The sequence below is a fragment of the Vreelandella neptunia genome (assembly GCF_022489065.1).
Taxonomy (GTDB): Bacteria; Pseudomonadota; Gammaproteobacteria; order Pseudomonadales; family Halomonadaceae; genus Vreelandella; species Vreelandella neptunia_A.
Map to the genome: position 1 here is coordinate 1 of NZ_JAKVTW010000015.1, position 115,343 is coordinate 115,343.

Consider the following 115,343-nt stretch of genomic DNA (forward strand, 5'->3'; position numbering starts at 1 on the left):
ATTTAAAACTCTAGTACGCGCTAGTTTTACCCATCTAATCATACTCTATTCATAAAATTGGCCTAGGTCACGCACCTTTGTCGAAAAGTGGTGCTGTGGCAAGCTTTGAGCAGCTGCGTTGCCTTCGCGCCGGGCCGCCTTCGCGGGTGCCTTTGGCTCGTTCCTCGCCAAGCGTTACGCCGCGCTACAACTTCACAGATGGCGGCGTTTTATTACCCCTCGCTCCTTGGCTTTGTACCGCACCCTTAAAGCTCTATCCCCTTTTGGGCCTTAATGCCTTGGTCTTTGAAGGCGTGTTTAACCACTTTCATTTCAGTGACGGTGTCGGCGAGGTCGATGAGTTGCTGTGGGGCGTAGCGGCCGGTGACGACGGCGTGTTGCATTGCTGGGCGGGCTTGTAGGTCGTCGAGTACTTGGTCTAGGTCTAGGTACTCGTAGCGCAGGGCGATGTTGAGTTCGTCTAGCAGTACCAGGTGGTAGCTTTCGTCTTGCAGCATGCGCTTGGATTCTGCCCAAGCGGCGTTGGCGGCGGCGACATCCTGTTCGCGGTCTTGAGTGTCCCAGGTGTAGCCCTGCCCCATTACGTGGTAATCCACGTTGGGCAAGTTGCGGAAGAACGCTTCTTCGCCGGTACTGAAAGCGCCTTTAATAAACTGCACCACGCCTACTTTCATGCCGTGCCCCAAGGCGCGGGCGAGCATGCCAAAACCGGAGCTGCTTTTGCCTTTACCGGGGCCGGTGAGCACTAGCAGCACACCCTGCTCTTTATCGGCGCGGGCGATGCGCTCGTTCATGATTTTCTGCTTGGCCGCCATGCGCTGGGCATGGCGTTCGGGGGTTTTGGCATTCTCGCGCATGGGGCATCCTCTTTATTAAAGCGCTTTATTAAGCTCTTAACTAGTTCAGGCTTTTAGTACGTAGCGCAACGTCTCAACCACCTGATCGGTCGTGGTGCACCAGGCTTGGGCTTGCGCGTCGACTTCTTTCAGCGGGTGAACGATGTCTTCGCTGTGCAGCGTGATGTAAGGCTTGGCCAAGGCAGCGCAATAGCCTGCATCGAAAGCAGCGTTCCACTGCTTGTACTGATCACCAAAACGAACGACAACCAGGTCGGCCTGCTCAATCATCGTACGAGTGCGAATGGCGTTCACTTTGGACGACTGGTGATCACGCCAGAAGCCATTGTCCGGTTTACCCAGGTGGTCACCGGCGGCATCAGAGGCTGCGTGGTCGGTTACTGGGGTGGTGAACACGATATCCAGGCCCGCTGCGTCAGCGCCGCGCTGAATTTCTTCGCGCCAGTCAGTGTGAATCTCGCCGGAAAGGTAGACGTAAAAGCTCATGGTGTTCTCCTGCTGAGTTAAATTCAGGTATGAAAGGCACACAGCATAGCGCAGTTCAATTTTATGGAAAAATCTTCCACAACCTTCGTTAACCGTTATTGATACTAATAGGCTGCCCGGTAAAAATATCCGCGACCAGCTTGGGCGCAGAGGGAAAGTAGCCGTGGAAGTAGCTTGCCACCAGCCCGCCTTCACGGTAAATCGGCTCGGCTTCGCTACCGGCCAGTTTGCGAGTGCGGGCCAGCGGCGTCATCGCGGTTTCAAGCAGTGAGTGGTGATAGGTGTGGCCGCGCAGCTCGCCTGCACCGGCGTGTAGGCTTTGTAGCCCTAGCGCGGTGAGTTTGCCTGCCATTTTCGCGGTGCCGTTGAGAAGTCCGAGCATAGCGTGGCTTTCGCCCTCGCCATCCACCAATTGCTCAACGCAGGCCATCAGGCCACCGCACTCTGCGAGTATCGGTTTGCCCGCGCGGTGATGGGCGCGAATTGCTTCTAACATGCTGTGGTTAGCGCTCAATTGAGCCGCGTTAAGCTCTGGATAGCCACCCGGTAACCAGAGCGCGTCGCACTCGGGTAACTGGCGATCAGTAAGCGGTGAAAAGAAGCTGACCTCTGCGCCCATGGCGCGCAGCACGTCTACATTGGCGCGGTAGATAAACGCAAAGGCGTCGTCTCGGGCAATCGCAATTCGCACACCGCTAAGGTAATCCGGCACCGGCGCTGGCGACTCCGCGCTCAGCGTGACCAGCTTGGGCAAGCGGTCTAAACCCGCTTCTCTCAATACCTCAGCGGCGGCATCCAATTGCGCATCCAGGCCGCTTAGCTCGCTGGCCTGTACCAGGCCCAAATGGCGATCAGGAATTTTCATCGCCTCATTGCGGGGAATGGCCCCCAGCAGCGCAATGCCTTCCGGCATGCTATCGGCGAGAAGTTTGCCGTGGCCGGGGCTGCCGACGCGGTTGGCGATCACTTCATGAATAGCTAGGTCGGGATGATAGTTGGCTAGGCCCTGCGCCACCGCGCCAAAAGTTTGTGCCATGCCCCAAGCATCGATCACCGGCAGCGCGGGGATGCCTGCCAAGATCGCCAAGTCGGCGCTGGAAGGCGAGCCATCGAACAGCCCCATGGAGCCTTCAACCAGAATCACATCTGCTTCCTGGGCGGCTTCGGCTAAGCGCCAGCGGCACTCCTCTTCGCCTGTCATCCAGGGGTGAAGCTGATACACCGGCTGACCGGAGGCCACTTCCTGAATCATGGGGTCAAGGTAGTCGGGGCCATGCTTGAACACCCGCACGGTAAGCCCTGCATTGCGGTGCAGCCTTGCCAGCGCCGCCGTGACCATTGATTTCCCCTGGCCGGAGCCAGGCGCACTGATGAGTGCTGCGTGTGCTTTGCCCTGAAACATAACGATCCTTTTAACGGTTAATGGTTAGCCCATTTGCATGCGTTAAGGGCTGAGTGTCGGCGGGTCGAACCTTTCTTTGCTAAGGTGAAGGTCTTAATTTGATTCTATGTTCCGCTTCGTTTCACCAACCGGGGTTACCGCATGCGTATTCTATTTACTGGCGGCAGCGGCAAGGCTGGCCGACATGCCACTGCTTATCTTCGCGATCAAGGGCACCGAGTCACCAATCTGGATTGGGTGCCGTCTGACGTGCCCGGCATCACTACCCTGAAAACCGACCTGACCGATGCCGGGCAGGTGTTCAACGCGTGCCACGCCTACGCTGATTTCGACGAGCTTGAGCCAGGCACCGGCGTGCCGCGTTACGATGCCATTGTTCATTTCGCCGCCATCCCTGCCATCCTGCATCGGCCGGATAATGAGACCTACCGCATCAATACACTGAGCACCTACAACGTGCTGGATGCCGCCACCAAACTGGGCATTCCCAAGGTTATCTTCGCTTCCAGCGAGACCACCTACGGGGTCTGTTTCGCCGATGGCGAGAAGAAACCGGACTACCTCCCCATCGATGAAGAGCACCCCACTGTGCCTCAAGACAGCTACGCCATGAGCAAGGTGGTCAACGAGGTGACCGCGCGCTCCTTCCAGGCGCGCTCCGGCATCGACATCTACGGCCTGCGCATCAACAACGTTATCGAGCCCCACGAGTACCGTCAGAACTTTCCGGCCTACATGGATGACCCCGCCCTACGCCGCCGCAACATTTTCGCCTACATCGACGCCCGGGACCTGGGCCAGATGGTCGATTGCTGCCTGAAAACGGATGGCCTTGGCTACCAGGTGTTCAACGTCGCCAATGACGATCTATCGGTTAGCCTGACCAGCGCCCAAGTGATTGAGCGCTTCTACGCCGGCGTGCCTATCAAGCGCGAAATGGGCGAATTCGAGACTTTTTATAGCATCGAAAAAGCCCGCCGATTGGTCGGCTTCGCACCCCGCCACGCCTGGCGGGATGAGCTGGCGCAGTAAGTATTACTCTTTTATCGGCACAAACACCGGCGCACCATCTACCTCTACCACCGCTAGCTTTTGGCGGTAGAGGCTTTCTAACGCACTGGGCACCAGCATGCTATCTCGCGGGCCCCAGCACGCCTCGCCATTGGGATACAGCAGCAGCACGTGGTCACACCAGCGGGCAGCGAGGTTTAGGTCGTGCAAACACATGATGACCGCGCGCCCCTGGGCGGCTTGGTCTGCCATTAACGCCATCACGGCACTCTGATGATGTAGATCCAAATGGTTAGTCGGTTCATCCGCCAGCCACACATTGGGAGCCTGGGTCAGCACGGTGGCAATCGCCACCCGCTGGCGCTCCCCCCCAGAAAGTGTGCTCACCAAGCGGTCGCGTAGATGCGCTACATCCAGGCGCTCCAGGGCAGCTTCGGCGCGGGCGTAGTCATCGGCGCCCTCCATCTGCCACGGTGAGAGATAGGGATGACGGCCAATCAGCGCCGTTTCCAGCACGGTCGCGGGAAAGCCATCCTGGCGGTCCTGAAACACCAATCCCAATCGCTGAGCAACGTGGCGGCGGCGCAGTTGACCAAGCACGGATTCGTTAAGCTGAACGCTGCCTGAACGCGGCGCATGAAGCCCGGCCAGGGTATGTAATAGCGTTGTTTTACCCGCACCGTTGGGCCCTAACACACCCCACACTTGCCCTGGCTCGATGTTTATATTAAGCGGCGTACCGCCTTCGCGGCCGGGCACGTCGATGATGAGATCGCGGGTAGTCAGTACGCTCATCAGCGGCTCCGGTAGAGCAGGAACAGGAAGGTGGGTACGCCCAATAGCGCCGTGATGACCCCAACGGGCAGCTGTTCCGGGGCGATCATGGTGCGCGCCAAGGTATCTGCCAGCACTAACAGCGTGCCACCTGCCAATGCACAGGCGGGCAGTATCAGCCGCTGGTCGTTACCTAACAGCAGACGCAGCATATGCGGCACCACTAAACCAACAAAACCTATGCTGCCAGCCGTGGTGACTGCAGCGGCGGTCAGTAAACTAGCGGCAACGTAGATACACCACTCAAGCGGCCGAACCGCAACGCCCAGCGCGGCGGCTTGCTGCGGGCCACGGGCCAGCACATTCAGGCTACGCCCAAGCGGAATCAACACCACGCAGGTGACAAGTAACAACAGTAGCGGCGGCCAAGGCGTGCGCGCATAAGAGAGATCGCCCATCAGCCAGTAGAGCATACCCGGCAGGCGCTCAGCGGGGCTTAACGCCAGCATCAGCGTTATCACCGCGCCCCAGCCCGCGGCAACGACGACGCCGGTGAGCAGCAGCCGCGAAGGTGTCCAGCCGCCGCTGCCGTGGGCCAAACCGAAGACTAAAAACGTCGAAAATAGCGCACCGCCAAACGCCGACCCCGAAATAGCCAGCCCGCCTAACCCACCTAGCATGGCCGCCAGGGCGCCTATAGAGGCACCGCCGGAAAGTCCGAGTACATAAGGGTCAGCAAGTGGATTGCGCAGTAATACCTGCATTAGCGCTCCGGCTACCGCCAACAAACCACCCACGGCAAACGCCGAGAGCGCTCTGGGCAAGCGCAGCTCCATCACCATAGTGCGCGCCAGTGCATCGCCCTCACCTTGCAACAAGTCCCAAATTTGCGCAGGAGAAATCTGCGCGCTGCCGACGCCAATAGCGATGATTATCGAAGCCAGCGCCGCTAGCAGTAGCAGGCTAAGGGGGAAACCCAGGCGCGCTAGCATTAGCTGCGCTCACGTTTTTGACGTGCGATGTCGAGCTTTTCACAGAGGAGTTGTGTGCCCTCCATCAGGCGTGGCGTGGGCCGCTGAATCAGTGAAGGCGGCACAAAGAAAAGGTTATCTTCCGCAACCGCTTTCAAGTTGGCGTACTGCTCCCAATGCGTCAGCCAGTGGCGGTTCTCTTCGCCCATGCCACCCGCCACGATCGCTTCGGGATTGGCTGCCAATACAGCTTCATCGTCGATACGCGGCACAAGGCGCGTTTGCTCGCCAAACACATTCTTACCGCCACAAATCTCAACCACCTGACCGATAAGGTGCTGGTCGTTAACGCTCATTAATGGCTCATCCCACACTTGGTAGAAGGTAGGCACTGGCTCGCGATCTCGATAGCGCTCTTCAAGGGCATTCATGGTCGTACGGAAATTATCGGCCACCGCTTGCCCGGCCGTTTCCGTTCCTGCCAGCCGCGCCAGGCGTTCGATGGCGCTGGCCACGCCATCCATATCGCGAGGTTCTATATAGAACACCGGCATGCCCAAGGCTTCGAGGGTTTCAAGCTGTTCAGCGGGGTTGCCGGTTACCCAACCAATCACTAAATCCGGCGCCAAGCCCACCAGCTTTTCTAAATCAATTCGGGTGTGACTGCCCACCGATTCCACTTGTTTGGCTTCCGGCGGATAGTCGCTATACGAGACGACGGCGACCACCTGATCCCCCGCGCCAGCCGCATAGGTCAGCTCGGTTGCGCCAGGCGAGAGCGTGGCAATTCGCTGGGCAGCATTGTGAAGACAGACCTCACGATCACGATCATCCACTGCGCAGCGCGAATGGTCGTGTGCCAGCGCCACCGCTGTCATCAATAGCAGCGCGAGGCCCAAGGCCCCGCGCGCTAATCCACTCTTTTTATTGACCAAAGTGAACACTCAAGAACCCTGCTCGGCCGGCGTTAATGTAGTCACTCGTCGTTTCATACTCTTTATCAAAGGCATTTTCTACCGTAACACGCGCCGTCCAGAGAGGCGCAAACTGCCAACCTGCCCGCAGGTTAACCAGCCCATAGCCATTCAAGCGCTGGGTGTTAGCGGCATTATCGTAGCGGTGATTTTGCGCCACTAATGAACCACCCAGCGACCAATCACCAAGCTCGCGGTCTGCATCCAAGCGCACACTTTGGGTGGCGCGGCGGGCTAACCGATTGCCGGTATCCTTATCTTCTGGGTCCAGGTAGGTAAAGGCGGCTTGCAAGGTCCAGTCGCTGATTTCGACACCACTGGAAAGCTCGGCACCGCGAATACGCGCATGATTGACGTTTTGCGGCGCCCATAATCCGCTGGGCGTCGGTGCCCAAGCAATCAGGTCATCGTAGTCATTTTGAAAGGCGGCCAAGTCCCAGAACCACTGGCTGTATTGGCCGCGAATGCCTACCTCAACGGTTTTAGACGTTTCCGGGTTGAGATCAGGGTTGCCAGAATTCGGCCAATAGAGGTCATTAAAGCTCGGCGCTTTAAAGGCGGTGCCTAAACTCGCGCGCAGCGTATGATAATTATCCAGGTCGTACCCCAACGCCAGACTGCCGGTGACTTCATCGCCATAGGCTTCGTTATCGTCGTAACGCAGGCTTGCTTGAATGGCGAACGGTGAAAAATCGAGCAGCCCTTGGGTAAACACAGCGGTATTATCGCGACTGGTAACATCAAAATCGTTGGTGCTTGAAACGCGGTCTTCGCTGATTTCAGCGCCAGCGATCAATTCGTGAGCGCCAAACTGAAAATTGTTCTGCCAGCGGGCGGTTTGGGTGCGGGTATCAATCACTGAACCACCGAAATTATCGATGGTGTCCAGTTCATCGCGGGCTTCGCTAAGCGTTAGGCGACTTTGCCAGGTATCGGTTATCGGCAGTTCGCCATAAATACCCGCTACCTGCTGGACGAAGTCATTCTCTCCGCCATCATATTCGTTGTTACCGCGAGCACGCAGCGCCAGCACACCAACCTCAGCACCGCTTTCAAAGGTATGCGCAACGCGGGCCAGCGCAGAAGTGTTGTCGTAGCCTTTGTCTTCACCACCCCGACGAATGGGCTGGCCGTCGGTATTGAAATGACTACCGGCAAAGCTGTAGCGCGTGCCTCCTTCGCGGCCAGAAACGCCTGCGCTTAACCGCTGGGTATTAAATGAACCACCGCCGACTGAAATTCTGGGTTGCGGACCCTCTTCATCACCATCCGGCGTAAAGAGCTGAATGACACCGCCGACCGCATCTGCACCGTAAAGGCTACCGCGCGGGCCGCGTACGATTTCAGCGCGGTCAAACATACGTGGATCTAAATACTGAAACGCGGCACCGCCGGCCGTTGCAGAGCGCAGACGAATGCCATCAATCATTAGCACGGAGGCATCGCTAGGCGCACCACGCAGGTAAACGCTGCTGCTTTTGCCAAAGCTGCCGTTGCTAGTGATATCAACACCCGGCTGGCCGCGCAGAAGATCGGTCAGGCTGGTGGGGTCTTGGCGGCGAAAAGTAGCTTCATCCAATACGCTAACGGAAGAGAGACTCTCATTGGCGGTACGAGGGGCTAATGCAGCAGTCACAACGACAGGATCTAGCGCGGCTAATTCGGTCGTCGCTTCAGCATATTGGGCCTGGGCAGAAAAGGAGATGGCTAGCGGTAAAGCAGCCATACAAAACGCCGCCCGTTTGGCGGTCGTGTGAAAACGGTGATTCATGTGAGATCCCTTGCTCGTCGTGCTCACCCGCACAACGCAGTTTTTTTGACCGAGCGCAGGGCAAAACAAGGGAGTAACGATAGCGTTGCGCCATCGTTCACTGCCCTAAGAACGCCCTCCGCGCCTCGGCATGGTGTGGTTCAGTTAGAACCATTACTCTCGGGCCGGTCTCCGGGCTGACGAGCGAAAGGTAGCTCTAGCAAGCAGAGCAACTCTTTTCCGAACGACCACCTTCCCGTGCGTGAGCACAGTGGCGTATTAGCCGTTCTTATCTCGATCACCGTTGCGGGGGCAGCGTTGGAATCACACACAAAGTGTTCACCAACTTCCCGTTTCACTAGCGGCTGTTTAACCGCCAGCACCTGAGAATGGGCGTAAACTAGCAACTTGACCAAGGGAGGTCAATTTAATTGGTGCGGGAGGTAAGCCGCTCAAGAAAGCGGCCAGTGGCTATTTGAGCGCCATTACTAACCCATGGCGGACATACCATACCTGTTCAGCCTGGACGGTGGCGCCTTGGGTGAACCAGCCATTGAGATCACGCAGGCGGCGCTTTTCGGGTTGCATGGGTACAATCCCACGGCCAACCTCGTTGGCAATGAAGATTAACGACGCATTTAGCGCCTCGGCGCGCTGGCAGAGCGCAGCCATATCGCCCTGCCACTGTTGGCGCAGAGCATCGTTATCATCACGCTCAAGGGCAGCACCAAGCCACTCAAGCACGCCGGTGATGACAAGCGGGGTATTGGCTACTAGCGCTTGCTGGCTATCGCTGAAAGGCTGTGCAGCATCAAGCCGCCACCACTGCGCTTTGGGAAAACGTGCGGCTACGGCGTCGCGTTTGCCAGCGCAGGCACCGCCGATGAAGAGCTGCATTGCCATTCCCCTTTTCCATGTTCGTCTTTTTGATAAATAAGCTGCCAGCGCCTGCCTTGGGCTTGAAGCACCGTGCCATCCCAAAAGTGGATCGTTTCAAAACGTCGGCGAAGCTCACGGATCACGCCGCCGTGGGTGACAGCCAGTATCTTTTTGTGACCATTGGCATGAGCATTCGTCGCCAGATCATGAAGCCAGCCATCCAGACGCTCGCGCAGTTGAGCCGCCGATTCGCCGCCGGGAATTTGCAGCTCACCCACGCTATCAATCCAGGCACGATAATGGGATAGGTCTTTCAGCTCGTCATAAACCTTGCCTTCATATTCGCCAAAATCGAGTTCCCGCAGGCGTGGCTCAAGAGTGAGTGGCACGCCAGCCTTAGCGACGTCAGCCCACGCCAGGGTTTGTTGGCAGCGGTTAAGGTCGCTTGAGTAGATAGCATCGAACGGCTCATCCACCAGTGCGTCACGCAGCAACAACAGCCCCGCTTCAGCATCGGGAAACAGCAGCGGAATATCGCGCTGACCTTGATAACGACGCTCTAAATTCCAAGCGGTGATACCATGGCGAACTGCCACCAGCTCCACAGTAAGATCAGTAGCCAAAGTTCTCCCCCTTCGATGGTGGCGCCTACCATATCGCCATTAATTCCGTTAAACAGTCGCAACATTAGCCAGCGGATTAGTAACACAAAAACAGTGACCGTTAGCACCATCAACACTATCGCGGGCGCTAGCAGTGCCATCAGCACGATCGGCACCAACGCAAGCGCCACATCCTGGCCGCTAAGCGACTGCTGCCAGCTCCAGGCCAAGCCCTTCTGCTGGGCGCAGGGTGTTAGCACCAGTAACGCCACGCCTACCCAGCGCCCTAGCGCGGGGACGACTAATAGCCACCACCAGGGTGCGTGATAAGCCAGCAGTGCCCACAGCAGCACGCCCTTCCAGGCAAGCAGAAACACCAGCGCCAACATACCAAAGCTGCCGATTTGCGGGTCTTTCATGATTTCCCAACGGCGCGCCAGGGGCTGATTACTGCCCAGCGCATCGGCGATATCCATGGCGCCGTCTAGGTGCAGCCCACCCGAAATCGCCACCCAAAGGCTTAGCAACGTCAGCGCGGTGATCGGCGCGGGAACTTTGTGCATCCCCATCGCGACCAGCGCTAGCACAGTGCCAATCAACAGCCCCACTAACGGATAAGCGCGTACAGCCCATCGTCGGGTTTCAGGGGTCCAGGGCGCAGCGATTGGAATAGGAATTCGCGTTAGAAACTGTAGCGCCAGCACCACTCCAAACAGCGCGTTTTTCAAAACGACAGCTCCTTCGTTAACAGCACTTTTGCGGGGCGCTTCCACTCAACCGAACAGCCAGCAACCACTTCTATTACCGAGTCCGCCTCTTTCGCTAGCCAGCGGTGGGCGCGTTGAAGAAACGCCAGATAACGCCAAGTTTCAGCATCCGAGGGCGGCAGCACTTCGTTGATATCATTGGAAACAATCACTAGATAGAGGCCGCGCGCTCGGGCATCGGCAAGTGCGCTTGCCAGCAGCGCCAAGCCCTCCTCTTCGCTTAGCTTACTGGCATACAGCACTTGGCTGGCCCAGAGCGTTAAGCAATCAAGCAGCACGGCGCTACCATTGGGCACGTTGGCGATCGCTTGATCAATGGCAAGTGGCTCCTCCAGCGTTTCCCACTGAGTGCTCTGCCACTCCTCTTGTCTGGATTGACGATGACGAGCCACGCGCGCGGCCATTTCGTCGTCGTATACGTCTGCGGTGGCTAAGTAGTAACAGGGCGAACTGCCCGCGGCATTCACTACCTGCTGCTCAGCGACATCGCTTTTACCCGAACGCGCCCCACCGCTAACGAAGACAATCATTGAGCACCTTTTTCAGCAGGTTGATTAACCGCTGATTAGCAGGCGCATCGCGCAGCGCCACCCTAAGCCATTCGCCATTAAGTCCGGCAAAATTGTGGGTATGGCGCAGCAGCACGCCGCCGCGCAGTAGCCGCTCAAACAGCGCATCGCTGGTCATTTCGTGGTTAGCGCTAGGACGGATAAGAAAAAAACATGCCTGGCTGGGCACCACCTCTAAACCCAACTCAGTAAGCGCTTGAGCCATACGCGGGCGCTCACTGGCCAACCACCGCTGGGTACGCCGAGCAAAGGCATCATCTTCCAGCAGTGGTGCCACCAATTCAGCCGCCAGGTGATTAACGCTCCAGGGCGGTTGGTGGGCCTGTGCCGCTTGGACTGTGGCTGCATCCGCCAGCAGGTAGCCCAGCCGGAGACCTGGCAGGGTATAAAATTTGGTCATGGAGCGCAGCAAGATCAGATGCGGATAGCGCGCCAATAACGTTGTCAGCGGTGCCTCACCTTGGATGTTATCCACCATATCAATAAAGGCTTCATCGACCACCACGCGACAATTCAAAGCAGCGGTGTGCTCTAGCAGTACCACCATGGTCGAGAAGTCGATTAGTGTCGCGGTAGGATTATTGGGGCGGCATAGAAACAGCACATCGGTGTCGGTTAATGCTGCCAGCAGCGCATCAATATCCAGACTGAAATCCAGTGGGGACAGCGGAATCTCGTTGATCGAAAGCCGATGGGCGCAACAGGCGCGGGCATACTCGCCAAAGCTCGGGGTAATAATCGTCGCCCGTTGGCCGGCATGCAGTGCAGCGGCTAGAAATATTGCTTCAGCGCCGCCATTCGTCAGTAACACCTGTTCGGGTTGAAGCTGGTGATGGGCGGCGATGGCCTGACGAGCAGCGGCATAATCCGGCGATGGGTAATGTTCAAGGCCCGCTAGCCGCCGCGTTAGCCAATCGCGTACCCATGCGGGCGGCCCCAGCGGATTGAGGTTGGCGCTAAAATCTTCCAGGCGGTGGTCGACGGGCAACTCAAAATGGGCAAGCAGTCCTTCGGCTTGGCCGCCATGCCTGGGCCATGGAGAGCCTGTCCATGAAGAGCTGGGCCATACAGGTGTACTCATAGTCGCCCCTGAAAAGTGAATATTAGCCCAGCGATCACGCCCACTGACAGCAGCAAAAATAGCATCCAAGCGCCGCGCATTAATCGAAGTGTGGCACTGATATGCATAACCTCAAGTACTTCAAGCGGCTCACCCAGAGTGGCACGATGGGAAGCCACGCCCTGATAGAAATTGGTGCCGCCCAGTTGCACACCGAGCAACCGGGCGACCATGGCCTCCGGCCAACCGGCGTTAGGGCTCGGGTGACGCGGCGCATCCTGGCAGGTACCGCGCAGTGCGCCTCGCCAGCGCAGTTTCAATATGCCTGACGCACTGAGTAATAAACCTGCGAGCCATAAATACAGCGCCGTTAAGCGTGCCGGTAGCCAGTTGGCTATATCGTCCAGCTTCGCTGAGGCAAAACCAAAGTCAGCGTAGCGCTCGTTTTTGTAGCCTACCATTGAATCCAGAGTATTCACTGCCTTATACGCCAGGGCTAGCGGCGCCCCGCCAATCAGGGCAAAAAACAGCGGTGCGGTAATGCCGTCGACAGTGTTTTCAGCCACGGTTTCCACTGTGCCCCGGGTGATCTCTGCCTCGCCTAAGTGTTGCGTATCGCGCCCGACAATCATCCCCAGCGCCTTGCGTGCGGTAGGTAAATCGCCTTTGGTCAGCGGCGCAACCACGGCGCGGGCTGCATCGCCCAGCCCTTTAATAGCCAGCGTGGTGGAGAGCAGCCAAAGCTCTACGATCAGTGCCAAACCGGGATGCAACTGCGTTAGCACCCAGAGCAGCAGCCAGCTAACTCCCCATACGCCGCCGACCACAATGATACTTAACATGAAACCACTGACTCTGCGCTGTTGCGCCGTGCCGCGATTCCACAGCTGCTCAAAGCTGCTGATAAACCGCCCGATTAGCACCACTGGATGCGGTATTGAGCGTGGATCGCCAACCACTAAATCGATCGCTATCGCAAGCATCACCAGGACGATACTTGATAGTGCGAAAGGCATGTTCATAGAGGCATCTCATTAGTGCTGGCTAGCGAGTTCAGCGTTGCTTGATAAACCGCCCTTCCAATCGCTCGACCAAGAACCGTTCCTGAACCTGCATAGGGAGTGAGTTCTCCGCGCTGGGTGGCTGCCACACAGACACAATCCGTCGACGTGCCGGTAGCCGCTGTCCCGCTAAATGTATCGATAACGCCAGCCTTAGAGAGCGCCTTAACCTTAGCCTCTGTAACCGACATACACGCATTCACTAGCGCACCATCGGTCAGTTGGGCGTCGATAAACACAAAAACGTTGATAGTGCCCGCTACTAGGCGGGGATCTTGTGAGTGAAGCGCGGTGATATCCACCGCATTGCCCACCCCCGCTGTCACCAGCGCCATGACGCCATGGTCTAACTGCGCCAATGGCATGCTGACGATGGAAGCGTTGCTTAAACGCACTGCAGTCATCATGCCAACGGATGAGGCAGGCAGCCCCTGGGCAATCAACCAGCCACTAAGATCTGCCTTGGGAGCACGCCCATCGTAACGGTAATCAACATGAAAGTTGGCAAAGTGCCGTTTGCTGCCAAAACCATCGCCTATCAGGGCGCTGCTCAGAGTGCGCAGCGGTAACTGAGAGGTTATCGCCAAGCACTGCTCGCTTTGCGAGAGCGTTAATGGCTGGCTGAAGGGAAGCGTTTCCAACGTGGTCATAGGGCAGCTTTATCACTCACACCGGCATCGGTGAACGTGGCCATTTCTGCCATCATCGCTGCCGCTGCTTGCAGCAACGGGTATGCCAGCGCAGCGCCGCTGCCTTCACCTAGCCGCATGCTCATATCGAGCAGCGGCCTAGCCTCCAACGCTTTTAACGCCACATCATGGCCGGGCTCCTGGGAGCGGTGGCCAAATATTAGATAGTCACGCACTGCCGGGGAGATTCGGCAGGCGGTCAGCGCAGCCACGGTGGCAATAAAGCCGTCCACAATGGCGGGTAACCGCTGAGCCGCTGCGGCCAGATAAGCACCGGTCATCGCGGCAATCTCCAGACCACCCAGTTTGGCGAGCACCTCTAAAGGTGCCAGCGGGTCAGCGTTGCGCGCAGCGATAGCACGTTCAATCACCGCCACTTTGTGTGCCTGCTGTCGCTCATTAATCCCGGTTCCCGCGCCTACCACGCTTGCCACCGACTCTCCTGTTAGCACTGCTAATATCGCGCTGCTGGCAGTGGTATTGGCAATGCCCATTTCACCGACGATGAGGCACTTGGCCCCCGCCCTTTTTGCTCGCTCCACGGCTGCCACACCCACATCTATTGCCTCAATAGCTTCCGCCGTTTGCATTGCGTCCTCCTTCACCATATTCGCTGTGCCATGGCGAACGTTGGCGGAGGTCACCCCCGTGATTGTTAACGTCGACGCCACGCCAACATCGACTATTTCAACAAGTGCATTAATCTGCCGAGCAAAGACATTAATTGCCGCCCCGCCGTTGGCAAAGTTGGCCACCATCTGCGCAGTCACTTCTTGCGGGAACGCGGAGACACCTTCAGCCGCCACCCCATGATCCGCGGCAAATACGATAACGGCTGGCGGCGTCACGCTGGGCTTGAGCTCACCGGTGATGGCGCTCAGCTGAATGGCTAGCCCCTCCAAAGCACCCAGGCTACCTGGCGGCTTAGTGAGCGTATCCAGATGGCGTTGTGCTTGTTCACCGGCATGGGAATTAACTGACTGAATGTGGTCAACAATGGCGTGCATGCAGGCTCCAGCCCACTAGGGGTCATCAAACAATCAAATTCAGCGCCAAAAGGGTAGCAAAAGCCTGGGTGCTATACTTGCTATTTCCTTAGTGGGTCTTCCACCCTGTCAGGATGTTAGGAATTCATTTAGGTAGTTAGTGTGGCGTATTTGCCACCCTTCATTCGGGTAATAAAACTACAAGTGTGGTTTTTATTGCCGTAAAGTCTCTTAAATCGACGCTAAAAAATGTAAAATAACTACAATATTTACTCACCGTCTCTATCATGCAGAGGTCCCTATGCCGAGCTCAACACCTGCCACTCTAAACCCCACCGTTGCTGAGGTTACCCAGCGCATCCGTGAGCGTTCTGCCGAGCGTCGCGCCCTTTACGAGCGGCGTATGGCTGATCAGCACAAACGTGGCGTGCACCGTGCTGAGCTAAGCTGCGGCAACCTGGCCCACGGTTTTGCGGCCTGTAACCCGCGTGATAAGAACGAACTCAAGCTGATGAACAGCGCCAACTTAGGGATTATCTCGTCTTACAACGATATGCTCTCGGCGCACCAGCCGTTTGAAACGTTTCCTGAAACGATTAAAGCAGCCGCCAGTGCCATGGGCTCAACCGCCCAGTTTGCCGGTGGCGTACCCGCTATGTGCGACGGCGTGACTCAAGGCCAGCCGGGGATGGAACTTTCCCTGTTTTCTCGCGATGTGATTGCCATGTCCGCGGCCGTTGGCCTCTCGCACAATATGTTTGATGCTGCCCTTTATCTGGGTGTATGCGACAAGATAATTCCAGGCTTATTCATCGCTGCCGCACGCTTTGGGCATCTGCCGGCCATGTTTGTCCCCGCGGGCCCAATGCCCAGCGGCCTGCCTAACAAAGAGAAGGCGCGCGTCCGCCAACTCTACGCAGAAGGTAAAGTGGGCCGCGCCGAGCTGCTTGAAGCCGAGTCGGAGTCCTACCACAGCCCCGGCACCTGCACCTTCTACGGCACCGCCAACTCCAACCAGCTAATGATGGAGGTGATGGGGCTACACCTGCCCGGCACCTCGTTTGTAAACCCCGGCACCGAGATGCGCGAAGCACTGACCCGTTACGCCACCGAGCAGGCGATTCGCAACACCGAACCCGGCGGCGACTATCGCCCGTTCTTTAAACAGATTGATGAGCGCGCGATTGTTAACGCCGTGGTGGGTCTGCTGGCCTCGGGCGGCTCGACCAACCATACCCTCCACCTGATCGCCATGGCCGCCGCTGCGGGCATTACCCTGAACTGGGATGATTTCACCGACCTTTCGGCGGTTACTCCAAGCCTGATGCAGGTTTACCCTAACGGCCAAGCGGATATCAACCACTTCCAAGCGGCGGGCGGCATGAGCTACCTGTTCCGCGAACTGCTAGGCGCTGGCTTGTTACACGGCGATATCCCCACTGTCTTCGGCACAGACCTGACCGCTTACACCCAGGAACCGTTCCTGGAAGATGGCAAAGTCGTCTGGCATGAAGGCCCCGAAAAAAGCCTTGATGAAGATGTGCTGCGCCCCGTCGCCACGCCCTTTGCGCCCACCGGTGGTTTGACCGTCATGAAAGGCAACCTGGGTCGCGGTGTGATCAAAGTCTCCGCCGTCACCGAAGAGCATCGGGTGGTAGAAGCGCCGGTGAAGATCTTTGAAGATCAAAACGAAATGAAGGCCTCCTTTGAGTCCGGTGATCTCGATCGCGATGTGATCGTGGTCGTTCGCTTCCAGGGCCCCAAAGCCAACGGCATGCCCGAGCTGCATAAGCTGACTCCCTTCTTGGGCGTGCTGCAGGATCGCGGCTTTAAAGTAGCGCTGGTCACCGATGGCCGCATGTCGGGTGCGTCGGGTAAAGTGCCCGCCTCCATTCATATGAGCCCCGAAGCCCTGGACGGCGGCCCGCTGGCCAAACTGCGCGATGGCGATATTGTACGCTTGGATGCCAACGCCGGTACGCTGGAAGCCAAAGTCGACCCCGCCACCTGGGCTGAACGGCAACTGGCCATCGGCAACCTGGATCACTACCACGTGGGCTTGGGTCGCGAGCTGTTTGGTGGCTTCCGCCACCTGGCCATGCGCGGTGAAGAAGGCGCTGGTGTATTCGGTGGCTTTGAAGCCGATGATCTCGCCCGTCAGCAGGGGCAGATATCAGAAGAGGATGCCTGATGCGACCGGCATTAATCGGCGATATCGGTGGCACCAATGCACGCCTGGCGTTAGTAGCGCCGGGCGAGGTGACACCACACGATATTATTAATCTTCCTTGTGCTGACTACCCCGGCGTGATTGAAGCGGTTCAAGACTACTTGAACCGTGTGGGCGCCACCGGTGACAACGCGCCTCAAGAGGCGTGTTTAGCCTTCGCCTGCCCCGTTCACGCTGAACGGGTTAAAATGACCAATAATCACTGGGATTTTTTGAAAAGCGACGTTCAGCAACAGTTGAACCTGTCACTTTTCAAGGTCATCAACGACTTTACCGCCCAGGCGCTGGGCGTGCCTCATGTGGCAGCCAGTGATTTGGTCGAGGTTCAGCCGGGCAAGTCTCAGGGCCACGCTACACGGCTTGTGATTGGCCCTGGCACGGGGCTAGGCGTGGCTGGGGTATTTCCAGGTCAACACGCCTGGATACCACTGCCTACCGAAGGCGGGCATGTCACCTTTGCCCCGACGGACGATACCGAGCGAGCTATTCTGGATATCTTCAAACAGCGCCGTACACGTATTAGCGTAGAGCGCATATTGTGCGGCCAGGGCTTACTGGAGCTTTACCAAGCCTACTGCACCCTTGAGGGAATGGAGCCGCGTTTTACTAGCCCAGCGGAGGTGACCACAGCGGCCAATCAAGGCGATAGCCTCGCCACTGCAGCCCTGCTGCGCTTTCTAAAAATACTTGGCGATGTGTGTGGCGATGCCACTCTAACCATGGGCGCAAGAGGTGGTGTTTATCTATGTGGCGGCATTCTTCCCCGCTTGCTGGAGTGGCTGCCGAAAAGCGATCTGCGCGCCGCCTTTGTCAATAAAGGCCGTATGGGCACATATAATGCCGATATTCCGATATGGGTTGTCACCGCCCCTTGGACCGGCTTATTAGGTGCCGCCGAAGCGCTGCATAACGAAGAGGTTTTCTGATCACAACCTCTAAAAACATCAATATGGAACCTGCTATGCCCGCCGCAATCTTTGATGTGCCGTTTCTCCTCGGCATGATGCGTCTGCACGAAACACCTGCCATGCACGAACCGGAGCGATTGGCGGACTGGATCGAAGCACGCCTGGAACAGGGACTCAACTGGTTTGACCATGCGGACATTTACGGCAGCGGCCAAGAGGAGACCCTGTTTGGCGCCGCGCTACGGGCGCGACCTGCTCTGGCTCAGCGAGTAAATATCGTCACCAAAGCGAGTATTGCTAACGACAACCCCGCCCCCGGTTCGGGCAAGGTAAAGCACTACAACGCTAGCCCTGCTTATCTTAATAGCGCCATTGATGGCTCACTTGCGCGGTTAAATGTCGAACGTCTCGATCACTTTTTGATTCACCGCCCCGATCTGCTGATGAACGCGGAAGCGACCGGCCGCGCGCTGGACGACGCCATTGAAGCAGGCAAAATTGGTGCCGCAGGCGTTTCCAACCATTTACCCAGCCAGTGGCGACGCTTGCAGAGCGCCATGCATCACCGCCTATCAGCCAACCAGATCGAGCTCTCGATTGCCCACACATCGCCTCTGTTTGACGGCAGTTTTGATGATCTATGCGCCGATGGGCACGCGCCCATGGCATGGTCGCCTTTAGCCGGTGGGCAGTTGATGCAAGGCGCCGTTGGCAAATGTTTGGCCAAGTGGGCGACAGAGCTTGATAGCTCCCCCAGCGCTTTAGCGCTGGCATGGCTGCGTAGTCTTCCCAACTCGCCAGTACCGGTAATCGGCAGCGTTAAGCCTGAGCGCATCAGCGACATGCTCAAAGGCCCCGCCATGCTACCCCGGGAAGCATGGTATGAATTACTGGAAGCCGCCCGCGGCCACTGCGTGGCATAAAGCTGTCTTTTCAAACAATCACAATAAGGAACCAATGATGACGCCAGTTATCGCGTTTGGCGAAGCCCTGGTTGATATGCTCTCCAGCCGTTTAGGGGCGGCTCCAGATGCCCAGGAAACCTTTACGCCCTACGCCGGTGGCGCTCCCGCTAACGTGGCGGTCGCCTGCGCCCGCTTGGGCATTCCTAGCCATTTTTTAGGCATGGTGGGCGACGATACGTTCGGGCATTTTTTGGTGCGTGAACTCAAAAGCCACAGTGTCGACACCAGCGGCGTGGTATTTACCCAAGAGGCTCGCACGGCGCTAGCGTTCGTTTCCCGAGATGACGTGGGAGAACGCACCTTTGATTTTTATCGACCGCCCGCCGCTGATCTGCTTTATCGCCTTGAGCATTTACCCCACGGCGTCTTCGAGAGCCCTGCCATTCTGCACCTGTGCAGTAACAGCCTGACCGACCCAGAGATCGCCGACGTTACCCTGGCGATGGCCACTATGGCTAAGCGTGCAGGCTGCCTGGTCAGCGTCGATGCCAACCTACGCCATAATCTTTGGCCCGGCGGTGAAGCGGACGCCAGCCTAGTCACCCAGCTATTAGACGGCGCTGAGCTGCTCAAGCTCTCCCTGGAAGAGCTTGACTACTTACGCGCAGATCACCCTGCCGAGTCGTGGCTTTCAGAGCGTTTAGCGGCAGGTGTGAAAGTTATCTTGATTACCGATGGCCCCAATGATGTCCTGCTTAAAGGCGTCGGAATCGACCAGCGCATTGCGCCTCCCAAAGTGGAAGCAGTCGATACTACCGCCGGAGGCGACGCCTTTATTGGTGGGCTGTTGGCGGAACTCTCGGCCCACGGCATCAATGAAGACTGGCAGAGTGATGCCGACTTCTTGCATCGCGCGGTCGTTACTGCTTGCCGCTGCGGCGCCCATGCCGTTACCCGCCCTGGCGCTTACGCCTCACTGCCAACTCGTGCTGATATTGACTGAAATAGCGCAAAGCGAAGCACACCACAGACGGCGCGCCTGAATAAGGCGCGCTTTTTTTATATCTGCGCCAAGGCATACCAATCGCCAGTTTTACTCGTACTTATGTCTAAAGCAGCCAGCTTGTACAAATGTCAGACATTTAATAGACTGATGTAAAATAGCCCATTAAATGACGGGAAACGCTATGACGTTGGATGCCCTGCCGCTCCACCAAGGGGGCGCGGAAAACTTAGCGCGGCTACTCGCCCAGGCGTTGCTGGCAGGCCATTGGCAACCCGGCGATGTGTTTCCCCGGGAGCTGGATATTGGTGCTCATTTTAACGTCAGCCGTAATCAGGTACGTAATGCGCTGACAAGTCTCACCGCTGCTGGGTTACTAGAGCGCACAGCGGGACGTGGCACGCAGGTTCGCGACATAGGCGATTGGCACCTGCTCGACCCGCTGATGAGCGAGTGGATGTCAGGGCTGATCAACCTGGATCCACAACTGGTAAGCGCTATTTACGCCTTTCGCTACTCTGCCGAGCCGGTGGTGGCAGGTTTGGCGGCACAGGCAGCCCAGGCTGAAGACCTTGAACGCCTTGATAACGCCTTTATGGGCATGGAAAAAACGGCCAACAGCGCTGAAGCCCGAGCCGACCACGCCGAGTATGACGTTGCCTTTCACGATGCCACCTACCGGGCCAGTCATAATTTGGTTTGGCGACAAATGGGTCATTTACTGCGGCCTTCTATCATGGCGCTGATACACCGCTCGCAACACCGCACCGACACATTAGACGACAGCTTAGCCCGCCATCGCCAGGTACTTGAGGCCATACGTAACCGCGATGCCCATGCCGCAGAGACCGCTGCAAGAGAAGTGCTGCGCCGCACGGCTATCGACCTCGGCATTGTCAGTTAACAATGACTCACTTAATACTTCCTATCCAGAAGGATGACCGAACATGAAAATTACCAAACTCAAGACCTGGCAAGTTCCTCCGCGCTGGCTGTTCCTAAAAATTGAGACCGACGAAGGCTGCTACGGCTGGGGTGAACCAGTGATTGAAGGCCGCGCGGCAACCGTCGAAGCCGCCGTACACGAACTTTCCGACTATCTGATCGGCCAAGACCCGCATCGTATCGAACATCTCTGGAACATCATGTATCGCGCCGGATTCTACCGCGGCGGCCCTATTCTGATGAGCGCGATTGCCGGTATTGATCAGGCGCTATGGGATCTTAAAGGTCGCGATCTAGGAGTTCCCGTTCACCAACTGTTAGGCGGTGCCGTGCGCGACAAAATGCGCATGTATGCTTGGACTGGTGGTGACCGCCCAAGCGACGTGGGCGCTGGCGCTAAAGCGCTGGTCGACAAAGGCTTCACAGCCTTCAAAATGAACGGCACTCCTGAAATGCAGATCGTCGATTCACACCGCAAGGTCGATGAAGCCGTAGCCCGTGTAGCGGAAGCCCGCGATGCGGTGGGCCCAGATGTGGGCATTGGTATCGACTTTCATGGTCGCGTCCACCGCCCTATGGCCAAAGCACTGCTACGCGAGTTAGAGCCCTTCCACCCGATGTTTGTAGAGGAGCCGGTCGCCCCCGAACACCTGCCCTGCTTGAAAGATATCGCCGGTGGTTTGGGCTACCCATTGGCGACCGGCGAGCGGCTGCATACCCGCTTCCAGTTCCGCGACCTCCTGGCCGACGGCATGATCGACATTATCCAGCCGGATATTTCCCACTGCGGCGGTATCAGCGAAGGCCTCAAAATCGCTGCGCTGGCATCCGCCTACGATGTCGCCCTGGCGCCCCACTGCCCGCTTGGCCCGTTAACCCTGGCCGCATCGCTGCAGCTGGATGCAGTGAGCCACAACGCCTTTATTCAAGAACAGAGCATGGGCATTCACTACAACCAGGGTAATGATGTACTCGACTACCTGGTCGATAAATCCGCCCTCGCCATTAAAGATGGTTTCTGCGCCATTCCCCAGGGCCCAGGTCTGGGTGTTGAGATCAACGAAGAATTCGTTGAGGAGCGCGCCAAGGTTGGCCACCGCTGGCGCAACCCGGTCTGGACTCATGAAGACGGCTCAATTGCGGAGTGGTAAGCCATGGGATCAACCGTGATAAGTGAAGCGACGGAGCTAGCGTCCAAGCTTTCGTGGATTGCCGCCGATTGGGGTTCCAGCAACCTGCGCGTATGGGGGCTAGACAAAGACGACCAAGTGATTGCCCAAGCCAGCAGCGATAAAGGTATGCTGGCGCTTAAAGCCAATGAGTATGAAGCCGAGTTACGGCGTCTGGTGGCTGATTGGCTACCCGCTAGCGAGCGGATAGATGTAATGGTATGCGGAATGGCAGGCGCCCGTCAGGGCTGGCTGGAAGCCGCCTATTTACCGGTACCCACGCGTCTTGACCAGCTTAGCCAAGGCGCTGTAACACCAACGCTTTCGGGCAACAAGTTGCGTGTTTATCTGCTGCCCGGTTTAAGCCAAACGCGCAGTACCGCAACACACTTTGATGTGATGCGCGGTGAAGAGACTCAATTGGCAGGCCTTGTCGCTGATTCGCCAGACTTTACAGGCCTTGCCTGCTTGCCCGGCACTCACGCCAAATGGGCGACCCTGGAGGCAGGCGCGGTACGCGGATTTTCGACCTATCTAACCGGCGAGCTTTATCAACTGCTGTCCAACCAATCGGTGCTAAAACATTCCGTTTCAAACTCCTCAGCGGCGAGCGAAGATCTTAGCGATGCGGTTTGCCGTGATGCGTTTATCTCAGCCGTCAGCGAGATCCACGCATCGCCCGAAAGCTTTAGTAGCCGACTCTTTGGCTTACGTGCCCAGGATTTACTCGATGGCCGCCTCCCTTCAGGCACAACACGGGGAGCGGTGCTTGCAGCAAGGCTCTCAGGGCTTGCTATCGGTCTTGAGCTCGCTGGCGCCTGCCGTGAACGAACCAACAACGCGCCCATTATGCTGATTGGCAATCAGACGCTTAGCCAGCGATATACGCTGGCGCTCAATGCCATCGGCTATCAAACGCAGCATGTAGATGGCGACACCGCCGTACTGGCAGGTCTACGTCTTGCCCACCATGCGCTAAAGGCTGAAAGCCACTAACTGTTAATGGGGAGATTTGCTATGACGCTGCCTTTGATCGGTATTTTACGCGGGGTATCACCGGATGAAGCCGTGGATGTCGCAGAAGCGGTGCTTGCCGCGGGGATCAACCAAATTGAGGTGCCGCTTAACTCACCTAACCCGCTGGAGAGCATTCGCCGCTTAGTGGCAGCATTTGGTGATCGTGCGGTGATTGGAGCAGGCACGGTGCTAATCCCTGCCCAGGTGCGCGATGTTTACGCTGCGGGTGGGCGCCTAATCGTTTCGCCCAACTGCAGGCCGGCGGTGATTGAAGAAACCTATAAGCTTGGGATGGCGAGTTGGCCGGGGATTGTCACCCCTTCCGAAGCCTTCGATGCACTCGATGCAGGGGCAACGGGGCTTAAACTCTTCCCTGCCGTGCAGGTCGGTTTGGAGGGTATGAAAGCAGTACGTGCAGTGCTACCAGCAGGCACGCTTTTGTATGCTGTGGGCGGCGTTGGCGTCGATAACTTTGCCGAATGGCGAGCAGCAGGGGTTGATGGCGCGGGCCTCGGCAGTGCGCTATATAAACCTGGCCAAAGCGCCTCCCGAGTCGGCAAGCAGGCACAAGCCCTAGTCGACGCTTGGCTAGCAGGAGAACAATAAGGAGAACAACGTAAATGACGACAGAGATAAAAGTTTCAACTTGGCAGGCCGAGTTAGCGGTCGATTGCCGCTGCACCTTAGGTGAAGGCCCGCAATGGGATGCCAACCATCAGCGCCTTTACTGGTGCGATATTCTTGAAAAGCAACTGCACTGGCTAGCCCCCGCCACGGGAGAAAGCGGCCATCATCAACTTGACCATATGGTATCGCTGGCCGCACCGCTTGACGGGGGCGGCCTGCTACTCGTCGGTGAAGACCGCCTAAGCCGCTTCGATCCTGTCAATGCCGCTGTTGAAAGGTTCTGTGATTTCGAAACCGACAACCCAGTAACCCGTAGCAATGACGCCCGCATTGATCGCCATGGCAGTCTTTGGCTCTCCACCATGGGTAAAAAAGCCGAAAAAGGCGCTGGCAGCCTTTACCGCCTGCATCGCGGCAAGCTCACACTTTTGCTCTCAGGCCTGACCATTCCCAATGCCATCTGCTTTTCTGAAGATGGCGAGTTTGCATGGTTTACCGATACCGCCACCGGCGTGGTAATGCGCTGGACGCTCGATAGCGAAGGCTGGCCTCAAGGTGAGCCGCAGTCCTGGGCAGATTTCTCCACGACATTAGGTAACCCCGATGGCGCCGTCGTCGATAGCGAAGGCTGCATCTGGTTAGCACTCTGGGGAGCGGGCCAGGTGGCCCGTCTAAATCAAGATGGCCATGTGATTGGTCTTATTGAATTACCGGTTAGCCAGCCCTCCTGCCCGGCATTTGCAGGGGCCGATCTTGAAATGCTGTATATCACCACGGCGCAAGAGGGGTTTAGTGATGAGCAGCTAGCTCAGGAGCCCAGCGCAGGCTCGCTGTATGTCGTCGAAACCGGTGTTAAAGGGCTAGCCGAACTGCCGCTACGCTTGGTTTAGCACTCTCACCAATCATGTAAGTAACAAAAGGCCCCGCTAGCGGATACTAGCGGGGCCTCTTCTATTACGCTGTTACGGCTTCACCTCTTAACGACCAAGGGTAGCAATCACCCAGCGAAGCTTATATACATAACGATAACCAGTACTACCAGCACGATACCGGCGGGCACGGCACCCTTCCACGGCGTTAGATCGACATCACCGCTGTGCTCTTGTACCCAGTCAGTCTCACGTGGGCGCACCTTGCCGATAATCAGCATCACGACAACCAGCAACGCAAACACCAGCGCCACGAAGTGGAACTCGTGCATGATTTGCGGCAGTAGTGTAAACGGTGGCACAAAGTAGCCTGCTGCAATTAATAAGCAGCCGCCAATCAGGGCTATTTTCGCTGCCATTGGCGGAACACGCTTGGTCAGCAGGCCCACCAGCACCACGGCAAGAATGGGAATGAAGTAGATCGCGTTCATTTTCTGCAGGTAGCCAAACAGGCTCTCCTGGCCAGCCAGCAGCGGCGCGATGATCATGGTGATGATGGCCATAATCCAGCCAAAGATCTTGCCTGACTTGACCACCTGCATTTCGGTCGCGTCCTTGTTCAACACGCCTTTATAAATGCCCAGACTGAAAATAGTAGTGGTGCTGTTCAGCGCCGAGTTAAACGACGATAGGATCGCACCGACCATCACTGCAGCGAAAAACCCGGTGAGATACGGCGGCAGTACGTTAAACACCAAGTGACCGTAGGCTTCATCGGCACGCACGCCTTGATCGGCATAAAGATGGTAAGCAATGATCCCCGGCAGCACCAGATACAGCGGGCCCAGCAGTTTAAACAGACCGGTCAGCAGCACGCCCTTCTGGCCTTCAGCCAGGTTTTTGGCCGCAAAGGTACGCTGAATAATCTGTTGGTTGGTGCTCCAATAGAAGAGATTAATCAGGAAAACGCCGGTAAACAGGGTAAAGAACGGCACCTGCTGATCAGCGCCGCCAATCGAATTCAGTTTATCCGGGTCGCTCTCTTTAAGGATGCTCCAACCTTCCAAAATACCGCTGCCACCACTCACCGCCTGCAGGCCGAAGTAGACGATCACGAAACCGCCAATCAAAAGCCCGACACCATTAAGCGTGTCCGAAACCGCAACCGTGCGCAGCCCGCCAAACAGCGCGTACACCGCACCAATAATGCCGACGATCCATACCGTCAACCATAGCAGCGTAGTGGAAGACTCAATGCCAGTTAAGCCCGGCAGGTCGAGCATTCCCTGCAACCCTATAGCGCCTGAATAGAGGATAATCGGCAGCAAAATCACCGCGTAGGCAATTAAGAAGATGATATTGGTGATTAGCTGCGTCGTTTTATCGAACCGTATTTCGAGTAACTGCGGTAAAGTGGCGATGCCGCTTTTCAGAAAACGCGGCAGGAAAAAAAGCGCCAGCGCTACCAGCGCAATAACTGCCACCACTTCCCAGGCCATCACACTTAAACCATCGGCAAAAGCAGCCCCGTTCAGCCCTACCATTTGCTCGGTAGAGAGATTGGTCATCAGCAGTGAGCCAGCAATCAGCGGGAAGGTTAGCGTGCGCCCAGCCAAAAAGTAGCCGCTGGTGCTTGAGTGGTCATCTCGGCGGGTGATACGCCAAGTGATAAAGGCGACAAGTCCTGTAAAGAACAGGAAGGACGCCAGGGTCAACGCGTGCATATTGACTCACCTCATCATCATTAAAAGTGGCACGCACGTTAAGGTATGCGCGGATTAAAATGTCAGACATATTATTCAGTCATTTTAGATGAGCTGAATATAGTCCCGTTATACATCTTTGGTCTTATACACTTCTTCGAAGCGCCAAGAGGATACAGCATGCCTACAAAAAAGCCCCGGCTCTGTTCTTAAACATTGCGTTTAAAAACATAAACCAGGGCTATTACCAGCGCTGCTCTAGAGGTGAGCAGCTGCGGTTTACTTAATGATGAAAACGCTCAGCCGCTTGGCGGGCAAGTTCACGTATACCATCCCAATCTTCCGCTTCCACCATCGCTTTAGGCGTCAACCAGGAACCGCCAACACACATCACGTTCGGCAGTGAGAGGTAGGTTTCAGCGTTATCCACGGTAATGCCGCCGGTGGGACAGAAACGCGCTTCTGGGATCGGCGCACCAAACGCTTTGATCGCTTTGGCACCGCCGCTAGATTCTGCGGGGAAGAACTTAAAGCGGCGATAGCCATACTGCCAGCCAGTCATGAGTTCAGAAATCGTCGAAACCCCCGGCAACATCGGTACCGGGCTTTCAACGCCATAGCGATAAAGCGCATCTGTCGCCCCTGGCGTCACAACAAAATCTGCTCCAACCTGCTCTGCTTGGCGGTACTGAGCCGGCGTTAGCACCGTGCCTACCCCGATACTCGCACCTGGTAACGCTGCCTTCATGCGCTTGATGGCATCCAGGGCACAATCGGTACGCAGGGTAATTTCCAGTACGGTTAGGCCGCCTTCGACTAAAGCTCGGCCCAGCGGGACGGCATCTTCCAAGCGCTCAATAGTGATGACGGGAATCACTTCAGCTTTTAAGCAGATGCTATCAAGCTCGGCGGTGCGCGTGGACGGTAACTGTTTATCGATAGTCATATTCGTGAGTCTCCAAGCAACTTATTATTAGCGAAGGCCTTAAGGCGCCCAGTAAATTGCCAATGGGCAGGTTAAAAAGGCACGAATCGGCAGTTGACGCACATCATCCCCGTTTAGTGCCTTGGCCAATACGGCGCGTTTATCATCGCCAGTGATATGTAGAAAATGACGGCGCGCTTGATGTAAGCGATCCGCTGAGAAGGTAATGCGCGGCTGTGACTGGCTAGGCGTGCGTACAGCGACCAACGGTTCATCTGTTGCTAGCGCCAAGGTGAGTTCGGGACTATCGGGAAACAGTGATGCCGTGTGACCATCCCCGCCCATTCCCAAAATCACAACGCTAGCGGGCCACGCTAGTGACTCCACTTGCTTGGCCACTTCATCTACGCCCTCTTCAGGTGTCGCTGCACGGCATGTTAACGGTATAAAAGTGGCCGCCGCTGCTTCGCCCTGCAAAAGATGCTCACGTACCAACTTGGCATTGCTATCACTGCTCTGCTCATCCACCCAGCGCTCGTCGGCAAGCGTTACATCAATGCGTTCCCAGGGCAGCGATTTGGCTGCCAGCGCCTTAAAAAAAGGCACCGGCGTAGAGCCGCCTGAAACCACGAGCAGTACGCGCTCTTGGCGGTTTAGGTCTTCGTGCAGCGCCTGAAAAACCGCTTCGGCAAGCTGCTCAGCCAGCTGTTGGCGTGCTTGGCTCATATTAATAATCCTCGTACCAGCTGCGGCCATCTTGGGTAATCATGGCGATAGAGGCGACTGGGCCCCATGAGCCCGCCGGGTAGCGGCGCGGTGGCGTGTCGCGCTTTTTCCAGCCGTCAATCAGTTGGTCGCACCAGCGCCAGGCGTGTTCGATCTCATCGCGCCGAACGAATAGATACTGCTGCCCTTTCATCACTTCCAGCAGCAGACGCTCGTAGGCGTCGGGAATCCGCGATTTGGGGAAAGCACTGTTGAAGTCCAAATGCAGCGGCCCGGGGCGCAGGCGCATGCCTTTATCCAAGCCACTATCTTTGGTCAACACTTGCAGGGCGATGCCCTCTTCCGGCTGCAGGCGGATAATCAGCTTATTGGAGGCAATACCACGCTGATCCGGATCGAAGATATAGTGCGGCTGCTGGCGGAAGTGAATGACGATCTGTGAGAGCTTCTCCGGCATCCGTTTGCCGGTGCGCAGGTAGAACGGCACCCCCGCCCAACGCCAGTTAGACACCTCGGTTTTCATGGCCACGAAGGTTTCAGTCTGGCTTTGCGTGTTGGCCCCCTCTTCTTCCAAATACCCAGGCACAGACTGGCCGTCGCTATTGCCAGCGATATATTGACCGCGCACCACATCCCGGCCGAGCGCTTCGCCCACAAAGGGCTTGAGGGCTTTAAGCACTTTCACCTTTTCATCGCGAATCGCATCGGCATCCAGATTGGAAGGCGGGTCCATAGCGATCAAACACAGCAACTGCAGCAAATGGTTTTGCACCATATCGCGCAACTGTCCTGCTTCATCGAAGTAGCCCCAGCGCCCTTCTATGCCGACTTTTTCAGCAACCGTAATCTCCACATGGGAGATATTGTTCTGGTTCCACTGGGTGCCAAATAGCGGATTGGCAAAACGCAGTGCGATCAGGTTCTGGACGGTCTCTTTACCTAAATAGTGGTCGATACGGTAAATCCGCGACTCGGGAAATACCTCGCCAATGGCGTCGTTAATTTCAACCGAAGAGTCCAGGTCGTAACCGATGGGTTTTTCAACCACCACACGGCACTCATCGTCCAGGCTTTTACTGGCTTGAAGATGGCGGCAAATATCGCCGTAAATACGCGCGCCCACGGAGAGGTACACCACCATTGGACGAGGGGAGCCTTTGCGCCACTCACGAATAGCGTCATAACCATCGACACTGGAGAAATCGAGCTTTAAGTAATCCAAGCGAGCAAGGAAGCGCTCAAGGCTTTGCTTATCTTGCTCGCTGCTTTTTAGTCGCTTTTGCAGCGCCTCGTTGACCATTTTCCGAAATGACGCCACATCGTGCTCTTGGCGAGCCAGTCCCATAATGCGCGTGCTTTCAGGCATCAAGCCTTCACGATCAAGATGGTATAGGGCAGGAAACAGCTTACGCATGGCAAGATCACCCAGCGCCCCAAACAGTGCTAAATCGATAGCATGGTTGGGATCGCCCAGCGGTGCACTTTGGGAAGCATTGGACTGGCTCATCTTTGCTCCTATTTATAATTAGGTATCTAATGTAGTTAGATTACCTAAAATTTACCGTATTGAGGGCATTATACGCAACAATTCGTGTAATTTTACTACAAAATATGCGGCACGTGTCTATCAGCCGCCTGAGATACCCACTCTACCCCTCTAAAGCATGAATTTGACTAGTGGTAGTCGCGTCTTCACACGAATAATTCTTTAAACGGCTGGCTTTTTTACAGACTTTTTATGGAAGGGCATGTTCTCTTAGCGCATGCTTAAGAATACTAAATTGCGAGCTGGGTATATGACACCTTTTACACCGTGGTTTCATCGCAGTAGGGATGTGTATCGACACTGGGCGCCTGTTTTTAAAATCATGTCTGTCCTCTGGGTGGTGCTAGCGCTGTTCATGCTGGTGCCGCTAATGGTACTGCTCATTGAGAATGACCCAGATGCGCCCGCTTTTGGCGTTTCTGTGCTGATAGTGCTTAGTGCTGCCGCCATCACGTGGCTACTGACCTACCGAGCCTCGCTGGAACTCAAACCGTGGCAGATGTTTATTCTTACCGCTGCCAGCTGGGTCACCATTAGCGGTTTTGCCAGCCTGCCGCTAATACTTGGCGCTCCCCAGCTAACGTTTACCAATGCGGTATTTGAATCAGTCTCGGCGATTACCACTACGGGCTCTACCATCCTGGTGGGCATTGAGCACTTTTCCGACGGCTTAAAACTATGGCGAGGATTGATGCAGTGGATGGGCGGCATCGGCATTATCGTCATGGGCATTGCGATCCTGCCGTTCCTTAAAGTCGGCGGCATGCGGCTGTTTCATACAGAGTCTTCTGACTGGTCGGATAAAGTGATGCCCCGCACGGGCGGTATCGCTAAGGCGACGCTAACGATTTATGTCAGCCTGACCCTCGTTGCGATTTGTAGTTATTGGTTCGGTGGTATGACGCTGCTGGATGCCACCGTCCACGGCATGACCTCGCTCTCTACCGGCGGCTTTGCCAATTCCGATGCCTCTTTTGGCGCTTATAGCGAGCAACCATGGTTACTCTGGATGGCCAGTTTTTTTATGCTGAGCGGCGCTCTACCGTTTGTGCTTTATATCCGATTTTTACGCACATCACGCGATGCGCTATGGAAAGACCAGCAGGTACGTGGCCTTTTAAAACTGCTGTTGGCTGCAATTTTGGTACTCAGTGCTTGGCGGGTCATTCAAGGGGACCACTGGTTTGAGTCGCTTACCCACGTCACTTTTAACGTCATTTCAGTGGTGACCACCACCGGTTACGCTTCTGATGATTACACTCAGTGGGGAGCACTGCCGGTTGTTGCCTTTTTCTATCTGACTTTTATAGGCGGCTGCAGCGGTTCGACCAGTGGGGGGATGAAAATTTTTCGATTCCAGATTGCTACCTTAATGCTGCTCAATCAGTTGCGCTATCTAATCCATGCCAATGGCGTGTTTACCACCCGCTATAACGAACAGCCCGTCACTAGCGATATTTCACGCAGCGTGGTGGCGTTCTCATTCTTTTTCTTTATCACCATTGCCGCCCTAGCGCTGGGCCTTTCAGCGCTAGGATTGGATTTAGTCACGGCGCTTTCCGGTGCTGCTACGGCGGTCACCAATGTGGGGCCGGGGCTTGGCGATATTATTGGCCCAGCGGGTAACTTTGCCTCCCTGCCGGATGCTGCAAAGTGGCTGTTGTGTATCGGCATGCTGATGGGCCGTTTAGAGATACTCACCGTGGTGGTGCTGCTGACCCCGATGTTCTGGCGACGTTAAACGCCTGGATTCGTGGCAGCCTCGACCAATAAACGATACCCAACACCTGCCTCAGTTTGTAACAACGCAGGTGTTTGCGGGTCGTCCCCCAGCTTTTGTCTTAAGCGGCTAACGACGATACGTAAATAGTGGGTGTCATTGACGTGCGTGGGCCCCCACACTTCTTTTAGTAACTGCGTTTGCGTCATTACCCGACCGGCATAACGGCAGAGACGCTCGACGACGGCGTACTCTTTACGAGTCAAGTGAACTTCTTCATTACGAAGTGTGACGCGGCGCAACGCTAAGTCGATAACGAGCTCTTTACTGATGTAGTAGTTTGAGCTCGTCTCCCCTCTTGCCTGCTGAGAACGACGCAGCACGGCTCGTACGCGGGCGAGCATCTCCTGAATGCCGAAAGGCTTGGTGACATAGTCATTTGCGCCGTTATCAAGCGCTAGGACCTTCTCTTCCTCCCGCTCTCGCACGGAGACCACGATTACCGGCACCGCGCTGTGTTCGCGAATGGCGCTCAGCACCTGCTGACCATCCTGGTCGGGCAACCCCAGATCTAACAACACAACGTCAGGCGCTTGGGTATACACCGCCGCTAGGGCTTGCTCTCCATTCTCTGCTTCGATGACCTCATACCCCTGAGACGCTAAGCTGATGCGCAGAAAACGCCGTATTTGTAGCTCGTCGTCTACGATTAGGATTCGCCCGCTGCTCTCACTCTTCATCTATTCCTCGGGTTTCAGCGCCCAACAAAGGCAGTGTAATGATAATGGAGGTGCCATGGCCGTTCTCGCCGATATCGGCCTTGATAGAACCACCGTGCGCGCCAATCATGCCACGGCAAATAGCGAGACCTAAGCCACTACCATGAGCACTACGATCGCCATCGCCGCCGCTGTAAAACATATCGAAGACCTGCTCCCGCAGTTCGGCCGGTATGCCAGGGCCTTGGTCGGTGATGCTAATGACCATCACTGAGTGTCCTTCTTGCTGTGCTGTGTACGCTTTTATCAATAGCTCTCCGCCGGGTGGAGAGAATCGCTGTGCATTATCCAGCACGTTGACGATAGCTTGCTCCACCAGCGCAGGGTGCACATATAAAAGCGGTAACGATGATGGCCATTGCTTGCGAACCACCACGTGCTTAAGCGACTGACCCAGACGCTTAATGGCAGAATTAATGACATCATCGAACGACACCCAGTCACGTTCAATTTTCAGCGTACCGTGTCCCAAGCGCGTCATATCAAGCAGGTTTTGGATGTAGCGATTGAGGCGTTCGCCCTCCGATAAAATGCCGTCCAACAGCTCACGCTGATCGTCATCATTTAACTGCGGTTTAAGCTCAATCAGTGAGCTGGCAGCACCGATGATCGACGATAGCGGTGTGCGCAGATCATGAGATACCGAAGAGAGCAGCGCGGAACGCAACCGTTCATTCTCCTCAGAGACGCGGGTAGCGTTTAATTCTGACACTAAACGCGTTCTCTCCAGCGCCATACTCAGTTGCCGAGTAAGCGTATCAATTAATGACTCACTCTCCTGGGTAAGCATTGTCGGGCTGGCTGAGAGTTTTAGCGCCAGCATGCCAACTTTTTGTCCCTGCACCGTTAAAGGTAGTAAACGCCAGGCTTGCTTGCTCAGGGTCTGTGTACCGTGGCCGCTCGCTTTTTCGTGTTGCCAGCTCCAGACCGCCGCTTGTTTTGCCTGCATATCCAATCGTTCTGACTCAGGCCAAACGTACTCGATGCGTACGTCACTGGCGCTTTCTGCCGAGTCCATAAAAGCGATGGGTACCGCCAAGCAGCGCGCCAGTGTATCAACGCCAATTTTTGCCACCTTCGCACTGTCGGTCGCCGTGGATAGCTGTTCAGCGTAGCGCAGCAACAGCTGCGTTTGGTCCCGGCTGGCGCGTAACGCGACTAACCGCTGCCTTCCTCGCCCGGCTAACTGGCCGACCACCAGGGCCACCAGAAAGAAGAACACCACCGTGAGCAGTTGCCCCTGCTCTACCATGGCCAACGTCAACCGAGGCTCGGTGAAAAAGAAATTAAAGATCAGGAAGCCTACGACTGCGCTTAACATGGCCATGGTCGTGCCTGCCCATACCGCGCTAAACAGCACGGCCGATAGAAACACCAGCGACAGGTTAGCCAGCTCAAGCCAGGGTTCTAACAAGTGCGCGACGGCAAGCGCAGCGACAAGCGCCATGCCGCTTACCAGTATTCGCGGTAGCGATAGTGATAAAGGCGGTAAACGCTTATGCAAACGGCGCTTTGCCCCCGTTTGCGCTACCACAACCACATCAAATGCATCCGCATGCGAAACAAGACGCTGAGCCAGCGAACGCGACCAAAGGCGCCAGCAGCGATGGGCCTGCCTGCCCACCACAATCGTTGTTGCATTGATTGAACGGGCATAGTTGAGGATTTCAGCCAGTTGGCTATGCCCTTGAAGACGAAAGGCTTCACCGCCTAGCCTAGCGACTAAGCTAAAGGCATGCTCAATGGCCAGTTGATGTTCAGTGGATGCGCTGCCTTTATCAACGTATACCGCTCGCCAAACCGCCAAGCGACGCTCCGCCATGCGATGAGCCGAACGGATCAGGGTTAAATCGTCTTCACTGCCGTCTAACACCACCAGTAAATGTGGCCTTACTGGCCATGGGCCCTCTTTACCGCCAGCGCTCATCGCCACTTTAACGTCGGCATCAACGCGCTCCGCCATGGTCTGGATGGCCAGCTCACGCAGTGCGTTCAAGTTCGATTCGTTGAAGTACCCTTCCATGGCAGCCCGAGCCTGCTCGGGAATATACACTTTGCCGCGCCTTAGCCTCTCCAATAGTTCTTCTGGGGTTAAATCCACTAATGAGATATCGCGGGCGCGTGACAGCAACGCATCGGGTACGGTTTCCCGCATTCGAATACCGGTGATCCGCGCTACGTCGTCATTGAGACTTTCAAGGTGCTGAATATTAACCGTTGTCCAAACATCAATGCCTGCGTCTAAAAGCTCTTCAATATCCTGATAACGGCGAGGATGACGGCTACCCGGAATATTGCGATGAGCCAGTTCATCCACCAATAGAATGCTGGGGCGGCGCTCCAGCGCGGCGTCGAGATCAAATTCATAAAAGGTACGGGCGTGATGTTCGATAGGTGCTAACGGTAAGCGCGCTAGCCCTTCGCAGAGCGCCTCTGTGTCCTCGCGGCCATGGGACTCCACCACGCCAATCACAATATCATCACCCTCTTCGGCGCGCTCACGGGCAGTGCGCAGCATGGTGTAGGTTTTGCCTACGCCAGGAGCGGCACCTAAAAATACACGCAAACAGCCGCGCGCCTCTCGGCGCGCGGCTGTTAGCAATGCATTGGGATCGGGGCGTTGATCCGCTGAATACATTTAGCTACTCCACAGGGGTGACGGACGACGTGGTTGTGGCTGCTGGAAAACGCTCATCCAAACTCACATTCAACCGCAATACGTTGACCACGGGCGACCCCAGCCAGCCCGTGTTTTCAAGCGCTTGGTTGATCAGCTCAGTGACGCTAGCTTCGTCGATTTCACGCGCCTGCGCTACCCTGGCGACCTGTAATTCAGCGGCTGGCAATGAGATATGAGGGTCAATTCCTGATCCAGAGGCGGCGATTAAATCAATCGGAATTTGCTCAACGCTCACTCCTTCCCGCTGGGCGATGGCAGTCGCCTCTGTTTGGACACGCTCGCGGAGCGCTTGGTTACTGGGGGCTAGATTTGAACCTGAGACGCCGCCCGCATCGTTACCCGCCGCTGACGGGCGGCCAATAAAGTACTCGTCGCGGACAAAGGTTTGTGACACTAGGCGTGAACCCACGACCTGCCCTGACGTGTCCCGGATTAAACTGCCCTGGGCCTGGTCGGGAAATAGCCAGCCGCCTAGGCTGGTGGTAACAAAGGGATATACCAATCCTAGCAGTATTGCCATCACCGCCATAAAGCGAAGCGCGCTGCTCCAAGAGGCCTTATTTTGCAGCTCTTGCTCATGGAGCTCTTCGTCCTGGTCCGTTATTTGATGTGGCATATTCATGAGATCTCTCCTAAATGAACAGTGCAATGAGCATGTCGAACAGCTTGATGGCAGGGAACGGTAAAAGTAGGCCGCCAAGACCGTAGATCAGCAGATTACGGCGTAGCAGTTCCGTCGCTGATGCCGCTTTCACCGACACACCGCGCAGAGCGAAGGGAATCAAGGCAGGAATAATCAATGCATTGAACAGCACTGCTGCTAGCACCGCCGTCGTCGGCGAATGTAGGTTCATGACATCCAGCACGCCTAGCGCTGGGAAACTGGCCGCGAATAGCGCCGGCAATATCACGAAGTACTTAGCCACATCGTTAGCGAGAGAGAACGTTGTCAGCGCGCCACGCGTTATCAGTAGCTGCTTACCAATTTCAACCGCGCTGATTAGCTTGCCGGGATCAGAGTCCAGGTCGACCATATTGGCCGCTTCGCGGGCGGCCTGGGTGCCCGAGTTCATTGCTAGGCCAAGGTCGGCCTGGGCCAGTGCCGGTGCATCGTTGGTGCCATCACCTACCATAGCGACCAGGCGACCGCTAGCCTGCTCTTCACGAATTAATGCCAACTTTCGTTCAGGTGTAGCTTCAGCAATGTAGTCATCTACCCCAGCGGACGCGGCAATGGCAGCGGCGGTAATCGGGTTATCACCCGTGATCATCACGGTTTTGATACCCATGGCACGCAGCTCGGCAAACTTCTCTGCAATACCGCTTTTAATCACATCAGACAGCGCTATTACACCCAACACATGCCTATCTTCTGCTACTGCAATAGGCGTTGCGCCATCCCGGGAGATTCGCTCTATCACTTGGTTATAGTCGCCGGGTATCTCGCCTCCCTGGGCTTTTACCCAATCGGCAATGGCGTTTGGGGCGCCTTTTCTGAGCTGTCTTCCGTTAGTGAGATTGACGCCCGATAGCCGTGTTTCAGCGCTAAAGGCTTTGAAAGTGGCCCCCTCCGCTTCTTCACTAAGCTGGGGATCAACGCCCTGCTCCTTTGCCGACACAATAATTGAGCGGCCTTCTGGCGTGGGGTCGTCGAGTGAGGCAAGAAACGCCACGTCACGCACTCGCTGCTTTGACGCCTGCGAACAATTAGCGAATTCGGTAGCGCGCCGATCACCCAGCGTGATAGTGCCGGTTTTATCCAGCAGTAAGGTATCGATACTGCCCGCAATTTCGACGGCTTTGCCTGATTTAGCGACCAAATTAGCGCGCATGGCACGCTCCATGCCCGCAATTCCAATGGCCGGTAACAAGCCGCCAATGGTGGTGGGGATCAAGCATACCAACAGCGCCACCAGCATAATCGGTGAGGTTTCGACGCCCACAAAGGCCGCCATGGGCACCAGCGTGACCACGACTATCAGAAATACCAACGTTAGCATCGCCAGCAGCACCGAAAGAGCCAGCTCAGTGGGCGTTTTCTGACGACTGGCTCCTTCAACCAGCGCTATCATCCTATCCAACAGCGACTCGCCTGGGTTGGCACTGACCTCAATAATCAGTTGGTCTGAGAGCACCTTGGTGCCAGCGCTTACGCCGCTATTATCGGTGCCTGCTTCACGCAATACGGGAGCAGATTCACCAGTCACCGCCGACTCGTTGATCGAGGCCGCACCTTCCACAATTTCGCCATCTGCCGGGATGAGCTCACCCGCAACGACCTTTACCCGATCCCCCTTGCGCAGTGAGTCGGCCGTCACACTGCTGGTGCCGCCATGGGCGTTGAGCTTAACGGCTTTTAACTGCCCCTTGGTTTGGCGCAGCGCACCTGCATGTGCCTTACCACGTGACTCTGCCAATGACTCTGCCCCGGTTGCAAACAGCACGGTGGCAAGCAACAGCAAAGCGATGGTCAGCGCAAAACCGCCATTTTCACCTTGGGCAAAGGCGATAGGCGTGAGCCCAAAGCACACCACGGTGCCAATGGCCACCACCGCCATAACTGGGTTACGCGCCAATTGCCGCGGTGTCAGCCCTTTTATTGCCCCCACCGCTACCTGGCTGAAAGAGAGCGACTGCCGCGGCTGTTTAGCACCTTCTGTATATGACATCTCGTTTCTCCTAGAAACCTTGCACGACGGCTTCTGCAATAGGGCCAAGCACCAGCACCGGTAAAAAGCCGAGTAAGTTAACAATCACAATGACGCCTGCGGTTAAGCCCATAAAGGCTGGGCTATCGACTGGCAGCGTGCCGCGACCCGTCGGTGCTGTGCGCTTAACGGCTAGCCATCCAGCCACGGCTAGCGGCACCAGCATGGGTAAAAACCGACCAATCAACAGGGCCACTACACAGGTTAGATTCCACCACAAGGTGCCATCGCCAAGCCCTTCGAAGCCGGAGCCATTGTTGGCAAAGGCCGAGGTAAACTCGTAAAGCACTTGGGATAAGCCGTGAAAACCAGGGTTTGAGATTTGCGCGGCACTTGGCAGCGCCACCGTCAGCGCGGACAGTCCCAAAATGATTAGCGGCTGGGCAAGAATGGCGAGTGAAATCCAGCGTATCTCGCGCGTTTCAAGCGGTTTACCGAGCAGTTCAGGCGCCCTACCCACCATCAATGAGCCGACAAAGGCCGCCAACATGAGATACAGAAAGAAGCCGATCAATCCCACGCCAATGCCGCCAAACGTTACATTGACAAACATATCCATCAATAAAACCATGCCCCCCAAGGGGTTAAAGCTATCGTGCATGGCATTGACTGAGCCGTTGGATGTTTGGGTTGTCCAGCTCCCCCACAGTGCAGAAAGATCGGTGCCAAAACGCAGCTCCTTACCCTCTAAATTACCGGCAGTCTGGGCAAGCTCGGCGAACGCAGGGTTTGGCATGCGCTCTGAATAGACCACCAGCGATGTGGAGACCAGCGAGAACGCCAGCATCACGCAGCCAATGCCCACCATTAACCGGCGCCGCCCGGTCATCACGGCGATGGCGATTAACAATGCGATGGGGATCAGCGTTAGCGAGGCGGTTTCAATCACGTTCGCCAGCGGTGTTGGATTTTCAAGTGGCACACTTGAGTTGGGGCCATACCAGCCGCCACCGTTCGTCCCTAATTGCTTAATCGCCACCATGGAGGCCACTGGCCCAACGGGTATGGACTGCACTTCTTCCACCTGTGGATCCAGCATGTCTATCTGATGCGCAGCCTGATAACTGGCCGGCACGCCTTGCCATGTCAGCAGCAGTGCCACCACGGCAGCTAGCGGGAGTAGCACACGTACCACCGTGCGTGTCAGGTCATGATAGTAATTGCCTACGCCTTTTATCAGACCGCGAGGCTTAGCCATCAAAAGCGTTCTGGCGATCGCAATCAACACCGCCAGCCCTGTGGCAGGGGTTAGAAACTGCAGCGTCACGATGGCGAAAGTTTGGCTTAAATGTGAAAGCTGCGCTTGGCCTGAGTAGTGCTGCTGATTGGTATTGGTCGCAAACGATACGGCCGTATGCAGCGCTGTATCCCAGCGCATTCCTGGAATACCATCAGGGTTTAAGGGCAAAACACCCTGAAACATGAAGACGAACCAAGCCAACAGCACTAAACCGACATGCAGTTTCAAAATAGCCACCGCGTAGGCTTGCCACGTCATGGTTTGTTGGCTATTGATGCCCGCTAAGCGATAAATGGGCTTCTCGATCACCCCAAAGATGGTGTCTATTTGGCCCGGATGGACACTAAGTGCTTTGGCCATGTAGAGACCGAGGGGAATACATAACAGAGCGACTAACGCGTAAATAGCGACCATATCGTTCATCACGATCTCCTAAAAACGCTCGGGGCACAGTAGGGCGTAAAACAGGTACCCAGCCGTTACCGTGGCGATAATCAACAGTACGATATTCATGGAAGTGCCTCTTTTTATGGACACTTCGAGCTTAATGAGATAGCGCGTAAAAATTCGATGCTGATTACGGCCATAAGCGTTAAAAAGTCGTAAAAATATGGCCTTAAATCAGGTTCAGAGCAGATACAAGCCGACGCCCTCTCGACAGCTTCCCCTTGAATGAGCGAACATCGAGCTACCTTTACGCCAACACGGCTGTGTCATTAATGAAGATCATCATTCTCGGCGCTGGCCAAGTCGGCGGCACCTTGGCAGAACACCTCGCCCGCGAGGAGAACGACATCACTGTCGTTGATACCGATGCCAAAAAACTGCGCGACCTGCATACCAAGCTCGATATCCGCACTGTGACCGGGGCGGGCTCCTACCCCATTGTGCTGCGCCAGGCAGGCTGCGAAGACGCCGATATGCTGATCGCCGTGACCAGCAGCGATGAAATTAATATGATCGCCTGCCAGGTGGCCCATACGCTGTTTCGTACCCCGACCAAAATTGCCCGGGTGCGCGCTACGGCGTATTTAACCCGTAAGGGGCTGTTCGCCCACGAAGCGATTCCCATTGATGTACTCATCAGCCCCGAGCAGGTAGTCACCGACCACGTGCGCCGCCTGATCGAGCACCCCGGTGCGCTACAGGTATTGGAGTTTGCCGGTGGCCTAGTACAGCTGGTGGCGGTGAAAGCGTTCTACGGCGGCCCACTGGTGGGGCAGGATTTAGCCTTTCTGCGCCGCCATATGCCCAATGTGGATACCCGCGTAGCAGCGATCTACCGCCGCAACCGACCGATTATTCCCCGCGGCGATACGGTGATTGAAGCTGATGATGAGGTCTTCTTTCTCGCTGCAAGGCGGGATATTCGCGCGGTGATGAGCGAACTGCGTCGGGTCGAGCGGGATTTTCGTCGGGTGGTGATTGCCGGGGGTGGCAATATCGGCGAGCGACTCGCCGAGCATCTGGAACACAGCCATCAGGTCAAAATCATCGAGCACAACCTGGAGCGCTGCACCACGCTTTCTGAGCGCTTGGATCGCACCGTGGTGCTTCACGGCAGCGCCACCAGCAAGCGGCTGCTGGAAGAGGAGAACATCGAAGAGTGCGATATTTTCTGCGCGCTGACCAACGACGACGAGGTCAATATCATGTCGTCGCTGCTGGCCAAGCGTTTAGGGGCCAAGAAGGTACTAACGCTGATCAACAACGCCGCTTATGTGGATTTGGTACAGGGTGGCGAGATCGATATCGCCATTTCGCCCCAGCAGGCGACCATCGGCAGCCTGCTCACCCACGTGCGACGCGGCGACATCGTCAACGTCCACTCGCTGCGCCGGGGCGCCGCCGAAGCGATTGAAGCCATTGCCCATGGCGATAAACAGTCTTCTAAAGTGGTCGGCCGCACCATACGTGAGATCGATCTACCGGAAGGCACCACGATCGGCGCGATTGTGCGTGGAAAAGAGGTCATCATCGCCCATGGCGATGTGAAAGTGGAAAGCGGCGACCACGTGATTCTGTTTGTGGTCGACAAACGCCGCATTCGCGATGTGGAGCGCCTGTTCCAAGTCGGCTTATCGTTCTTTTAAAGACACTTTTAACAGGCGCTTTTAGAGTGATTAAATCTCGACAGCGCGACCAATAAACTCAATGGGGCCGGTGGGCAAACCGGTGGCCGAACCGGTTTCGTCTTCCAGCGTTAGCTCAAACAGCTGGTTATCTTCAAGCGGCGGCAACTGGTCTAAGCGCATCCGTATCGGTTGGCCTGGCTCCACTAACCCCAGTGATACCGGGGCCTGCCACTCATCCGCTTTGGTCCAGAACTCTAGCGCCTTCCCTTCAGGCACTTCGAACGTACCCAGCGGGATCAGCTCTATTTCCTGCCGCGACGATGCCTGAACTACCCAGCCCGCTGACTGTGTTTGCGGGGCAAGCAGAACTACCATGTACTCGGGGGTCGTCGGTTCGGTTACTTCGTTCGCCAACATCACGCCCATGACTAACGCCGCCGCCAAGCCAAATCCGGCAGCGCCACGCCAAAGGGGCAAGCTGTGTAGCATGCGCCGAGGCTTTGGGGGCACAACAGCAGAACCCGTACGTTGAGCGGACACTTCTCGTGCCTTCAAGCTGCGCTCAATACGTGGCCATAAATAATCGGAAGGTGTGACAGGGGTGGTGATAGCGGTATAAGGTAAAAAGCGCTCCTCCCAGGCCATCACGGCTTTTTGCAGTTCAGGTTCATTGGGTAACCGAGCTTCCAGCGCTTTGCGCTGCTCTAACGACAGTGTGCCTAGCACGTATTCACCCGCCAAGGCATGGTCATCTTCGCGTTCGTGATCATTAGGGCGGGTCATGCCATACACTCCCGTAAGCGCAGTAAACTGCGTTTTATCCAGGCTTTAACGGTACCGAGAGGTGCCCCAGTATGGGCAGCGATTTCCGCGTGACTGAGGCCATCGACATAGGCGTGAAGTACACAGTTACGCCGCTCGGGCTCAAGTTGCTTTAAACAGCTATCCATCTGCTGGCCGGTCTGCCAATCAAAGGCGTCGTCGGCAACATCAGCGTGCTGGAAATGTTCGTCCTGATCTAATTCGGTGGGGTCGTTGCTATCGAAGGTAATTTCACGGTTACGGTAACGAATAGCGTTTAATGCCAAGTGACGCGCGACACTATATATCCATGCTCGCGCTGACCCTTTATCAGGGTCGAAACTACCGGCGCGTTGCCAAATATTTAGGCAGGCATCGTGAACAATATCTTCCGCCATACCCCGATCTTTGACGATTCGTAATACCACACCTAACAGCTTGGCACCTTCGTGGACATAGAGTTGGTGCAAAGCGTCATGCTCGCCACGGGCACATTTCGCCAGTACGGCAGCATGATCGAATTCTGAAGACACGTCAGTCAAACCCTAGCTCCCTGGTGACGGCTCCGACGCCAGTCGTCGTGTTCACAGACAGCATAGCCGCTAGGGGCCCGACAGACGAGCCCCTAGCAGAATTAGACTTACTCAGCAGTCCAGAAGATGTAATCGGCTTGATAGGTAACAACGGCGGTAGCACCGTCGTGATCCATGTCGCAAGCTACATCAGGAGCGACACCGCCTTGGGTGTTCAAGCGCTGAATGTAACTAACGCCCGTCATTGCGCCTTCGCCTTCAGCAGGGTTGGCCTCAACAAGCTGGAGCGGAATGTTGCCATCGCCATTGGCGGCTGTGGCTAGCTGGGTACCGGTGATTTTTGAACCGTCCAACGCTTCCCATGTGGCTGGCGGGCCATAGTAGCTACCCACTTGGGTGCCATCGCTGTCGTTAAGCGCAGCGTGCGGGCCTTTAAATACCCAACCCATGTTGCCGTCGTCTTGGGTTTCACACATGTAAGTAATAGCGCCAACGCCAACTGTTTCGAGGGCGATGGTGTTGCCGTCCGGTACTTGGACATCCGCAGGCGTTTCGGCCAAAGCGGCATGACTGAAGGATGCAATCAGTGTGGCGGCCAAGGTAGCACGCGTTAGATGATGAAGTGTCATTTCAGTCTCCTAAAAGGGTTGTTATCAGCGGCCAAAAATGGCGGCTGTATAGTGAATACCCGCGAGACCTGTGATTGGATGCAGCTAATTAAAAATATTTTTTAAATTTTCATAATAAAAAAGCCCGCGACGGATCGCGGGCAAGGTGCACTGGAGAAGAAACGGTTACGTTAAAGAGCTCGTATGACTTAGAACCACACTTCTGTTTGGACGCCGAAGGTCCATTGGCCCCCGGTAAAGCCTTCGTTGCCAAGTGAGCTGGCGCCGTAATTATTAAGGTCGTCATCCCAGTCGCTGAAGGTGGTGAACAGGCGAATTTCAGGACGTTGCCAGAAGCCGCCGACTTCAGGCTTGAAGGTGGGCGCAATCGTGAACTTGCTGAAGCCGCCATCGACCGCGTTGCGGCCGCTATAACCTTGGGGATCTAGATCCATCCACTGATAGCCCGCCTCGTACTGCATCTCAAAGTTTTGGGTTAGCTCGTTAGCTAAGCGGACGTTAATACCCGCCCAGTTATACTTATCGCCCTGGGCGTAACGGTCTTCACTTGTTTCGGCCAAAATAGAGGGGGCGATGCGCCACTGAGGGGCAATGTAGGTGGTGCCGTAAACCGCCAAACGAGTGGCAGTGGCGTCATCGGTTAGCTCGCCTCTTGAACCTAGGCTTTTGGTTTCGGCACCCAACCCTTGGCCGTGAAGCACGGCCGCCTTGAAGTTACCTTCACCCATCCCGAAGAAGCTATCGCCGTGATAGGCAATCATGGTATGGAAGCCGGTATCGGCCGCGGTTTGGCCTTCTTCGATATCACGCTCGTCGTTGTCCGCAGCGGACATACCGTTGACCATCCACTGCCAGTTACCAAAGTAGTTATTCGAGGTCAGGATAAGGTTATCGGTATCGCCTTCAAGGCCCGGATTTTCACGGTCAACGATCGGGTAGTCGGCAAAGCTACGGCCGTAAATCGAGAGGTTGGACTTCCAGTTATCCGCCAATTGCATGTCATAGATACCGCCACCGGTACCCGCCAGGAAGATGACGTCACTATCAAGCCAATGAATATCGAAGTTATCCCGATCAAAGCGCTTACCGGCCCAGATAGAGGCGTTTTCAAATGCGCCGGTGAAGCTGGGAAGATCGCTAAATTCGGCAAACACCTGGCGCACGTTAAGATCGGACTCGCCACCGGTCCAGTCGTTGCTTGAAGTGGTACCGTCGGCAATCATGGTGCGGTAGAGCGCTTTGGCGCCGTTATCGAACTGCATACGGTAGTTGAAAATTGCTTCGGCGTAGGTATCAGGTTCATTGCCTAAGCGGCCAACGGCGCCACCCTCACCGCCCGCTGGAGTTAAGTAAGGCCCAGCGTTCTCGCTTTTGCCATCTTCGCCAATCAGCAGGCCTGAACGCGCATAAACGTTAAACGAGAACCCCTCTTCCCCATCGGTATAGCGCTCTACCCTCGCTAAACGCTCTTCAATTTCCGCACCACTTTCGGTAGTAACGGTTGTCGTTTGGGATTGCTCGGCGATCTCGGCACGGCGCTCGGCGGCATCTGCGCGCTGCTCTGCCGCTTCAATGCGGGCTTCCAACTCGGCAAAGCGCTGTTCCATGGTCATCTGAGCCGAAGCAACACCACTCATTCCTAAGCTGGCGGTGGCAATCGCAATTGCTAACGGCGTTTTAAAAGTCATTTTGTGCATTGTTTTGAGTACCCTATTGTTATTGGCTTTCGATTACTTGTTTTATGAGCATTTATCTTAATCGATTAAGATATACAGTTCAGAAATCCTCTTTTTGAGCATGGCGCACTTCCCTTCTATCATCGCTTGTCTACATAGGCATGCCGCTGGATTACCTTAAAGCGCTGCTAGGAAGGAAAGACAGGCAAAACTTAATCGATTAAGCTAATTATTACCAACGTCAAAATGCCGTTTAGCGACTAATGTCTAAGTAACTCATCAATGAGGGTAAGGTACTTCAATGTTGCTCAGTCCTCTATCATTGAGGAGGATCAGGAGAGTAAGCCGCTACTTTTAACTTTGCGTTTTAGAAACACCGGAATCCACATAGTTAATGAGTTGTATAAATATATTAACGTGCTTATTAACAAGAAGCTTACATATGCCTTGCCCGCAAAGGATGCACTGTGACTGACTACCGTCAAATGACACTCAAGGATCTTGCTCAGAAGCTCTGCGTCTCTACCGCGACGATCTCCAACGCCTTTAACCGCCCTGATCAACTATCCCCGGCCTTGCGCGAACGTATCCTTAAAGAGGCTAGACGGTTGGGATATCATGGCCCTGATGCCAAAGCGCGGAGCTTGCGCACCGGCCGCTCGCGGATTATTGCGGTGATTCTTGCTGAAAGCCTTACTTACAGTTTGAACGACGCTGTGGCCAGTGAGTTTTTATCGGGTGTCGCCGAGGTGCTCGACGCTCATGGGCATACGTTACTACTGCTGCCTGGGCGCGGCCATGCATCGCAACCACCAGGTTCAGCGAATATCGCAGATGGCTTTATCGCTTATGGACAAATGCCTAACAGTAAAGTAATTGATGACCTGCCCGCCCAGCGCACCCTGGTGGCAGTGGATTTTGATATTGAAGGATGCCCAACGGTTCATATCGATGACACAGCGGCCAGCTATAAAATCGCCCAGCATGCGCTTCGCTATTTGCCTAAACGACCAGCAATTATCAACCTGCGCATAACCCAGAAGGCGTGTAACGGACGCGTGACACCCGAGCACACGCTGCTGCCCAATACCAGCACGATCAGCCGCGCCCGCCTTGAAGGCTTTCATAGTGCGCTAATCGAACAAGCCGTGGATATTGATCAGGTACCGCTATGGAATATCGAGGAGAATACGTTTGAAGTTTGTTCACCTGTGATCGCCGAAATTCTCGACCAACCTCCCGAGCAACGGCCTGACCTGCTGCTGTGCATGTCAGACCGCATTGCACTTACGGTGCTAACACTTGCCGAGCAGCGCGGTATTCGGGTACCTGAAGACCTGCGCATCACAGGATTCGATGGTATTGCCGAGGGCCAGTACCGCGCTCCGCGATTAACCACAGTGCGACAAGATAGCGTGGGTAAGGGGCGGGTCGCCGCTCAGATGATTTTGGGTCGCATCCCTCTCGCCCAGCAGCTACTCGAAACAGAGCTGCTACTGGGCGATACCTGCCCTTAAAAAGGTATTACTTGGCAGTCGCCTGCATCGCCAGCGCGGTATCCAACATACGGTTGGAGAACCCCCACTCGTTGTCGTACCACGCCATGATTTTAACCAGGCGGCCATTAACGCGCGTGTGATTGGAATCAAAGGTCGACGAGTTGGCATCGTGGTTAAAGTCGATAGAGACCAAAGGTTCGGCGTTAACGGCGAGTACCGGTGAGTTAGCTGCAGCCCTCTCTACAATGGCATTGATCTCTTCTTTCTTGGTATCGCGGCTAGCGGTAAAAGTCAGATCCACCAGCGAAACGTTGATCACCGGCACACGAACTGCTAAGCCGTCAAACTTGCCAGCCAGCTCTGGTAGAACCAAGCCTACCGCTGCTGCAGCGCCGGTTTTGGTCGGGATCATTGAGTGGGTGGCGCTGCGAGCACGGTAAGGGTCGGAGTGGTAAACATCCGACAGGTTCTGATCGTTGGTGTACGCATGCACCGTGGTCATCAACCCATTCTCGATACCCACTGCATCGTTTAACGCTTTTGCCACCGGTGCTAAGCAGTTGGTGGTGCAAGAAGCGTTAGACACGACCGTATGCTCTGCGGTCAACACATCATCATTCACACCATACACAATGGTGGCATCGGCATCCGGGCTGGGAGCAGAAATCAACACGCGCTTGGCACCCGCTTCGATATGCTTCGCCGCCGCTTCGCGTTTGGTAAACAACCCGGTGCACTCCATCACCAGATCAATATTCATCGAAGACCACGGCAACTGTGCGGGGTCGCGCTCTGAAGAGATTGCAATACGATCACCATCAACCGTGATGCTCTCGGCGTCATGCTCTACCTTAAAAGGGAAATGGCCATGAACGGTATCGTGGCGCAGCAGGTGAGAATTTAACGAAGGATCGCCTAAATCGTTAATGGCAACGACCTGAATACGGTCAAGGTAGTTGTTCTCGTAAAGGGCGCGCAGTACATTGCGGCCAATACGGCCAAATCCGTTAATCGCAACTCTTATTGTCATGATAGCTCCTCAATTAATCAGTGGTAGCCAATGGCGTGTTTCGTAAAAAATTTACCAAAAATACGTACTTAAGCATCATAAAGTCGGAAAAAAACGTTTAAACCGCCTTGATAGGCTAGTAAATATCCAATATGTAGTAAAATTACTATATAAACACTGCCGTAGTCCAATACTAAAAAACCAATGTGATAAAGAGAGTAACGCTATGAGTGACGCACAACCGCCCCTTCAAGCTATCCGTACTCTGCAAGCGCGTAAGCGCATTGCGTTGATTGCCCACGATGGCAAGAAAAGCGAAATGCTCGAGTGGGCAACGCGCTGGCAAAGCACGCTCAGCCAACATGAATTGATCGGCACCGGCACCACCGCCGGGCGTTTAAAAACAGCATTAGGATTAAGTGTAGAAGGATTAATGAGTGGCCCACTGGGGGGCGACCAACAAATTGGCGCGCGCATAGCTGAACAGCGATTGGATGTGCTGATTTTCTTTTGGGACCCCTTCTCGCCCCAGCCCCATGACCCGGATGTCAAAGCGCTACTGCGCTTGGCCGCCCTATGGAATGTGCCCGTTGCCTGTAATGCGGCCACCGCTGACTTTCTGCTCTCCTCGCCCTACCTGAACGAAAGCTACGACATGTCGATCCCGGATGCTAACGCCTGGGCCCAAGCCAGAACGGTCTAGAGGACTAACTCATCAGGACTTAGTGTTTACCGGGTGTGCAGGTGGCGCGCCACTACCTGCAGCCCGCACTCGTAGTGGCCGTTCATTGCGGCCAATGCGCAGCTCAGCGTAAGCTCGGCAATACGGTCGTAGTCCTGCAGCGCTGAGTTGACCGGCTGAGGGAGAAAATCCAGCAGCCGATGATCGCCAAAGGTGGCCAAGCGGATATTTCCTGGCAAACCACCACGCTCCAAGAACACATCAAACACCCCTTCAAGCAGTGCGTATGACGCCGTCAAAAGCGCGTCAGCCCCGCCCTGTTCGTCTAATAGCAGTGCCGCTAAGCGTGCTCCTTCACTACGCTCATAACGCGCGCCACTTAAGATAAGCGGCTCAATATCGGTCCCGCTTAACGCCGCTTGAAAGCCGGCCCGCCGTTCGCTACTAATCGACAAATTCGGCATTGCCTCCAGCCACGCAACACGCTTGGTTGCCCCGCTAATTACTGAGCGAGTCAGCGTCTCGGCCGCTTCGCAGTCATTGCTCACCACGCTGGAAAATAGTGCTGGATTCAAACCGCGGTCCATTCCCACCACGCACCAGCCCTCGCTCACCAAATCGGCATAGAAAGTGTCGTCGCTGGGAAGGCAGCTGGCGGTGATCAATACCTCACAGCGTTGAGCACGCAGGGCCAGGGCAAGTGCTCGCTCACTCTCTGCACTGTCATCTGAGCTGACAATCAGCAACTGATAGCCCTGCTCACGGGCGCCGCGCTCCAAGCGCTTCGCTAAGCGTGCGTAACTGATGTTTTCCAAGTCGGGCACGATAAGCCCCAACAACCGGCTGGCTCCCCGACGCAGTGCGGCCGCCTGGGGGTCAATGTGGTAGCGGTGTTGCCGCACCACCGCCATCACTTTTTCAATGGTTGCCGCGCTGATGCGCCGCTGCTCGGCCTGGCCATTAATGACATAGCTAGCGGTAGTGCGTGAGACGCCGGCTAGCCGGGCAATATCGGCGAGTGTCATGCGGGTTCCCCTTGATGTGATCGGCCAGTTTATCAGCAAGTAAGCACTCATCAGACCAAAGTCTAAAAGCGTAAACCTTGTGTCATAAAGTGAATCGATTCAGCATAGCACCATATCTAGACTCAATGGCATAGATGAGCCGATAGAGATAACGCGGTTTATCTAGCTGGCATAACTGCCAATACATGATCACTTATGTACACGCCCTGGCACTCTATAAGCAGTACTTAGCTAAACATTGAGCTCCCCAGCGCGCGTTTACAGGAGAATACTATGTTGACACTCGGCCCCGATGACATTTTGCTAGGCCGCCATGCCGACAGCTGGCAAACCGCGCTGGACAGTGCCGCTGAAGCGCTGGTAGAGGCCGGATTGGTTGAGGCCGAGTACCGCGACGGCCTTCATGCCCGCGAAGCACAGTCATCCACGTTTTTAGGCAACGCCATTGCGATTCCCCACGGCACGCCTGAAAGTCGCCAGTTTGTGAAGCAAACGGGCGTGCGTGTGCTGCAGTTTCCCCAAGGGGTGAAGTGGCACGACGGCCAATTGGTGCATGTGCTGGTCACTATTGCCGCACAAAATGATGAACACTTGGATATCTTGCGTCAGCTCACCCACGTGCTGGATCGAGAAGGCGTCTCTGAGCAGCTGGCCAATGCCAGCTCCGCAGCCGATGTGGCGCGCCTGCTTTCCAAAACGGTTGTTGAGCCACGCCTGGATGCCGACACACTATGCGTCAACTTCCCTGCGCGCGATCCTCAAGAGCTGGCCCTGGCCGCGGCCGCCCGGCTGCGTCAAAGTGGCTGCGTCGATAACAGTTTTATTACAGCCATCGCCTCAGCGCAGCCGACCTGGTTAGGCAAAGGGCTGTGGCTGGCCAGCAGCTCTCAAGGGGTTAATCAGCCTGCATTAGGCGTCGCCACGCCTGCCGAGCAAGCCCTGCAAAGCGATGGCCACTCCGTGCATGCGCTGTTCTGCTTAGCTACCCAGGGTGATGCTCACCGTCCGCTGTTAGAGCAATTAATGGCACTGCTGGATACCGGTGCCAGCGACACACTGCTGAAAAGCAGCAGCGCTCAGCTACTCGCCCAATTGGCGGGTGAAACCGCCAGCACACAAACCCGTCGGGTGCGGGTGCTTAATCCCCATGGCTTACACGCCCGGCCTGCTAAACAGCTGGTGCAAGTTGCGCGTGCCCAGAGCATAGCCATTAATGTTCGCCTCGAAGAAGGCAGCGCCACGCCAGTCTCTGCGGCCAGCTTGACCAAAGTGATTGGCCTTGGCGCGCGTCGTGGTCAGTGGCTGGTGCTTTCAGCCGAAGGTGAGCAGGCAAGCTCATCATTAGAGGCCGTCGCCGAGGCTGTTGAATCGGGCCTGGGAGAGAAAGTAACGCCCTTTGATGGCGGCTTTGGTAGCACGCAGGAAGCGAGCACCTCTACACCGGCGGTTGAGCCTCTCGCTGCCGATACGCCCCACACCGGTGTGGCCGCCTCACCGGGTTTGGCCATTGCGCCAGTGTTTGTCATTCGCCCGATGCAGTTCGAGTACGCTGAGCACGCCAGCGATGCTGAGCACGAAATCAAGCGTTTGGATAGCGCGCTAAAAGAGGGCGCCGCCCAGCTGCACACATTGGTGCATAACGCCCCCGGTGGCGAAGTTGCCGATATTCTCTCGATGCATGAAGAGATGCTAGATGACCCGGAACTTCACCATGCAGCCACGGATGCTATCCGCGAAGGCCGTTCCGCAGAAGCGGGCTGGTGGGACGCGATTGAAACTGCCGCCCACGCACAGGAAATGCTTGCCGACCGCCTGCTGGCCGAACGTGCCGCCGACCTGCGCGACGTAGGACGCCGGGTATTGGGCGTACTCTGCGATGTGACGCTTCCAGAACCACCGGATCACCCTTACATTTTGGTCATGGACGATATCGGCCCTTCCGATGTGGCTCGCCTGGATACTTCTCGTGTGCGCGGCCTGCTCACCGTTCGCGGCGGCGCGACTGCCCACAGCGCAATCCTGGCGCGCGCGTTGGGTATTCCCGCCGTGGTGGGCGCTGGGCAAGCGGTAATGGCGCTTAACAACGCTAGCATGATGATTCTTGATGGCGATCGTGGACGGGTAACAACGCAGCCTTCAGAAGAGCGCTTGCAACGCGCTGAACAACAGTTGCTGGACCAACAGCAGCGCGAAGCTGATGCCTGGGAAAGCCGCTTTGAGATTGCTCAAACTCGCGACGGACACCGGGTCGAGGTCGCTGCCAACCTGGGCAACACTGCTCACGCTGCCGATGCGGTTGAGCGTGGCGCTGAAGGCGTTGGCCTGCTGCGTACTGAATTTCTGTTTATGGCCTATGCCAGTGCTCCGGACTTAGCAACGCAAATTGGTGAGTACCGCCAAGCAATTGAAGCTTTAGAGGGCCGCCCACTGGTAGCGCGCACCCTGGATGTCGGCGGCGACAAACCACTGCCCTACTGGCCGGTACCCCAAGAAGACAACCCCTTCCTGGGCCTACGCGGTATTCGTTTAGCGTTGACCCAACCCGAGGTACTCGAAACGCAGCTTCGCGCGCTATTGATGGCAAGTAAGGATAGCCCCCTGCGGATTATGCTGCCGATGGTCAAAGATATAGCCGAGTTCCGCGCGGTTAAAGTCATCTACGACCGCCTACTCCAAGAGATTCCTACTTCCCAGCGCGCCACCGATGTGCAGTTGGGGGTGATGATTGAAATCCCCTCCAGCGCGCTGCTGGCGCCAAGCCTCGCCGCCGAAGTCGATTTCTTCTCTGTAGGTACCAACGATTTGACTCAGTACACCCTGGCTATCGACCGAGGCCACCCGGAACTCTCTGCCCAAGCCGATGGTTTGCACCCCGCTGTGCTGCGTTTGATTCAAATGACCGTGGCGGCTGCTCACACCCAGGGCAAATGGGTCGGCGTGTGCGGCGAGTTGGCCTCAGACGCCGTGGCCATTCCGGTGCTGGTAGGGCTTGGCGTGGACGAGCTTTCTGTCAGCGCGCGGCAGATCCCGCTGGTCAAAGCCCGCCTGCGCGAGTTTGACTTCGCTGATGCCCAAGCCAGCGCTCAGTTAGCGCTTTCTCAAGCGACTAGCGATGAAGTGCGCGATGCATTGGAGACACGCTAATGGCACGCGTGCTATGCATTACCCTGAATCCGGCGCTGGATTTGGCGTTTAATCTTGAGTCGTTGGTGCTGGGTAGCGTGAACCGCCCCACCAGCGCCCAACTAGAAGCAGCGGGCAAAGGCGTTAACGTTGCCCGCGTATTGGCGGGTCTTGGCCATGACGTCACCGTCAGCGGCTTTTTAGGTGCCGATAACGACGCTCCCTTTCAGTTGGCATTTACCCAGCATTCCCTGACTGATGCCTTCGTGCGCGTGCCGGGGGAAACCCGTATTAATGCCAAAATCGCTGAGCAGAGCGGCCGCGTTACCGATATCAATGGCCCTGGCATGCCCATTAACGCCACACATCTACAGGCGCTGATCGACACGTTGGATGCCGAGCTTTCCGGGGCCACGCCACCCCAGGCGATCGTCGTGGCGGGCAGCCTCCCCCCTGGGCTGTCACTGGATGATTTCAGCGCGCTGTTAAACCACTTAATCGCTAGCGGCGTGCCGCTTTGGGTGGATACCAGTGGTCCGGCCCTTAATACAGCAATCGCATCCCAGCCTTCAGGTGTTAAGCCAAATGAAAGCGAGCTAGAAGACTGGGCGGGCGAAACCCTTGACTCAACGCAAGCCCGGTTGGCTGCAGCACAGCGGCTACATCACAGCGGTATCGCCAATGCGCTTGTTTCAGCCGGGGCCGACGGTGTGCTGTGGGTGAGCGCTCAAGGTGCTTGGCACGCCAGCCCACCCAAGGTTACGGCTACCAACACCGTTTGTGCTGGCGATACCTTTGTCGCGGGCATGCTCCACGGCTTGCTAACTCATCAGAACGGCCAGCACGATCCTGAACAGACGCTGCGCTTTGCTACCGCACTCTCGGCCGAGGCCGTGCGCCACGTTGGCGTGGGCAACCCCCACGCTGCCGATTTTGACTCACTCCAACAACACACCCGGATACGGCGTCTTGATGACACCATCACCGAGGGAGCCACGCTATGAATATTATTCTGATTACCGCCTGCCCCAGCGGCATGGCGACCACCTTCCTCGCGGCTAAGCGCCTGGAACAAGCCGCCCAGCGTCAAGGCTGGTCGGTACACGTTGAAATGCATAGTGAAATCGCGCCACTGCAGGCTGCTACTGCTGAACAAATTGCTAACGCTGATTTGATCGTGGTCGCCGCCGATCACGTGCCTGCCCCAGAGCGCTTTGAAGGCAAACGGCTATTCCAAGCACCGATTGCCAGCGCGCTCCCCGACCCTAGCGGTTTTCTGGCCCAGGCCAAGCGTGAAGCGCCGATTTACAGCGCGCCTGCCGCGCCTGCAACTTCCGTTTCTAACGCTTCAAGCAGCGCGGGTGGCCAGAAAATCGTTGCCGTCACCGCCTGCCCCACCGGCGTCGCCCACACCTTTATGGCCGCCGAAGCGCTCTCGGAAGCAGGTAAAGCCATGGGCCACGCCATTCGCGTGGAAACCCAAGGCTCGGTGGGCGCACAGGATAAGTTGACGGATGAAGAGATCGCCAACGCCGACATAGTCGTACTGGCCTGCGATATCGACGTTGACCCATCGCGGTTCGCAGGCAAGCGCATCTACCGCACCTCGACCGGCAACGCGCTGAAAAAGCCCCGCCCCACCCTTGAAGCCGCTATAGAGAGTGGCAGCAACAGTGTGGGCAGCGCTAATAAGAGCGTAAAAGAGAAAGGCGTTTATAAGCATCTGCTCACCGGAGTTTCTTTCATGCTGCCGATGGTGGTGGCAGGCGGTCTGCTGATTGCGCTCTCCTTTGTATTCGGTATTGAAGCCTTTGAGCAGGAAGGCACCCTGGCTGCGGCGCTAATGCAGATCGGCGGGGGCACCGCCTTTGCGCTTATGATTCCGGTGCTGGCTGGCTATATCGCCTACTCCATTGCCGATCGCCCCGGCATCGCGCCGGGTATGATTGGCGGCATGCTGGCGGCTAATATCGGCTCCGGCTTTATCGGCGGCATTTTGGCAGGTTTCCTGGCAGGCTATGTGGCGCTGGCGGTGACTCGCTACGTCAAACTACCCTCCAGCGTTGAATCTCTTAAGCCGATTCTGATCATTCCGTTGGTAGCCAGCTTAGTTACCGGCCTGACCATGATCTACGTGATTGGCGAACCGGTCGCGGCGCTACTTAATGCGCTGACCAGTTTCCTGGAATCCATGGGCTCCACCAATGCGGTACTGCTGGGTATTCTGCTGGGCGCCATGATGTGCTTTGACCTGGGTGGCCCGGTCAACAAAGCGGCTTACACCTTTGGCGTAGGCCTGCTCGCCTCGGAAACTTACGGCCCCATGGCGGCGATTATGGCGGCAGGTATGGTGCCTGCCATTGGTATGGGCATTGCCAGCTTTGTCGCGCGCAACAAGTTCTCGGCACCGGAGCGGGAAGCGGGCAAAGCATCCTTTGTACTCGGCATGTGTTTTATCAGTGAAGGCGCGATTCCCTTTGCGGCAAAAGACCCGCTACGCGTTATCCCCGCCTGTATCGCAGGGGGTGCGCTCACCGGCGCTCTATCGATGCTGGTAGGTGCAAAGCTGATGGCGCCTCACGGCGGCATCTTTGTACTGCTGATCCCCAACGCCATCACCCCGGCGCTGCTCTACCTTGGGGCTATTGTGGCTGGCTCTTTGGTCACAGGGTTAGGCTATGCGTTTATCAAACGCGGGGCAGCCCAGGTGGCGGTTGCTACCTAACAGCTGACGTTACCCTGTTTGGGCCGGCAATCATGCCTGCCCAAACAAATACGTAGCTTTACGCAATTAATGCAAGTCTAAGCACAAATACCCTCTACTCCTCGCCGCTTTTTATGTAGTATTTTTTCATCACGCCAAATTTAGTTTGCCATTCGGTTCTGGTTACAACATTCACATATAACAAACGGATCGCCTTATGTTTCAGCTCACTCGTAGTGTCACTTGGCAGGCGCTTGAACGCCTACGCGACAAAACTGCTAACGACCGCATTCGTGACTACTTCACCAATGATCCACAGCGCTTTGAGAAAATGAGCCTACGGGTGGGCGGCCTGTTTCTAGACTACTCCAAACACCAAGTCTCCGATGAAGTGCTTGCTAAGCTGATTGAACTGGCCGACCACTCTGCATTGGTACAACGCCGGGCGCAGATGTTCTCTGGCGATATCATCAACGTCACTGAAAACCGCCCGGTACTGCATACCGCCCTACGCCACTTAGGCGATGAACCGGTGTATGTGGATGGCGAAGATGTGATGCCTGAGATCACCCGTACCCGCGAGCAGATCAAGCTGTTCTCAGAAGCGGTGCGCAGCGGCGAATGGAAAGGCTACAGCGGCAAACGCATTAAAGACGTGGTCAATATTGGTATTGGCGGCTCGGATCTCGGCCCCAATATGGCGGTTCGCGCACTGCTCAAATATCGTCACCCGGAGCTCCACTTCCACTTTGTTTCCAATGTGGACGGCACCCATATTCAGAAGGTGCTTTCGCGGCTTGATCCGGCCACCACGCTGTTTATTGTCTCTACCAAGACCTTCTCTACACAGGAGACACTGCTAAACGCCAAAACAGCGCGGCGCTGGTTTGTAGAGAACGCGGGAGAAGATGCCGATGTGGGCGCGCACTTTATTGCCGCCTCCACCAACCGCAAAGCGGCCATGGAGTTCGGCATTCGCGAAGAGAACGTGTTCGAGTTCTGGGCCTGGGTGGGTGGACGCTACTCCATGTGGTCATCCATCGGCCTGCCGATTGCCCTTTCGATTGGTTTTGACGGTTTTATCGAGCTGCTGGAAGGCGCGCACGAGATGGATAACCATTTCATCAACGCGCCCTTCTCGCAAAACATGCCGGTGCTGATGGCGCTAATAGGCATTTGGTACATCAACTTTATTGGCGCCGAAACCCAAGCCATCGTGCCCTACGACCAGGCGCTGAATCAGCTGCCTTCTTTCCTGCAGCAGCTTGATATGGAGTCCAACGGCAAGTCAGTGGATATTTTCGGGCATCCGGTGAACTACAAAACCGGCCCGATTGTGTGGGGGCAAACTGGTTCCAACGGCCAGCACGCTTTCTTCCAACTACTGCACCAAGGCACCCGCTACGTGCCGATTGATTTTATTGCCTCACTCAAGCCCGAGCCAGGCGTCGAAGACCACCACTTCGCGCTGCTGACCAATATGCTCGCCCAGGCCAACGCCTTTATGGAAGGCAGCCAAGGCGATAGCAAAGAGCTAAGCCAGCACGACCCCTACAGCTGCCCCGGCAACCGCCCTTCCAGCACTCTACTGCTGGATGAGCTAACGCCGAAAAACCTGGGTGCACTAATCGCGCTTTACGAGCATAAGGTGTTCGTGCAAGGGGTAATCTGGAATATCAACTCCTTTGACCAGTGGGGCGTACAGCTCGGCAAGCGCATCGCCGGTGAAATCAGCGAACGCATCGACACCAACGCCGCCGATTTTGACACTTCCACTCAAGGCCTGCTGGAACTGGTTCGTGCTCACTTCCCTAATGGCGGCAGCGGCGAAAAGGAAAGCGCACCGACCAGTGCCGATAAAAAACCCACCAGGAGGAAGAGATAGGCTAGTTTGGAAAACGGATACAAACAAACGCCTTGGCTTGAAACAACCAAGGCGCTTTGAGTTTCTGCATACCGAAAGATGGAGTTACTAAGCTTTTAACAGTAGATCTTCACGAATAACCTCAGGGTGACGAAATGCGATTTCAACCAACGCCTTAGCGGGCCCAGAAGGTTTCCTGCGGCCTTGTTCCCACTCCTGCAAGGTACGTGGGGAAATATTGAGTGCCTTGGCAAACTCACCCTGTGTTAGACCTGCTCTACTTCGTGCCTCAGCTACCTCATTAGGCTCCACACGACTGACTCGGGCTGCTTTTCCTGCTTTCATTTCCTTAACAGATTGAAGCAGCTTGTTACCAAGCTCTTCTGCACTAATAGTTTCGTTACTCATCTTCCAACACCTCACGAATCGACTTCAGGATATGAGCGGGTATGTTCTCTTTAACAGCTTTTTTGTATATGACTAATAGCCAGATTTCACCGTTTACCAGTCTAGTAAAGTAAATGACTCGAGCCCCACCTCGCTTTCCGGTGCCCGCAACCGACCAACGGACTTTCCTACACCCACCGCTACCTGGGATGAGGTCGCCAATTTCCGGATTAGCTGCCAACCAGGCAAAGAAAGCTCCCCGCTCTTCCTCAGTCCAGATTTTTCTGGCATCCGCTGCAAATGTAGGGGTTTCAATGATGGTAAACATGATGAAAAGCATACGTCATTGACGTATGCATTGCAAGTATAGTAAAAAGAAAGCCCTTAAAATTCTGACTAATGGCGCTTATTAGCAAGTGGTCAGGTTAAGTCTAGAACTACTAATCTTCACAAGGAATAAGCGCCAACAGATCGGTGACGCCAATATCGGTACCGGCCTGGGAAAACAAAGTACTAACCTGCCCGCGGTGGTGAGTTTGATGATTAAAGAAGTGAACAATTAAGCTTGAGTAGCTCCGGGTTGATGCCACTCCCTTAGTGTTTTGGTAATTCAGCACGGTATCAAGATCGTCGTCAGTCAGCGCGGCTATCCAGTTGATAATTACGCTATCTAGCCATTGGCGATGCGCTTTTAGGCCTTCCAAATCGTCAAACATGATTTGATCAAGGCGTGTCGGAGTGGGTAGAGGCACCATGACCGCAAGTGTTGTGGTAGAAGAGGGATGGCTTGCAAACCGCTTAAGCCAAAGCGTGTCGGCTGCCACGATATGATTTAAAGTGCCAAAAATAGAGCCAAAGTAAGCGCCTCTCTCCTCTGCAAGTTCAGTTGTACTCAGCTTGCTAGCCGTATCGTATACCTGGGCGTTCATCCACTCGTTGTAAGTGGCCATCAGTTTGAAGTGTTGTTGAAGTTTCATGAGTTCAAAGACCTTTCCTTGTCAAGACTGCATCCTTTAAGAACGCTTGAAATACGGGGGATAACAGCGTTACCGCCCGCCTGCTACATCGATAAACGACCCCGTGACGTATGAAGCTTCATCCGAAAGCAGCCATGCAATGGTGTTCGCTACTTCCTCAGCGGTTCCGCCACGCTGCATAGGAATTTGTGGCGCTAAGCGATCCACCCGCCCTGGCTCACCACCATCGGCATGCATATCAGTGTAGATAAAACCGGGACGAACCGCGTTAACACGAATCCCCGCTGCGGCAACTTCCCGCGACAACCCCTTAGTCAGGGTATCCATAGCGCCTTTTGAGGTAGCGTAATCCACATACTCAAAGGGCGAACCTGTCTGTGATGCCAGTGAAGATACATTAACGATGGCACCACCTGATTTGAAGCGCCTAATGGCTTCTCTTGAACATAGAAAGCAGCTAACCACATTGCTATTCAGCACTTTATTGAAGCGTTCAAGGTCGATATCGACCAGCTTGGATTGAGTAAACAGAACGCCTGCATTGTTGACCAAATGCGTCACCTTGCCAAAGCGCTCTTCAACTGCATCAAACAGATGGATCACTTCCGCTTCACTGCTAACATCCGCTTGATAGGCAAACGCCTGACCACCAGCGCGAATAATGCAATCAACCACATCATCCGCCCGTTCTCTACTCACCAGGTAGTTGACGCACACCGCATAGCCTCTAGCGCCTAGCAATTTTGCACTCGCTGCTCCGATGCCTCGACTTCCCCCCGTCACGATAACCACTTTCGACATATTGCTTCCTCATTGACGCTTTGATGGCTAACAACCTCTAACACAATAAACTCGTCATAGTTTCTTGGGTAGCTTCACTCTAGCCACCTGCATCATTCAGTCATTTACTGGCTATTGATTTCTGTCAATTTCACAACTACTGTATATAAAATCATGAAAAAAGAGGTGGACCCATGGCATCTCTTGGCCATCCTGACCAGCCAACGGTTTATAAGGGCCGCGGAGCGACTTATGATCCACATAATCGTTTTGCGCCTACTCGCAGTGAGGTGGAAGACGACGGTTGGTGGCGGGAGGAAGCATCCACCACTATCGCCACCGAAGTGCGAGAAGAAGTAAGCAAAAGCGCGCTTTCCTGGAACAAGTCGCCGGATTTACCTTTTGATCGCTCGCTGAATCCATATCGCGGGTGTGAGCACGGTTGTGTGTACTGTTATGCCCGGCCCTCCCACGCTTATTGGGATTTATCGCCAGGGTTGGATTTTGAAACCAAGTTGATCGCTCGCAGCGGTTTAGTAGAGCGGTTAAAAGAGGAGCTTTGTCAGCCTAATTATGTGTGCCGCCCTATCAACCTTTCCGGCAACACCGACTGCTACCAGCCGCTTGAAGCCAAACACCAAACTACCCGACGTATACTTGAGCTACTGCTAGAGTGCCGCCACCCCGTTACGATTGTGACTAAAAGTACCCTAGTGCTACGGGACTTAGAGCTGCTGTCCGAAATGGCCGAGCACCGTTTGGTACGCGTCTTTGTGAGCTTAACTAGCCTGGATGCCAATTTGAAACGCACGCTAGAGCCACGTGCGGCATCGCCTCAGGCGCGCTTGCGGGCGATTCGTGAACTGAATACCGCGGGCATTCCAGTGGGTGCGCTGATTTCGCCGGTTATTCCGGGGCTAACCGATCATGAGATCGAAAAGCTATTGGAAGCCGCCAGCCGTGCAGGAGCGCGAACCTCCGCCTGGATGCTGCTGCGCTTACCCTATGAAGTGGCGCCGCTATTTGAAGCCTGGTTAGAAGCCCACTACCCGGAGCGCGCGGCGAAAGTGATGAGCCTAATGCGCCAGTGCCGTGGCGGTAAGGCATACGACGCCAAGTTTGGTAAGCGCTTTCGCGGGGAAGGGGTATTTGCCGATTTAATAGCGCAACGCTTTGCCCGCGCCAGCCGCCAGTGGAACATGCAGGATCGCACCGAGCAGGGCTTGAACACTCGAGATTTTCGCCCACCACGAGCGCAGCAGGATTTATTCATTTAAGCTAAGCAGCGACATTCATCAATTTGCTGCCAAGGAAGCCGAATGCCTGCTCTTAGCAAAACCAAATCGAGCTTTTACCGCCGCTTATACGTCGCCCATTTGATCGAACAAGGGGCTGCCAGCGTGCCTGCGCTAATCGAGGCGACCGGCATGCCGCGGCGCACCGCACAGGATACGATCACCTCCCTTGCCGAGCTGGATATCGAGTGTGTATTTACGAAGGATGACGGTGAGCGCCACAACATTGGCCGCTACCAAATACGCAATTGGGGTGCGATAGACCCACGCTGGGTGGCTACGAATGCCGAGCGGCTCAAGCAAACGCTCGGCTATGCTATTTAAGCCTTTCCGTCTGGCTCTGATTCTGGCTCTGCCCACGCTAGCCGCGCGGCATTGAGTGTGACGCTTAAAGAACTTGCCGCCATAGCGAGTACTGCCACCAACGGGGGTATTGCCATCAGTACCACCAAGCCGAGTGCCAGGGTGTTATAGAGCGCTGAAAAAAATAGGTTTTGAACCATGATGCGCCGGGTGCGCTTGGCAATACCGAGCAGTATTACTACCCCGCCTATTCCTGGTGTCATGAGTTGCGCGGAAGCGCCTTCACGGGCGGCCTCGCTGGCACTCAGCGGGGCAATTCCCACATCGGCCGCCGCCAAACTCAAGGTATCGTTTAGGCCATCCCCCACGTAGAGCGTTGGCGATGGCAGCGCCTGCAATAGACGCGCTTTGGCTTCAGGCGAACGCTGCGCATAGCAAGCTTCTCGCGCAAGCCCAACACGTTCACCTAACCAACTGACCGCGCCCTGCCGATCACCGCTGATCATTGCCACCAGATACTCTGCATCCACCAGGCGCATTACGCTTTTTGCAGCATCTCCCACTGGCTGATCAGTTAGATAGAGCGTGGCCAGCCAACCTTTGTCATCGGCCACCATTACTTGGGAAGCAAAAGCGAGTGCAGTGTCCTCCGCCTTGGAAGGCAGTGCTATCTGCTGGCGAGTAAACCAACTGGCACTACCTACCATCAGCCACTCACCATTACTTAGCTGGACACGGCGCCCTTCCCCAGGGGTTTCGCTTACCTCCAAGCACTGCTCAGTAAGCTGGCCATGTTGGTTGGCCGACCAGCGCGCTAATGCTTGCGCCAACGGGTGTTCGCTTCCCGCAACGGCAGCGCTAAGCTTACGCTGCAACATATGTTCATCAACACCATCCCGCGCTTGCCAGTGCAGCACTGAATGCATACCGGTTGTTAAGGTGCCAGTTTTATCGAACGCGACCGAGCGAATACGGGCCAACGTTTCGAGGGCGGCAGGGTCGCGTAGCGCAATTCCTTGCTGCATGGCTTGGCCACTACCTGCAAGGCTTGCCAATGGCACGGCAAGCCCCACAGCGCAGGGGCAAGCCACCACCAACACCGAAAGTGCACGTACAAACGCATCTTCCCAGCCCAGTCCAAATAATAACGCTCCGGGAAGCGTCAGAAACGCGAGTAACAGTGCTAGTGGGCTTAGCCAGGCGGCAAAGCGGTCAGCGAGCTTTTGAAGCTCGCCTTTTTTAGCCTGGTAGCGGCGCATTTCATCGCACAGTCTATCTAAACGTCGCTGGCCTACCCCAGCGCTTACCTGCATCACCAAAGGGGAGGCACCAAGGTAACGGCAACCAGCGTATATCTTCTGCCCTGCGTTGAAGTGACGCGGCAGGCTTTCACCGGTAAAAGAGGCGGTATCAATCCAGCCGGCGCCTTCAAGGATGCCATCTAGCGCCACCAGTTCACCCGGCGCTAGCTCAGTACGCATGCCAGCGCTCACTTCTCTCACGGGGAGTGAGCGCCAGGTGTCGTTTTGGAAAACACTGACGTTGGTGTCTGGCAGTGCCAGAGCATCCAACGCTTTTAACCCACGGTGACGGCACAGGGTTTCCATTAGACGCCCAACCAGCAACAGTACAATTAGCATCACCGCCGTATCAAAATAGACCTCAGTTGAGCCTCGCCATAAAAGTCCCACCGAGACGAACACCGCGCCAATAACGCCAAGGCTGATAAGGACATCCATACCGGGGCGTTTGGCCAACAGCGTGCGCCATCCCGCGCGATAAAAAGGCAGGCCTGCAAACAGCACAACGGGGAATGAAAACGCCCCCGATACCCAAGCGACTACCAGCTCAACCTGCTCGCTAGGCAGTGCCCCTGCGTAAATCAGTATCGAGGCCAGCATGGTCCACATGCCGAATAGTGACCCCACCATCAGCCTGAGCGTTAAGTAGCGGCTCTCCTCTTCTAGTCGCGCATGGGCATCAATCACCGGCTCAAGTTCACTGAGCCGATAGCCTAGACGTTTCACTTTGGATGCAATGACTGATAGCTGAGTGGCGGCAGGTGTCCCGCTTATGCAAAGCGTGGCACTGGGATAGTGCACGCTAACATCGCGCACGCCATCAAGACGTTTAAGTGCCCCCTCAACGGCCAAGGCGCAACTGGTACACCACATGCCGTGAAGGGTATAGAGCTGCTCTGAGTTGGTTTCCGCCTTGCCACTCACAGGCAAGGCGGAATACCAATAATCGGCATTGCCGCAAACACAACGCCTAGGGTAGAGAACAGATAGAGCCCGGCGGAGACGGTGGCATTGAAGCGTAGCCGCCCTTGATGGTGCTTAGCCATTCGATAGCAACCCACCGTTAGCGCCGCCAGTATGCCAATCGCCACAAAGCTGACTACAAGCAGCAGCGCGTTCACCAGCGTAAAAACGCCTTGCTCAGGAGCAGGCGGCGCCACTGCACAGGCCACCGCATGCCCGCCGTACACTGCCACAAACCAAGTACACCAAAGCGTTAAGCCAATGACAAAGTGTAAAGGGTGGGTAAGGTGTAAACGCTGCATTGTTGTCGTCATCGGCTTAGCTCCCTATTACGCGGGGCAGCACCGCCAGCGCGCCCACGATAATCCAAAACGTGACAACGTTATAACGCCATAGTTGTGCCACAACGGCAGGCTCGAAAGGGGCATGGGCTCCCACATAGCCATAACCCACTCGTAACCCCTGCAGCAGCGTAAGTACCGCCCCTAAGCCACCGTGTAACAAGGCATAGGCCAGCCCGACCATAATGATCGCATCATGGGAGGTCTCGGTAACGGCAAGGTTTGCGCTGAGTAATACCCAGAGCGTAACGCCAACCTGCACAAACCCTAGAGCACTGATACTGAACATGCCTATTGCCAGTCCTGCATCGCGCTGCTGGCGTAAACCCCGTACCAGTTTTTCGAGGATTCCCCCACCCACGGTGAGTGCTACCGCGGCAACGACGAGACCCACCAAAGAGAGCGGCGACGTCTCTGGCATCCGCCATTCAGGCGAAACCGTCCAGAGATAGAACCAGCCAAATAGATAGGATAGGAAAAATGAGCCGTTAGCGAGCATCGTAATCGACATCGCCCACAGACCGGGGCCATCCATTGTGCGCGAGTGTAGCGATGGATCACCTGGCGCTACATGCGCATCCGGAGCCGCTTTAGGGTGCGCACCATTTTCCCAGGACCAACGCAGCAGAAATAGTGCGGCTATTACCACGGCAATCCCGGCCAGCGGATAGAGCCGGGTCAGCAGACTGATACACACAACGGCCAGCGCCATGGCAGCGAACAGCGGCCACCATGAGTTACCTGGAAGGTGAATAATTTCGCGCACTTTACCGGTCAACGGATCAGTGCCCCACATCTCCCGGCGTCCATGGGTCGCCACTGCCAGGCTATGCTCGCCTGCCGCCATCGCGCGCGGTAGATCTGGGTCATCCCACAGGGGGTGGCGTGTCTCAATTTTCGGCAGGCTGACAAAATTGTAGGCACTGGGTGGCATGCTGTTGGCCCACTCCAGAGTATCCGCGTTCCATGGATTATGTTTGGCGGGCTTGCCAAAACGGAAGTGCAGCGCAAAATCAAGCAGCACCATGGCAATCCCTGCCGACATAACAAAGCTACTCATGGACGAGAGCAGATTGAAAATGTCCCAGCCCATACCCGTTTCATAGGAGTAAACCCGGCGCGGCATACCTAGCAAGCCCGTCCAGTGCATAATCAAGAAGGTGCCATTAAAGCCCAGGAAGGTGAGCCAGAAGCCCCACTTACCGAGCGTTTCAGAGGGCATACGTCCAGAGAAAAGCGGCAGCCAGTAGTACAGCCCGGCAATGAGCGGGAAGAACATCCCACCCACCAAAACGTAGTGCATGTGCGCTACCACAAAGTGGGTATCGTGCACCTGCCAGTTAAACGGCACCAGCGCCAGCATCACCCCGGTCAAGCCGCCACACACAAAAATAATCAAGAAGCCCATGATCCACAGCATGGGCAGCTTCATTTTGGGCTTACCCAGCCATAGCGTGGCCAGCCACACAAACACTTGAATCGCTGTAGGCACCGCCACCAACATACTGGCGGCAGAAAAGAAGGCTTGAGCCAGTTGGGGAATACCGACGGTAAACATGTGGTGGACCCAGAGACCAAAGCTGATGAATCCCGTGGTGATAATGGCAAACACCACCCAGCCATAGCCAACAATCGGCCTGCCAGCAAACACCGGTATCAGCGTGGAAACAATCCCCGCCGCCGGTAGGAAAATGATGTAAACCTCAGGGTGCCCAAACAGCCAGAACAGGTGCTGCCAAAGGATTGGATCACCGCCGCCAGCCACTTCAAAAAAGGGCATGCCCACCGCGCGCTCCAGCTCCAGCAAGATACTGCCCAGGATCAGCGGCGGAAAACCCACCACTATCATTAGCGCCATCGCCAGGATATACCAAGCAAATAGCGGCATTTTGTGCAGCGCCATGCCTTGGGTGCGCGTACGCAGTATTGATACCACCAGCTCTACCCCGGCAGATAGCGCGGAGATTTCAACAAAGGTGATCCCTAGCAGCCAAAAATCCGATCCTAAATTAGGCGAATACTCGCTGCTGCTTAGCGGCGTATACATGAACCAACCGCTGTCCGGTGCCATTTCCAGCACCAAACTAAATGTTAAAATGATGCCGCCGAACAGATAACACCAGTAGCCCAGCGATGTCAGCCGCGGGCAGACCAGGTCGCGGGCACCGATCATCTTGGGAATCATGTAAATCGCTAACCCTTCCAACATAGGAATAGCGAACAGAAACATCATCACCGTGCCGTGCATGGTGATGACTTGGTTATAGATATCCGGCGACATGAAGTCTTGATCAGGCAGCGCCAGTTGAGTACGCACCAGCATGGCCAACAAGCCGCCAATCAAGAAAAACACCATCCCCGTGACCATAAAACGTAGGCCAAGAGTGGTGTGATTCACGATAGTCAGTGCTTTCAAACCCCGTGGGTTACCCCATATTTCATGCAAATCGTTATGCAAGCGTTCAGGGTTTTCGGGTAAATCACCCTGCGGTGTGACTTCACGATTAATGGTGGTCATGGGGTTAGCGTCTCCAGCCAAGCACCCAGGGACTCCAAGGTGGCCGTCTCAATATCATCATGTGGCGGCATTTTGTTACCCGGTTTTAAGCGTTGGTGATGCTTAAGCCAGTGGGTCACAGCACCCTCCTCCATGGCCATAATGCCCGCCCCTAAGCTTGTGCGGCTGCCTAAATCTGAAAGGTCTGGCCCTTCTCCAGCAGTTGAGAGCCCGGCGACTCGGTGGCAACTCGCGCAATGGGTCATAAATGCCTCCCTGGCAGGTTCATGCTGTTGGTCGTTTTCAGCAAGCGACGTTAACTCATCCGTTTGGCGAGCAGCTAACCACGCGTCATACTCATCTCGCTCGACGGCTTCTACGTAGAGCTGCATTTGAGTGTGCTGGGCGCCGCAGAACTCTGCGCACTGCGCGCCAAACACCGCTGGTTCATCCGCTTCCAAGCGGATTTTGTTGACGCGCCCTGGAATCATGTCGATTTTCCCACCCAGGCGCGGCACCCAAAAGGCATGGATGACATCGGCGCCGGTAACGTGAAAATCAACCGGCTCGCCGGCAGGCATGATCAATTGATTAGAGGTGACTACCTCGCCCCCTTCTGCATCGGGGTAACGTACTTCCCACCACCATTGATGGCCGATCACTTCGATAACTTCCGGCGGCTCGCCTAGCGGTAGCGGCAGTAACCGCTGCCCGGCAGGCACGCCAAACGCCAGCAACGCCGTGATACTCGCGACGGGAAGTATGATACCGCCCCCAATGATCCAGCGGCGTGCAATACGACGCTCTTGGACGGGCGTGCGTGTTACCTCTTTGCGCTTAAAGGCATACAGCCACAGCGCCACCACAGTAACAAACACCACGGTGCCAAACCCGAGCATCACCCACCAGATCATCACAACATCTCGCGCTGCTTGGCCTGCCGGGTCTAGAATAGACTTATCTCCGGCGCAACCGGTTAGCAGCAGTCCCGCTAATAGTGCCAGTGGGACACCAGGCAGGTTGACCCGCTGCTGGGTTAAGCGTTGAATACTGAGCCTCATCCCTTGAATTCCTTTTTCTGCCCACAGGAAGTGACTATGGCAAAACCTCGCCAGCGCTCGATTAAAAGCCGCGCGTCTCTCGCCGGCCACCCGCTTCATCCCGTGATGATCCACTTTCCCGTTGCAGCCCTGATGGCCCTGGTCGCAAGCGACATCGGTTTCTTGCTGAGCGGTGACCCATTCTGGTTGCGCGCTAGTTTGTGGCTGGCAGGCGTAGGCGCTTTTGGGGGCTGGATTGCCAGTACAGCAGGGATTATCGATCTGGTCACCGTGCCGCGCATTCGTCGCCTGATTACCGGTTGGAGTCACGCCATCGTTGCGGTAGTGATGCTCTCGCTGGCGTCGTTGAACTGGCTGCTGCGCTTCAATGACCCCAGTGCAATTTTGCCATGGGGACTGGCCGTTTCGCTGATTACCGCTGGGCTGATTGCGCTGGCGGGCTGGCTGGGTGGGCAGCTTGTTTATGAGCACGCGGTGGGCGTCGATGTTGAAGATTAAAACTAACCAGTTAAAAGACACGGCGTTAGCTCCAATCCAGCGGTTTAGCCAAGACAAAGGCAAGCACACTGAGAATGGCCGTCAATGCAACGCACAGTGCGGTCCAATTGGCGGGCTTTACCCAGCGGTAATGGCCCATTTCCAAGCGCAGTATTAACCAGCCAAAACAGCCGTGGGCGGCCACCATCGCCACCACGGCGCCAAGCTTCAGGATCAGCCAGCCGCCTAAAATGCCATGCACAAGAAACAGCAATGTTCCCGAGGCTATTGCCACCAAAGCGGCTGGCGTAGCAACAGAGTTATAGAAAAACCGCGGCATCGGCGGCGTGCCCTGGGCAAAGCCCGAGTCCTTACGTAGCTGCAGCGTTTGGCTGAGCAAAGCGGGCAAATACAGTAGCGAACCGCACCAGATCACTAGCGCGGCAATGTGAAGCAGTTTTAGCCAGGGCATCGGAGCTTCCTTGCGTTGCGTAAGGCGGGATAAATTCACCCCCTAACCTTAGCCAACTCGCCGCTCTCTGGCTAGCCGTTTAATGCACTTGGATCTCGTAACCAGTGAATTTGCGGAGATTAATCACCCCGCTATCGAGTATCAAGTACTGCCCTTTGACGCCCTGCAGCACACCTTCCACCAGCGGTTGCTTGTCAAAATTATGTGAAGCCACTTTTTTCGGGAAAACACTGACGGGATAGTGGAAATTTTGTGGCGCCGCATCCAGCGTGCGAATGGCATCCGGACCGTGGGCCTCACGTAATTGACTTAAGCCATTGGCCAACAGGCTTAGTAAGCGGTCACGCTCAGCGACTAAATCCATCACCTCCACATCACCTTTTAGCATCGCCCGCCAATTGGTGCGGTCGGCTACCTGCTCTTTAAACAGCATCTCGACGAACCCGGACTGCTGACGAGTATCCACCTCAAGGATGGGCAGTGCCTGAATCGCGCCTTGATCCAACCAGCGGGTTGGCATTTGCGTTTTCCGCGTAATGCCCACCTTAAGGCCAGACGAGTTGGCCAAATAAACCACATGGGGCTGAAAGCAGTGCCGCTCGCCCCACTCCGGTTCGCGGCATGTGCCTTGAAAATAGTGACAAGTTTCCGGCTTCATAATGCATGTATCGCACTGCGCTAGCCGTTTGAAGCAGGGGTAACAGTGTCCCTGAGCAAAACTCTTTTTGGTCGCCCGCCCGCAGTGGGTACAGGCAATCGCGCCAGTCCAACGTAAACTAAGCTGCTCGCCGATGCGCTCATTAAGCGCGACACGATGCTCTCCGGCGCGCAAATGGTAGACCACCTGCTCTTCTTGGCGGCCAGGTAGTCCAGCCGCCATTTTGCTTAAACACCCTTGTACTGCTGCTTCAATCACGCGTGGCATCCCGTGCCAAACCCGCCATTTCAGGCGTTACGCCTGCGCCACTGGCTGCTGCCCCACAGGTGCGCTGCTCTAAATACCCCACCCGGTTCTCTTCTGGCACATTGTTCTCCACCTCAAAGCGCATCACCGCCTCCAAACAGAGCTCAGTCTGCTCAGGCGTCAAGCGGCGACTGTCAGGCCATTTGCGCAGTGACACTGCCTGTTTAAGGCTCTCGTAGATCGCTGGGGTCATCTGGTTAATCATTTTCTCGAACGTCATTTCGCTCATTACAGGCCTCTTAACGATTTTTTAAACGGCGGTATGAATAGTACCAGCCTGTGACAAGCCCCACGAGTAGCCCACCCAAGTGTGCCTCATTGGCTACATTGCCAAAGCCAACGCTGCCCGCCATATCTGTCATGGTGAACACCATCCAGCCGAGCATAAATACCACCAGCATCTGGGGTACAAAAAATCCACTGAGGGGTACCCGTCGAGACATCAACCAAACGTGTGCCAGCAACGCGTAAACCACCCCCGACATACCACCAAACAGTACGGTACCTGTCATGTATTGAGCGATGTTTGCACCAATACCCGCCACGATAAGCAGCAATAGCATGGTACGGCTGCCCTGTAGCGCCTCTATTTGACGACCGAAGTACCACACCCACATCAGATTAAAAATCAGATGCATCCAACCAAAATGCAGAAAGGCAGGCGAGAGTAAGCGCCACACTTGGCCGGAAGTAAGCGTTTGTGACAGCGTACCGAATACCAGCTCACCACCTGAAAGGCCGATGGGCACAATGGTTAACGTTACGATCAGTTGGTCACCAAAGATGCCTATTAGGGCAAATATCACCAGACTGATTGCGACCATCAGCGCTGTTACCGGCACTTTTTTTAGATAAGCCAGGGAGGTGGTCATGTTGCGTGAATGCTTGACCGAATGCTGAAGTTCCAAGGGCTCACCTCGGTTCCAGCGCTCTACCAATGATGTTAGTTCATCGCTTTGGCGTGGGTCGGCGATCCATAGCAGCTGGCCGTCGGCTTCATCGGTAATACGGTGGCCTATACGGTGTCGCCAAAGCGCCTGGCGCAATTCGCTCGTATCCGCGTGATCAGGCAAAAGCATCACTGGATGCATACTATCCCTCTAATCAATGCGCTGACGGCATGCTGACCGTAGCGAGTAGGTATTTACCAACAAACAGGCAAAAAAAAACCGGCGGTGGGGACCGCCGGAGAATAAAAGCAAGGGATCATTCAAGGGAACACTTACTCTGATAGCCGACGGCAGGGTTAGTTCAGCCGTTTTGCAAATTTTATGTAACGATATGTAATTTTTTAGTAGCGCGGGCTAATCGAAGTCGATTTCCCAGGGTTTAGGCAACGCCCGCTCCTCTTTTGGCACTTTAATCCAAACAAAGTGATCGGCATTTAATGCTGCCTCACCACTCCAACGATAAGCGACTAAACGTCCATATTTTACCGCACTGTAGTCTAGACAGGCGATATTGCGTGCGGGTAGCGCCGGAATTCCTTCGCACCAGTAGTGGCCGATAAATAGTGGAGGTTGTTCTGGCCCATAGTAACTTAATTGTTGTCGCTCTTCGGCTGAGAGTTCGCGCGCTTCGAGATCACCAGGCAAATTATCCGGCTGGAAAACCACATCGCCCCACTGCTGAGGGGCCTCGGCCCAAAAGTGGGCGCGAAAACTTTTCCGCGTAAAGCCATCACCAGAGTGTATCGCAATCCCTTCTGGCAAGGTGACATGCGGCCCCCGGGTGAGACGATCTAATATCCGAAACGCCTGGGTGGAAGGGTCTGTCGATTCGACCAAGAACTGCGAATCCATGCAGCGATCAGGACGGCGCTGCTTGAGCTCCTCGATCAACTTATCATCCCAACACGCATGCACTACGCGAATGCCATCTATCTCTAGGCAGAGCGGGATGGTTTTAAACCATGCCAGAGTATCGTCCCACTCGTTGGTAAAGTCGCGATACTGCTCCAGGGTATCTTGGATAATTCGGTTATGACGTGGCGTATGCTCTCGTAGCCAGCGTTTATGGCTACCTGCAGGGCCAGGATGGGTATACGCCAAGGCATTATATTCATGGTTACCCATGACGATATACGCTTCATCCTGTTCCACCATGCGGCGGGCAATGGTCACCGCCAAACGAATACGCGGCCCGCGGTCTATCAAATCTCCCAGGAAAATTACCTTGCGACGTGGATGCCTATATACACCGCTGCGCTGGTGATAACCCAATTTCTCCAGCAATGCGGCCAGCGTTGCGCCACAGCCATGGACATCGCCTATCAGGTCATACCCTTCCAGCGGAGGCCTGCCTTGCGTTTCACGCTGCATGCTTAATCCCCCAACCGGTGACTCCAGCCTAATTTGCTGCGAAGCACTTCGTAAAAATTGTGCCCGATAGGATGTACTAGCTGTACGCGCTCTGGCTTACGGGTAATCACCAGAACATCATTGGGCTTTGCTACCGCCCGCGTTTGCCCATCGCAGCTGATATGGGGGTAAGAGTGGTTGGTTTCACCAATATGAATACGGATTTCGCTAGCGGCATCGACCACGATCGGCCGACTCGATAACGTATGCGGAAACATCGGCACCAGCGTTACCACATCAAGCTTGGGATGCATTATCGGCCCACCGCCAGAGAGCGCATAAGCCGTGGAGCCCGTCGGTGTAGCAATAATCAGCCCATCGCTGCGCTGGCTGTAAACAAACTGGCCATCAATAAACAGCTCAAACTCAATCATGCGAACCGCTTTACCGGGGTGCAGCACCACTTCATTTAACGCATCACCATTACCTACGGCGACTCCATTTCGGTAAAGCACTGCATCAAGCAGGAAACGCTGTTCTATCTCAAACTCCCCTGCGAGCACCTCACCCACGCGGCTTTCAAGCTCATCCGGCGAGATATCAGTGAGAAACCCCAGGCGGCCGCGGTTAACCCCCAGAATCAGCGTGCCACTACGACATAGTGTACGCGCCGCACCCAGCAAGCTGCCATCGCCACCCACCACAATGACCAAGTCGCACAACTCTCCCAGCATGCGGCGGCTAGCTTCCGGTTGACCATGATAAGGCAAGGCGGTGGCCGTTCGATCTTCCACCAACACACTGTAGTCATGAGCCACCAGATAGGTGACAAGCCGCTTTAAGGAGTCGACCACTTTATCGCTACCCAGGCGACCAATCAGCCCAATGGTTTTAAAGGGTCTGCTGGGGCGTTCGCAGGTAGGCGACATAGCAGTTGGTATTGAGGTGTTGCTCATTGGCCGACTCTCGCTAACATAAGTCGCTATTATGGAGACACCTTACGTATCGGGCAAATAGGCTTAGCTAACGGCCACTTGGCGACGCTGGCACCACCAGTGATTGAGCCACAGTGAAGCCACTATAATAAGTGCCCCCAGTAGCAAGCGCGGAATATCCGCATCGCGGTTCCAAATCACCAGGTTAACGATTAAACCGGCGGGCACCAGCGCATTATTCATAATCGCCAGCGTACCTGCATCCACCTTGGTGGCGCCCTGATTCCACGCGAAATAACCGACACCAGAGGCCACCAGCCCCAGCCATGCCAGTACACCCCACTGCAGCGATGTGCTTGGCAGTGCTGCGCTATTACCAAAGAGTAAGTAAGCAGGCAGCGCGACCACCATCGCACCGATAAAGAACCAACCAAAGACGTTATGCCATGCCAGGGTAGGCGGCAAGTCTGCTGCTAAACGACGATAACCAACCTGCCCCAGAGCGAAACAAAGGTTGGCCCCTTGCACTACTAAAAAGCCCACCCAGAAACCGCTATCGATACCGTCATAGCGAATGACGCCTGCCCCGAGAACGGCAAGTAGTGCCGTCACAAGATAGATGGGAGTAAAGCGCCCAAACATTAGGTCATCCAATAGCGCGATATAAATAGGCGTAAAAATGGTGAACAGCAGTACTTCAGGAACTGACAGCAGTAAAAAGGATTGATAGAAGAAGGTGTACATAACACCCAACTGGATGGCGCCTAATGCCATTAACGCCAGCCTCTGCTTACCGCGTAGCAAACTGGGTCGTAAAAAAGGTAAGAACACCAGCATGGCCAGCGCCACCCTTAGGAGCACCGCAAAATAGCTGTCGACCTGCCCCGCCAGATAGACCCCTATCAGCGAAAATGAGAATGCCCACAGCGCAGTGACGCCAATTAGATAGCCCATCGTAAACCTCGATTTATAAATCAGTTTACGCGGATTATACGCACTTGGTAGAGAGTGCCAAGTAGTAAACGCTCATGGATGTGCTTAGTTAACGACGCTGCAACCACCAACATGCATAAACAGCACCGGGTAGCCAGCCAGTTAAGGTTAATAACACAGAGATTGCTACCCGTTGACCACCACCGTTAGTTAACCCCACCGCTAGAGGCGGCAGTAGCAGGGCCAGGGCATAATAAGCGAGCTTCAAGGCTTCGGGCTCAGGCACAAGCTCTGTTTGCTGAGCATGTTGCGCCTTAGCAGATACAGCCTGAACCGGCGCTGGCGTGACTTTTGGGGGCGGCGTAAAGTGCTCTACCGCACTTGAAGCTGGTGTTGCAGCGGCTTTAGCCGCTCGCTCCTGGGCAACACGATGCGCCTCTTTATCGATTTTCTGCTCTAGTGTTTCAGCCCCATCTGCGAGGTCATCATGGTGGCGCTCCCAATCTTCCCAATCATGTGGCGTGCCCGATTTAGGCCGCTGCTGCCCGGATCCACGGGCCCGTTCCCAAGCTTTCTCTTCAAGCGTGTTTGGGCGATCCGGATCTCGGTCAAGCCCTACCCCTTTGCGGTTTAGATACTCACGTGCATCCATGAAAGTCTCCCAAATGCCTTAATTAACGACGCGTTACTGCGCTTAGAAAATTAATGGCACATTTAATTCAGTACTTACAGCGTTGAATAAAGATAGCGTGTAGGCCGCACGCCATGTGCTAAATCACCTACATTTAATAGAGTCGATTCTACCCTAGTGCCTACAAAGACAAATTCGCAAAATGCACTGCCTGTGGTGCTTGTTTGCCACAGCGCTGAATACGATGAGCAAGGAGTACCCATGATTAATAAAGCACCCCCCAGCATTGTCCGCGACATCATGTCCCGCGATTGCTACCGCGTCTCGCCCGAAGCCTCAATCACTACGTTAGCCAAGGGATTAGCCCTGCACCGTTTACCCGGCGCGCCGGTAGTTGACGCCTCTGATCGCATAATCGGCTTTATTTCAGAGCAGGATGTATTGAGCCGTGTGCTTGATAGTATTTATCATGGTGACGAAGCGCCGTTGGTTAAAGAGATGATGCGCCACGAAGTACTTAGCGTGTCACCCAATAAGAGCATTACCGACTTGGCGCAAGAAATGCTCGGCCCCAAACCAAAAGTATATCCGGTAGTAGAACAGCAGCGATTAATAGGTATCGTGACGCGGCGTGATATCCTAATAGCCTTGCTGGCTATGCGGCCTTAGTGGCGCCCTTACCGGTCTTGTATTTCATTACCATAACCGTCAATGTTTAGACAAAAAAAACCGCTACTCAACGAGTAGCGGAAGCAAGGGATCAAAACAATAGAGCCAGAACAACAACTTTAGCGACTGCTATCGCGATGTTGCCTGTACTAACTCAGACACGCTGTGCAGGAAAAGTTCGCAAAAAAGTAAAATTTTCGACCCTTGCGGCGCCAAGCGTATAATTACGGAGCAATTTATCAACGATTGACGCCGAGGAGCACAGCGAATGGCGCTGTATTTGTTAGTGTTTGGAGTATGCCTGCTGGTGATTGGCGCGGTCATGTTGGTACTGATGACCTCAAGCACCCCACGCTACCGCACTGAACCCAAAGATTTATTGGCGCTATTTGATAAAGCGCTTAATAGCCAAGTGAGTGAAACCGAATGGAACGCCATGATCGGTTACCCCATCCGACACAACGAGTACTTGGACGACATCAGACGCCGGGCCGCCCACTTAATGGAGCAGCACGGAAGACGCTGGATGATTGCCCAGGGCAAACCGTTACTCAATCAAGAAGGCCAAGCAGAACTTCAGGCCCTTCGCGATCATTTGTCCGCCCATACGGCCCTCCGCCAGCAGTAGCTGTTGCGGTTCAGGAGACCTGCTATGCCGAGCACTATTCGACAAATTCCGCTAGCCAGCGCCACACATCACCACACCCATGATTTTCATCAAATAGTGATCACGATGTGCGGCTCGTCTGAATTTGAAATTGAGGGTCTAGGTGGTCGTGTCAACGCGTTTTCAGGCTGTATCGTGCCCGCCAACCACGAACACTACTACTCGGGTAATGGTTATAATCGGCAATTGATTCTCGACCTGCCTGAAGACGCGCCCGCCTTAACGGGTGAAAATCGCGAATTGGTAGCGCTATTTGATGCCCCGCGCTTTTTTGGCCTGGACAACGCACTACGCCACTATCTGGCTTTTATGGAAAGCGAACTTGCTCAAGGGTTTGATGCCTCTACCAACTCCTTTCAGCAAGACCGCTTAGCGGCCACCCTTCTAGGCTCCCTTAAAGCACGGTTGGGCGAAGCCAACCCATCCAATCAACGACGGCTGGATTTGACGCGCATCAATCGTTTTATTCATCAGCATCTCGCGGAGGAGCTACGCGTCGCCGACTTAGCAAGGCTGGCCTGCTTGAGCGAGGCACACTTTTCCGACTGTTTTCGCGCCCAAACCGGGCTCTCTCCCTGGCAATACGTAAAACGCCAGCGCCTAAATGCAGCGCGCCAGCTGATCTTGCAAAGCCGACTGCCCCTCACTGATATCGCTATTCAAACCGGGTTTGCCAATCAAAGTGCGCTTTCACATGCGTTTCGTCGCAGCTATGGATTATCGCCTCGCAAATTGCGTCAAGGTAACGCAGCGCCAGTAGCAGTTAGTGCATCAAACGCTGCTTTAGGGCCGCTGGCCGGGCAGCATAAATTCTACTAAAGTCGTAAAGTCGCTGTTTTTGCCACGGAATTGACACGTTTTGGCGTGAATCCGGCATACACCTGAGTTGGCCGCGCTCTACATTCGCTTATTAGCTTGGGCCTAACGTCCTGTTATCCATTCGTTGTGTTTAGACTTTCGGGGGCTGCAATGCTAAATGCCAAGAAAATGCGAAACCCAGCCATCTGGCAAATTGATCTCGACACACTTATGGCACGCACCAGCGATCACTACCTGCAATGCTTGGTGACTGAGAGAACTGACTGAGAGATCCATTACTAATAACACCGCTGCGTAGGCGGGAACGCGTCGCCTTTGGCGCTAGGTGATGAGGAAACGGCTCATCCGACATTAACCTGAACAGGGAACTACCTCATGGTTGAAAACAATATAGTGATCGGCTCTACATTCGTAGCGAACCTGCTGCGGATGCTTGGCATAGGGGTCACAGCTAATAAACGTACCACCAACCTTTCTGATTCTATTTTAGGCGGGCGCTCAATAAGGCCAGTAGCGTGAAGGGTTAACAAAAAAAATCGTGCGACCACCGGGTCTCTATCCGGTAAATGCGCTGAACCTGTCGGAGTTAGGAGTGTACGAAAAGTCGGCGACCGCAGGCATTTTTCGTACAAGACTTAGCCCCGTTCTGACGAACTGGAGAAGTTTTATGGCTATTGGTGTTTGGATCAGTCTCATAGCGTACTTTGCGCTCATGGTTGGCATCGGCATTTATGCAATGCGCAAATCCACCTCATCCTCTGAAGATTATATGCTGGGTGGCCGTACCCTCAGCCCTAAAGTAGCGGCCCTGTCAGCCGGCGCCTCAGATATGAGCGGCTGGTTGCTGCTAGGGTTACCAGGTGCAATGTTTGTATCTGGCTTGGGCTCCGCTTGGATCGGTATTGGCTTGCTTGTGGGGGCATTATTCAACTGGATTCTGGTCGCCCCGCGCCTGCGGGAACAGACCGTTCACTATGGCAATGCGATTACCATCCCAGCGTTCCTGGCCAATCGTTTTCCCACCCGGTCTATGTCGCTACGGACAGTGTCTGCCATCGTTATCGTGATCTTTTTCGCGGTATACACGGCATCTGGCCTGGTGGCGGGCGGCAAGCTATTTGAAAGCGCGTTTTCCGGCATTTATAACTTCGGCGATATGAGTAACTACGGCATGGGCGTGATGATTACGCTAGGCGTAGTGCTTATCTACACCGTTGTAGGCGGCTTTCTAGCCGTTAGCATGACTGACTTCGTGCAAGGCTGCATCATGATGCTGGCACTGGTGATCATGCCGGCGGTGGTACTCTTCGGTGAAGGCGGCGGCGGCTTCTCCCAGGCATCACAGACCCTGAATGAGGTTGATCCCACGCTGCTATCCTGGACTTCGGGGCTGACCTTTATTGGATGGCTCTCTGCGGTGACCTGGGGGCTGGGCTATTTCGGCCAGCCGCACATTATTGTGCGCTTCATGGCGATTCGTACACTCAAGGATGTACCCATTGCCCGCAACATTGGCATGGGCTGGATGCTTATTTCACTGATTGGCGCCGTTTCTCTGGGTATATTTGGTCGCGCCTATGCTATCCGTAACGGCTTGGATATCGAGGATCCGGAAACCATCTTTATTGTCCTAGCGAACCTACTGTTCCATCCGCTGATTACCGGTTTCCTCTATGCGGCACTGCTTGCGGCGGTCATGAGTACCGTTTCCAGCCAGTTGCTGGTGGCGTCTTCGTCACTGACTGAGGACTTCTATCGTCTGTTCCTACACAAAAACGCAACTGAGGCCCAGTGTGTGGCCGTAGGCCGTGTCTGTGTGGTGTTGGTGGGCATTGTGGCAGCAGTTATTGCCTCTGACGAAAACTCCCAGGTTCTGGGGCTGGTCAGTAATGCCTGGGCAGGCTTTGGCGCCGCGTTTGGCCCGCTGATTATCCTTTCGTTGATGTGGTCACGCACCAACGGTAACGGTGCTATCGCAGGCATGGTGGTGGGCGCGCTTACCGTCATGGTCTGGATTTCACTGGGTTGGAACGGTGAATTCATGGGTGGCCCTGGTGTCTACGAGATTATTCCTGGCTTCATCGCCTCCTTCATTGCCATCATCGTAGTGAGTAATGCGACAGACGATGCGGGTGAATATCAGCATATCGAACGCAATTAACCGCCCAGGATACATTGAGCGTATCGAGAGGGTTCCCGCGGGAGCCCTCTTTAGGTTTGTTATTTTGTGTTGACTGCAAAAAGTATGACTACATCCTAACCGACGCAGCAACGCCTAAGTGTCGGCTAGCAAGGAGAGACCCTGTATGAACGACCATCTGCATAGCGACGTGAGTGATCTACGCTCACGCATTCGCACCCACTACGACGCCAATGAGGCAGATGTGCTGCACGGGCTTGTCGAGCGTATTAAGCTGTCAGAAGACGACCGCAAGAAGGTCGCTGCCGTTGGCGCTAAGTACGTAGAGCGTGTGCGCAAGGAAAGGTCGCCCTCGATGATGGAGGCGTTCCTGGCCGAGTACGGGCTCTCGACTACCGAGGGCGTCGGCCTGATGTGTCTTGCAGAAGCGCTACTACGCGTGCCTGATGCAGAAACCATTGACGACCTGATCCACGACAAGATCGAGCCCTCCGACTGGGGCGCTCACCTGGGCAAGTCGTCTTCGTCCATGGTCAATGCCTCAACCTGGGCACTGCTGCTCACCGGCAAGGTGCTGGAGGAAGACCCCAAGGGCCCGACGCGGGCGCTACGCGGCCTGGTGCGCCGCATGGGCGAGCCAGTGGTGCGTAAGGCGGTTGGCCAGTCGATGAAAATTCTCGGCCGCCAGTTCGTGCTCGGACAGACCATCGAAGAAGGCATGAAAAATGCCCGCGAACTCGAGAAACAGGGCTACACCTACTCCTACGATATGCTGGGCGAAGCGGCGCGCACCGACGAAGATGCCGTTCGCTATCATGAGGCGTATGCTAAGGCGATTACCGCCATTGCCGAGCAGGCCAAGGGCGACGTCCGCGGCAGCCCTGGCATCTCGGTGAAGCTCTCGGCGCTGCATCCGCGCTATGAATACACTCACCGTGAAACGGTGATGGCGGAACTGCTGCCACGCGCCAAAGAATTGGTACAGCAGGCTGCCAATGCCAACATCGGTTTCAATATTGACGCCGAAGAGCAGGATCGGCTGGATCTCTCCCTCGACGTGATCGAGGCCCTGATGGCCGACCCAAGCCTAGACGGATGGGATGGCTTCGGTGTTGTCGTGCAAGCTTACGGGCGCCGCGCCGCGCCGATGATCGAGACACTCTACGAACTGGCCGAGCGATACAACCGCAAGATCATGGTACGGCTGGTGAAAGGCGCTTACTGGGATACCGAGATCAAACTCTCCCAAGAGATGGGGGTCAAGACGTTCCCGGTCTTCACTCGCAAGGTCAACACCGATGTCAGCTATATGGCCTGCGCGCAAATGCTGCTCGACCGTCGCGACCGCATCTATCCCCAGTTCGCTACCCACAACGCCCACACCTGCGCCGCCGTAGCGGAGATGGCGGGCGACGACAAAGACAGCTACGAGTTCCAGCGCCTGCACGGCATGGGCGAATCGCTGCACCACATCGTTAAAGAGACAGAAGGCACGCACTGCCGCATTTACGCTCCGGTTGGCGCGCACCGTGACCTGCTGGCCTACTTGGTACGCCGCCTGCTTGAGAACGGCGCCAACTCCTCGTTCGTTAACCAAGTGGTGGATAGCTCGATTCCGCCGAGCGATGTTTCAAAAGATCCCATTGAAGGATTTAAGCAGCTAGGCAATGACGTCTCCAGCCCGCTGATCCGCCAGCCCGGCGAACTGTTCGAGCCTGATCGCAAGAACTCCAAGGGCTACCGCATCAACGAACCTGCCTCGATTCTGCCACTGCTCAATGCCCGCGAAGCATTTGCCGACGCCACCTGGACGGCAGGCCCGATGTTGGTAGGAAACCCGGCTCCCCAAGGGCCAGCTCGCGATGCCTTATCCCCCGCCGACAACTCGCGGGTGATTGGCAAGGTGCATGAGGCCACTCCAGAAGAAGTGGCAACCGCCCTCGACGCCGCTGAGGAAGGCTTCCGCGAATGGTCGGCTCGTCCGGCGGCCGAACGGGCTGCAGTGCTACGCCGCACCGCTGATCTCTACGAAGAGCACATCGCCGAGCTGACCGTGATCACCACCCGCGAAGCCGGCAAGATGATGTTCGACGGCATTGCAGAAGTGCGCGAAGCGGTGGATTTCCTCCGTTTTTATGCCAACGAAGGCGAGCGACTGGAAGCGGAAGAGCCCGGCAGCGCCCGCGGCATCTTCGTCTGCATCAGCCCGTGGAACTTCCCTCTTGCCATCACTACAGGCCAGATCGCTGCTGCCCTAGTGGCGGGTAACGCAGTAATCGCCAAGCCCGCCGAGCAGACACCGCTGATCGCTGCCCGCGCCGTCGAGCTAATGCGTGAAGCTGGCCTGCCGGAAGGGGCTCTGCAACTGCTGCCGGGCGATGGTCCAACCGTGGGCGGCCCGCTGACCAGCGACCCGCGTATCGCTGGCGTCTGCTTCACAGGCTCCACCCCGGTAGCACAGATCATCCACAAAGCCCTGGCCCAGAACGCGGGCCCTGATGCTGTACTGATCGCTGAGACAGGTGGGCTTAACTCCATGATCGTGGACTCCACGGCGCTGACCGAGCAGGCGGTCCGCGACATTCTGATCTCCTCATTCCAGTCGGCTGGTCAGCGCTGTTCCGCGCTACGCATGCTGTATGTTCAAGAAGAGGCCCGCGACCGGTTGCTCAACATGCTCTACGGCGCCATGGACGCTCTCACCATTGGCGACCCCTGGAACACCGATACCGATGTCTCGCCAGTGATTGATGCCGACGCCCAGGCCGAGATCAGCGACTATGTGGCAGCACAAGAGAAAGCAGGCAAAGTGCTCAAGAAGCTGCCCGCACCGGAGACCGGCACTTTCGTCACCCCGGCGGTGATCGACGTTGGCGGTATCGAGGATCTCGAACGTGAAATCTTCGGCCCGGTCCTACACGTCGCCACCTTCAAGGCGCGGGATATCGATAAGGTGGTCGACGACATCAATGCCAAGGGGTACGGACTGACCTTCGGCCTGCATACCCGTATCGACGACCGCGTGCAGCAGATCGTCGAGCGCATCCATGTCGGCAACGTCTACGTTAACCGCAACCAGATCGGCGCCATTGTTGGCTCTCAGCCCTTCGGTGGCGAGGGGCTTTCAGGCACCGGTCCCAAGGCCGGTGGCCCGCTCTACGTCAACCGCTTCCGCCGCACCGCCGACGCCGAGCGCGTTGAGGCACCAGAAGGAAAAGCCGTATCTCTTGGCGATCTCCAATTGGCTATTGATGGGCTGGATGGCCGTAACTGGTCGGTGCGCCCCAATCGAATCGAGGTACTGCGCAAGGCGCTCTCCGGCAAAGGCGGCTTGATTCGCAAGGCGCTTGCCGAGACAGCAGCGTTGGATATGACGTCGCAGACCCTGCCGGGGCCGACAGGGGAAAGCAATCGCCTGGCCATGTACCCGAAGGGAGTGGTGCTATGCCTTGGACCAACCCTGGATAACGCCATCGCGCAAGCAGCACAGGCCCTCGGCACGGGCTGTGCGGCCATCGTGGTCGCACCAGGTGCCGAACAGGCAGTGAAGCCTTTGAGCGATGCTGGCGCACCGGTGGCTGGGCTTGATGGAAGCGTTTCAGCCGAGACGCTGAGCGAGGTCAAAGGCATTGCTGCAGTCGCCGCCGCTGGCACGAGCGACTGGACCCGTGAACTGCGCATTGCGCTGGCCAAACGCGACGGTGCCATCATACCGCTAGAGACCCAGATCATCTCGCCGGATCGTTACGTAGTGGAACGTCACCTATGTATCGACACCACCGCAGCAGGCGGCAATGCCAGCCTGTTGGCAACCGCCGAATAGGTCGGCGCCAAGGGGTCAGTGTTTAGGAGGTGAGCGGCTAATTACTGTCGCTCACCCTTCTCCCACACTAAGCAAACGCTGATCAATTTCTTAGCAATCAATATTAGCCACTACTCGTTAGTGGCTTTTTTTTCATCTTGCAGCCGGTTTTCCTGCTCGCTATGCACCTTGCCTACCAACCAGCCCCATACCATAATCAGGTATATTCTGGTACTAGTGGAGACTTATGGCATGGCTAAAAATACAAGCATTACACTAGGCGACCACTTTGAAAGCTTTGTTACCACTCAAGTACAAAGTGGTCGATACGGCTCTGCGAGCGAAGTCATTCGTTCCGCCCTACGCCTCCTAGAAAACCAGGAAACCAAACTACATACACTCAGACAATTGCTTATCGAGGGTGAACAAAGCGGTGACGCTGACTATGACCTCAACAGCTTTATCAATGAGCTGGATAGTGAAAAAAGTATCTGATGAAGTCATTCATTCTTACCCTAGCTGCCAAAACGGATTTAAGAGACATTGCTTTGTTTACACAGCGCCGCTGGGGTAAGGAGCAGCGGAACGTCTACTTAAAATAGTTTGATGACTCATTCTGGTTATTGGCAGAAACCCCTGATATCGGAAAGTTATGTGACGAAGTTCGTCAGAATTACCGCAAGTTTCCGCAAGGCAGCCATGTTATTTTTTACCAACAAACGGAATGCTATAAAATAAGAATAGTGCGCATATTACACAAAAGCATGGATGTGAACGCCGCCTTTGGTGCATAGCGCCTAAAGTACGCGCGGGATTGGATATTGAGTTTCCGCCTAGCGTCGCATCACACGCGGGTCGTGTGCAGGCCGTTAAATGGTGCCCCAAATAAGGCCTCATAGACCTCATCGATAGAACTGAAATTTTTAAACCAACTTTTTGGCAAAACCCTTATATTGGGGCGTTCAGCTTTAAATCCGCTCTGGTTGCCCTTGGTATGCTTTGCAACCTTAAGCCCGTCAAGGCTAGGAAGTTTCTCGCCTGGAAGAGAGCCAAAGAAGAGGAAGGGCCCCAGCTCCAAAGTATCTTCGTTGAAGTAAATCCAGGTAACACACCCGGAAGGCTTTTCAGAAAGCCTAGCATGAACTTTTTGGCTGGCTGTTTTGCTGCCAACGTATGAAGCTTTAATCTGTATATGCCTCACGACCCCATTATCTTCCACTATTAGATCGTAGCCAGCATTATCAACTTCTGGACTCGCCACCTCCAGCGTGCAGCCAAATCCCATCCAGGAAAGCTTCAGCAGTTCGCCAATGAAAAGGTGCTCAATGAGCTTTTCTCGAAAAGACGAGTGTTCACTATGGTTCAATGCCTTCTCTCCGTTTAACGCTCGGCTATGTGCCGAAGCGAAGCTTTGGCATACTCGGCAACAGCGGCTGGTGATACATTATTCGTAGTGGCTCCAGAGCCTGAGAACTTTCACCACTCGCTCGTCTTCAAGCACTTGGTAGACTAGGCGATGCTGGATATTGATCCGGCGTGGGTAGGCGCCAGCAAGATCACCAATGAGCTTCTCAAACGGAGGTGGCTTACGATAGGGGTCTTCTGCAATCAGTGCCAGTAAATCCTGGGCTTTTGGCTTGAGGCCGCTGGAGGCCAGTTTCTTCGCATCTTTTTGGGCTTGTTTGGTGTAAACCAACTTCCATGTCACCAGTCCAGCTCCTCATCGCATTCATGTACGGGGGTATTCATCCCTTCACGAATAGACTCCCGCATACCTGGCACGGAGAGCAGGTAAAGTGTTTCCTGAATCGCCGACCAGTCTTCTTCGGATACCAAGACGGCTTTGTTCCGCTTGCCCATGATGACGATGGGTTGGTGGGACTCAGCAGTTTCGTCGATCAACCGATAAAGGTTGCTGCGCGCCTCTGTTGCTGTGATTCCGGTCATGACGCACCTCTTGCGTGTTCAATTCCCCACCAAATGTGCGCCCCTTGGTGCGTACGTCAAGACGAACGCTTAACGTAACAATTTATTTCTTTGTATGTGTATTCCTCTAGAATGCCTTACATCATAAAAAACCTTCATGATATTGATAGTAATAGTAAATCACCAACTCACACTCCAATGCTCGCTAGAAAAAAAGCAAATACTTTATAGCTATTCACACGCCCGAGCTCGGGAGTTATCCGGATGGCCGGTAACCGCGCATAAATTATGCTTCCCTAGGTGCCAACTCTCCCTAACCCCCTGGCTAACAACCCTTGCCCTGGATCAATAATCCACTCCCTGGGTCTCGCTACACTGGCTACATCGTTAAGCGGCTATCGAATGGCCGTACAGCTTTGCAACTAGTTAGTCGTTTAAAACTGACTGTTTTAACACCAGGAGTGAACCCATGCGTAAAGCCGCCCTGCCTACCCTACTTGTAACCACTGTTGCCGCTGTGGCGATGATGACCAGCTGCCAAGTATTCGCCTACGGCGCTGGTGACTTCTTTACCCGCGTGGGTGTTGCCAACGTCGCCCCTAAAAGTGATAACGGCTCACTGGCCAACGGTGCGCTGTCCGTGGATGTGCGGGATAAAACCGATTTCGCGTTCACCTTGGGCTATCGCTTCCACGATAAAGTCGGTGTGGAGCTGCTGGCGGCGCTGCCGTTTGAGCACGATATCCATCTGAATGGCGATAATATCGCCTCCACCAAGCACCTGCCGCCGACCCTAACGCTGCAGTACTACCCGCTGGGCGGCACTCAGTCCCGGGTACAGCCTTATGTTGGGGCGGGTATTAACTACACCCACTTCTCTGATGAAGAGCTGACGATGGGTGATTTAGACCTGGATGACTCCTGGGGCGCGGCTGGGCAGGTGGGTGTCGATCTATTAATTGATGACCACTGGGCGCTAAACGCGGCGGCTTGGTATATCGATATTGATACCGATGCGAAGGTGAATGGTGCAGCGGCGGGTACAGTTGAGATCGATCCTCTCGTGGTTATGGCAGGCCTTAGTTACCGTTTCTAAACCACCTGCCAAAACGCTAAGTTAACTATTATCCCCAAAGCCTGCCTCACGGCGGGCTTTATGTGTTTAGTGGGATGTTACTTTAGGTGCTTTCAGTGACGACTTGGTCGACCTTCTCTACTGCCCGTACGATAAGCAATTGATGGTGGGCAGGAATTTTTTCCTGCTGCAAATAGGCTGCTACGGCGGGAGCAACCTCACACTTTGCAGGCATGGCTGCACGCGCATCAATCAAGGCGTTCAAGCGAGCAATAAACACAAAGCGTATCCATTGCGGCAGCGACATCGTATCAATACAAAACGGCTGCTGGCTCGCAAACGCTTCTGCATCGGGTGTTGGCATTCGCCATAAATCGGCGGCTTTCATCGCGGCTTCGAGCTCAAGAAGCGCGGTCTGTAGCGGCTGATAAGTACTCATAAACACCTTATATAAAGTAAAAAAAGACGTTGCTGACTATTATCCCTACTCAGCGCTCTCCCTGCTACTCATACGCAATTGATAGACGTTATCCATAGACCCACAGAAAACCTGCACGAGCCTGTGGATAAACTATGGAAAGGTGTCGCAGCGCCTGTTCTCATGGGGGTTTCGTCCAGTTGATTAATTTTTAACCTTACTGTCATGAATAGCGCGCCATTTAAGCGTTATTTATCAGCCTGTGCGGCTGACAGTGTCACTTCATCAAGGTAGAGTGCAGGCTTGCAACGCGGAAGGATGTCATGCAACCGATTCAAACCCTTGATGAGTTTTTCACACGCAGCGGCGCCGAGGTTTCCCTTTACCATCTGGGCCGCCATGTTGCGCCCTGCCCACGAGAGACACTCGCTGCCTTTGAACGTGGCGACATAGCGTGGTCAGAGCCGTGGCAAGGCCAAGCACGCTTAGCCATCCTATTTCGGCTGGGCGATATGCCCGAGGCTGCTATTTGGTTTTTAGCTTTACCGCTAGATGAACAGGGAATGCTAGCCCCTGCTCAGCGGGATGCATTTATAAACCGCCTGCTTGAAACCCTGGGGCGGGCCGTTTCTCACGTTGGGCGCGAAGAAACTGCGGACGTCGATCACTTAATGAAGGATAATCCCCTCGCCTTCACGCCTAGCGTTACCTTTCAAGCCATGCTCAATGCTCGCGCTACGCATAAGGCGGGCCTGCCTGCCAGCCAGCACTTTGAGCCAGTTGAGGCTTTCCTCAGCGGCCAACAGGCGATTGATTGGCAGGCCTTGGGATTACAGGGAATTGCCGATTACGTCGTTCGTATGGAGTCATCTGATGCAGAGACTCTAGCAACGCGGCTAACCACCCTGCCTACCACTGTTATTCACTCTTTGTGCTACTGTTTAGAGCATCAGTCGTTGCCCCAGCTATTAGTAGCTGCGCTGCACCGTAGTGGCGAAGACGCCGCTCACGCAGGCGATATCGAAACCTTGTGCGCCTGTTTACGAGCAGTTGGCAACACCAATGCCGTCGAGGTAGGTAACTGGTACACAGCTTTACTTCATGACAGCGCCGCCTGCGGGCCAGATGTGCTAGCAGCAATCGCCGGTCGTGGGTGGTTGTATCTTGAGGATGCCCAGCGTTTGCCTCTCTTTTTGCAGCGCTTAGCCGAAGATGAGCGTACCGATTTTGCCGCCGTAGTACGTGATCTTGCACTCATACCACGGCTACGTTTACCGGTCATGATGGCTTTACGTGACGCGCCTGCAGGCTCTCCTATTCAACACCGTTTGACCATAATGATGTCGCAGAAGAAGGCATGATTTGATGTTGTCACTTTTAATTGCAAGGAGTGAGTCGTGAAGGAATTACCCTATCAGGCCAAGGCTGTCATTGGTCGCCGTGAGATGGTCACGTTACCTGAGCTAGGGCTTCACCTATGCTGCAAAGCAGACACTGGTGCGCGCACTTCTGCCCTGCATGCAGAAGAGATAGAGACACATGAAGATGAACATGGTCAACTATGGGTAAGCTTTATAACTCACAGTAGCGGACCGACGACGCCGGCCCATCGCTACAGTCTGCACCTGCATGATCGACGCCGGGTAACCAGTTCAAACGGTCATAGCGAGTGGCGCTATGTAATACGTACCCCTATGCAAATGGGCGATTTAAATTTTCCTGTTGAACTGACCTTGACTGACCGCAGCAACATGCGCCACCCCATGCTATTAGGACGTCGCGCGATGCGCCGCCTACTGATAGCACCCGGTGCCGCATTTTTGCACGGTGAGCCCTAACCCCCATTATTAGTCGTCTATATTTAGACTCGGAGTCCTCTACATGCATATCGCTCTGCTATCGCGCAACCGTAATCTGTACTCTACTCGCCGCCTGGTTGAAGCCGCAGAGCAGCGTGGGCATACCGCTCGTGTGGTGGACACGCTGCGCTGCTACATGAGTATTACCTCACACCACCCTTCGATCCATTATAAGGGTCAAGAAATTGAGCATTTTGATGCGGTCATCCCCCGCATTGGTGCGTCGGTCACCTTTTATGGGTGCGCGTTGTTACGCCAATTTGAGATGATGGGCACCTACGTTATCAATGATAACGTCTCAATTACCCGCTCGCGGGACAAGCTGCGCTCTCTCCAGCTTTTGTCTCGCAAAGGATTGGGGTTACCGATTACCGGCTTTGCACACTCCCCAGACGATATTCCTGATTTGATCACCATGGTCAAAGGCGCCCCACTGGTGATTAAGCTGCTTGAAGGCACTCAGGGGATTGGCGTGGTATTGGCTGAAACCAATCAGGCGGCGGAATCAGTAATACAGGCCTTCATGGGCATGAAAGCCAACATTATGGTTCAGGAGTACATCAAGGAAGCACGTGGCGCTGATATTCGCTGCTTAGTCATCGGCGATAAGGTCGTGGCTTCGATGAAACGGCAGGCGGCAGACGGTGAATTCCGCTCGAACCTACACCGCGGCGGCACGGCCAGTGTGATTCGTATTACCCCGGAGGAGCGTTCAACGGCTATCCGCGCTGCCAAAGCCATGGGGCTGCGCGTCGCGGGTGTCGACTTGCTCCGCTCCAACCACGGCCCGGTGATCATGGAGGTTAACTCTTCGCCTGGATTGCAGGGCATTGAGAACGCCACCGGTAAGGATATTGCGGGCATGATCATTGAACACATTGAAAAAAATGCCGCTCCAGCCCGTAAAGCGCCGCCCAAGCCTAAAGGTTAAGGCAAAATATTAAAATAATCCGATTCGGGGGTGGCAAATCGACGCTGTCACCCCCACAATCTGCGTCACCGAAGGAGGTAGACGCTCATGTTTCTCGATAATCGCCAAGTGGCGATGGACAGCGTATTGGAAGCGCTGGCCGATAGCATTGATTATTTCCAAGATAATATCGAACGCCTGCGCCCCTCACTGCGCGACGCTTTAAAGCCGCATTATACTGAGCGGCTTAAGCAGTTGAGCAAATTGCAGGAGCTTGCCCGTGCGCATTTGAAAATGCTGCCCCGTGATGCGGACGTTGAACGCGATGATTTTTTATGGCTGTGGAGCCGTCTGAAAAGCTTCGTTGGCAACGATAGCCAAGTATTGATCAATGAGCTATTGGAGCAAGAGCGCGTATTGATGCAAGCGCTCTCTTCGCTTTTTACCCACCCGCTGCCCGACCCGATTGAACCGGTGGTAGACGAGTGCATGCAAGGGTGCCGTAAACTGATTCGTGAGCTCTATGCGCTGCAAAAGCGCAAAACGCACCGCTAAGGTGCTGTAAAGCGCTCATTTAGCGAAGGCAGTATCAGGTCTATTGGAGCTCGTTTCTTAAGCTCAATGGGCTCAGGGGTGCCAAGAAAATAGGGCTCTCTTCCCCATAGGTAGAGATCGCCCAGGGTAGCCACACGCGCTGCCCATTCGCGCAGCTTTAAACGCCATCCCACCGCTACCGTAGGATCATCCGCCACGCAGCCGGTAACATCCATACCCAGAGCGCGACCAATATATACCGCACGGGGAAGATGCCAGCTCTGAGTAACCAGTAACGCTTTATCCAGCTGAAACACATCCCGTGCCCGCGCAAGGGTGTCATAAGTGCTAAAGCCCGCAAAATCCATGGTCAGTTGCTCAGACGCTACGCCGCGGCGATAAAGCTCGCGCCACATCGCCCGTGGCTCGTTATACGCCTGGGTACGATTATCCCCTGAAAGCAAAAGATGCTCGACCTGGGACTGCTCAATTAATGCAGCAGCGGTGCGCATGCGGGCATGAAAGTGAGGATTTCTCACCCCGCTACGCGTCCAGTGCGATGTACCGAAGACAATTCCCACCTCTGCCGGGCGACACTGTTGCGGCTGGCGTTCAATATAAGCAGCGGTAGTAGCGAGCACCCAAAAATTGCCGCCTATAAACAGCAATGTCGCCAGCAGCGACAGTGCTCCTAGCGACATTAGTAGGCGCTTTAGCCATTTCAACAAAATGTTATGCATCCAGCTCCCCAGCCGGGGTTAGAACATGCCGAGTTCAAGCTTCGCCTCGTCGCTCATCATGTCACGGCTCCAAGGAGGACTGAAGACAATTTCGGTGTGCACTTTGCTGATCTGCGGCGCGCCGAGAATCTTATTGCGCGCATCGGCGGCGATCACATCACCCATGCCACAGCCGGGAGCGGTCAACGTCATACGGATAGTCGCGATGCGCTCACCACTGATAAGACGCTCAATTCGGCAACCGTAAACCAAACCCAGGTCTACGATATTGACCGGAATCTCCGGATCAAAGCAGGTACGTAGCTGGTCCCATACGAACTGCTCTATCTCCTCTTCGCTAGCCGTTTCGGGCAGCGTAGGACGCGGTAGCGGCTCAAGCCCCAGCGCATCCAGGTTGCTCCCCTCAACTAGGTAGAGTCGCCCCTCAAACCCGACACTTACCGTACTGCCCTTCGCTTGCATAACGCTAACAACGCTATCTTCGGCCAGTGTTTCCGTACTACCAAACGGAATGGCAATGGCCTCCACATCGCGCTGGAGCGGCAACTGTTGGCCTCGTTCGAGACTGGCTACTTGCTCAAGATCCATATCTGTCCTTAAAAACGTTCTTCAAAGAGCTGGCCTTAAAGAACCGACCTTAACGCACCATACCAATGACACGGTGGAGTGCTTCAATAAAGCGATCCACTTCTTCGAGCGTATTATACGCAGCAAATGAAGCACGGCACGTCGCATCGACTCCAAAATGATGCAGCAAGGGCTGCGCACAGTGGTGGCCTGTGCGAATAGCCACACCGAGCTGATCGATCAACAGGCCGATATCCTGGGAGTGCGCCCCATCCACCACAAACGAAAGCACGCCTGCTTTGTGCGGCGCAGTGCCAAGAATACGCAGACCATCAATTCGTCCAGCCGCTTGCGTCGCGCGGTCAAGTAACTGACCTTCCCACTCACCAATTGCATTAACCCCGACGCTTTCTACCCACTCAAGAGCACGCCCCAGCGCAATGACTTCCGCGATCGCGGGCGTTCCGGCTTCAAACTTGTGCGGAATATCGGCGAAGGTAGTGCCCGCACCGAAAGAGACGGTTTTAATCATCTCACCACCGCCCTGCCAAGGCGGCATCTCTTCCAGCAAAGCCTGCTTGCCATACAGCACGCCTACGCCGGTTGGCCCATACACTTTGTGGCCCGAGAACGCATAGAAGTCGGCATTGATCGCCTGCACATCGACTAACTGGTGAGGGGCAGCTTGGGCGCCATCAATCAAGATCAACGCGCCCTGCTGATGGGCCAGCGTTGCCATCTCCTGTACCGGATTAATGGTACCCAGCGCATTAGAGACATGGTTCACCGCCACGAGCTTAGTGCGCTCACTGAGTAGCTCGCGGTAAGCAGCCATATCCAATGCGCCATTGGCTTCAACGGGAATCACCTTAATGGTAAACCCGATCTCGGCGGCCAGCAGTTGCCAGGGCACAATATTGGAGTGGTGCTCCAACATTGAGATCAGGACTTCGTCACCTGGGGCGAGGTTTTTACGCCCCCAGCTCTGCGCGACTAAGTTAATGGCTTCCGTGGTACCACGGGTAAAGATGATCTGACGCGCATCTTCCGCGTTGAGAAACGCCCGCACCTTATGACGCGTGCCTTCAAACGCCGCCGTTGCCTCATCGGCAAGGGTATGCAGACCGCGGTGAATATTGGCGTTATAACGTGAGTAGTAATCGCTAAATACGTCAATCACCTGCTGAGGCGTCTGGCTAGTAGCCGCATTGTCTAAGTAGATTAGTGGCTTGCCATGCACTTTACGGGCAAGCACTGGAAAATCCTGACGCAGACGTTCGACGTCAAAGGGTGCTTGCACTCGCGCGGGCGCCTGCTCAATAACGGTATGTGGCATCAATCACTCCTCGTAGAGCCCTTTAAGCTAGTTTTTAAGCGCGGATCGTTAAGAGCCGGTCTTTATAAAATTAGTCTTAAAGCGCTAGTCGTTAAGCGCGGCTGCCGCTTCAACAAGCCCTGCAAGATTAAAGCGCTCCGGAAGCTTACCTGCAACTGCGAGCTCTACCCGCTCTGCAATCGCGTCCAAGCTAACTTTATCCAGCACCTCTCCAGCAAAGGCGAGGGTTAGCAGGCCGCGTGCGGTAGCTTCGTCAATACCGCGCGTACGCAGAGCGTAGATCGCCTCTTCATCCAACTGCCCTGTGGTGGTGCCGTGCGAACACTTAACGTCATCCGCATAAATTTCAAGCTCAGGCTTGGCATCAATGTGGGCACGATCCGACAGCAGTAGGTTTTGATTACTCTGAAAACCTTCAATTTTCTGGCTATCGCGTTTGACATAGACTTTGCCGTTAAACACACCGTGAGCGCGGTCATCCAAAATGCCCTTGTAGTTCTCATTCGAGAACGTTAGCGGCGCATTGTGATTGACCTTAGTGTGGTTATCGACGTGCTGACGACCCTGACCAAAGAACAGACCCAGGAAGTTGGTTTCCGCACCCTGGCCGTTCAAATCGCTGATCAAGTCATTGCGCACAAGCGCGCCGCCCAGGCTCAGGTTGTAGGAGGTATAGCGTGTATCGCGGCTTTGCTCGACATGAATGCTCGCCACATGCATATCGCCCAACGGTGCTTCTTGCAGCTTGTAGTGAGCAAGGATCGCCCCACGGTCGAGCATCAGTTCGCCAACCACGTTGGTGAAGTTAGTCGCTTCGCTTTCGCCGGTGTAGTGCTCAATCAGCGTGGCTTCGCTGCGCCCGCCTGCTTCCACTAATATACGCGGGTGGCACATTACTGGCTGGCCAGCGCGGGACAAAAACTGCAGCAGAATCGGTTTCTCAACAACCGTTCCCGGGGCAATGCGAACCACGGCGCCCTCTTCCATAAAGGCAGTGTTTAGCGCGGCGAAAGGTGAAAAATCCACACCGGTTAGTCGGCCCAGCGGGCCACCCACGGCTTCGTGGTTCTCTACTAGCGCTTTGGAGAGCGGTAACACCTGAACGCTCGAAGGCAGCGAATCCAAATCCGAGAGCGCCGATGAGAAAACACCATCCACGAAGGTCAGGCGGTAAGCATCAATCGGCAGCGTTAGCGCCGCGGCACTGGCCTGGGAGAATTCGGCATTGTCGGCAAGAGCAAAGTTGCCCTGGGCGATCGAGCGCACATCGGTATACTTCCACTCTTCATCACGACGAGTGGGGAAACCCAGCGCTTCAAAACGTGCAGCCCCCGCTTGTCGACGAGCGGCAATCCACGTCGGCTCCGCCTTATAATGCGGGCTACGCGCCTTCAATGTGTCTAAAAAGGTTTGCGTATCGCTCATGCCACAGACTCCTCGATACCTTCGTACCCATTGGCTTCCAGCTGTTTGGCCAGTTCAGCATCGCCGGTTTTGACGATACGGCCATCGACCAACACGTGAACCTTATCTGGCACGATGTAATCCAGCAGGCGCTGATAGTGAGTGACCAGCAGAATGGCGCGGTCTTCAGCGCGCAGGCTGTTAACGCCGTCGGCGACAATTTTCATGGCGTCGATATCCAGCCCCGAATCGATCTCATCCAGCATGGCGAGCTTCGGCTGAAGCACCAGCATTTGCAGGATCTCGTTGCGCTTTTTCTCGCCGCCGGAGAAACCTTCGTTAACGGCGCGCTGTAGGAAGCTGGCATCCATCTTCATGTAGCCCAACTTCTCTTTGACCAGCTTCATAAACTCTGGCGCAGGCATTTCGCCTTCACCGCGAGCCACACGCTGGGCATTAAGCGCTGATTTCAGCAGGTAGATGTTTTTAACCCCTGGAATCTCAACCGGGTATTGAAAGCCCAACAGCAAACCGGCTTGGGCGCGCTCTTCAATTTCCATTTCAAGCACATCTTTGCCTTCAAAGGTAATCGTGCCCTGGGTAACTTCGTAGCCATCTTTACCGGCAATCACCGCGGATAGCGTCGATTTACCCGCGCCGTTCGGCCCCATAATGGCGTGCACTTCACCCGCCTTAATGGTCAGGGTCAGGCCTTTGAGGATTTCATTACCTTCGACGGATACGTGTAAATCATTCACTTGCAACATATTGATTACCTTTCTGATTCTGGCGAGTCGCCACGGCGACACTAATATAATTAAGTGGAATAAAGGGTCAGCAGTTAGCCGACCGCGCCTTCCAGGGTCACATTGAGCAGCGCTTCGGCTTCGACGGCGAACTCCATGGGCAACTCTTGGAAAACATCCTTACAGAAGCCGTTAACGATCATGCTGACCGCATCCTCTTCCGAGATACCGCGGCTCTGGCAGTAGAACAGCTGGTCTTCACCTATTTTCGAGGTCGTTGCTTCGTGCTCGATGGTCGCCGTGCTGTTGCCAATTTCCTGATAGGGGAAAGTATGCGCACCGCACTTATCGCCGATCAGCAGGGAGTCGCACTGGGTAAAGTTACGCGCCCCTTTGGCCCGCGGGCCGATTTTCACCAGGCCGCGATAGGACTGGTCACTCCTGCCCGCTGAGATACCTTTGGCGACGATATACGAACGCGTGCCTTCGCCAATGTGGATCATCTTGGTGCCGGTGTCGGCTTGCTGCCGACCGTTGGTAACAGCCACGGAGTAGAACTCGCCAATACTGTCCTTACCGCGCAGTACGCAGGAAGGGTATTTCCAGGTAATCGCCGAGCCGGTCTCAACCTGGGTCCAGCTAATCCGCGAACGGTCGCCGCGGCAGTCGCCACGTTTGGTGACGAAGTTGTAGATACCACCCACGCCATTTTCGTCACCGGGGTACCAGTTCTGAACCGTGGAGTATTTGATGTAAGCGTCGTCTAATGCAACAAGCTCTACCACGGCGGCGTGAAGCTGGTTCTCATCGCGCATTGGCGCGGTACAGCCTTCCAGATAAGAGACCTGGGCACGGCTTTCGCAAATAATCAGCGTACGCTCAAACTGGCCGGTGTTGGCCGCGTTGATGCGGAAGTATGTGGACAGCTCCATGGGGCATGTGACGCCTTCCGGCACGAACACAAAGGAGCCATCGGTAAACACTGCTGAGTTCAGCGCAGCAAAGTAGTTGTCCGCCACGGGGACGACCGTGCCCAGGTACTGTTTGATCAGCTCCGGGTAGTCGCGAATCGCCTCAGAGATGGAGCAGAAGATAACGCCCGCTTCACCCAGTTGCTTCTTAAAGGTGGTGGCGACAGAAACGGAGTCAAACACCGCATCTACCGCAACGCCTGCCAGTGCCGCACGCTCATGCAGAGGAATACCCAATTTTTCATAGGTTTCCAGCAGCTTGGGATCCACTTCATCCAGGCTCTGAGGGCGGTCTTCCGGGCGCTTCGGCGCACTGAAATAGGAGATCGACTGGTAATCGATCGGTGGATAGTCAAGATGGGCCCAGGAAGGGGCTTCCATCTTCAACCACTGGCGGTAGGCATCCAGACGCCACTCCAGCATCCACTCCGGTTCGCCTTTTTTATTTGAAATAAAGGCGATGGTGTTTTCATCCAGGCCAGGTGGCAGGGTGTCGCTCTCAATATCGGTAACAAAACCGTCTTTGTATTCGCGACGAACCAACTGTTCCATTTCTTCGCTTGCCATGGTGATACCCTCCGGGCAGTTGGGTGGCGAGGTTATCGCCTTTAATAATAAATGAGGCCTGTTGTACTTACGCTGCGGTTAGGCAGTCGCCGCCGACAGGCTGATCGTTTGAATAGGCAGTTGCACCGGCAACTTAATCGGCGCTGTATCGGCTAAATGCGCAAGCGTCACGCTTTCAAGCAGGGTGCGCATTGCCAGTGAGACCCGTTGCCAGTTATCAGCCACACCGCAAGTGGCGACAAGTTCACAATCGCCCTCCGCTTGGCTACATTCGGTCATGGCAACAGGCCCTTCAATTGCCGCAATAATATCGGCAGCCGTAATTTGCGATGCAGGCCTTGCCAAGCGATAACCGCCTTGGGCACCGCGCTGAGAAACTAATAACCCGGCACGCGCCAACATTTTAAGCGTTTTACTCACAGTGGGGTGCGGCAACTGCACAGCCTCAGCCAAGTCGGCCGCTGCATGCGATGCCTGGGAATGGCGGGCAATTTGCGCCATCACCACAGCGGCATAGTCTGTCAGCCGAGAAAGCTTGAGCATGTCGACTCCCCTTTTATGTGCTTGATGCGCAGGCAACCAAATGGTTGGCTGCGTCAATTGAGTACCATTTTAGTCCTGTATAAATTTGATGTGAAGCCCTTGAGCAAAATGGTTATCAATTTGCGCAAAATAACGGCACGATCGGCGCCGATAGCATCAAAAACAACAATCATTATCATTTAAAAAAGCTATCGCTATCCACGCTACAAACGCTTTCAATGTTAACTTTGCACCTATAAACGGGTTCTGGTAGCTTCTGGGCAGCTTGATGCCGTCACTGCGGATGGTTAGAGCTGTTTGGCTATTCGAGGTAATAATATGGATTCAGCAGTAAGCAACGTGGTAAACGCAACCCTCGCTATGCGGCAGGTACAAACCGTTCAAGAGGCTCAGATCAACGTTTTTAAAGAGTCGTTAGACATGAAGGCAGCGCACATCACTGCATTAATGGATAGCGTTGCGCAGGTGCCGCAGCTGGCCACAAGCGGTAGCGTTGGTACACAGATCAATACGACTGCATAAAAATCTGATGGCCGCTAAACCAATAGCCCCCTGATATCATCAGAGGGCTATTTTTTGCCGTATATTCTAACATTAGGCTTTTTTGACAAATTCAGACTTCAGTTTCATCGGGCCGATGCCGTCAATTTTACAGTCGATATCGTGATCACCGTCCACCAACCGAATACTTTTCACTTTGGTGCCCACTTTCACCACCAGTGAACTGCCTTTAACCTTCAAATCTTTAATCACCGTGACGCTATCGCCGTCGGCCAGCATATTGCCATTAGCATCACGCACACCCGATGTGTCATCAGTGCTCTCCTCTGCTACCTTTGACCACTCATGGCCGCACTCTGGGCACACATACTGAAGCCCGTCGTCGTAGCTAAACTCAGAGGCACAGGTAGGACAGTTAGGCAGATCACTCATCAGATGGCTCCATCACTTGGCTTAGATAAAGGGCTAAGAAAGCGATGGAGCCTACACGGGTTACGTAAAATGTCCAGCAGCGGCGTATTAACCGCGCTGGTAAGTACCTACCAAGCGATTCATACCCAGCAGATGCGGCTCTACCTCTTTGAGAAGTTCAGCCAGCGTAAGCCCTTCAGGTAGTGCGGTTTGATGATCCAGCGCCAGCACCCAGAAGTAGTAAAGATGTTTACCATGCCCCTCTGGGGGCATCGGGCCACAATAGCCAGCATCCCCTTTATCATTAGCGCCAACGGTGCCCACAGCGGTGTTTTCGGTGACTTCATTAACATCGCCAGGCAAATTGTAAAGTACCCAATGCACAAAGCCGTAGCTGCCTTCCTTGACCAACGGAGCGTCTGGGTCATGGCAGATCACTGCAAAGCCCTTTGTTCCCTCAGGAGCACCCTGCCAAGCTAACGCGGGTGAAATATCATCACCTTCGCCGCTGTGTTTGGATGGGATTGCTTGATGATTCGCAAACGTAGCGCTGGTGACCTGCATTGATGAAGGTGCAAATGCCATGCTTTTCTCCTAGGTAATTGAAGGTGGTGAATAAGTTTTAAAGATTGAGCTGTGACGCATGCTGTTGCCACCACTGCTGGGCTGTTACAACATTTTCAGCATTATGTGCAGGGTCAAGCACGACTCCCAGCTGAACGTAATCGCCACCCGTTCTGACCATTAGCTGAGGATCTTGAGTGGCTAACTGCAGCGCATAGAGCACCAACATTTGTTCATACTCATCGCTGGTGTTCAAACGAGCAAACAGCAATGGCACAGCTGGAAGCCCTATCTCGCCCAATTTTTCAGCCGCAATGTACCATGGGCGAGGGTTATCACGATCACCGTAGCTGGAGACAAAACGCCGATCAGACAGGCGGCTGACATAGTACGAGGCCTCCTCTTCCGGGCTAATAAACAACGGCGGCACCCAATCGGTTGCCATGCCCGTAACAGGGTATGAGCTGGTGGTAGCCCGATTCGGCGCAGGCTGGGCAGCGGCGGTCGGCGCTTCACTCTCCGCTTGAGCAGGTGATGGCGCAGGGCGCTGCCCACCGGCACAGCCCGCTAACAATAAACTCCCCGCGACACCTATACATGCCGCCCATACGTTTACCGTACTTCGCTGCATGGCTACTTTTCCTATGCTAAACATCAAGTGGGCCACCGCCCCTGTTTCTGCAGACGGCGTTTAACCCAAATATCATACAACTTACGCAACGCTGTTTTAATTCCCGGTAGGCCAATGATCCAGGCCACAGGCATCAGTAATGGAATACGCGCCATTAACAAGCGGTAAGCATCAATACCTTCTATAAGCTGACACTGGGCAGTTTCGATATGCAGGGAGCGCAACGCCATTGTTGGATCCACGCCTTTTTCCCGCAGAGCCTGCTGGTGCTCACTAACATCAAGCCAAGCGATATCACCAGCATGGCGCCCCGACCAGCGTTCATAGCGGCGGCGCTCTTTACGGCAAAGCGGACACTGCGCATCGTAAAACACATTGATTGAAGCCTTGCTGGGCATATAGGCTCTCTTTAATAACCACAAATGCTTAGTGTGGTATTTTCGCTATTTAGCGCAAACCTTTAGGTCGACGTCTTCTAATGGGGCTAGCCTATGAAGCAGCTGTTAATTATTGCCCATGCACCTTCAGAAAATACCCGCCTTCTTCGTGATACAGCCTATCGGGCTGCCTGTCACCCTGATCTTGAGCAGCTAAGCTGCGTTGTTAAAGCGCCGTTAGATGCAGGCCCGGAGGATGTGCTGGCCTGCGACGCCATTCTACTCGGCACTACGGAGAACTTAGGTTACATGAGCGGCGCCCTGAAAGATTTTTTTGACCGTTCATACTATTCCGTTCTAGAACATAAATACGGACTGCCCTGTGCGCTCTATGTCCGCGCAGGGCATGACGGCACGGGCACACAACGGGCAGTGGAAAGCATCGTTAGCGGATTAAGATGGCGCTGGGTACAACCACCACTCATTTTACGCGGCAGCTGGCAGCAATCGTTTGCCGATCAGGTGGAAGAACTTAGCATGACCTTAGCGTTTAGTGTTGATAACGGCATTGTATAACCTCGCTTAGCCTGCCTTACTGTAGGTTAGCATTTCGTGCCAATAGCGCGATTAAGAGTCATCAACGCACGTATATTAGGTAGCCCCTATGCACAATGTTATTGCCTTCTATGATGATCGCGTTCTCGCTCACGAACCCAATATCGAGGCCGATTTTTTACCTGAGCGAATTGATAAGCGCATTCGACACCTACTTGCAGGCCTGCCAGGCCCCTGGAAATACCCGGAGCATCCAGGGCGGCTAACCGCTATCCAACAGCTACTTGAGAGAGCGCCCATTGAGGGCCTAAAGATTGAAGGGGGCAAAGCAGCGACGCATGAGCAGTTAGCGCGGGTGCATACCACTTCTTATCTAAGTGATATTTTCAGCCTGCGCGGCAAAAATGCCTGGCTGGACGTAGATACCACGGCAGTTTCACCCGGCAGCATTGATGCCGCTGAAGTGGCAGCAGGTACAGCCATTGCGGCGGTAGAGGCCGTCATGGAAAAACGCACGAAAAGCGCCTTTGCTCTCGTTCGCCCACCAGGGCACCACGCAGAACCCGTTCGTGCCCGTGGCTTTTGCCTATTTAATAACGTTGCCGTAGCGGCGGCTCATGCCCGCAGCGCACTTGGCTGCGAGCGGGTACTGATCGTTGATTGGGATGCCCACCACGGCAACGGTACTCAGGATATTTTCTGGGCAGAACCCGACGTGATGTTTTTTGATATTCACCGCGCAGCCCCCTTCTACCCTGGCTCTGGCCACCTGGAAGAAGTGGGCGCCGGTTTGGGCGAAGGTACTACCATCAACGTACCGCTTCCCGCAGGGGCCGGCGATGAGGCGTACCTTAAGGCATTTCGTGACATTCTCGCGCCCGCAGCCGCCTGGTTTAAACCCGATATCATTTTAGTCTCAGCGGGGTTTGACCCTCACTGGCACGATTTAGCACTCAATGTTTCCTACGCAGGGTTTGGCGCGCTGACCGGCTTTATGCAACAGCTGGCCGAACAGCACTGCGACGGCCGTTTGGTATTTGTATTGGAGGGTGGCTACAACCTTGAGTCACTGGCCAATGGCACCAGAGCAGTGCTAGCAGTACTGGCGGGCAACACCGTGCCGGTGCCTGATACCTGCGGCATTGCCGAAGTCCAGGCCGCAGCGGATTTCCACCGCACGGCTTTTCAAACAGAATAGTTTCGTTGCCAATAAAAACGGCGCCTCGCGCGCGAGGTGCCGTTTTCTAGTGCTGATTTGAAGCATTAAGAGCGAAGTGGTTACTTCAAGCGTTCAAACACCGTCGCAACGCCCTGTCCCATACCAATACACATGGTCGCCAAACCCAAGGTGGTATCGCGCTGCTGCATAACGTTCAGCAGCGTGGTGCAGATACGTGAACCTGAACACCCCAGCGGGTGGCCCAGGGCAATCGCGCCGCCGTTCAGGTTAACCTTCTCATCCATTGCATCTAGGAAGCCGAGATCTTTCAGTACCGGGATACCCTGAGCAGCGAAAGCTTCATTCAGCTCAACGGTTTGAATATCAGCAGCGGATAAGCCAGCGGCTTTGAGGGCCTTTTTAGACGCAGGCACTGGGCCATAGCCCATGATTGATGCATCACAACCGGCCACACCGGTCGAAAGCACTCGCGCGATGGGCTCTAAGCCCAGTGCTTGAGCGCGCTCGTAGCTCATTACGGCCATTGCCGAAGCACCCACAGAAAGCGCCGAGGACGTACCCGCGGTCACGGTACCGTTGCGCGGATCAAATACTGGCTTGAGGCTCGCCATAGACTCCAGGGTAGAGTCTGGGCGAATCACCTCATCGCGCTGAACCATCACCCTGAAGCCGCGCTGATCGTGGCCTTCTACGCCGATAATTTCATTATCGAAGTAGCCCTTCTCCATCGCTGCCTGAGCACGCTGGTGGGAGCGCACGCCGAATTTATCCTGCTCTTCTCGGGAAACACCGTGCATTTTACCCAGCAGCTCAGCGGTCAGGCCCATCATCATCGCCGCTTTCGCCGCGTATTTACTGGCCGCCGGGTTAACGTCAACACCGTGTGCCATGGGGACGTGCTCCATGTGCTCCACGCCGCCGATGATAAAGAAATCACCCATGCCTGCTTTAATGTTGGCGGCAGCGATATGCAGCGCGGTCATCGAAGAACCACACAAACGGTTTACTGTCTGCGCAGGCACCGAGCGGGGGATGCCGGTCATAATCGCCGCGTTGCGAGCAATATTCATCGATTGCTCAAGGGTCTGGTTAACGCAGCCCCAGATCACATCATCGACTTCTGAAGGATCTAGGTTTGGGTTACGAGTAAATAGCGCCTGCATAGCCGCTGCAGACAGATTCTCGGCACGTACGTTACGAAAAGCACCATTCTTGGCTTTCGCCATGGCGGTACGGACACCGTCAACCACCACAATATCTCTCGGATTCAAACTCATCTTTTATCTCCTATGGGTGGTGGTTAAGCTTGGTTGGCCGGCTTATCGTTGGAATAGAACAATTCGCCGTTTTGAGCCATCTGGCGCAGCTTGTCGGTGGGCGCGTATAGCGGCCCCAGCTCGTCAGCCAAGCCTTCTGCCAGCTTAACGAACTCCGCCACACCCATTGCATCAATGTAGCGCAGAGCGCCACCACGGAACGGCGGGAAGCCGATGCCATAGATCAGCGCCATATCGGCTTCCGCTGGCGTGGCCACAATGCCATCTTCCAAGCAACGCACGGTTTCCAGACAGAGCGGTACCATCATGCGCGCGATGATGTCCTCGTCGGAAAACTCTTTATGCTCTTTCACCACCTCTTTGACTAAGGCGTAAGCGACCTCATCGGTGACTTTCTTAGGCTTGCCTTTCTTGTCCTCTTCGTAGGCGTAGAAGCCCTTATCGTTCTTCTGGCCCAAACGCTCATTGTCGTACATGACCTGAATGGCGGTTTTGCCCTCGCGCGCCATACGATCAGGGAAGCCTTCCGCCATTACTTCGTTTGCATGAACAGCGGTATCTAAACCCACCACATCTAACAGGTAAGCAGGCCCCATGGGCCAGCCGAACTTCTCCATCACTTTATCAACGTGCTGGAAGTCAGCGCCCTGCTCGACTAAGAAGCTAAAGCCGCCAAAGTAAGGGAACAGCACGCGGTTGACCAGGAAGCCTGGGCAGTCATTGACCACAATCGGCGTTTTACCCATTGCCCGCGCGTAAGCCACGGTAGCGCCCACGGCAGCATCTGACGTTTTTTCGCCACGAATGACCTCAACCAGCGGCATACGGTGCACAGGGTTAAAAAAGTGCATGCCACAGAAGTTTTCAGGCCGCTTTAAATTTTGCGCCAAACGGTTGATTGAAATGGTTGAGGTGTTAGAGGTGAGAATGGTGTTTTCGCCCACCATGCCTTCCACTTCAGTGAGCACGGCATCTTTGACTTTGGGATTCTCAACGACGGCTTCAACGACAAGATCGACGTTACCAAAATCACCGTAAGAGAGTGTCGGGCGAATATTGGTCAGCTTCTCTGCCATCTGCTCGGTGGTCAGTTTTTTGCGCTCTACCTGCTTGGCGAATAGCTTGCGGGCCTCTTTCAAGCCCAGCTCAATGGCATCGTCCTTGATATCTTTCATCAGAATTGGCGTGCCTTTAGAGGCACTCTGATAAGCGATGCCACCGCCCATGATGCCGGCACCCAGCACAGCAGTCTGCTTCACCGGCTGGGCCTGTTTCTCGTAATTACTTGCTTTCTTTTTAACCACTTGGTCGTTGAGGAATAGACCGACCAGATTAAACGCTACGCTGCTCAGCGCCAGCTTTGCGAAGGCTTTGGCTTCAATCGCCTGGGCGCGACCGCGCTCTTCCCCAGCGCCTTTCTGAATCACTTTGATCGATTCAACTGGCGCCGGATAATGGGGGCCCGCTTTACCAGCGACATACCCTTTCGCCGTTTCAAACGCCATCATCTGCTCAATCGGATTGAGCTTCAGCGGGCTGGTCTTCTCAGCACGACGGGCTTTGTAATCCAGTTCACCGGCATTGGCGCGGTCGAGAATATCCAGCGCGGCGTCTTCCAACTGCTCAGCGGTAACCACTGCATCGACGGCACCCATTTTTAGCGCTGCATCGGCACGGTTTTCGGTTCCACCGGCAATCCACTCGATGGCATTATCGGCACCGATAATGCGCGGTAGACGCACACAACCACCCCAACCAGGAAGAATACCCAGTTTGGTTTCTGGCAGGCCGATCTTGGCTTTCTCGCTCATCACACGGAAATCGGTGGTCAGCAATACTTCACAGCCGCCGCCAAGGGCCAACCCGTTAATCGCCGTAACGGTGGGGAAAGGCAGGTCTTCGATGGCGTTGAAAATATCGTGTACCTTGAGGTTCATCTCAACAAGGTACTCTTCGCCTTTATCAAAGAGCGTGTGAAACTCGGTGATATCGGCACCGACGATAAACACTTCTTTACCACTGGCAATCAGCAAACCTTTCAAACTGTTTTCAGCTTGGATTGCTTTGACTGCCTCGCCCAGCTCTGTCACCACAGCGCTGGAGAGCTTATTGACGGACTCACCTTTCAGATCGAAAGTGAGCATTGCGATGTCATTGCCACTCGGGGTGTCACGACGTGTCACCGTGATGGCGTTGCCTTGATAGATCATCCGCGCTCTCTCCACATTTTCGGGCTGGCTCTGAAAAGAGACCCCGCCACGTTTCTCATACGGCTTCCACACGACTTTCATACGGTCGTTTGATTGCCTTAGCTTGGTTGAGTTGCTTGATAACGTCAAGCCCAGACTTTTGGCTAATTTACCCATCTAGTACGACCAGCACTCCCCTGACACCGTTCATACTGCTAGGATCACGCTTCTTTTAATTTTTGTAGGTTACCTTGTTATGGGCACACTGCTCACGCCATCGCGCATCGCCACCGTTCAGCGCCGAATTGAAAGCATTGTCGAGCGACTAAAACCATGGAGCTGGCTGTGGCCACCCATGGCGTTCGCTGCCGGTTTAGGCAGTTTCTTTTTGGTCGATCGTCAGCAGTGGCTAGGGGCCGCATTGGCATTAGGCTTACTGTTCGCCTGGACGCTACTACTCTCCGAAGGCTTAATCAGTCGCTGGCTCTCTCGTCGAGGTCATCCTACACCTCCTCGTGGCGTCACCACCTTTATTGCGCAAATGATTCACCAGGAAACGCTTTTCTTCACACTGCCGTTTATTTTAGTCACTACTGTGTGGAATAGCGGGCAAACGCTATTTGCGCTTCTAGTGGGCGGTATGGCGCTGCTGTCGATTATTGATCCGCTTTACTTCAAAGTCGCAGAACGCTGGCGAAGCATTTACTTCGTCTTTCATGCTCAATGCGTTTTCCTAGTACTGCTGGTCACGCTCCCCATCATGGTGCATCTCACTACCGGCCAAAGCCTTCTATTGGCACTAGTCATCACTATTTTGGTTGCACTACCCAGCTTTTGGCACTTACTCAAGCAGCGTTCGCTGAAGCGCTGGTGCGCCTTTTTTGGGTTAACGCTGTTACTCGCCTACGGTGCTTGGTTGGGGCGGATCTGGGTTCCCCCTGCCAGCCTATGGATGACCAGTAGTGCGCTCTCTCCGGCTTTTGATGTTGAACAGCGCTTGCCACAGGGATCAATGGCGCTAACCCCGCAAGCCATTCGCGACAATGGCCTTTATGTATACACCGCCATCCGCGCACCGCGAGGGTTAAGTGAAACCATTACCCATGCTTGGCATCATAATGGTGAGCCAATGGACGTCGTTGAGCTCAATATTAATGGCGGACGAGAACAGGGTTATCGTGCCTGGAGTCACAAACAGAACTTTCCGGAAGACTCTACGGGTAATTGGCGCATTGATATTATGACGGGCAGCGGCCAGCGCCTTGGCTTGATACGATTTGAGGTGTCCGACGATAGTCAGGTAGCTTCGTTAGCGGATGGGGAAATACGCGCTAGCGGCCTAAGCGGATTGAACTTGCGGAGATTTGTACCTGGCCGCCCTAACGATGATGAAGCCCGGCCTGAAGACTGAATTGTTAATCGCCTTGCATTCAGCGGCGCAGCTAATGACAATTCGCATACTCACACTTATTGGTAGCTAGCTGCTTATGGCTTCAACGATTGGTTTTCGCATCGCACGCTTGCCGCATCTATGGCGCTCCATCCTAGATCGACGCCTTGCGCCGCTAGGCTTAACGCAAACGCGCTGGGTCACTCTTTACCACTTATGGCGTTTAGGTGAGGGGCACCCCCAGTGCGATCTTGCCCGTGCGATTGGGGTAGAAGCTCCCTCCCTCGTTCGCACCCTTGGCCAGCTTGAAGAGCAGGGCTTGGTAGAGCGACGGGCGTGTGATAATGATCGTCGCAGCAAACGGATTTATCTGACGCCTGCCGCCATGCCGCTACTAGAACAAATCGACACGGTTGCACAGCAGGCGCGCAAGGAGATGTTTGCTGGATTAAGCGAGGAGAACCTCGAACAACTTAACGATTGGTTGGCGATCATTGAATCAAATGGCTTGGCGATACAAGCTCGCGATCAAGACGGTCCCGCTTCGTGATCACCTATTGAGGATGGCGCTGCTTGGTCAATACCCTTGAGCGGTTGACTGGTGGGCCTATCAGCATGCCCCTTGAGCGCATCAAGCAACTGTTGAAATTCAGGTAAATAAGTCGCGAACCGCTCTGCGGTTTGCGACTCCCACCACCACAGTGTTAGTGCATGGGGGGTCGACTGGAGTACCAATGCGTCCTGGGGCAAGCGCTCAAGCAGCGCTTTTAAAGGTATCTCGGCACTCTCTGGGAGTGGACGCAAAGGAGCTATACGCCAACGCCAACCGGCGTAATAGGGCGCTAACGCGTCGCTGGCATTACTGTCTCTTACCAACAGAAAATCCGGGCCAGGGCCCTCTTGGGAATAGTGCCAGCGATAGGAGGGCATGGTGCCTCTAAAATGATGCAGCGGCGGCTTTTCTAATTTGATAGTGACGCCCTGCTTTGAGATCTGCGAGCGTAAACCCTGTTGGCGTTTTTGACGTGGACTAGGCTTTAACCACATCACGGGCGCGATCACTAACATCAGAATAAAGACTATAATTAACCAATCCATCTCTACATTTTCCTCCACATAAGCCACACTGAATACACTATCTCAGACACCATGACTCAGGTCGCTTTTTTGACTCAAGTCATTGTTAAAACGCTAGCCATTGTTAAAAGAAGGCACGCCATCTAAAGTAAAGGTCATTGAACAAAGAGCCCCTTTGTTACACACCGCCAAGGAGATACGCCATGAGCTATCACCACATTTTAGTTGCCGTCGACTTAACCAAAGATTCCCACAAGATATTGGAACGCGCTGTCGTGATTGCGGAGCGCAACAACGGTGCCAAAATCTCCATCATGCATACCCTGGAGCCGCTGGGGTTTGCCTACGGCGGCGATATTCCCATGGATCTCACCAGCATTCAGGACCAGCTGGATGACCACGCCAAAAAACGTCTGACAGAAATTGCCGCTCCGCACATCCCTGAAACCGATCAATACGTGGTTGTGGGCATGCCCGACACTGAAATTCACCGTTTTGCTGAAGAGCATGATGTGGACTTGATCGTGGTGGGCTCCCACGGCCGTCACGGCTTTGCTTTGCTGCTTGGCTCAACGTCTACCGGCGTACTGCACGGTGCACAGTGCGATGTTCTTGCTGTCCGCGTGGGCAAGAAAGGCGAAAAAAGCGACGAATAAAAGCTAGTTTATTACCGACAAAAAAGGCGCCCATACGGCGCCTTTTATCGTTGCTAAGTCTATTCTCCTGCGGCCATCGCTTCCAGCTCCATCCAGCGCTCCATGGCGACTTCTAGCGCTTTCTGCACTTTTTCGAGAGTTTGCAGCTTAGCTGTCACGGCGTCCGCGTCCTGCTGATAGAAAGCAGGATCACCGATCTCACTCTCTAACGTCTCTACCTCCCCCTCGAGACGCTCTATTTCAGCGGGCAGAGCATCTAACTCACGCTGCAGATTATAGGAGAGCTTGACGCTTTTCTTCGCTGTTGCAGCAGGTGCTTCGGCTGCCTTTTTAGGCGCTTCCGAAGTAGGTTCGGTACGCTGACGCGCCGCCCCTTCCCAAGGCGCTGGCGGCAACTTCCCACCCTGGCGAATCCAATCGGTATAGCCACCCACGTACTCACGCACAACGCCATCGCCTTCAAAGGCGAGCATGCTGGTCACCACGTTATCCATAAAGGTCCGGTCGTGAGAGACTAGCAGCAGCGTGCCATCGAAATCGAGCAGCAGCTCTTCAAGTAGCTCCAGGGTTTCCATGTCGAGATCGTTGGTGGGCTCATCAAGCACCAGCACGTTAGCTGGCTGTGTGAACAGCTTTGCCAACAGCAGGCGATTAGACTCGCCACCGGAGAGCGCTTTTACCGGCTGGCGTACCCGCTCAGGTGTGAACAGAAAGTCCTGCAGGTAGCTCATCACGTGGCGATCTTTCCCGCCCACGCTGACGCGATCGCTGCCTTGGGCAACGTTGTCGTAGACGGTTTTATCAAGCTCTAAACCGGCACGCAGCTGGTCGAAATAGGCCACTTTTAGGTTAGTGCCCATCTGTACCTTGCCTTCAGTGGGTTCCAACTCCCCCAGCAGGATTTTAAGTAGGGTTGTCTTGCCCGCGCCGTTGCGTCCCAGAAAGCCAATACGGTCACCGCGGAGTACTTCAAGGTTAATATCGCGCAGTATGACTTCATCCCCAAACCGCTGTGTGACGCCTTGCAGCTCCACTACGCGCTTGCCGGTGCGCTCACCACGATCCACCGTTAGGTTGGCATTACCCTGGCGCTCACGACGTTGGCTACGCTCGTTGCGCATCGCTTCCAGCGCTCGAACCCGGCCTTCATTGCGGGTACGCCGGGCTTTAACGCCCTGACGAATCCAGGCTTCTTCCTGGGCAAGTTTTTTATCGAACTCGGCATTCTCCCGCGCCTCTACTTCAAGCTCATGCTGCTTGCGGGCCTGATACTCTTCGTACTTACCGGGGTAACGCCCTAGCTGGCCACGGTCTAGCTCCAGAATGTTGGTCGCCAACTTGGATAAAAACGCCCTATCGTGGGTAATCAGCAGTACCGCCCCATTAAACGCCAGCAGTTGCTCTTCCAACCAGGCGATGGTGTCTAAATCCAAATGGTTGGTAGGCTCATCGAGCAGCAGTAAATCCGGCTCGGCAACCAGCGCGCGGGCCAGCGCTACCCGACGGCGCCAGCCACCGGAGAGCGAGCTCATTTCTGCGGCAGGGGGTAGGCCTAAGCGGGTAAGCACGGTATCGATACGCTGATGGTAAGACCAGCCATCAATGGCTTCCAGGCGCGTTTGCAGGGTCGCCATGCGATCCATATCAGGATCGGGATCATTGATCAGGTGGTCATACTCGGAGAGTAGCTCACCTGCTTCCGGCAGGCCTTGGGCGACCATATCGAAAATGGTCAAGCCAGATGACTCAGGTAACTCCTGGGCCAGCACGCCTATTTTCAGGCCAGGTGCGCGCCAGATGGAGCCATCGTCGGGAAGGATATCCCCCGCCACTAGCTTTAGCAGAGTGGACTTACCGGTGCCGTTGCGCCCGACCAGCGCCAGCCGCTCGCCTTTTTCAACCGTTAGGTCAGCGCGATTAAGTAATACATGGGTGCCGTAGGCGAGTTGCAGCTGTTCGAGTCGTAACAAGGTCACGCGGTGTCCTCCTAAATCGTGAGGCGCACAGTGTAACGCATGAGCGCGCCGGGAGGGGGAACGTTATAGCGCTGAACCGTATAGAGCGAAAACCGTCAGCGTGGTACCGTTTTCCAGCCAGTACAATAACCCTATCAAAAGACACTATTTTTAAAGGCGGGCTGACAGTGACCGTGACCGTCTCAATGCATTTCGTCAACGAACTGTTTAAAGGCATACCCAACACTGCAACCCCGTCCGCCCGTTACCTAGAGCGGGCGGGTATCTCACCCTTTTTACTCTCGGCTCCCCATGGTCGCGTTACGGTTGAGCAGTTTGCTGAGCTGTATCGCGGCTTAGTGAACGAGCTGGATGACGAAACCCCGGGCTTTTTCTCCCGCCCACTGCGGGGTGGCACTCTGAAACTGCTCTGTTTAAGTATGCTGGATGCACCGAATTTACAGGTGGCGCTGCACCGCTATACGCAGTTTTTTCGTATTCTGCTCGATGATTTTGGCTATGCGTTTACCCTGGAAGGAGACCTTGCCCGCATGGCGCTGGTGGAGTATGCTCCCCTGGTCGGTAGCCGTATTTTAATTCATGAGCTGATGCTCAAGCTGTTTCACGGCATCGCGTCGTGGATGATTGCGCGTAAAATTCCGCCTATTTTAATGGAGTGCGCCTACGCTCAGCCGCCCCATAGCGCTGATTATCTCTATTTTTATCCTGGCACGGTGCGCTTTGAGCAGCCGCAAACGGCGATCTATATTGATCGCGACTTGCTTGACCACCCTATTAGACAAACTAAAAAACACCTGGGTGCCTTTCTAAAGCGCGCACCGGCGGACTGGTTCTATGTGTCGTTTGCTGATCGCCTCCTCACTCACCGAGTACGCGAACACCTCTCACGCCATCTAACCACCTCCGGCACAGTGCATAGCGTCGCCGATGCGCTGCATATGTCCGCACGTACTCTGGCCCGGCATTTAAAGCAGGAAGGCACTCACTTCCAGGCGGTCAAGGATGAGTATCGCAGAGATGTCGCCATTCAAGCACTCACCTGCAGCGAGAAGCCGCTGATCAGCATCGCGGAGGCGTTGAGCTTTGAGGATCTAGCCTGCTTTAGCCGGGCTTTCAAAACCTGGACAGGCAATTCGCCCGCCGCATATCGCAAAGCACGCACGGCGGGCAGAGTTAATTGAAGCCTCTAAATTTCGGTGCGAATACGTTTTTTATCCAGCTTGCCTACGCTGGTTTTGGGTATAACATCCACAAAGCGAATCATACTGGGAATTGCCCAGCGGTTGAGTTTGCCCTCAGTGACAAACTGCTCTAAAAACGCCTGCACAGATTCCACAGTGGGCGGGTTGTTCATATCCACTGGGACGGCTAGTGCAGCAGGACGCTCTCCCCACTTATCGTCCGCCACACCGATCACCGCCACTTCGGCAATACCTGGACACTGGCTGATATAGCTCTCCAGCTCCAACGACGAGAGCCACTCGCCACCTGTCTTGATCACGTCTTTGATGCGGTCGCTAATGGTCAGGAAGCCCCGCTCATCGAGTGAGCCTACATCCCCGGTATGCAGCCAGCCGTTGCGCCATAGCTCCGCACTGCGTTTCTCCTCTTTGTAGTAAGCCTGGGTCAGCCAAGGTGCCTGAACGCGAACTTCGCCAACGCTTTTTCCATCGCTGGGAAGCGGCTCGCCGTCAGCATCGACCACCTGTAGTTTGACCAGCGGTATTGGCAGGCCTGCTTTACAGCGCCAGGGTAGCTGGGTCTCAAAATCGGCCTCGGCAATATCATGCGGCAGAATATCGGCAGTGAGTAGCGGGCAGGTTTCCGACATACCGTAAGCACTGCGGGTATCAATGCCCAGCTCCCATGCTTTACTGGCCAGCGCTTGGGTTAACGCACTCCCGCCCACCAACACTTTCCAACCGGAGAGGTCGACCTGCTTTGAGGCGATGGCCTCGGCGCTGACCACCATGTTGAGAAGAGTCGGCACGCAGTGAGAAAAATCAACTTTCTCGCTTACTAGTAACTTGACCAGCATTTCTGGCTCGTAACGGCCGGGATAAACCTGGGTCGCCCCCATCAGCGTGGCGGTATACGGCACCCCCCAGGCGTGAACGTGAAACATGGGGGTAATCGGCATATAGACCTTGTCGCGGTTAAGCAGCTCAAAACCGGGGGCCTGGAAAGCACTGGCCTCGCCCAAGGTATGCAGCACTAACTGGCGGTGGGTAAAGAAAACCCCTTTGGGGTTACCCGTAGTGCCGGTGGTATAGAACAGCGTGGCAACGGCGTTTTCATCAAAGGTTGGGAAATCGTAATGGGTGGCCTGCTGGCTTAACAGTGCCTCAAACTCGCCTACCAGTGGCAAAGTGGTGTCGACTGTTTGCGGGGCCTCCTGACACAGCAGATAGCCACGCACCTGGGGAAGCTTATCGGCCAGCGGCTCAAGCAGCGGCACAAACTCTTCGTGCACAATGACGAAAACGTCTTCGGCGTGCTCCATGGTGTAGAGAATTTGCTCCGGGGCTAAGCGCACATTCACCGTGTGGAGCACTGCGCCGATCATCGGGATCGCAAAGAAGCACTCCAGATAGCGGTGGCTATCCCAATCCAACACCGCTACCACATCGCCCGCTTGAACGCCCTGAGAGGTCAACGTATGAGCCAGTTGATGTACCCGCTCACGAAAGCGCTCGTAGCTGTGGCGACTCTGATCCCGGTAGACAATCTGGTTATCGCCCGCCATGCGCACGCCTGCTTCCAGCAGGTCACCAATCATCAGGCCAGGGTTTGTCGCCGAGGCCGCGGCGGGTAAAATTTTCGGGGTAACGGAAGACATAAACACTCCTGTGAGCTTGTTCTTGTTTCAATAAAGGCGTTTTAGCCGCGCTCGATCAGCAGAGCAATCCCCTGCCCGCCACCAATGCACAGCGTTATCAATCCGTAGCGGCCGTTAATACGCTCCAATTCGTGTAGCGCTTTAAGAATCAGAATAGCCCCCGTGGCCCCTACTGGGTGCCCCAAGGCAACCGCGCCGCCGTTAGGGTTTAGCTTCTCTAGCGGGAAGCCCAACGTTTCCGCCACCGCCATGGCTTGGGCAGCAAAGGCTTCATTCGATTCAATCACATCAATATCGTTGATACTAAGCCCCGCCTGATGCAGGCAGCGTTTGACCGCAGGAATCGGCCCGAGGCCCATTAGCTTCGGATCAACGCCAGCGCTGGTGGCAACACGTAGATGCGCCCTGGGCGTTAGGCCGCGCTGTGCGGCTTCATCGCTATGGGCTAGCACTAAGGTGGCCGCGCCGTCGTTAATTCCCGAAGCATTGCCTGCAGTAACCACACCGTCTTTTTGGAAGGCGGGTTTAAGCCGCGCTAAATCGCTAAGTTGGACGCTATCGCGCACATGTTCATCACGGGAAAATAGGCTGGTTTGCTTACCTCGGCTGACTTCCACCGCTACAATTTGCTCGTCAAAGCGGCCTTCCGCGATGGCACGCGCCGCTTTTTGATGGCTCTCCAGGGCAAATTGATCCAGCTGTTCGCGGCTTAAGCCATACTGTTTCGCAATGTTCTCGGCGGTGCAGCCCATATGACCGCTGCCGAAGGGGTCGCTCAAGATGCCTAGGGTTAAATCCTCAACGTTCACATCACCCATACGCACGCCGTTGCGCGCTTGAGGAGGCAGTAGATAAGCCCCGCGTGACATCGACTCAGCGCCACCTGCTAGCGCTAGGCGGCTATCGCCCATGACAATTTGTTGGGCGGCAGATACCACCGCCTGGACACCTGATCCACATAGCCGATTGACGTTGAAGGCACCGGCCTCTTTCGGCACGCCCGCTTCAAGGGCAATATGCCGCGCCAGATAGGCGTCCTGAGGGCCAGTGGTAATGATATGGCCATACACGGAGTGATCGATATCGCCGCCCTCAACGCCTGACCGGCGCAACGCCTCTTTGGCGGTTATCTCCCCCAACTCAAACGGCGCCTTGGTTGAGAGCGAACCGCCAAAACTCCCGATCGCGGTACGAGCGCCGCCTAAAATCACTACATCATCCAACCGCATGGTTCTCTCCTCTCTTCAATCTGTGCGCAAACACCTGGCTAAGCCACTTTGCCCAGCAGCGAGCGGGCTACCACTTCTTTCATAATTTCCGAGCTACCGGCATAAATCGTTTGTACCCGGGCATCTAAATAGAAGCGTGAAATGGGGTATTCGTGGGTGTAGCCGTAACCACCAAATAGCTGCAGGCAACGATCTACCGCTTGGCACTGCAGCTCACTTAACTGAAGTTTTAGAATCGCGGCGTCAGTGCTGCTCATCGTGCCCTTGCGGTACTTTTCCACGCAGTGCTCAAAGTAGGCGCGCGCCACATCCAATTGAGCTTTGATCTCAGCAAGCGTAAAGCGGGTATTTTGAAAGTCCGCCACTCGCTGACCAAATGCTTGGCGCTGCTGCACGTACGCCAAGGTCAACGCCAGCGCGCCCTCTACGGCACCCAACGCCTGCGCTCCTACCCCCAGACGTTCCCGGGGCAGCTCCCGCATTAAGTAACGAAACCCAGCGCCCTCTTCACCCAGCAGCGCATAATGGGGTAGCTGCATCTGATCAAAGGCAAGCTCGGCGGTGTCACTGGCGTGCTGGCCAATCTTTTTAATCGGTTTACCCCGCGAGAAGCCGGGTAAATGGGTATCGACCAAAAACAGCGAGACCCCTTTGGCACCAGCAGAAGGATCCGTTTTGGCACACACAATCACCAGATCGGCAAACTGGCCATTGGTGATAAAAATTTTGCTGCCGGTTAACTCCCAGCCATCATTAGTGCGCTTAGCCCGGGTTCTCATTGCGGCAAGATCACTACCGGCGCTAGGCTCAGTCATAGCAATAGCCCCAAGACACTCTCCACGTACCATGGCAGGCAGCCACTGCTCATGCTGGGCCGCTGTTCCCAGATTCTGTAGGTAGGGCATCACGATATTGGCGTGGATGTTGTAGGCGCTGGCTAAACCGCCAAATCCTTGTCGCGACAGCTCCTCCAGCGCCAATTGTGTGATGGCGATATCAGCCCCTGACCCGCCGTGCTGTTCGTCAAGATCAATACCGAGCAGCCCTGCAGCACCCAGCGCATGCCACAACGAACGAGGCATTTCGCCTGCGGCCTCCCACTCATCATAGAATGGGGCAACCTCCTGACTGAGGCAGCGCTTAATCATGGCGTGAAATAGCTCGGTCGTTTGCGCGTCCATGTTCATCCTTTAAGTTCTTGACGTAGATGGCGTTTGAGAATTTTGCCTGCCGTACTCTTGGGCAGCGCATCGGCAAAGAGGATATGTTTAGGCACTTTATAGGGCGCCATCAGCGTTTTGGCGTGATGGATCAACTCCTCCTCGCTTGCCTCTTGGCCTTCTTTCAATACTACGACTGCCGTAATGGCTTCGATCCACTTCTCGTCGGGTTGACCGATTACTGCCACTTCGGAAACCGCCGGGTGCTTAAACAGCCCCTCCTCCACCTCACGGCTCGCGACCAGTATGCCCCCGGTATTGATTACGTCTTTAATGCGATCAACGACATATAAGTAACCCGCTTCATCGAAGTAGCCCACGTCCCCCGAGTGGAACCAGCCGCCTTGAAACGCCTCTTCAGTCATCGCCGCTTTATCCCAGTAGCCCTTCATAAGCTGCGGGGAGCGGTGGACGATTTCTCCGTGCTCGCCATGAGGGACGTCGTTCATCTCAAGGTCGACGATGCGGGTTTCCACCGTCAAAATGGGCCGTCCGGCTGAAGCGGGTCGTGCGGCGTGCTCGTCAGGGCGCAGCACGGTCGCCAAGGGGGCGATTTCGCTCTGCCCATAGCAGTTATAGAGCCCTACGCCCGGTATGCGCTGCTGCAGCTCTTCCAGTACCGGTACCGGCATAATTGAGGCGCCGTAATAGGCTTTATTGAGTGCACTTAGGTCAAAGCGCTCAAATTCAGCGTGGCGCAGCAGGCTAATCCAGACCGTGGGTGGGGCAAAAAATGATGCGATCTGGTGCTCAGCTATAGCCCTTAAGCACAGCTCGGGAAGCGGTGCTTCCAACAAGTAAACAGGAGCACCCAACAGCAAGGCAGGCATTAGAAAGACGTGCATTTGCGCTGAATGGTAGAGCGGTAGCGCAGCCAACATGGCCTCGCTGCCTTTGATATCCAGCTCAACCATGCAGGCCATATATTCGGCCATTAATGCCTGATGGGTCATCATCGCGGCTTTTGGCGCGGCGGTGGTGCCCGAGGTATAGAGCAGTTGCGCCAGGCTTGAGCCGTCGACCGTGACACTGGGTTCTTCACTGCTGGATTGTTCACTACGGAGCTCTTCACCACCGGGCTCTGACGTTGCATAAGCCAGCACATCAAAGCTACCTGAATCGCGTCCCTGCTCTGCGTGCAGGGTGCCCATCAGGGCTAGATTCAAGTCTTCGGTGGCAGCAGTTACTTTGTCGGTAAGACTCCCATCGCTGAGTAAACCTGCTGCTCCCGACTGATCAAGAATGTAGCGCAGCTCATCACTACTTAAAGCGAAATTGATCGGCACATGCACCAATCCGGCTTTCGTCGCGGCCAGCCAGGCGATGACGTAGGCGTCGGAGTTTTTTCCATACACCGCTAGCCGATCCCCCGGCGCTAGCCCCGCTGCCAGTAAGCCATTGGCGACACGGTTAGCGGCTTGGTTGAGTGCTTGATAACGCCATTGACGTTCACCAAACACCAGCGCCAACTGGTGCGAATATTTTCTAGCGCTGCGATTTAACGCGGCCCCGATACTGTTTTGCTGAATCACAGATGTTTCAGACATGCCCAATCCTCTGAGTTGTTGTAGCGAATTGGCAGCGATTTAACTGTTTACCAACGGACAGACACTTTCTGATAGCGGACGGAAGGCCTCTTCTGCCGGAATGGTACGGATGATGTGAAAGAGGTCGTCTTCGTCTTGGGACTCTTCAGGGGTTTTAACTTCCACTAAATACATATCGTGAACCATGCGGCCATCCTCACGAATGTAGCCACCGGTAGCGAAGATATCGTTAATGGGGGTATCGGCCATTTGCTGACGAACGGCTTGCGTATCATCAGTTCCAGTGGCTTCAATCGCCTCAAGGTAGTGGCGCGTGCTGGAGTAAAGACCCGCATGTACCATAGTGGGCATGCTGCCGGTACTCTCACGGAAGCGCTCCGCCCAAGCGCGGGTTTCGTCGTTCAAGTCGTAGTACCACGCTTTGGTGAACTGCAGGCCTTGGGCGTTTTCCAGCCCGATGCTGCGTATATCAGTACTAAACAGCACCATCCCCGCCAATATCTGACCCGCTTGGGTAATACCGAACTCACCTGCTGTTTGCACCGCGTTAATCGTATCGCCGCCAGCGTTATTCAGCGCAATGACATCCGCTCCAGACGCCTGGGCCTGAAGCATAAACGAGGAGAAATCACTGCTGGGGAAAGGGTGGCGAGCGCTGCCTACGATGGTGCCGCCATTTTCAGTCACTACGCGGGTAACGTCGGCTTCCAGCGCATGGCCAAAGGAGTAATCAGCGCTTAACAGGTACCAATTTTTGTGACCTTCATCGGTAATCGCTTTTGCGGTACCGTTGGACATCGCCCAGGTGTCGTAAACCCAATGAATATGGTTGGGCGAGCAGTGCTCATTAGTTATAGCTGATGAGACAGCGCCATTGACCAGCCCCAATTTGTCCGCTTCTTCCAACAAGCCGACCGCCGCTAGAGTGACAGAAGATGCCACCAGCCCAGTGACCATATCGACGTTACGCTCGTCGATCCACTCACGCACAACGCTTGAGCCTACATCCGGGCTGTTGCGGTCATCGGCACTGAAGACCACGATATTGGCGCCGTTAACGCTGCCGCCCATATCCTCAATCGCCATATTGATGGCATCTTCACCCAATGGCCCGATAGGATCACGATACACGCCAGACATGTCGGCTAAGTATCCAATACGGATTTCATTATCGGAAATACCCTCAGCAGCGATGATGATAGGCGCATAGCCAGCCGCCAGAATGGCAGCGGCAAGAGTCGTAGTAGCGAAACGGT

General features: G+C 55.1%; 110 protein-coding genes, 1 pseudogene and 1 riboswitch (1 of these 112 running past the window's edge). Of the genes and pseudogenes, 40 read left to right on the top strand and 71 right to left on the bottom strand.

All coding sequences use genetic code 11. The features are described from left to right. Positions 1–245 precede the first annotated feature (245 nt). The 3 genes from cobO to MLE19_RS16830 form a co-directional block, all read right to left on the bottom strand. Positions 246–857, bottom strand: a complete 612-nt coding sequence (gene cobO / locus MLE19_RS16820) for a cob(I)yrinic acid a,c-diamide adenosyltransferase (protein ID WP_240719284.1) — start codon at positions 855–857, stop codon at positions 246–248. Between the two features lie 45 nt (positions 858–902). Next, on the bottom strand, positions 903–1,343 hold the full coding sequence (locus tag MLE19_RS16825; protein ID WP_240719285.1) for a YtoQ family protein: 441 nt from the start codon (positions 1,341–1,343) through the stop codon (positions 903–905). Positions 1,344–1,431: 88 nt separating this feature from the next. Next, on the bottom strand, positions 1,432–2,745 hold the full coding sequence (locus tag MLE19_RS16830; RefSeq protein WP_240719286.1) for a cobyrinate a,c-diamide synthase: 1,314 nt from the start codon (positions 2,743–2,745) through the stop codon (positions 1,432–1,434). Between the two features lie 141 nt (positions 2,746–2,886). Between MLE19_RS16830 and MLE19_RS16835 the strand changes: the two genes are divergently transcribed. Further along, positions 2,887–3,777 carry an NAD-dependent epimerase/dehydratase family protein gene (locus MLE19_RS16835; RefSeq protein ID WP_240719287.1) on the top strand — a complete coding sequence of 297 codons (891 nt, stop codon included), beginning with the start codon at positions 2,887–2,889 and terminating at the stop codon, positions 3,775–3,777. A gap of 3 nt (positions 3,778–3,780) precedes the next feature. Here MLE19_RS16835 and MLE19_RS16840 read toward each other — a convergent pair whose 3' ends face one another. The 12 genes from MLE19_RS16840 to cobT form a co-directional block, all read right to left on the bottom strand. Continuing rightward, positions 3,781–4,551 (bottom strand): ABC transporter ATP-binding protein, encoded by a 771-nt coding sequence (locus MLE19_RS16840; protein WP_240719288.1) that lies wholly within the window; start codon positions 4,549–4,551, stop codon positions 3,781–3,783. Next, positions 4,551–5,522: a FecCD family ABC transporter permease gene (locus MLE19_RS16845; RefSeq protein WP_240719289.1), complete on the bottom strand. Its 972-nt coding sequence runs from the start codon at positions 5,520–5,522 to the stop codon at positions 4,551–4,553. Before MLE19_RS16845 ends, MLE19_RS16840 begins: the two co-directional genes overlap by 1 nt. Beyond that, a complete protein-coding gene (locus tag MLE19_RS16850; RefSeq protein WP_240719290.1) occupies positions 5,522–6,445 on the bottom strand; it encodes a cobalamin-binding protein in 924 nt (307 codons plus the stop codon). Before MLE19_RS16850 ends, MLE19_RS16845 begins: the two co-directional genes overlap by 1 nt. Then, complete coding sequence (locus tag MLE19_RS16855) at positions 6,426–8,246, bottom strand: TonB-dependent receptor domain-containing protein (RefSeq protein ID WP_240719291.1); 1,821 nt, start codon at positions 8,244–8,246, stop codon at positions 6,426–6,428. The genes MLE19_RS16850 and MLE19_RS16855 overlap by 20 nt, the downstream gene beginning before the upstream one ends. A 145-nt stretch (positions 8,247–8,391) precedes the next feature. Further along, a riboswitch (cobalamin riboswitch) is annotated at positions 8,392–8,627 on the bottom strand. 69 nt (positions 8,628–8,696) lie between these two features. Continuing rightward, positions 8,697–9,122, bottom strand: a complete 426-nt coding sequence (locus tag MLE19_RS16860; RefSeq protein WP_240719292.1) for a bifunctional adenosylcobinamide kinase/adenosylcobinamide-phosphate guanylyltransferase — start codon at positions 9,120–9,122, stop codon at positions 8,697–8,699. Then, positions 9,074–9,727 (bottom strand): histidine phosphatase family protein, encoded by a 654-nt coding sequence (locus tag MLE19_RS16865; RefSeq protein ID WP_240719293.1) that lies wholly within the window; start codon positions 9,725–9,727, stop codon positions 9,074–9,076. Before MLE19_RS16865 ends, MLE19_RS16860 begins: the two co-directional genes overlap by 49 nt. Further along, positions 9,664–10,434 carry an adenosylcobinamide-GDP ribazoletransferase gene (gene cobS, locus MLE19_RS16870; RefSeq protein WP_240719294.1) on the bottom strand — a complete coding sequence of 257 codons (771 nt, stop codon included), beginning with the start codon at positions 10,432–10,434 and terminating at the stop codon, positions 9,664–9,666. Before cobS ends, MLE19_RS16865 begins: the two co-directional genes overlap by 64 nt. Next, complete coding sequence (locus tag MLE19_RS16875; RefSeq protein WP_240719295.1) at positions 10,431–11,003, bottom strand: bifunctional adenosylcobinamide kinase/adenosylcobinamide-phosphate guanylyltransferase; 573 nt, start codon at positions 11,001–11,003, stop codon at positions 10,431–10,433. The genes cobS and MLE19_RS16875 overlap by 4 nt, the downstream gene beginning before the upstream one ends. Further along, positions 10,987–12,123: a threonine-phosphate decarboxylase CobD gene (gene cobD, locus MLE19_RS16880; protein ID WP_240719296.1), complete on the bottom strand. Its 1,137-nt coding sequence runs from the start codon at positions 12,121–12,123 to the stop codon at positions 10,987–10,989. The genes MLE19_RS16875 and cobD overlap by 17 nt, the downstream gene beginning before the upstream one ends. Continuing rightward, positions 12,120–13,124: an adenosylcobinamide-phosphate synthase CbiB gene (cbiB, locus tag MLE19_RS16885; protein ID WP_240719297.1), complete on the bottom strand. Its 1,005-nt coding sequence runs from the start codon at positions 13,122–13,124 to the stop codon at positions 12,120–12,122. Before cbiB ends, cobD begins: the two co-directional genes overlap by 4 nt. Further along, complete coding sequence (locus tag MLE19_RS16890; RefSeq protein WP_240719298.1) at positions 13,121–13,813, bottom strand: adenosylcobinamide amidohydrolase; 693 nt, start codon at positions 13,811–13,813, stop codon at positions 13,121–13,123. Before MLE19_RS16890 ends, cbiB begins: the two co-directional genes overlap by 4 nt. Next, positions 13,810–14,859, bottom strand: coding sequence for a nicotinate-nucleotide--dimethylbenzimidazole phosphoribosyltransferase (cobT, locus tag MLE19_RS16895; RefSeq protein WP_240719299.1), 1,050 nt, complete (start codon positions 14,857–14,859; stop codon positions 13,810–13,812). Before cobT ends, MLE19_RS16890 begins: the two co-directional genes overlap by 4 nt. Positions 14,860–15,139: 280 nt before the next feature. Here cobT and edd point away from each other — a divergent pair, with 280 nt between their 5' ends. The 9 genes from edd to MLE19_RS16940 all read left to right on the top strand — a co-directional run bounded on the left by edd (position 15,140) and on the right by MLE19_RS16940 (position 24,532). Further along, the gene (edd, locus tag MLE19_RS16900) at positions 15,140–17,029 is read left to right on the top strand and encodes a phosphogluconate dehydratase (RefSeq protein WP_240719300.1); all 1,890 of its coding nucleotides are present in this window, start codon (positions 15,140–15,142) and stop codon (positions 17,027–17,029) included. Continuing rightward, complete coding sequence (glk, locus tag MLE19_RS16905; RefSeq protein WP_240719301.1) at positions 17,029–17,994, top strand: glucokinase; 966 nt, start codon at positions 17,029–17,031, stop codon at positions 17,992–17,994. Before edd ends, glk begins: the two co-directional genes overlap by 1 nt. Before the next feature lie 35 nt (positions 17,995–18,029). Then, positions 18,030–18,899: an aldo/keto reductase gene (locus tag MLE19_RS16910; RefSeq protein WP_240719302.1), complete on the top strand. Its 870-nt coding sequence runs from the start codon at positions 18,030–18,032 to the stop codon at positions 18,897–18,899. Between the two features lie 37 nt (positions 18,900–18,936). Beyond that, a complete protein-coding gene (locus MLE19_RS16915) occupies positions 18,937–19,884 on the top strand; it encodes a carbohydrate kinase family protein (protein ID WP_240719303.1) in 948 nt (315 codons plus the stop codon). A gap of 184 nt (positions 19,885–20,068) precedes the next feature. Beyond that, the gene (locus MLE19_RS16920) at positions 20,069–20,788 is read left to right on the top strand and encodes a FadR/GntR family transcriptional regulator (protein WP_240719304.1); all 720 of its coding nucleotides are present in this window, start codon (positions 20,069–20,071) and stop codon (positions 20,786–20,788) included. A gap of 43 nt (positions 20,789–20,831) precedes the next feature. Next, positions 20,832–21,980 carry a galactonate dehydratase gene (dgoD, locus tag MLE19_RS16925; protein WP_240719305.1) on the top strand — a complete coding sequence of 383 codons (1,149 nt, stop codon included), beginning with the start codon at positions 20,832–20,834 and terminating at the stop codon, positions 21,978–21,980. A gap of 3 nt (positions 21,981–21,983) precedes the next feature. After that, on the top strand, positions 21,984–22,994 hold the full coding sequence (locus MLE19_RS16930; RefSeq protein WP_240719306.1) for a 2-dehydro-3-deoxygalactonokinase: 1,011 nt from the start codon (positions 21,984–21,986) through the stop codon (positions 22,992–22,994). A 21-nt stretch (positions 22,995–23,015) separates the two neighbouring features. After that, a complete protein-coding gene (locus MLE19_RS16935) occupies positions 23,016–23,621 on the top strand; it encodes a 2-dehydro-3-deoxy-6-phosphogalactonate aldolase (RefSeq protein WP_240719307.1) in 606 nt (201 codons plus the stop codon). Positions 23,622–23,635: 14 nt separating this feature from the next. After that, the gene (locus MLE19_RS16940; RefSeq protein WP_240719308.1) at positions 23,636–24,532 is read left to right on the top strand and encodes an SMP-30/gluconolactonase/LRE family protein; all 897 of its coding nucleotides are present in this window, start codon (positions 23,636–23,638) and stop codon (positions 24,530–24,532) included. Between the two features lie 107 nt (positions 24,533–24,639). On the opposite strand, the gene MLE19_RS16945 is transcribed toward MLE19_RS16940, so the two are convergent. The 4 genes from MLE19_RS16945 to zwf form a co-directional block, all read right to left on the bottom strand. Further along, positions 24,640–26,235, bottom strand: a complete 1,596-nt coding sequence (locus tag MLE19_RS16945; protein WP_240719309.1) for a solute:sodium symporter family transporter — start codon at positions 26,233–26,235, stop codon at positions 24,640–24,642. Between the two features lie 262 nt (positions 26,236–26,497). Further along, positions 26,498–27,160, bottom strand: a complete 663-nt coding sequence (locus MLE19_RS16950) for a bifunctional 4-hydroxy-2-oxoglutarate aldolase/2-dehydro-3-deoxy-phosphogluconate aldolase (RefSeq protein ID WP_240719310.1) — start codon at positions 27,158–27,160, stop codon at positions 26,498–26,500. Between the two features lie 39 nt (positions 27,161–27,199). Then, the gene (gene pgl / locus MLE19_RS16955) at positions 27,200–27,865 is read right to left on the bottom strand and encodes a 6-phosphogluconolactonase (RefSeq protein ID WP_240719311.1); all 666 of its coding nucleotides are present in this window, start codon (positions 27,863–27,865) and stop codon (positions 27,200–27,202) included. A 1-nt stretch (position 27,866) separates the two neighbouring features. Further along, the gene (gene zwf / locus MLE19_RS16960) at positions 27,867–29,372 is read right to left on the bottom strand and encodes a glucose-6-phosphate dehydrogenase (protein ID WP_240719312.1); all 1,506 of its coding nucleotides are present in this window, start codon (positions 29,370–29,372) and stop codon (positions 27,867–27,869) included. A gap of 289 nt (positions 29,373–29,661) precedes the next feature. Here zwf and MLE19_RS16965 point away from each other — a divergent pair, with 289 nt between their 5' ends. Beyond that, positions 29,662–31,152: a TrkH family potassium uptake protein gene (locus MLE19_RS16965; RefSeq protein ID WP_240719313.1), complete on the top strand. Its 1,491-nt coding sequence runs from the start codon at positions 29,662–29,664 to the stop codon at positions 31,150–31,152. Here the strand turns inward: MLE19_RS16965 and MLE19_RS16970 are convergent. From MLE19_RS16970 to kdpF, 6 genes are read right to left on the bottom strand one after another with little or no spacing between them, the layout of a single operon-like run. Further along, positions 31,149–31,871 carry a response regulator gene (locus tag MLE19_RS16970; RefSeq protein WP_240719314.1) on the bottom strand — a complete coding sequence of 241 codons (723 nt, stop codon included), beginning with the start codon at positions 31,869–31,871 and terminating at the stop codon, positions 31,149–31,151. The genes MLE19_RS16965 and MLE19_RS16970 overlap by 4 nt on opposite strands. Beyond that, positions 31,861–34,548: a sensor histidine kinase gene (locus MLE19_RS16975; RefSeq protein ID WP_240719315.1), complete on the bottom strand. Its 2,688-nt coding sequence runs from the start codon at positions 34,546–34,548 to the stop codon at positions 31,861–31,863. The genes MLE19_RS16970 and MLE19_RS16975 overlap by 11 nt, the downstream gene beginning before the upstream one ends. A gap of 4 nt (positions 34,549–34,552) precedes the next feature. After that, positions 34,553–35,212 (bottom strand): potassium-transporting ATPase subunit KdpC, encoded by a 660-nt coding sequence (gene kdpC / locus MLE19_RS16980; RefSeq protein ID WP_240719316.1) that lies wholly within the window; start codon positions 35,210–35,212, stop codon positions 34,553–34,555. A 10-nt stretch (positions 35,213–35,222) separates the two neighbouring features. Further along, entirely contained in the window at positions 35,223–37,259 is a 2,037-nt protein-coding gene (gene kdpB / locus MLE19_RS16985; RefSeq protein WP_240719317.1) for a potassium-transporting ATPase subunit KdpB, read from the bottom strand. Positions 37,260–37,269: 10 nt separating this feature from the next. Further along, on the bottom strand, positions 37,270–38,961 hold the full coding sequence (kdpA, locus tag MLE19_RS16990) for a potassium-transporting ATPase subunit KdpA (protein WP_240719318.1): 1,692 nt from the start codon (positions 38,959–38,961) through the stop codon (positions 37,270–37,272). Between the two features lie 9 nt (positions 38,962–38,970). Further along, a complete protein-coding gene (gene kdpF, locus MLE19_RS23230; RefSeq protein ID WP_425356816.1) occupies positions 38,971–39,051 on the bottom strand; it encodes a K(+)-transporting ATPase subunit F in 81 nt (26 codons plus the stop codon). Positions 39,052–39,257: 206 nt separating this feature from the next. Between kdpF and trkA the strand changes: the two genes are divergently transcribed. Beyond that, positions 39,258–40,631, top strand: coding sequence for a Trk system potassium transporter TrkA (trkA, locus tag MLE19_RS16995; protein WP_240719319.1), 1,374 nt, complete (start codon positions 39,258–39,260; stop codon positions 40,629–40,631). Between the two features lie 30 nt (positions 40,632–40,661). On the opposite strand, the gene MLE19_RS17000 is transcribed toward trkA, so the two are convergent. The 4 genes from MLE19_RS17000 to MLE19_RS17015 form a co-directional block, all read right to left on the bottom strand. After that, entirely contained in the window at positions 40,662–41,396 is a 735-nt protein-coding gene (locus MLE19_RS17000) for an anti-sigma factor (protein WP_240719320.1), read from the bottom strand. Then, positions 41,393–41,947 (bottom strand): sigma-70 family RNA polymerase sigma factor, encoded by a 555-nt coding sequence (locus MLE19_RS17005; protein WP_240719396.1) that lies wholly within the window; start codon positions 41,945–41,947, stop codon positions 41,393–41,395. Before MLE19_RS17005 ends, MLE19_RS17000 begins: the two co-directional genes overlap by 4 nt. A gap of 107 nt (positions 41,948–42,054) precedes the next feature. Further along, positions 42,055–42,576 carry a DUF3455 domain-containing protein gene (locus MLE19_RS17010; protein ID WP_240719321.1) on the bottom strand — a complete coding sequence of 174 codons (522 nt, stop codon included), beginning with the start codon at positions 42,574–42,576 and terminating at the stop codon, positions 42,055–42,057. A 188-nt stretch (positions 42,577–42,764) separates the two neighbouring features. Further along, a complete protein-coding gene (locus MLE19_RS17015) occupies positions 42,765–44,273 on the bottom strand; it encodes a carbohydrate porin (RefSeq protein ID WP_240719322.1) in 1,509 nt (502 codons plus the stop codon). A gap of 446 nt (positions 44,274–44,719) precedes the next feature. On the opposite strand from MLE19_RS17015, the gene MLE19_RS17020 reads away from it, so the two are divergent. Continuing rightward, positions 44,720–45,769 (top strand): LacI family DNA-binding transcriptional regulator, encoded by a 1,050-nt coding sequence (locus tag MLE19_RS17020; protein ID WP_240719323.1) that lies wholly within the window; start codon positions 44,720–44,722, stop codon positions 45,767–45,769. A gap of 7 nt (positions 45,770–45,776) precedes the next feature. On the opposite strand, the gene gap is transcribed toward MLE19_RS17020, so the two are convergent. Next, positions 45,777–46,781: a type I glyceraldehyde-3-phosphate dehydrogenase gene (gene gap / locus MLE19_RS17025; protein ID WP_240719324.1), complete on the bottom strand. Its 1,005-nt coding sequence runs from the start codon at positions 46,779–46,781 to the stop codon at positions 45,777–45,779. A 205-nt stretch (positions 46,782–46,986) separates the two neighbouring features. On the opposite strand from gap, the gene MLE19_RS17030 reads away from it, so the two are divergent. Further along, positions 46,987–47,463 (top strand): methylglyoxal synthase, encoded by a 477-nt coding sequence (locus tag MLE19_RS17030; protein WP_240719325.1) that lies wholly within the window; start codon positions 46,987–46,989, stop codon positions 47,461–47,463. 26 nt (positions 47,464–47,489) lie between these two features. On the opposite strand, the gene cra is transcribed toward MLE19_RS17030, so the two are convergent. Continuing rightward, positions 47,490–48,467, bottom strand: a complete 978-nt coding sequence (gene cra, locus MLE19_RS17035) for a catabolite repressor/activator (RefSeq protein WP_240719326.1) — start codon at positions 48,465–48,467, stop codon at positions 47,490–47,492. A gap of 273 nt (positions 48,468–48,740) precedes the next feature. On the opposite strand from cra, the gene ptsP reads away from it, so the two are divergent. From ptsP to pgi, 4 genes are all read left to right on the top strand, one after another. Then, a complete protein-coding gene (ptsP, locus tag MLE19_RS17040; protein WP_240719327.1) occupies positions 48,741–51,611 on the top strand; it encodes a phosphoenolpyruvate--protein phosphotransferase in 2,871 nt (956 codons plus the stop codon). Further along, positions 51,611–52,594: a 1-phosphofructokinase gene (gene pfkB, locus MLE19_RS17045; protein WP_240719328.1), complete on the top strand. Its 984-nt coding sequence runs from the start codon at positions 51,611–51,613 to the stop codon at positions 52,592–52,594. The genes ptsP and pfkB overlap by 1 nt, the downstream gene beginning before the upstream one ends. Next, positions 52,591–54,315, top strand: coding sequence for a PTS fructose-like transporter subunit IIB (locus MLE19_RS17050; protein ID WP_240719329.1), 1,725 nt, complete (start codon positions 52,591–52,593; stop codon positions 54,313–54,315). Before pfkB ends, MLE19_RS17050 begins: the two co-directional genes overlap by 4 nt. A 196-nt stretch (positions 54,316–54,511) precedes the next feature. Further along, positions 54,512–56,179: a glucose-6-phosphate isomerase gene (gene pgi, locus MLE19_RS17055; RefSeq protein ID WP_240719330.1), complete on the top strand. Its 1,668-nt coding sequence runs from the start codon at positions 54,512–54,514 to the stop codon at positions 56,177–56,179. A gap of 87 nt (positions 56,180–56,266) precedes the next feature. On the opposite strand, the gene MLE19_RS17060 is transcribed toward pgi, so the two are convergent. The 4 genes from MLE19_RS17060 to MLE19_RS17075 form a co-directional block, all read right to left on the bottom strand. Then, the gene (locus tag MLE19_RS17060) at positions 56,267–56,566 is read right to left on the bottom strand and encodes a helix-turn-helix domain-containing protein (RefSeq protein ID WP_240719331.1); all 300 of its coding nucleotides are present in this window, start codon (positions 56,564–56,566) and stop codon (positions 56,267–56,269) included. Then, a complete protein-coding gene (locus MLE19_RS17065; RefSeq protein ID WP_240719332.1) occupies positions 56,559–56,873 on the bottom strand; it encodes a transcriptional regulator in 315 nt (104 codons plus the stop codon). The genes MLE19_RS17060 and MLE19_RS17065 overlap by 8 nt, the downstream gene beginning before the upstream one ends. Before the next feature lie 112 nt (positions 56,874–56,985). Further along, on the bottom strand, positions 56,986–57,522 hold the full coding sequence (locus MLE19_RS17070) for a DinB family protein (protein WP_240719333.1): 537 nt from the start codon (positions 57,520–57,522) through the stop codon (positions 56,986–56,988). 69 nt (positions 57,523–57,591) lie between these two features. Continuing rightward, positions 57,592–58,323, bottom strand: coding sequence for an SDR family oxidoreductase (locus MLE19_RS17075; RefSeq protein WP_240719334.1), 732 nt, complete (start codon positions 58,321–58,323; stop codon positions 57,592–57,594). A gap of 173 nt (positions 58,324–58,496) precedes the next feature. Between MLE19_RS17075 and MLE19_RS17080 the strand changes: the two genes are divergently transcribed. Together MLE19_RS17080 and MLE19_RS17085 are read left to right on the top strand one after the other, a co-directional pair. Beyond that, positions 58,497–59,579: a PA0069 family radical SAM protein gene (locus MLE19_RS17080; RefSeq protein ID WP_240719335.1), complete on the top strand. Its 1,083-nt coding sequence runs from the start codon at positions 58,497–58,499 to the stop codon at positions 59,577–59,579. A 42-nt stretch (positions 59,580–59,621) separates the two neighbouring features. Beyond that, positions 59,622–59,921, top strand: a complete 300-nt coding sequence (locus MLE19_RS17085) for a winged helix-turn-helix domain-containing protein (RefSeq protein ID WP_240719336.1) — start codon at positions 59,622–59,624, stop codon at positions 59,919–59,921. Here MLE19_RS17085 and MLE19_RS17090 read toward each other — a convergent pair. Genes MLE19_RS17090 through coxB form a run of 4 tightly spaced genes read right to left on the bottom strand, consistent with a single transcriptional unit; the run spans position 59,918 to position 66,063 of the window. Further along, the gene (locus MLE19_RS17090; RefSeq protein ID WP_240719397.1) at positions 59,918–62,074 is read right to left on the bottom strand and encodes a heavy metal translocating P-type ATPase; all 2,157 of its coding nucleotides are present in this window, start codon (positions 62,072–62,074) and stop codon (positions 59,918–59,920) included. The genes MLE19_RS17085 and MLE19_RS17090 overlap by 4 nt on opposite strands. Positions 62,075–62,121: 47 nt before the next feature. Then, positions 62,122–62,478, bottom strand: coding sequence for a hypothetical protein (locus tag MLE19_RS17095; RefSeq protein ID WP_240719337.1), 357 nt, complete (start codon positions 62,476–62,478; stop codon positions 62,122–62,124). A gap of 4 nt (positions 62,479–62,482) precedes the next feature. Next, the gene (gene ctaD, locus MLE19_RS17100) at positions 62,483–65,023 is read right to left on the bottom strand and encodes a cytochrome c oxidase subunit I (protein WP_240719338.1); all 2,541 of its coding nucleotides are present in this window, start codon (positions 65,021–65,023) and stop codon (positions 62,483–62,485) included. Then, on the bottom strand, positions 65,020–66,063 hold the full coding sequence (gene coxB / locus MLE19_RS17105; protein WP_240719339.1) for a cytochrome c oxidase subunit II: 1,044 nt from the start codon (positions 66,061–66,063) through the stop codon (positions 65,020–65,022). Before coxB ends, ctaD begins: the two co-directional genes overlap by 4 nt. Before the next feature lie 36 nt (positions 66,064–66,099). Here coxB and MLE19_RS17110 point away from each other — a divergent pair, with 36 nt between their 5' ends. Then, positions 66,100–66,561, top strand: a complete 462-nt coding sequence (locus MLE19_RS17110) for a DUF2231 domain-containing protein (RefSeq protein WP_240719340.1) — start codon at positions 66,100–66,102, stop codon at positions 66,559–66,561. A 25-nt stretch (positions 66,562–66,586) separates the two neighbouring features. Here the strand turns inward: MLE19_RS17110 and MLE19_RS17115 are convergent, their stop codons facing one another. The 8 genes from MLE19_RS17115 to MLE19_RS17150 form a co-directional block, all read right to left on the bottom strand. After that, positions 66,587–67,012: a CopD family protein gene (locus tag MLE19_RS17115; protein ID WP_240719341.1), complete on the bottom strand. Its 426-nt coding sequence runs from the start codon at positions 67,010–67,012 to the stop codon at positions 66,587–66,589. Positions 67,013–67,091: 79 nt separating this feature from the next. After that, positions 67,092–67,892: a DUF2797 domain-containing protein gene (locus MLE19_RS17120; RefSeq protein WP_240719398.1), complete on the bottom strand. Its 801-nt coding sequence runs from the start codon at positions 67,890–67,892 to the stop codon at positions 67,092–67,094. A gap of 28 nt (positions 67,893–67,920) precedes the next feature. Beyond that, entirely contained in the window at positions 67,921–68,205 is a 285-nt protein-coding gene (locus tag MLE19_RS17125; protein WP_240719342.1) for a YeaC family protein, read from the bottom strand. 10 nt (positions 68,206–68,215) lie between these two features. Further along, positions 68,216–69,067 carry a rhomboid family intramembrane serine protease gene (locus tag MLE19_RS17130; RefSeq protein WP_240719343.1) on the bottom strand — a complete coding sequence of 284 codons (852 nt, stop codon included), beginning with the start codon at positions 69,065–69,067 and terminating at the stop codon, positions 68,216–68,218. A 213-nt stretch (positions 69,068–69,280) separates the two neighbouring features. Further along, entirely contained in the window at positions 69,281–70,297 is a 1,017-nt protein-coding gene (locus MLE19_RS17135) for a metallophosphoesterase (protein ID WP_240719344.1), read from the bottom strand. 2 nt (positions 70,298–70,299) lie between these two features. Beyond that, entirely contained in the window at positions 70,300–71,232 is a 933-nt protein-coding gene (locus tag MLE19_RS17140) for an NAD(+) kinase (protein WP_240719345.1), read from the bottom strand. A gap of 63 nt (positions 71,233–71,295) precedes the next feature. Next, positions 71,296–72,165, bottom strand: coding sequence for a carboxylate/amino acid/amine transporter (locus MLE19_RS17145; protein WP_240719346.1), 870 nt, complete (start codon positions 72,163–72,165; stop codon positions 71,296–71,298). 88 nt (positions 72,166–72,253) lie between these two features. After that, positions 72,254–72,796, bottom strand: a complete 543-nt coding sequence (locus tag MLE19_RS17150; RefSeq protein WP_240719347.1) for a YqaE/Pmp3 family membrane protein — start codon at positions 72,794–72,796, stop codon at positions 72,254–72,256. A 240-nt stretch (positions 72,797–73,036) separates the two neighbouring features. Between MLE19_RS17150 and MLE19_RS17155 the strand changes: the two genes are divergently transcribed. The 7 genes and pseudogenes from MLE19_RS17155 to MLE19_RS23235 form a co-directional block, all read left to right on the top strand. After that, positions 73,037–73,444 carry a CBS domain-containing protein gene (locus MLE19_RS17155; protein WP_276322486.1) on the top strand — a complete coding sequence of 136 codons (408 nt, stop codon included), beginning with the start codon at positions 73,037–73,039 and terminating at the stop codon, positions 73,442–73,444. 268 nt (positions 73,445–73,712) lie between these two features. Continuing rightward, positions 73,713–74,072, top strand: a complete 360-nt coding sequence (locus MLE19_RS17160; RefSeq protein WP_240719348.1) for a hypothetical protein — start codon at positions 73,713–73,715, stop codon at positions 74,070–74,072. A 24-nt stretch (positions 74,073–74,096) separates the two neighbouring features. Further along, positions 74,097–74,930, top strand: coding sequence for an AraC family transcriptional regulator (locus MLE19_RS17165; protein WP_240719349.1), 834 nt, complete (start codon positions 74,097–74,099; stop codon positions 74,928–74,930). Positions 74,931–75,597: 667 nt separating this feature from the next. Next, the gene (gene putP, locus MLE19_RS17170; RefSeq protein WP_240719350.1) at positions 75,598–77,091 is read left to right on the top strand and encodes a sodium/proline symporter PutP; all 1,494 of its coding nucleotides are present in this window, start codon (positions 75,598–75,600) and stop codon (positions 77,089–77,091) included. Between the two features lie 145 nt (positions 77,092–77,236). Next, positions 77,237–80,893 carry a bifunctional proline dehydrogenase/L-glutamate gamma-semialdehyde dehydrogenase PutA gene (gene putA, locus MLE19_RS17175; RefSeq protein WP_240719351.1) on the top strand — a complete coding sequence of 1,219 codons (3,657 nt, stop codon included), beginning with the start codon at positions 77,237–77,239 and terminating at the stop codon, positions 80,891–80,893. A 231-nt stretch (positions 80,894–81,124) separates the two neighbouring features. Beyond that, entirely contained in the window at positions 81,125–81,367 is a 243-nt protein-coding gene (locus MLE19_RS17180; RefSeq protein WP_240719352.1) for a type II toxin-antitoxin system ParD family antitoxin, read from the top strand. 125 nt (positions 81,368–81,492) lie between these two features. After that, a pseudogene (locus tag MLE19_RS23235) lies at positions 81,493–81,666 on the top strand (type II toxin-antitoxin system RelE/ParE family toxin); the annotation flags it as partial. Positions 81,667–81,716: 50 nt separating this feature from the next. Here MLE19_RS23235 and MLE19_RS17190 read toward each other — a convergent pair. From MLE19_RS17190 to MLE19_RS17200, 3 genes are all read right to left on the bottom strand, one after another. Then, complete coding sequence (locus MLE19_RS17190) at positions 81,717–82,238, bottom strand: hypothetical protein (RefSeq protein WP_240719353.1); 522 nt, start codon at positions 82,236–82,238, stop codon at positions 81,717–81,719. A gap of 78 nt (positions 82,239–82,316) precedes the next feature. Next, the gene (locus MLE19_RS17195) at positions 82,317–82,580 is read right to left on the bottom strand and encodes a Txe/YoeB family addiction module toxin (protein WP_240719354.1); all 264 of its coding nucleotides are present in this window, start codon (positions 82,578–82,580) and stop codon (positions 82,317–82,319) included. After that, a complete protein-coding gene (locus MLE19_RS17200; RefSeq protein WP_240719355.1) occupies positions 82,577–82,819 on the bottom strand; it encodes a type II toxin-antitoxin system Phd/YefM family antitoxin in 243 nt (80 codons plus the stop codon). The genes MLE19_RS17195 and MLE19_RS17200 overlap by 4 nt, the downstream gene beginning before the upstream one ends. Positions 82,820–83,267: 448 nt before the next feature. On the opposite strand from MLE19_RS17200, the gene MLE19_RS17205 reads away from it, so the two are divergent. Next, entirely contained in the window at positions 83,268–83,894 is a 627-nt protein-coding gene (locus MLE19_RS17205) for an OmpW/AlkL family protein (RefSeq protein ID WP_240719356.1), read from the top strand. 82 nt (positions 83,895–83,976) lie between these two features. Here the strand turns inward: MLE19_RS17205 and MLE19_RS17210 are convergent, their stop codons facing one another. Next, complete coding sequence (locus MLE19_RS17210) at positions 83,977–84,312, bottom strand: YqcC family protein (RefSeq protein WP_240719357.1); 336 nt, start codon at positions 84,310–84,312, stop codon at positions 83,977–83,979. A 302-nt stretch (positions 84,313–84,614) separates the two neighbouring features. Between MLE19_RS17210 and MLE19_RS17215 the strand changes: the two genes are divergently transcribed. The 4 genes from MLE19_RS17215 to MLE19_RS17230 all read left to right on the top strand — a co-directional run bounded on the left by MLE19_RS17215 (position 84,615) and on the right by MLE19_RS17230 (position 87,615). Continuing rightward, positions 84,615–85,652: a DUF3549 family protein gene (locus MLE19_RS17215; RefSeq protein WP_240719358.1), complete on the top strand. Its 1,038-nt coding sequence runs from the start codon at positions 84,615–84,617 to the stop codon at positions 85,650–85,652. A gap of 36 nt (positions 85,653–85,688) precedes the next feature. Then, positions 85,689–86,129 (top strand): ATP-dependent zinc protease family protein, encoded by a 441-nt coding sequence (locus MLE19_RS17220; RefSeq protein WP_240719359.1) that lies wholly within the window; start codon positions 85,689–85,691, stop codon positions 86,127–86,129. Positions 86,130–86,172: 43 nt separating this feature from the next. Next, entirely contained in the window at positions 86,173–87,081 is a 909-nt protein-coding gene (gene rimK / locus MLE19_RS17225) for a 30S ribosomal protein S6--L-glutamate ligase (RefSeq protein ID WP_240719360.1), read from the top strand. An 87-nt stretch (positions 87,082–87,168) separates the two neighbouring features. Next, complete coding sequence (locus MLE19_RS17230; protein WP_240719361.1) at positions 87,169–87,615, top strand: hypothetical protein; 447 nt, start codon at positions 87,169–87,171, stop codon at positions 87,613–87,615. On the opposite strand, the gene MLE19_RS17235 is transcribed toward MLE19_RS17230, so the two are convergent. From MLE19_RS17235 to MLE19_RS17265, 7 genes are all read right to left on the bottom strand, one after another. Next, positions 87,612–88,334 carry a SanA/YdcF family protein gene (locus MLE19_RS17235; RefSeq protein WP_240719362.1) on the bottom strand — a complete coding sequence of 241 codons (723 nt, stop codon included), beginning with the start codon at positions 88,332–88,334 and terminating at the stop codon, positions 87,612–87,614. The two genes, MLE19_RS17230 and MLE19_RS17235, sit on opposite strands and share 4 nt — an antisense overlap. Positions 88,335–88,352: 18 nt before the next feature. Then, positions 88,353–88,922, bottom strand: coding sequence for a putative Fe-S cluster assembly protein SufT (gene sufT / locus MLE19_RS17240; RefSeq protein WP_240719363.1), 570 nt, complete (start codon positions 88,920–88,922; stop codon positions 88,353–88,355). 49 nt (positions 88,923–88,971) lie between these two features. Next, positions 88,972–90,237: a cysteine desulfurase gene (locus MLE19_RS17245; RefSeq protein ID WP_240719364.1), complete on the bottom strand. Its 1,266-nt coding sequence runs from the start codon at positions 90,235–90,237 to the stop codon at positions 88,972–88,974. A gap of 84 nt (positions 90,238–90,321) precedes the next feature. Then, positions 90,322–91,662, bottom strand: a complete 1,341-nt coding sequence (gene sufD, locus MLE19_RS17250; protein WP_240719365.1) for a Fe-S cluster assembly protein SufD — start codon at positions 91,660–91,662, stop codon at positions 90,322–90,324. Then, a complete protein-coding gene (gene sufC / locus MLE19_RS17255; RefSeq protein ID WP_035580283.1) occupies positions 91,659–92,408 on the bottom strand; it encodes a Fe-S cluster assembly ATPase SufC in 750 nt (249 codons plus the stop codon). The genes sufD and sufC overlap by 4 nt, the downstream gene beginning before the upstream one ends. A gap of 74 nt (positions 92,409–92,482) precedes the next feature. After that, the gene (sufB, locus tag MLE19_RS17260) at positions 92,483–93,925 is read right to left on the bottom strand and encodes a Fe-S cluster assembly protein SufB (RefSeq protein ID WP_071695926.1); all 1,443 of its coding nucleotides are present in this window, start codon (positions 93,923–93,925) and stop codon (positions 92,483–92,485) included. A 78-nt stretch (positions 93,926–94,003) separates the two neighbouring features. Further along, on the bottom strand, positions 94,004–94,468 hold the full coding sequence (locus MLE19_RS17265) for an SUF system Fe-S cluster assembly regulator (protein WP_240719366.1): 465 nt from the start codon (positions 94,466–94,468) through the stop codon (positions 94,004–94,006). A gap of 318 nt (positions 94,469–94,786) precedes the next feature. On the opposite strand from MLE19_RS17265, the gene MLE19_RS17270 reads away from it, so the two are divergent. Next, a complete protein-coding gene (locus tag MLE19_RS17270) occupies positions 94,787–94,990 on the top strand; it encodes a putative motility protein (protein WP_240719367.1) in 204 nt (67 codons plus the stop codon). Between the two features lie 72 nt (positions 94,991–95,062). Here MLE19_RS17270 and MLE19_RS17275 read toward each other — a convergent pair whose 3' ends face one another. The 4 genes from MLE19_RS17275 to MLE19_RS17290 all read right to left on the bottom strand — a co-directional run bounded on the left by MLE19_RS17275 (position 95,063) and on the right by MLE19_RS17290 (position 96,973). Continuing rightward, a complete protein-coding gene (locus MLE19_RS17275; protein ID WP_240719368.1) occupies positions 95,063–95,401 on the bottom strand; it encodes a zinc ribbon domain-containing protein YjdM in 339 nt (112 codons plus the stop codon). Positions 95,402–95,488: 87 nt separating this feature from the next. Beyond that, a complete protein-coding gene (locus MLE19_RS17280; RefSeq protein WP_240719369.1) occupies positions 95,489–95,965 on the bottom strand; it encodes a YbhB/YbcL family Raf kinase inhibitor-like protein in 477 nt (158 codons plus the stop codon). A 37-nt stretch (positions 95,966–96,002) separates the two neighbouring features. Next, the gene (locus MLE19_RS17285) at positions 96,003–96,575 is read right to left on the bottom strand and encodes a hypothetical protein (protein WP_240719370.1); all 573 of its coding nucleotides are present in this window, start codon (positions 96,573–96,575) and stop codon (positions 96,003–96,005) included. Between the two features lie 23 nt (positions 96,576–96,598). After that, positions 96,599–96,973 carry a thiol-disulfide oxidoreductase DCC family protein gene (locus MLE19_RS17290; protein ID WP_240719371.1) on the bottom strand — a complete coding sequence of 125 codons (375 nt, stop codon included), beginning with the start codon at positions 96,971–96,973 and terminating at the stop codon, positions 96,599–96,601. A 93-nt stretch (positions 96,974–97,066) separates the two neighbouring features. Here MLE19_RS17290 and MLE19_RS17295 point away from each other — a divergent pair, with 93 nt between their 5' ends. Then, positions 97,067–97,528, top strand: coding sequence for a flavodoxin family protein (locus tag MLE19_RS17295; protein WP_240719372.1), 462 nt, complete (start codon positions 97,067–97,069; stop codon positions 97,526–97,528). An 88-nt stretch (positions 97,529–97,616) separates the two neighbouring features. After that, a complete protein-coding gene (locus MLE19_RS17300) occupies positions 97,617–98,705 on the top strand; it encodes a histone deacetylase family protein (RefSeq protein ID WP_240719373.1) in 1,089 nt (362 codons plus the stop codon). A gap of 80 nt (positions 98,706–98,785) precedes the next feature. Here MLE19_RS17300 and fadA read toward each other — a convergent pair whose 3' ends face one another. Continuing rightward, a complete protein-coding gene (gene fadA / locus MLE19_RS17305; RefSeq protein WP_240719374.1) occupies positions 98,786–99,964 on the bottom strand; it encodes an acetyl-CoA C-acyltransferase FadA in 1,179 nt (392 codons plus the stop codon). Positions 99,965–99,987: 23 nt separating this feature from the next. After that, positions 99,988–102,174, bottom strand: a complete 2,187-nt coding sequence (gene fadB / locus MLE19_RS17310) for a fatty acid oxidation complex subunit alpha FadB (protein ID WP_240719400.1) — start codon at positions 102,172–102,174, stop codon at positions 99,988–99,990. 235 nt (positions 102,175–102,409) lie between these two features. On the opposite strand from fadB, the gene MLE19_RS17315 reads away from it, so the two are divergent. Beyond that, positions 102,410–103,564: a DUF5924 family protein gene (locus MLE19_RS17315; RefSeq protein WP_240719375.1), complete on the top strand. Its 1,155-nt coding sequence runs from the start codon at positions 102,410–102,412 to the stop codon at positions 103,562–103,564. A 76-nt stretch (positions 103,565–103,640) separates the two neighbouring features. Beyond that, positions 103,641–104,093 carry a transcriptional regulator SlyA gene (slyA, locus tag MLE19_RS17320; RefSeq protein WP_240719376.1) on the top strand — a complete coding sequence of 151 codons (453 nt, stop codon included), beginning with the start codon at positions 103,641–103,643 and terminating at the stop codon, positions 104,091–104,093. On the opposite strand, the gene MLE19_RS17325 is transcribed toward slyA, so the two are convergent. Beyond that, complete coding sequence (locus MLE19_RS17325) at positions 104,072–104,641, bottom strand: preprotein translocase subunit YajC (RefSeq protein WP_240719377.1); 570 nt, start codon at positions 104,639–104,641, stop codon at positions 104,072–104,074. The genes slyA and MLE19_RS17325 overlap by 22 nt on opposite strands. 182 nt (positions 104,642–104,823) lie before the next feature. Here MLE19_RS17325 and MLE19_RS17330 point away from each other — a divergent pair, with 182 nt between their 5' ends. After that, entirely contained in the window at positions 104,824–105,276 is a 453-nt protein-coding gene (locus tag MLE19_RS17330; protein WP_240719378.1) for a universal stress protein, read from the top strand. Between the two features lie 59 nt (positions 105,277–105,335). On the opposite strand, the gene MLE19_RS17335 is transcribed toward MLE19_RS17330, so the two are convergent. Continuing rightward, positions 105,336–107,252: an ATP-binding cassette domain-containing protein gene (locus tag MLE19_RS17335; RefSeq protein WP_240719379.1), complete on the bottom strand. Its 1,917-nt coding sequence runs from the start codon at positions 107,250–107,252 to the stop codon at positions 105,336–105,338. A 167-nt stretch (positions 107,253–107,419) separates the two neighbouring features. Here MLE19_RS17335 and MLE19_RS17340 point away from each other — a divergent pair, with 167 nt between their 5' ends. Next, entirely contained in the window at positions 107,420–108,433 is a 1,014-nt protein-coding gene (locus MLE19_RS17340) for an AraC family transcriptional regulator (protein WP_240719380.1), read from the top strand. A gap of 5 nt (positions 108,434–108,438) precedes the next feature. Here the strand turns inward: MLE19_RS17340 and MLE19_RS17345 are convergent, their stop codons facing one another. The 5 genes in view from MLE19_RS17345 to MLE19_RS17365 are tightly spaced (at most 41 nt apart) and all read right to left on the bottom strand, a layout consistent with a single transcriptional unit that may run on beyond the window. Beyond that, positions 108,439–110,091, bottom strand: a complete 1,653-nt coding sequence (locus MLE19_RS17345; RefSeq protein ID WP_240719381.1) for a fatty acid--CoA ligase — start codon at positions 110,089–110,091, stop codon at positions 108,439–108,441. Between the two features lie 41 nt (positions 110,092–110,132). Then, entirely contained in the window at positions 110,133–111,320 is a 1,188-nt protein-coding gene (gene bktB / locus MLE19_RS17350; protein ID WP_240719382.1) for a beta-ketothiolase BktB, read from the bottom strand. A gap of 38 nt (positions 111,321–111,358) precedes the next feature. Continuing rightward, positions 111,359–112,501, bottom strand: a complete 1,143-nt coding sequence (locus MLE19_RS17355; RefSeq protein WP_240719383.1) for an acyl-CoA dehydrogenase family protein — start codon at positions 112,499–112,501, stop codon at positions 111,359–111,361. Positions 112,502–112,503: 2 nt separating this feature from the next. Beyond that, positions 112,504–114,087, bottom strand: coding sequence for a fatty acyl-CoA synthetase (locus tag MLE19_RS17360; RefSeq protein ID WP_240719384.1), 1,584 nt, complete (start codon positions 114,085–114,087; stop codon positions 112,504–112,506). Positions 114,088–114,126: 39 nt separating this feature from the next. Continuing rightward, positions 114,127–115,343: the 3' portion of an ABC transporter substrate-binding protein gene (locus tag MLE19_RS17365; RefSeq protein ID WP_240719385.1), read on the bottom strand. Its footprint extends 49 nt past the window's final position; 1,217 of the gene's 1,266 nt are visible here — the last part of the coding sequence; the start codon falls outside the window, past its right edge — the gene reads right to left on this strand; its stop codon occupies positions 114,127–114,129.

Coding starts and splice junctions, on each gene's coding strand:
- MLE19_RS17315 (WP_240719375.1), top strand. CDS start 102,410: ATGGGCACACTGCTCACGCCATCGCGCATCGCCACCGTTCAGCGCCGA.
- MLE19_RS16840 (WP_240719288.1), bottom strand. CDS start 4,551: ATGAGCGTACTGACTACCCGCGATCTCATCATCGACGTGCCCGGCCGC.
- MLE19_RS17290 (WP_240719371.1), bottom strand. CDS start 96,973: ATGCCCAGCAAGGCTTCAATCAATGTGTTTTACGATGCGCAGTGTCCG.
- sufB (WP_071695926.1), bottom strand. CDS start 93,925: ATGGCAAGCGAAGAAATGGAACAGTTGGTTCGTCGCGAATACAAAGAC.
- MLE19_RS16875 (WP_240719295.1), bottom strand. CDS start 11,003: ATGATTGTCTTCGTTAGCGGTGGGGCGCGTTCGGGTAAAAGCGATGTC.
- MLE19_RS16975 (WP_240719315.1), bottom strand. CDS start 34,548: ATGTATTCAGCGGATCAACGCCCCGATCCCAATGCATTGCTAACAGCC.
- MLE19_RS17080 (WP_240719335.1), top strand. CDS start 58,497: ATGGCATCTCTTGGCCATCCTGACCAGCCAACGGTTTATAAGGGCCGC.
- cbiB (WP_240719297.1), bottom strand. CDS start 13,124: ATGAACATGCCTTTCGCACTATCAAGTATCGTCCTGGTGATGCTTGCG.
- MLE19_RS17070 (WP_240719333.1), bottom strand. CDS start 57,522: ATGAAACTTCAACAACACTTCAAACTGATGGCCACTTACAACGAGTGG.
- MLE19_RS17110 (WP_240719340.1), top strand. CDS start 66,100: ATGGCAAAACCTCGCCAGCGCTCGATTAAAAGCCGCGCGTCTCTCGCC.
- MLE19_RS17270 (WP_240719367.1), top strand. CDS start 94,787: ATGGATTCAGCAGTAAGCAACGTGGTAAACGCAACCCTCGCTATGCGG.
- MLE19_RS17355 (WP_240719383.1), bottom strand. CDS start 112,501: ATGGACGCGCAAACGACCGAGCTATTTCACGCCATGATTAAGCGCTGC.
- MLE19_RS16855 (WP_240719291.1), bottom strand. CDS start 8,246: ATGAATCACCGTTTTCACACGACCGCCAAACGGGCGGCGTTTTGTATG.
- MLE19_RS17150 (WP_240719347.1), bottom strand. CDS start 72,796: ATGGATGCACGTGAGTATCTAAACCGCAAAGGGGTAGGGCTTGACCGA.
- MLE19_RS17300 (WP_240719373.1), top strand. CDS start 97,617: ATGCACAATGTTATTGCCTTCTATGATGATCGCGTTCTCGCTCACGAA.
- MLE19_RS16910 (WP_240719302.1), top strand. CDS start 18,030: ATGCCCGCCGCAATCTTTGATGTGCCGTTTCTCCTCGGCATGATGCGT.
- putA (WP_240719351.1), top strand. CDS start 77,237: ATGAACGACCATCTGCATAGCGACGTGAGTGATCTACGCTCACGCATT.
- rimK (WP_240719360.1), top strand. CDS start 86,173: ATGCATATCGCTCTGCTATCGCGCAACCGTAATCTGTACTCTACTCGC.
- MLE19_RS17360 (WP_240719384.1), bottom strand. CDS start 114,087: ATGTCTGAAACATCTGTGATTCAGCAAAACAGTATCGGGGCCGCGTTA.
- edd (WP_240719300.1), top strand. CDS start 15,140: ATGCCGAGCTCAACACCTGCCACTCTAAACCCCACCGTTGCTGAGGTT.
- MLE19_RS17060 (WP_240719331.1), bottom strand. CDS start 56,566: ATGAGTAACGAAACTATTAGTGCAGAAGAGCTTGGTAACAAGCTGCTT.
- MLE19_RS17155 (WP_276322486.1), top strand. CDS start 73,037: ATGATTAATAAAGCACCCCCCAGCATTGTCCGCGACATCATGTCCCGC.
- MLE19_RS17200 (WP_240719355.1), bottom strand. CDS start 82,819: ATGACCGGAATCACAGCAACAGAGGCGCGCAGCAACCTTTATCGGTTG.
- MLE19_RS17050 (WP_240719329.1), top strand. CDS start 52,591: ATGAATATTATTCTGATTACCGCCTGCCCCAGCGGCATGGCGACCACC.
- MLE19_RS17245 (WP_240719364.1), bottom strand. CDS start 90,237: ATGCCACATACCGTTATTGAGCAGGCGCCCGCGCGAGTGCAAGCACCC.
- MLE19_RS17280 (WP_240719369.1), bottom strand. CDS start 95,965: ATGGCATTTGCACCTTCATCAATGCAGGTCACCAGCGCTACGTTTGCG.
- zwf (WP_240719312.1), bottom strand. CDS start 29,372: ATGAGCCAGTCCAATGCTTCCCAAAGTGCACCGCTGGGCGATCCCAAC.
- MLE19_RS17160 (WP_240719348.1), top strand. CDS start 73,713: ATGGCGCTGTATTTGTTAGTGTTTGGAGTATGCCTGCTGGTGATTGGC.
- MLE19_RS17030 (WP_240719325.1), top strand. CDS start 46,987: ATGAGTGACGCACAACCGCCCCTTCAAGCTATCCGTACTCTGCAAGCG.
- MLE19_RS17065 (WP_240719332.1), bottom strand. CDS start 56,873: ATGTTTACCATCATTGAAACCCCTACATTTGCAGCGGATGCCAGAAAA.
- MLE19_RS17140 (WP_240719345.1), bottom strand. CDS start 71,232: ATGAGCAACACCTCAATACCAACTGCTATGTCGCCTACCTGCGAACGC.
- MLE19_RS17135 (WP_240719344.1), bottom strand. CDS start 70,297: ATGCAGCGTGAAACGCAAGGCAGGCCTCCGCTGGAAGGGTATGACCTG.
- MLE19_RS17120 (WP_240719398.1), bottom strand. CDS start 67,892: ATGGCGGCTGGACTACCTGGCCGCCAAGAAGAGCAGGTGGTCTACCAT.
- MLE19_RS16945 (WP_240719309.1), bottom strand. CDS start 26,235: ATGCACGCGTTGACCCTGGCGTCCTTCCTGTTCTTTACAGGACTTGTC.
- MLE19_RS17235 (WP_240719362.1), bottom strand. CDS start 88,334: ATGCATAACATTTTGTTGAAATGGCTAAAGCGCCTACTAATGTCGCTA.
- kdpC (WP_240719316.1), bottom strand. CDS start 35,212: ATGAATATGCCACATCAAATAACGGACCAGGACGAAGAGCTCCATGAG.
- MLE19_RS17000 (WP_240719320.1), bottom strand. CDS start 41,396: ATGACCCGCCCTAATGATCACGAACGCGAAGATGACCATGCCTTGGCG.
- MLE19_RS17345 (WP_240719381.1), bottom strand. CDS start 110,091: ATGTCTTCCGTTACCCCGAAAATTTTACCCGCCGCGGCCTCGGCGACA.
- MLE19_RS17085 (WP_240719336.1), top strand. CDS start 59,622: ATGCCTGCTCTTAGCAAAACCAAATCGAGCTTTTACCGCCGCTTATAC.
- fadA (WP_240719374.1), bottom strand. CDS start 99,964: ATGAGTTTGAATCCGAGAGATATTGTGGTGGTTGACGGTGTCCGTACC.
- MLE19_RS17180 (WP_240719352.1), top strand. CDS start 81,125: ATGGCTAAAAATACAAGCATTACACTAGGCGACCACTTTGAAAGCTTT.
- MLE19_RS17275 (WP_240719368.1), bottom strand. CDS start 95,401: ATGAGTGATCTGCCTAACTGTCCTACCTGTGCCTCTGAGTTTAGCTAC.
- MLE19_RS17095 (WP_240719337.1), bottom strand. CDS start 62,478: ATGACGACAACAATGCAGCGTTTACACCTTACCCACCCTTTACACTTT.
- kdpA (WP_240719318.1), bottom strand. CDS start 38,961: ATGAACGATATGGTCGCTATTTACGCGTTAGTCGCTCTGTTATGTATT.
- MLE19_RS16970 (WP_240719314.1), bottom strand. CDS start 31,871: ATGAAGAGTGAGAGCAGCGGGCGAATCCTAATCGTAGACGACGAGCTA.
- MLE19_RS17130 (WP_240719343.1), bottom strand. CDS start 69,067: ATGCATCCAGTGATGCTTTTGCCTGATCACGCGGATACGAGCGAATTG.
- MLE19_RS17205 (WP_240719356.1), top strand. CDS start 83,268: ATGCGTAAAGCCGCCCTGCCTACCCTACTTGTAACCACTGTTGCCGCT.
- MLE19_RS17230 (WP_240719361.1), top strand. CDS start 87,169: ATGTTTCTCGATAATCGCCAAGTGGCGATGGACAGCGTATTGGAAGCG.
- pgl (WP_240719311.1), bottom strand. CDS start 27,865: ATGAGCCAAGCACGCCAACAGCTGGCTGAGCAGCTTGCCGAAGCGGTT.
- MLE19_RS17330 (WP_240719378.1), top strand. CDS start 104,824: ATGAGCTATCACCACATTTTAGTTGCCGTCGACTTAACCAAAGATTCC.
- fadB (WP_240719400.1), bottom strand. CDS start 102,174: ATGATCTATCAAGGCAACGCCATCACGGTGACACGTCGTGACACCCCG.
- MLE19_RS16860 (WP_240719292.1), bottom strand. CDS start 9,122: ATGCAGCTCTTCATCGGCGGTGCCTGCGCTGGCAAACGCGACGCCGTA.
- MLE19_RS17010 (WP_240719321.1), bottom strand. CDS start 42,576: ATGACACTTCATCATCTAACGCGTGCTACCTTGGCCGCCACACTGATT.
- MLE19_RS16830 (WP_240719286.1), bottom strand. CDS start 2,745: ATGTTTCAGGGCAAAGCACACGCAGCACTCATCAGTGCGCCTGGCTCC.
- kdpF (WP_425356816.1), bottom strand. CDS start 39,051: ATGAATATCGTACTGTTGATTATCGCCACGGTAACGGCTGGGTACCTG.
- MLE19_RS17295 (WP_240719372.1), top strand. CDS start 97,067: ATGAAGCAGCTGTTAATTATTGCCCATGCACCTTCAGAAAATACCCGC.
- pfkB (WP_240719328.1), top strand. CDS start 51,611: ATGGCACGCGTGCTATGCATTACCCTGAATCCGGCGCTGGATTTGGCG.
- slyA (WP_240719376.1), top strand. CDS start 103,641: ATGGCTTCAACGATTGGTTTTCGCATCGCACGCTTGCCGCATCTATGG.
- MLE19_RS16915 (WP_240719303.1), top strand. CDS start 18,937: ATGACGCCAGTTATCGCGTTTGGCGAAGCCCTGGTTGATATGCTCTCC.
- MLE19_RS16890 (WP_240719298.1), bottom strand. CDS start 13,813: ATGACCACGTTGGAAACGCTTCCCTTCAGCCAGCCATTAACGCTCTCG.
- ptsP (WP_240719327.1), top strand. CDS start 48,741: ATGTTGACACTCGGCCCCGATGACATTTTGCTAGGCCGCCATGCCGAC.
- MLE19_RS17015 (WP_240719322.1), bottom strand. CDS start 44,273: ATGCACAAAATGACTTTTAAAACGCCGTTAGCAATTGCGATTGCCACC.
- coxB (WP_240719339.1), bottom strand. CDS start 66,063: ATGAGGCTCAGTATTCAACGCTTAACCCAGCAGCGGGTCAACCTGCCT.
- MLE19_RS17165 (WP_240719349.1), top strand. CDS start 74,097: ATGCCGAGCACTATTCGACAAATTCCGCTAGCCAGCGCCACACATCAC.
- MLE19_RS17285 (WP_240719370.1), bottom strand. CDS start 96,575: ATGCAGCGAAGTACGGTAAACGTATGGGCGGCATGTATAGGTGTCGCG.
- dgoD (WP_240719305.1), top strand. CDS start 20,832: ATGAAAATTACCAAACTCAAGACCTGGCAAGTTCCTCCGCGCTGGCTG.
- MLE19_RS16920 (WP_240719304.1), top strand. CDS start 20,069: ATGACGTTGGATGCCCTGCCGCTCCACCAAGGGGGCGCGGAAAACTTA.
- MLE19_RS16950 (WP_240719310.1), bottom strand. CDS start 27,160: ATGACTATCGATAAACAGTTACCGTCCACGCGCACCGCCGAGCTTGAT.
- MLE19_RS17265 (WP_240719366.1), bottom strand. CDS start 94,468: ATGCTCAAGCTTTCTCGGCTGACAGACTATGCCGCTGTGGTGATGGCG.
- MLE19_RS17090 (WP_240719397.1), bottom strand. CDS start 62,074: ATGTGGTGTACCAGTTGCGCCTTGGCCGTTGAGGGGGCACTTAAACGT.
- MLE19_RS17145 (WP_240719346.1), bottom strand. CDS start 72,165: ATGGGCTATCTAATTGGCGTCACTGCGCTGTGGGCATTCTCATTTTCG.
- ctaD (WP_240719338.1), bottom strand. CDS start 65,023: ATGACCACCATTAATCGTGAAGTCACACCGCAGGGTGATTTACCCGAA.
- MLE19_RS17115 (WP_240719341.1), bottom strand. CDS start 67,012: ATGCCCTGGCTAAAACTGCTTCACATTGCCGCGCTAGTGATCTGGTGC.
- kdpB (WP_240719317.1), bottom strand. CDS start 37,259: ATGTCATATACAGAAGGTGCTAAACAGCCGCGGCAGTCGCTCTCTTTC.
- MLE19_RS16935 (WP_240719307.1), top strand. CDS start 23,016: ATGACGCTGCCTTTGATCGGTATTTTACGCGGGGTATCACCGGATGAA.
- MLE19_RS17210 (WP_240719357.1), bottom strand. CDS start 84,312: ATGAGTACTTATCAGCCGCTACAGACCGCGCTTCTTGAGCTCGAAGCC.
- sufT (WP_240719363.1), bottom strand. CDS start 88,922: ATGGATCTTGAGCAAGTAGCCAGTCTCGAACGAGGCCAACAGTTGCCG.
- MLE19_RS16825 (WP_240719285.1), bottom strand. CDS start 1,343: ATGAGCTTTTACGTCTACCTTTCCGGCGAGATTCACACTGACTGGCGC.
- MLE19_RS17075 (WP_240719334.1), bottom strand. CDS start 58,323: ATGTCGAAAGTGGTTATCGTGACGGGGGGAAGTCGAGGCATCGGAGCA.
- bktB (WP_240719382.1), bottom strand. CDS start 111,320: ATGCGGTTGGATGATGTAGTGATTTTAGGCGGCGCTCGTACCGCGATC.
- sufD (WP_240719365.1), bottom strand. CDS start 91,662: ATGAGCGATACGCAAACCTTTTTAGACACATTGAAGGCGCGTAGCCCG.
- MLE19_RS16835 (WP_240719287.1), top strand. CDS start 2,887: ATGCGTATTCTATTTACTGGCGGCAGCGGCAAGGCTGGCCGACATGCC.
- sufC (WP_035580283.1), bottom strand. CDS start 92,408: ATGTTGCAAGTGAATGATTTACACGTATCCGTCGAAGGTAATGAAATC.
- cra (WP_240719326.1), bottom strand. CDS start 48,467: ATGACACTCGCCGATATTGCCCGGCTAGCCGGCGTCTCACGCACTACC.
- pgi (WP_240719330.1), top strand. CDS start 54,512: ATGTTTCAGCTCACTCGTAGTGTCACTTGGCAGGCGCTTGAACGCCTA.
- MLE19_RS17125 (WP_240719342.1), bottom strand. CDS start 68,205: ATGAGCGAAATGACGTTCGAGAAAATGATTAACCAGATGACCCCAGCG.
- MLE19_RS17215 (WP_240719358.1), top strand. CDS start 84,615: ATGCAACCGATTCAAACCCTTGATGAGTTTTTCACACGCAGCGGCGCC.
- glk (WP_240719301.1), top strand. CDS start 17,029: ATGCGACCGGCATTAATCGGCGATATCGGTGGCACCAATGCACGCCTG.
- cobT (WP_240719299.1), bottom strand. CDS start 14,859: ATGCACGCCATTGTTGACCACATTCAGTCAGTTAATTCCCATGCCGGT.
- cobO (WP_240719284.1), bottom strand. CDS start 857: ATGCGCGAGAATGCCAAAACCCCCGAACGCCATGCCCAGCGCATGGCG.
- putP (WP_240719350.1), top strand. CDS start 75,598: ATGGCTATTGGTGTTTGGATCAGTCTCATAGCGTACTTTGCGCTCATG.
- trkA (WP_240719319.1), top strand. CDS start 39,258: ATGAAGATCATCATTCTCGGCGCTGGCCAAGTCGGCGGCACCTTGGCA.
- MLE19_RS16965 (WP_240719313.1), top strand. CDS start 29,662: ATGACACCTTTTACACCGTGGTTTCATCGCAGTAGGGATGTGTATCGA.
- MLE19_RS16845 (WP_240719289.1), bottom strand. CDS start 5,522: ATGCTAGCGCGCCTGGGTTTCCCCCTTAGCCTGCTACTGCTAGCGGCG.
- cobD (WP_240719296.1), bottom strand. CDS start 12,123: ATGAGTACACCTGTATGGCCCAGCTCTTCATGGACAGGCTCTCCATGG.
- MLE19_RS16930 (WP_240719306.1), top strand. CDS start 21,984: ATGGGATCAACCGTGATAAGTGAAGCGACGGAGCTAGCGTCCAAGCTT.
- MLE19_RS17325 (WP_240719377.1), bottom strand. CDS start 104,641: ATGGATTGGTTAATTATAGTCTTTATTCTGATGTTAGTGATCGCGCCC.
- MLE19_RS16940 (WP_240719308.1), top strand. CDS start 23,636: ATGACGACAGAGATAAAAGTTTCAACTTGGCAGGCCGAGTTAGCGGTC.
- gap (WP_240719324.1), bottom strand. CDS start 46,781: ATGACAATAAGAGTTGCGATTAACGGATTTGGCCGTATTGGCCGCAAT.